Below are 115,343 nucleotides of genomic sequence, written 5' to 3' on the forward strand. Positions count from 1 at the left end.
ATCAGAAAATGAAGGTTAGACTAATAGACCCTCTAGTTTGTTCGGAAAATGGTTTAGTAAGAGCTTCTGACTGCTCTAAGCAGATTCAAAAATTAAACCAAACGGCATTGCAACGAGCAGTAAAAGGAACCTATGTAAAAATTTTATCTTGCTAATAAAGACAAGCCTATATAGTGATTAGGCTTGTCTTTATTTTGTTATTAGAATTAGTGTCCCAATTACCTGTTGAAATTGTTTCTCATTAGTAATGAATTTATTCAATTTATTCGATTAAGTGTTTTCCTTCCTAATGGTCTACATTACCATTGAATAAGAACGTACGTTTGCAATATAATAATAAGAACGAACGAATGTTCCTTTCGAAGGAGAGTAGATTTTATGTATGAGGGCTTAGAAAATCGAAATATTATTTGCATCGACATTCGAAGCTTTTTTGCGAGCTGTGCAGCGGCAGAAGCAGGACTAGATGTGATGAATACGCCTATTGCTGTTATTGGAAACTTGGAGCAGAAGGGGAGCATTGTGCTTGCTGCTTCTCCTCCAATGAAAAAAAGGTTTGGCGTAAAGACCGGGACGAGGTTATTTGAAATACCAGACGATCCTTCTATCCATCTGTTGGAACCAAAAATGGAATTTTTTGTTCGAGTTTCAATGGAAATCACGCGCTATTTGAATCAGTTTGTCCCAAGTGAAGCGATTCATGTCTATAGTGTGGATGAATGCTTTGCAGACCTTGGGGGAACAGAAAGGCTTTGGGGGCCAATTGAGAACACGGTGAAACGTATACAGGACGGTTTGCATTATCAGTTTCAGCTTCCATGTGCTGTTGGACTGGGGCCAAATATGCTTATGGCAAAGCTGGCGCTTGATTTGGATGCCAAAAAAACAGGTTTTGCCAAATGGACGTATGAAGATGTTCAACAAAAGCTATGGCCTGTTTCACCTTTAAGTAAAATGTGGGGAATTGGCTCTCGTTTAGAAAAAACACTAAATAACATGGGGATTTTTAATGTAGGACAGCTAGCAAAAACTCCCTTGAAGTTGTTGGAGGATAAATTTGGAGTGATGGGAAATCAATTGTATCACCATGCCTGGGGGATAGATTTCTCTGAACTGGGAGCGCCCATTGTAGACGGCCAGATAAGCTATGGAAAGGGGCAGGTGTTGTTTCGAGATTACCGGACAAAAAAAGAAGTAATGGCAGTCATATTGGAAATGTGTGAGGATGTGGCAAGACGAGCAAGAGAGGCTAATATGGTGGGGCGCACTATACATCTTGCAGTGGGCTATAGTAAAGACTCTTTTGGGGGAGGATTTAATCGTTCACGCTCCATAGATGAACCGACGAATGCGACTATGAAGATTTATAAAATTTGCGAAAAAATATTTGATGAGTTTTATGACCGTAGTCCAGTGAGAAGGCTATCCATTTCTATCACTAATCTAGAGCCGGAGAACTCTATGCAGCTTAGCCTTTTTGAAGAAGGAAAGTGGAAGGAACGCAAGCTTGGAAAGACGATGGATTATCTGCGTAGCAAGTATGGTTCAACCGCTATTTTACGCGCAGTTTCCTATACCGAAGCTGGCACTGCAGTGAAACGAGCGGGCTTGCTCGGAGGTCATAAGAAATAGGATGAACAAATATTAGAGAAAAAATACGATAAAAAAACCCTGTGAAAATTAATCATATTCTCACAGGGAAGGTCAGTTAAAGAAGCTTAATCATAATGGTGTCATTCGGCATAACTTTTGCGCTTGGCTTAATCGATAGACCATTTACTAAAATAAAACCATTTCTTATTTTGTCTACGACAGCTGTTCTGCTCCAGTCAGGTATTTGTTGAGAAAGAAGAAAATCAATTCGATAAACTCCTTCTACAGATTTAATCGTTACATGAACTTCCGATATAAGCTTTTCCATATAAAGATTTACAGGGAGCTCTGTCAACGTGCTTTCTTTGTTTACAGGTTCACGACCGTGGACTCTTTCATGTCTTCGAAAAGTTTTATAAATATCTAATTTTTTATTCCAGGTATGGTTTTTTTCGCATTTATAAATGGCAAAACGGTATATATGCTTTCCATTTGAATTATGTCTTCGAATATTTGTATCAGTAAACAAGGAATTTTTCCCGCACATTTTACAGTGCTTTACTTCTCTACGAATCGTTTGTTTTTTTAGTATTTCCCAATTGTGATATACAACGGTCATTTCCTTCACCTCATATAAGATAAAGGCACAATCGCATCCGTTTGGATGTTGGCAGGATCGTTATTAATTTGCACTAAAAAAGGCCCCTAAAAGGACCTCAAAAAGCATACGAAACTACTGGTTTGCTCTTGTCCCTTTGTAATGGTAGATGGGCAGACTAATCCCTTGGTTAAAACAGATGTTTTTAAGGGAAAGTGCTATCCAATTTAGTTGGTCCATTACAAAGTAAAAGTTGGCATACGAGTTTTTGTATCCTTTCTCCAAACAGATTTAACTATATTATAACATATAACAGTATTTTTAGAATAGTTAAATTAAGGTGAATTCTTTCGTCATCAAGATATGAGGAATACCATCTTCCATGAAGATATCCGAAGTTGTTTTGTATCCAAGTCCAGTATAAAATCCTTCAGCATGGGTTTGACCATGAAGCTTCACTTTCGAAACCTTCAATTCTTTCGCAACATCCTCCAGAGCTTTGACAATTACTTTCCCTAATCCTAATTTTCGATAAGGCGGAAGAATACAAATACGCTCTAGCTTTCCGAATTCATCTACTACTCTTAAGCGACCTGTCCCAACTGCTACATTGTCAATTAAAACTAGAATATGCTGACAATCCCCGGCAAGGGTATCAAATTGGTCAAATTCATCTTCTAAAGGCACACCCTGTTCTTTAACAAATACTTCTTCTCTAATTGCGAAAGCTTTTTTTAAATCCTCTTGGGAGGTAATTTTATTTGATTTCAATTTTTTCAGTCCTTTCCCTATTTTTCTATAAAGTTAGTTTATTTTTATTTAAATTGCAATGGGAAACCTTTGGAAATGAGAAGGTGATTAAACTGCTAAAGGCGAATATATAGGAAGAAGTTAAGGGGGGGATGTTTTTGTATTTGATTAATATAGCTGTAATTGCAGCTTCTTTTTCACTAGTAACTATTTTCTCCCATTTTGTCTTAAAAAGATGCAACAGGCAGATGGCCATGATTACCAACTTTATAGCGAGTTTCATCCTATTAGCGTCGGCCTCTATATTTCTTTATCAACAGAACCCTAGCGAATTTCTAAAAGAGACAAATGGATTGTTAATCATGCTTCTGTTTTTCCCCATCAACGTATGGGTTACTTGTCTAATCATTATGCTGAAAAGTAATAAAGTAAACAAACCATACCAAACGTAATAGGAGCTGCTATGAAATGTGCTATGCAAACACCTTTATCACCATTTCAGAGGACTTGACAGTTATATCTGCAATAGTCCCCACACCAAAACACAATAAGCCAACAATTGCTTCTATAGAATATGATCTTATTTATCGTAATCCATACGAGTACACCCAGGAGGATGTGCAGTTTTTAACCTACTTGATAAAAAATCAAATTGAAATGAATAATTTAGAAGAAAAGAGAAGCGAGTTTTTCAGCAAATCTAAGGCATGCTTTAGAGCCTCCCCACTCGTTAAAAATTATGGTTGGGGAATTCATTATAATGAGGTTGGGAAGGTTGCTATCTATGAAAAAGGAAGTGAGCACTACAAACAATTGGAGAATAGCTCGCAGTTAAAAATTTTAAAGGGCATGCGTACTAAAAAAACTGTAAGGGTGGATTAAAATGGAGAAAATTTTTTATCGACATATGGATCAAGTAAGGGAGCTCACATTAAAGGCTATCAAGCAAATACCAGAAAACCTAGCAGACGAAATTCCAAATGGCTTTAACAACAACATCCGATGGAATTTTGGGCATATTGCTTATACCCAAGAAAAGTTATGCTTTATGCTGCTAGGGATAGAGATGGGTGTACCAGATACTTATGAAACCTATTTTGCAGCAGGAACAAAACCTGCAAAGTGGAGAGAAACTCCTTCAACGCTAGAGGAAATTGCTCAAGTACTAGTAGAGCAATCACATAGGATTAAACAAACATTTCCAATTGAACAGTCACTACCTAAGCCTTTTACAAACAAGATGGGCGTTACATTTAATACTAGTACAGAGGCTCTTTTATTCACCTTTTATCATGAAGGTTTACATATGGAAACGATTCATCGATTATATAAACTAGTTTCTGACTACTAATTGGTTGGTGTTGAATACGTGGAGCACAATCAATGAATGATAGTGGATTGACTGCATAGCGTGAATTTATTTATGACCGGATAAAATTTTTATAACCGGATAGCGAGGATTTATGACCGGATAAAAAAATTTATAACCGTTCGCTCATTACGAGCAACAAAGGATAGGTGTTTAGATGAATAAAGTTGAAGAGGATACTATTGATCCGTACATTTTTAGCCTACTTGAACATGCTACCTCAAGCGATAAAGTTTTACGTGAATATAATCTTTATCAACAAATTAAGACAAGAAAGCTATATGGCTGGAAAAGAAACAACGATTATGTGGCCTGTATAGGCATTGAGATGACACTTAGTAATGACGCAGAGATCAAACATATCGCTGTTTCTCCAAATCTTCGAGAACAACGAATAGGAAGTAAAATGTTGGACTATATGGTGAATGAACTGGGAATTCGCCGTTTGACTGCGGAAACCGACCAGGACGCAGTTGGCTTTTATAGAAACTATGGATTTATTGTTTCAAGCATTGGTGAGAAATACCCAGGGGTCGAGCGTTTCTGGTGTGAATGGGAAAAAAAGAGTAAGTAACATTTAGGCTAACTGAAGAAGCCGACCGATTATCGGATAGAGCGAACCAATTATGTTTTCAATTTTTCGTTTGATATGGAGGGGAAGTTATGTTTTTTGAGATGACAGTGCAAATTAGGGTTTCTAATTTCCAAGAAGGTCATAGATGGTATAAAACTTTGTTGAAAAAAGAGGCAGATCTTATTCCGCATGGTGGATTTGTTGAATGGGAGGTAATTCCTGGATGCTGGCTTCAAGTCTCAGAAGGAGTTCCCGCACAAGGGAGTGGACCACTTCGATTAGGAGTGAAAGACCTAACTGTGGAACGTGAAAGAATAATGAAGGAGCTTCGTGTTGATTATTTTGATATTCATTCGCGACAGGAAGTTGGTGCTAAATGGGCTACATTTTCAGATCCATGGGGAAATCAAATAGGATTTTTTGAATACATCAATAAACTGGAAGAGAAAGAGCGAATACAAACAGTAACGAATCTAAAATAGTCAAAACCGGAAAGGACTAGCTTATGCGAGTAAATGTAAACCTTTTTTCATTTATCATTGCGCTTATTTCCGTAATCCTATTTCTAGTCTTGACATCTTCTAATTATTGGATAGATTTATCCATGCAAACACTAGGCTGGCATCCCTTGTTTATAGTGCTCGGCTTAACACTAGCTACCTTTGTTTTGGCAGTTGTTGGTTTTAAGGACATAAAGGGCTGGGCGGCGATGACAAGAGGTATTATTACGCTGGCAGTATCTACAGGGTTATCAATTATTGTAATTTTCATACTTTTTATCGGTAAGCTAATGAGCTAGTCTACAACAAAAAGGAGTTTTATATGAATATTAGTATTGAAATGCTAAGCTTGGATGATTTAACAGATTTATATCTTTTTGAACAGAAGAACAGAGTATATTTTGAACAGATGGTCCCCTCTCGAGGAGAAGAATACTATCTTCCAGAAATTTTTAATAGTAGAAATAAGACTTTGCTAGAAGAACAGGCAAGAGGTGAGTCTTATTTTTATCTCATCAAACAAGATAATGCTATTATAGGACGCATCAATTTAGTAGATATTGATAAAAAACAAAAAAGAGGTGAGTTAGGCTACAGAATTGGAGAGGTGAATACTGGCAAAGGTATTGCCAGTTTGGCCTTGCAAATGTTATTGCAGACTATTTCATGGGAAGAGATTAACCAAGTAGATGCAAAGACAACAACAAATAACATCGCTTCTCAAAAAGTTTTAGAGAAAAATGGATTCCAGAAAATCTCATCTCATAAAGAATTCTATTATATGAACGGTGAGAAAATAGAGTTCATTAGTTATAGGAAAGAGGTTGAAAAGTGAATGTAAGGATACATAGGGAGTTTTAAGCGATTTCGTTTATGAAATGAAGTCTATTCCCGTGAAACAATTAGGCAAAAACGATGAGGCATATCATAAGAGGCATTGTTTTTGCCTTTTTGAATTCTATAGGCAATGCACATAGCTAGAGGAGTAGCTTGAATATACATTCATTATAGAGGACATCCCCTATGTCTTCCTTGCTCCTGATTTACTCCTCGTAAATCATTTTTTTCGTCATCCCGCCATCAACGGTCACATTAATACCTGTTACAAAGTCGTTTGATGGGTCCGTCAGATATATACAAGCCTTTGCAATGTCGTTAGGTTTTCCTACACGGCCTGAGAAATGCTGGCTGTGATCCACTGCTCGTAATTTGTCATAGTTCCCAGTTTCGATCCAGCCAGGAGATATACAATTGACCATAATATGATCAGGAGCTAGCGAGCTGGCAAGAGAATGTGTTAATGCAATAATTCCGCCTTTTGTGGCTGCATAGGACTCTGAGTTGGGCTCTGACATGAACGCTCTTGTGGAAGCCATCGACACAATTGAGCCACCATGCTCATTGTTTCTCATTACCTTGGCCGCTTCCCTAGAACAAAGAAAGACACTGCGTAAATTTGTATTGATAATGTCATCCCAATCCTCTAAAGACAAATCATAAGGGGAGCTGGGCTTAAACTTACCAGCGTTGTTAACTAGAATGTCAATGGTGCCGAATTTCCTAGTAGTTTGTGTCATTAGATTCATGACATCCTTTTCAATTCGGACATCTGTCTGTATAAAAAGGCAGGAGTAACCTTGTTGTAACAATGAAACCTCCGTTTCTTTACCTAGAGTTTCGTCGATATCGGCCAAAACCACATTAGCTCCTTTTTCCGCGTATACCAGTGCCAAACCTCTACCAATACCTTGAGCTGCCCCTGTTATAATTACCACCTTGTCTTTGAACATGCTTATGCCACCTTTCAGTAGTTTTTATTAAATGTATCATAATTATTTTTTTTGTGTTTTCGTAATCGAAAGCTTCTAATATAGCTCGTTGGAATTATTTCAGATTTCGAATTATTTTGTTTTCCCATCTTTCGTAATGTTCAAACATTTGCTAAACTAGTAAAGTCTTAATTTGTAATTTGGGGGAAATAAAGTGAAAGTATTCTTGGAGTTGGGTTGGTATTTTAAACAAAGGAAAAAGCAATACTTATTCGGTATTTTAATGCTTCTTTTTGTAGCATTTTTGCAGCTTTTTCCACCAAAAATTATTGGTTTAGTAGTTGATGAGATTCATGAGGGTACGCTGACAAGCGAATTCTTAATAAAATGGCTTGCAATTTTGGCTGCTGCCGCTTTGGGCATGTATGTTTTGCGGTATTATTGGAGAATTATGATTTTCGGCTCTTCCATTTTTCTCGCAAGATTATTGAGAGAAAAGTTATTTCATCATTTCACCAAAATGGCTCCTTCCTTTTATCAGAAAAAGAGAGTTGGAGATTTAATGGCTCACGCAACTAATGATTTGTCTGCTGTGCAGCAAACTGCGGGTTCGGGGGTTTTGACATTGGTTGATTCCTTAGCAACTGGAGGTTTTGTAATTGCCGCTATGGCTTTTACGATTAACTGGAAACTTACAATTATTGCTTTGCTTCCTTTACCGTTGATGGCAATCTCTACTAGTTATTATGGGAAGCTGCTACACCAACGTTTCCGTTTCGCGCAGGAGGCTTTCTCAAATTTAAATGATAAAGCTCAAGAAAGCATTTCAGGTGTAAAGGTTATTAAAACTTTTGGACAAGAGAAAGAAGATACAGACGACTTTGTTCACCTTTCTAAAGAAGTTGTAGACAAAAATATGCATGTTGCGAAAGTGGATTCTCTGTTTGACCCTACGATTTCTTTAGTAGTTGGAATGTGTTTTTTCTTATCGATTGTGTTCGGAACACGTTTTATATTGGCAGAAGAGATGAGCGTAGGAGACCTCTTTGCATTCACTTCGTATTTAGGCTTATTGGTGTGGCCGATGCTTGCTTTCGGATGGTTGTTTAACATTGTTGAACGTGGGAGAGCTTCCTATGACCGAATTCGAAATATCCTAGAGGAAGAAATTGAAATTGATGACCATGTTGGGGCTTTAGAGATTAAGCCTGCTGGCGATATTCACTTTGATATCGAACAGTTCAAGTTTACTGGAGATGATCGTGTTGCCCTTCGTGACATTCATTTTACCCTTAAACAAGGTGAAACGCTTGGGATTGTTGGAAAGACAGGTTCAGGAAAAACAGCAATTTTAAAATTGCTTATGAGAGAGTTTGAGGGCTATCAGGGAAGAATCATGTATGGTAATCATTCCATTGATGCATATAAGAAAAGAAACCTGCGAGAAGCAATCGGTTATGTGCCACAGGATCACTTCTTATTTTCTACTACTGTTGCGGGCAATATTGCATTTGCAAATGCTGGGGCAACAATGGAGGAAGTATATGAAGCCGCAAAGTTAGCAAATATCCATGAGGATATACTGCAGTTCACAGATGGCTATAACACGATTGTCGGTGAACGTGGCGTGTCATTATCGGGCGGACAAAAGCAACGCATATCCATAGCACGCGCTCTTATGATGAAGCCTGAATTGCTTATACTAGACGATTCTCTTTCTGCAGTAGATGCAAGGACAGAGGAAGCAATATTAGAAGCACTGAAGAAAAATCGAACAGATGAAACAACGATTATTACTTCCCATCGTTTGAGTGCTATTCAGCACGCTCATCAAATTATTGTAATGGATGAAGGTACTATTTTAGAAAAAGGAACTCATGAGGAGTTAATGAGGTTAAAAGGGATGTATTATGAAATGTATCAATTACAGCAACTAGAAACACTTGTGGAAAAAGGAGGTAGCGTCTGATGAATGAAAAGCAGCCAGTGCTTACAGGAAAAGACCAATGGCAAGTTCTCAAAAGACTGCTCACTTACCTAAAACCACATAAAAAAGCGATTACTCTTGCCTTGTTTCTATTAATATTAACAGTGACGGGAGATATTCTTGGACCATACTTGATTAAAACCTTTATGGACAATTATTTAACTCCTAGAATATTCCCAACGGGTCCACTTGTTGGACTAGCGCTAGGATATATTTTTATTCAAATAGGAAATATTATAGTTAGTTACTTTCAATTATTGAAGTTCCAGGAAATTGCCTTAAAGATAATACAGCAAATGCGTATAGACGTCTTTTCAAAGGTGCATCGACTAGGAATGCGCTATTTCGATAAAACGCCTGCCGGTAGCATCGTATCTAGGGTAACAAATGATACAGAGGCTATTAAGGATATGTTTGTGAGCGTACTAGTAGGCTTTATACAAAGTGGATTCCTAATCATCGGGGTCTATATTGCCATGTTCCTATTGAACGTGAAGCTTGCTTTAATAACAACTGTATTACTTCCGATTCTATTTGTGATTATTGTTACCTACCGTCGATATAGTTCGGTAGTATATCAGGATTTACGCGAAAGACTTAGTCAATTGAATGCCAAGCTTGCTGAATCCTTACAAGGGATGACGATGATTCAAGCGTTTAGGCAGGAGGATAGACTTCAAGATGAGTTCAATGATATAAACAACTCACATTGGAAGGCTGGAAGAAAAAACATTAAATTAGATAGCTTGTTACTACGCCCTGCAATTGATATGGTTTACGCACTTGCGATCATTATCTTGCTGAGCTATTTTGGAATCACTTCTATGAACAATATTGTGGAGGTTGGGGTTATCTATGCTTTTGTCACATATATTGATAGATTCTTTGAACCCATCAATCAAGTGATGCAGAGATTATCTATTTTTCAACAAGCAATCGTAGCAGCTTCCCGAGTATTTAAGCTATTAGATGAAAATGACCTAACTCCAGAACAGCAAAATAAAGAAACTGCAAAAATTGAGTCAGGGAAAATTGAGTTTAAAAATGTTACCTTTTCCTATGATGGAAAAACAGATGTGCTGAAAAATATCTCATTCACAGCTGAGCCAGGTCAAACAGTCGCACTAGTTGGACACACTGGAAGTGGAAAAAGTTCCATTATCAACTTGCTTATGCGCTTCTATGAGTTCGAACGTGGAGATATAAGAATTGATGATCATTCTATTAAAGAGTTTCCAATGGCCGAGATTAGAAATAAGTTGGGGCTAGTGCTACAGGATCCATTCCTCTTTTATGGAGACATTGAAAGCAACATTAGACTTCACGCACCCGATATGACAGACGAAGAAGTAAGAAATGCTGCGGAGTTCGTGCAGGCTAACAAATTTATTGAAAAATTACCAAAGGGTTATAAGCAAAAAGTTTCTGAGAGAGGATCTACATTCTCAAGTGGACAAAGGCAGCTAATTGCCTTCGCAAGAACAATTGCCACTAATCCGAAAATCCTCGTCTTGGATGAGGCAACTGCCAATATAGATACAGAAACTGAGGTAGCGATACAAAGCAGTCTTGAAAATATGCGAAAAGGAAGAACAACGATTGCGATTGCCCATCGATTAAGTACAATCCAGGATGCAGAACTAATACTTGTACTTCATCATGGAGAGATTGTAGAAAGAGGGACACATCAGCAATTATTAAATGAAAAAGGGTTATATCATAAGATGTACCTGCTACAAAATGGAGTTGTAGATGATATAGCATAAAAAATTCAAAAAGCTGTCACAAGCATTAATAGAGTAAAAGTATGGGAAATTTGATACGATAGGAACAGTAATTCGGAAAGGAAGACTGCCGTGAGTTCAGATGTTAATTTACTACTGGCGTTCGGTGCTGGGTTTTTAAGCTTTATTTCCCCATGTACTTTACCGTTGTATCCCGCATTTCTATCTTATATTACTGGAATGTCTTTAGAAGAACTTAAAACCGATAGAAAGCTAATGCAAAAAAGAGGAATGCTTCATACTTTGTTTTTCTTGCTTGGCTTCTCTGTCATATTCATTGCATTAGGTTTTGCCACTTCCTTTGTAGGAACATTTTTTATTCAATACGATGATTTGATACGTCAGGTCGGTGCTATATTTATCGTAGCGTTTGGATTAATGGTAGTCGGCGTTTTTAAACCTGAATTTTTAATGAAGGAGAAAAGATTACAGTTTAAAAACAAACCATCTGGTTACATAGGAACTGCGTTAATCGGTATGGCTTTTGCAGCAGGCTGGCAGCCTTGTACAGGGCCAATCTTAGCTTCTGTATTGCTATTAGCTAGTTCTAACCCTGGGTCAGGTGTTTGGTATATGCTCGCATATGTATTAGGCTTTGCTATTCCTTTCTTTGTCCTTTCGTTCTTTATAACACGCTTGAACTGGATTCGTAAAAATAGTAACCTGATTGTTAAAATCGGTGGCTATATTATGATCGCATTAGGAATTTTGTTGTTTTTCGACGGATTAACTTATATAATTCGTATTTTAAGCCCTATTTTTGGAGACTTTACCGGATTTTAAGTAAGGAGGCAATAATATGCCGACAGTTTTAGTAGTGGATGATGCGGTATTCATGCGAACAACGATTAAACGAATGCTACAAGATCATCAATTTGATATAGTGGGTGAAGCCACTAATGGGCTTGAGGCGATCGAGCAATATAGGAATTTAAAACCGGATGTGGTGACAATGGATGTTACCATGCCGACAATGACAGGTATCGAAGCTGTAAAGCATATCGTTACTGAATTTCCTGATGCGAAGATTGTTATGGTCACTGCACTTGGCCAACAAAAACTAATTGTAGATGCTTTAGAATACGGAGCGAAGGATTTTATCACCAAACCTTTTGATCCTGATCAGCTTATTAATGTGTTACGTAATGTAACTGAAGTGTTTTAAAAAATTTAAATGAAGAATTTATATGATGTGGGGAATACCAATGTTTGATATAGTTCCGGCCAATGTTATGATAATTGTTTCTACGGTCATTGCGCTAGGTATGGGAGTACTGGTGACGACCTTGCGAGCAAAATCTGCAAAGCGACCAGCAAGTGTAAAAAAAATCTTATTACCGCCTCTATTTATGTCAACCGGAGCACTAATGTTTGTGTTTCCTTTCTTTCGAGTAACGTTAGCACAAATTGGCGAAGCACTACTAGTTGGTATGCTATTTTCCATTATTCTCATATGGACATCCAAGTTCGAATACAAAGATGGGGAAATCTATCTTAAGCAGTCGAAGGCATTTATCTTTATATTAATCGGTCTACTAATTATTCGATTAATAGGGAAGATAATACTTAGCTCTAGCATAGATGTGGGAGCACTAAGTGGAATGTTTTGGATTTTAGCATTTGGAATGATTGTTCCATGGAGAATAGCAATGTTCATAAAGTTTAAGAAAATACAAAAACAGCCAATATAAAAACGAGCATCCTCTAAGGGGTGCTCGTTTTTTTTCTGTCCTCTGATAAAGCAAAGTACTTTTCAAAAGGAGATACATCTACAGCCAATTCCTTGAGTTTCTTCCGCAAAAATTTATGATCTCTTTTAGGGGTGGCGATAATATATCCACGAATTAACAATTCTTGTGTGATTGCAGTAGCATTTTCTTCTATGGCAATCTGACCAATCTTACCAGCAATTTTCTGTTTGGCTACAGGTCGGAATAAATCAGGAACCGGAGCAACCAGCTCATTTAAGAGAGCTTTTTGCTCATCATTCCAAAGGTGAATTGTTTTATCTACATAATACTCTTCCCAGTCGAGATCCGATTTACCATCGTTTTTAGGCATAGATTTGAGAAATTTTCGGAACATGAAGAATCCTCCAATTCCCATTAAAACTACTAAGACAACAACCCAAAAAAGTATAAACCATAAAAACCATCCATCTAACAATCTATTCACCTCATTCTTCTAACTATTAGTATAAAGTGTTTGAAAAGAATTTTCATCATGAATGTATCCTTTCTGCTAAAAACTTTCTATATAGAGAGTGAGAGGAGGTGATTCAGATGGCAAACTTGGCACATAAACAATCAGTTTTAAGAATAACTTTTGAAGCAGGAATTGGAACAGATGGGAAAATGAAAACAAAGTCAAAAACGTATCGCAATGTAAAGGCGAATGCAAACGCAGACCAGCTAGAAGCAGCGGTAACAATTCTTTCGGGATTTTCTACTAGCCCATTTGTGGGGGCAGAGAAAATACAAACATCTAATCTTAACTAAAAAATAAGGAGGAATAATCATGGCTAAAACTTTACAAATGCAATTTGAATCGTCAAACGGAAAAGCAGTACTTTTGACCGTTGATGACCCTCGTGAAAACCTGACTCGAAACGAAATTGAAGCTGGAATGCAAGCTATTATTACTAGTGATGCTTTTCATGCAGAAAGCTTTAGTTTAACCTCGATCAAAAGCGCGAAGGTAGTAGATCGAAACGTTAATGAAATAATCTAGCAAATATGCTAACTAGCCCGAGCTTAGATTGCAGACATATATCTTTGTCCATAGCTCACGTATAATTTGTTGTCATTTAAAGATTCGAAACAGTTGATAGGGAACAAGTTCGTCATTATTACTTTTCTAAACATTAGGCTCTCCTTAGGAGGGCCTTTTTGAAAGCAACAGAGAAAATATACATTTTTCCAAATGCTTGTGTAGATTTGTGGTCCCTAAATGTGACATAAAGGAGGTGACCTATATTTCATAGCTCTTTAGTAATTTCACAAGCTTTGTGACATTTCTGAGGTGTATATTAAAACCTGTCTTTGTTATGGTACGAATATGTATTTTCTAAAAGTTACTAGGAAGGAGGATATCCGATGGAGCAGTGGCTAATGGTTATTCAAGATATAGGCTTTCCCATCTTTGTCTCGTTCTATTTAATGCACAGAGTTGAGAGCAAGCTTGAAGAAATAAAAAACGCACTGTTGTCCTTAAGTAAAGTGTAGACACAAAACTGTTGAAATATCTGAGACAGAGTAGTTGAATGAATTATTTTCTTTCTATAAGATTAGGCTATGATGTTATAAAGGGGTCATATGATGAAGAAATTATTAGTTATGTTAACAATAAGTATATTGGTCCTCGCAGGATGTGGCAGCAGTGATTTTAAAGCCCAAACTAACTGGGAGATAGAAGATTTTGTTTTTGATAATCAGCGTGGCGAAGAGGTATCATTAGATGATTTAAAAGGAACCGTTTGGTTAGCTACTTTTATTTTTACTAATTGTACTACGGTCTGTCCTCCAATGACCTTTAACCTTACAGAAATACAAGGAATGTTAGAGGAAAAAGGTATTGAGGATTATAAAATTGTGGCTTTCAGCGTAGATCCGGATGTAGATTCACCTGAAGTATTAAAAGAATATCTGGAATTGTATGAGGTGCCAGATGAAAGTAAATGGGAGCTTTTAACTGGATATTCTCAAGAGTATATCTCACAGTTTGCTGAAAAATCATTTAAAGCACTTGTTCGCAACAATCCAAACGATGACCAAGTGATTCACGGATCCTCCTTTTATTTAGTCGATCAAAATGGAGTAGCTGTAAAAAACTACGGCGGGGTTAAAGAAGTGCCAAAAGAAGAAATAGTAATCGATATCGAAACTTTAATTAAAGAAGGCCAATAATAAGCTGTTTCTCGAAAAAAGTCTGTAAATAATAAATTATCCCGTAAATATTAGATCCTAAACTAATATTTACGGGGTATTTTTTTGACTACTTTTACTGCCGGAAATTCGTTTTACCTGGAAGAGAAACTTATGTATATCAATTGTTTGCTTGTTTTTTTAGTAAATCTCTAATTTCTTCCAACAATACTTTCTTTGAGTCTACAGGAGGAGCATCTTGTGTAGCTGCAACCACGTCTTCTTTACGTTTAAATCTAGATAGTAATCTTATAAATATGAAGATAGAAAATGCAATCACTAAAAAATTGAAGACTGATTGAAGAAAATTTCCAATTAGGAGTTCTCCTAATTTAATACTTGTAAAATCTATATCTCCTAACAGTATTCCTAGTAAAGAAATGATGATATTTTCTACTAATGATGTAACGATGTTTCCAAAAGCAGCTCCGATTACTACGGCAACTGCAAGGTCTAATACATTACCCTTGAATGCAAATTCTTTAAAGTCCTTCCACATAAAATTTTCACCTCCCGTTATTGAATATCCAAAATAGTATATATTTTAAATAGAAAGTTCGCAATTTTTTATGCAGTTATTGTCAATTTGTGCTATTGTTTTCTTAGAGAAATGGCTAGGTAGGGTGGGGGGCACCCATGAACTTAAAGAAAACATATAGAGCTCTATCTTTTAGAATGTATTAATATATACGTGAAGTTAAGAAATTAGGTGTATTAAAGTATATTCCTTACCATATAGAACTTTCAATTCTTGTTAATAGGGTGCTTAACAACGAGCTTTTTTAAAATTTTCATCCACAAATTTCAACTAGTACTAGTGAGATTATTAGAGTAGAATCATTGCTAGGGTAGAGATATGAAGGTAATTTTGTTTCTCTAGGAGAATTTATTTCACTAGCTGATAAAGTGGATTAATAATCTAGAATGGTGACTTTGTATTAAGAGAAACATGTGAGAATTTCTTGTTATAGAGAAATCTTTAGGTAAAAAATTACTTTTTAGCATAAATGTTTCAGCTAGACAATTTTATCAACAGGATTATATTTAGCGTACAAAGCTAATACTGCATGAGATCAATATCTCCCAAAACAAGATTGTATTGGAAATCACAGACTCAATTATTATGGAATATACTTTGTCATCAGATTCCTTCAGGAATTAAAGGAATTCGGATTTCAAATTGCCATGGATGATTTTGGCACAGGCTACTCTTATTTTAAACATCTTGAACAGCTTCCGGGGAATATTATTAATATTGACCAAAGCTTCACACAAGAGATACATAAATCTAAAACAAGGGCAATCGTTCAATCCATCCTTTCTTTAGCTCATAACTTGGAGGTGAAAATCTTAGCCGAGGGAGTAGAAGACCCTTATCAGGTTTGTTGCTTAAAGAATTTAGATTGCCATTACCTCCAAAGCTATTTCTTCAATAAGGCGTTAACTTTAAACCATTTATTGAAGGAGTATTCTGAAGCAAGTAATGAAAAGGTGGCTTTTAAGAATGACATCTAAGAAACAAAAATCATATAAATGGAAGCTGTGGAGTATTATCCTCTTGTTGCCAGTAACGATCACAGTATATGTTCTGTTAATAGTGAGCTGGCAGGAGCTTCGTAAAATACCTGCTGTCCAGGAATGGGCGACATCTATTCAAAAGTCTACGACAAAGATAGATGTTCCAGGGGAATACATACCAATTTATAAAGATGCTGCGGATGAATATGGGATTCCTTGGACTCTTCTCGCTGCACATCATCGAATCGAAACCAAGTTTTCTACTATGGATCCTTTGTTATCACCAGTGGGGGCAGAGGGGCATATGCAATTTATGCCTTGTACCTTTGTGGGGTGGTCGCATCCTAGCTGTGGTGGACTTGGTTTAGGAGAAATACCTGAGGAGGATAAAATAAACCCTGCAGTAATAGCTCAATACGGAGGATATGGTATAGATGCAAATGGAGATGGTTATGCGGATCCTTATGACTTAGAGGATGCTATCTACAGTGCTGCTAATTACTTGGCAGCAAGTGGTGCAGCAGATGGTGAAATTGAAAAAGCCATTTTTAACTATAACCGCAGCAATAAATATGTGGAGGACGTGCTCCACTTTTATCACCTTTATGAAAAACAGCTTGCCACACTCCAAACTGCTACCGTTCAGGATGGCCTATAAGAACTTCTAACAGTGAATAGCATTTGGCCTTCACTTCAACAATTACAATGAAAAAGGGACTGACTATGATATAGTCGTCCCTTTTTGGTGTACGTATAATTTTTTTGCTTACTTACGCATACTCTTTAAAATCAAACTTAATATTGCAACTAAAATAATTGCTCCGATTAATGCAGGAATAATTGCCATATCCCAAATAACTGGACCCAAGTCAGGGAAAATCATTCCACCGATCCATGCCCCGATAATACCTGCTACAATATTACCTATAATTCCTCCAGGTATATCTTTACCAAGAATTAATCCTGCTAGCCAACCGATGATCCCACCGATGATTAAGTATAAAATTAGTCCCATTGTCTTCATCTCCTCAAATAATTGTTATCTTGTACACTCTTTATATAACCAACTTCCACAGAAACTAAACATACCTAATTAATTTAAAAAAATTCGCACTTAAGGAATATTTAAATAATTATCGCCCCATGGTCTCCATTCTCGATAAAACTTGAAGCTCCAGCTTCATACGCTACTGTAGACAATTCAGAATTATGAGCTTCTAATATTGTTTGCCCACTGCATATATACTTGTTCAAACCTCATATCAAGAATATTTTGTAGTACTACTAATTCACCTAGAATGAATTGCTTCTCTTTTCCATAGAAATCAAATGGAGCAAGACTTCTATATTATTTTAGATCGGTTGTAAAGGTTTCAGCCCTATTAGATACAATTGGATGCAATAAAGGTCACTATACAATCAAAAACCCATAAGTATGAAAAACAATACCTCTAATATAAGTATGGATGAGTTTGATAAAATTCTCACTTAGATTACCCATTTTAAAAGAGCTTATTCAAATAAAAAACATGAATAATGTGGGTAGAAATCAAATATATACTATTAAAGCGATAAGGTTTATTGATTTCTGTTCCAAGCGTTTTCTTTTATTAATCAGGTAAGGGCAAAATATTATACCTTTTTCCATTATTACTTTTGTAATGTCTCCAGTCTCAGTCAATCGCTAATATCGTTGCGTATTTTTATCTAGCAACAAATTGATAAATGTTCGTTTTTATTGTTAAAGCTCTGAGATAAACTCAAATGGAAAATTACAATCTAAAAAGGAGCGATTAAGAAATGGATAAAAAACAAACAAAAAAGCTAAATAAACAAGCAATTTGGTTTGCTATATTTCATACAATCCTCATCTTGGATATTATTATCGAATTTAGTTCCTTTCATTAAATAAATAATTTTTAATTCAAATTTTAATAAGTATAAAGTAGAGAAATCTTGTTTCTCTGCTTTTTTATTTGCTAAATACGATAAGATAGAGTTGTCTAGTTTTAAATCGAGCGGAGTAAACCATACTTCGTGACAAATTTTAATTATTAAATTTTGATTTATTTATAGTGATTTTATCAACCTTGGATAATTATCAAATTTCCTGGATAGAACATCCATGTCTTTTCATATAAATTGGAATTGTGAAAATGGTATTTAAGTATAAACTAAATAAGAATATGTTCTGAAATTTAGATTGTATTACTAGGGAAATGGGTATAAGTTAAAAGATATGTAAACAAAGCTTAGTGGAGGTATAAAATGTTTTTAGAAAAAAATAATGAAATTCGAGCGGATCTATTCCGTCTGGTAGATTCCTTAACAGAGGAAGAGTTTAATAAAAAACCTGATAATAATGCTTGGTCGCCAAAGGAAATTATGGAACACTTAGTTAAGATGGAGAATACCATTGTAAAAGGAATAAAGGCCGAAATTGCCAATCCTCAAAGCCCACAAGTGAAAAAGAAGCCTATTGGGGTTTCGACTTTCCGATTGATCAAAGTAAAGGCACCTAAACATACAGTGCCAAAGCCTGATTATGAGACAAAAGAGGTGATGAAAAATAAATTGCATGAGGCAAGAATGGAATTATTAAAAGTATATGCTGATAATGATTATCAGGTATTTCAAAAAAAATCATTAAAGCATCCTTTATTTGGACAAGTACCACTTGTGCAGTGGTTTCCATTCGTAGGATTACATGAAAAACGTCATTTGAAGCAATTAGAGAAAACAATCAAAAAGATAAAAGGTCATTAGAATTAATTATTACTTATAATAATTTTAATGTAATTTACTTATCAATAGAGATAAGTTATGATTAGTTATGGAGAAAAGTTACTTGAATAGAGTCTTTTCAATAGATATTAGGAGGATTACTAATGGCAAAAGATAGCTTACACAATAGCCGTACTTCTTTCACGCTAAATGGAAAAGAATATACTTATTATCGTTTAGCAGCTCTAGAAGAAGCAGGAATTGCAAACGTTTCACGTCTACCATACTCAATTAAAGTATTGCTAGAGTCTGTGCTACGTCAACATGATGGATATGTTATTAAAGATGAACATGTAGAACAATTAGCAAAATGGGGTAAAGATGCAGACCCAGAAGCAGAAGTTCCATTTAAACCTTCTCGAGTTGTACTACAAGATTTCACAGGAGTACCAGTAGTAGTTGATTTAGCAGCATTACGTTCTGCCATGAACGAAATGGGCGGTAATCCGGACAAAATTAACCCTGCTATTCCAGTTGACCTTGTAATCGATCACTCAGTACAAGTAGATAAATATGGTACTGCTTCAGCTTTACAAGCTAATATGGATCTTGAGTTCGAACGTAATGCAGAGCGTTACAACTTCTTAAAATGGGCTCAAACAGCATACGATAATTTCCGTGCTGTACCTCCAGCGACTGGTATCGTTCACCAAGTTAACTTAGAGTACCTAGCGCCAATCGTACACGTAAACGAATCAACTGACGGTACATTAGAAACATTCCCAGACTCAGTAGTTGGTACTGATTCACATACAACAATGATTAATGGTCTTGGTGTACTTGGATGGGGTGTAGGTGGTATTGAGGCTGAGGCAGGAATGCTTGGTCAACCTTCATACTTCCCAATTCCTGAAGTTATCGGAGTGAAATTAACAGGAGATCTTCCAAACGGAACGACTGCTACTGACTTAGCGCTTAAAGTTACTCAAGTACTTCGTCAACGTGGTGTTGTTGGTAAATTTGTTGAATTCTTCGGCCCTGGGGTATCTAAATTACCACTTGCTGACCGTGCAACTATTGCTAACATGGCTCCTGAGTATGGTGCTACTTGTGGTTACTTCGCTATCGATGAGGAATCACTTGAATACTTGCGTCTAACTGGCCGTGAAGAAGAACATATTGCAGTTGTTGAAGCTTACTTAAAAGCAAACGACATGTTCTTTGATCCAACTTTAGAGCCTGTATACACAGATGTTATTGAAATTGACCTTGGTGCAATCCAAGCAAATCTTTCAGGACCAAAACGTCCACAAGATTTAATTCCTCTTACTGATATGAAATCTCGTTACCGTGAAGCAGTAGTTGCTCCTCAAGGTACACAAGGCTTCGGATTATCAGAAAAAGAGTTTGCTAAATCTGCAACTGTAAAATTTGAAGACAGAGATGTTGTTATGCCAACTGGTGCTGTTGCAATTGCTGCAATCACTTCTTGTACAAACACATCTAACCCATACGTTATGCTAGCAGCTGGTTTAGTTGCGAAAAAAGCTGTAGAAAAAGGATTGAAAGTACCTGCATATGTAAAAACATCATTAGCACCTGGTTCTAAGGTAGTTACTGGTTATTTACAAGATTCAGGACTAGACAAATTCCTTGATGAAATTGGATTCAACACAGTTGGTTATGGTTGTACTACATGTATCGGTAACTCTGGTCCATTGTTGCCTGAAATCGAGAAAGCGATTATTGACGAAGATTTATTCGTAACTTCTGTGCTTTCTGGTAACCGTAACTTTGAAGGTCGTGTGCATCCATTAGTAAAAGCTAACTACTTGGCTTCACCACCATTAGTTGTGGCATATGCTCTTGCTGGAACTGTAGATATTGACCTACAAAAAGATTCATTTGGTAAAGACCAAGATGGCAACGAAGTATTCTTTGCTGATATTTGGCCATCTACTGAAGAAGTTAACCAAGTACTTTCTAAAGTGGTTACTCGTGAACTATTCCAAAAGGAATATGCACGTGTATTCGATGAAAACGAAGCTTGGAATGCAATTGAAACTTCTACAGAATCACTATATTCATTTGATGACAAATCAACTTATATTCAAAACCCACCATTCTTCCAAGGATTATCTAAGGAACCTGGTCAAATTGAATCACTTGATGGTCTTCGCATAGTAGCCAAATTTGGTGACTCTATTACTACTGACCATATTTCACCGGCTGGTGCAATTGGTAAAGATACTCCTGCAGGTAAATACTTACGTGAAAATGGTGTAGAGGTACGTGACTTCAACTCATATGGTTCTCGTCGTGGTAACCATGAAGTAATGATGCGCGGTACATTTGCAAATATTCGTATTCGTAACCAAGTAGCTCCTGGCACAGAAGGTGGATATACTACTTACTGGCCAACAGGCGAAATCATGTCCATCTATGATGCTGCTATGAAGTATCAAGAAGAAGGTACCGGTTTAGTAGTAATTGGCGGAAAAGATTATGGTATGGGATCATCTCGTGACTGGGCAGCTAAAGGAACAAATCTTTTAGGCATTAAAGCAGTAATTACGGAAAGCTTTGAGCGTATTCACCGTTCAAATCTTGTAATGATGGGTGTTTTACCTCTTAATTTCTTACCAGGTGAAAATGCTGAAACATTAGGCTTAACTGGTAAAGAAGAAATTAGTGTGAATATTGCTGAAGGAGTTAAACCTCGTGATATCCTGAAAGTAACAGCTAAAGCAGAAGATGGTTCTGTAAAAGAATTCAATGTGCTTGCTCGTTTCGACTCAGAGGTTGAGGTAGATTACTACCGTCATGGCGGTATCCTTCAAATGGTGTTACGTAACAAAATGCTAGAAGCATAATAGATAGAAACGGGCCCTAAATCTTATATGATTTAGGGCTCTTTTTTTGTGTAAATTAACGAAATATTCGTTACAAGAACATACATTCGTGTTAATATATAGATAACGAGTTGTAGGAGGAAATTACATGAGACTAAAAAACTTCAATTTGGCAGAACGAATGCATTACTATAAGGTGCCAGGAGTAAGTATTACATTAATTGATCAGGGACAAATCAGTGCATGCATAAACCAAGGGGTTTTAGAGGTGGGAAGCAGAAAAGCTATCAACGAGAATTCTCTTTTTAACGCTTGTTCTATTAGTAAGTTTCTAACTGGAATGTTGGTTATAAAACTCGTCCAACAAGGGGATTTAGATTTAGATGAAAATGTTAACGAGAAACTTATATCTTGGAATATCCCAGAGAATGATTTTACTAACTTAAAAAGAGTAACTTTAAGAAACTTACTTAGCCATCAATCTGGAATTGTAGATCCTATCAATAGTTTTCCAGAGCATGTTGCAAGTAATGGCACTCCAACAATGGTGGAATTACTAGAAGGAAAAACGCCCTACAATAATTGCCCAATTGAAGTTACATATGAACCTGAAAGTGAATTTCATTATTCAGATGCTAGCTACTGTATAATTCAGCAAGTAATTGAAGACTCAATGAAAAAATCATTCATCCAAGTTATGACTGAGCATATATTTACACCATTAGAAATGGAGAATAGTAACTATGCTATGACAGCAGCAAGTATGAGTGAAGAAAACGTTTCGTGTGGTCATAACAAAAACGGAGAAGTAGTGAATGAAAAATATCCTTTATATCCATATCCCGCTGCTTCTGGATTATGGACAACCTCTGAAAATATAGCTAAATTAGTCCAAGAATTAATGAATGCTTTGAAAGGTGAAAGTAAAACCGGTATCTCTGCTATAGCAGCAAAGGAGTTAATTAGTTCACAAGGAAGAAAAAAATGGGCAGGACTTGGTGTATTTCTTGAGGAATCTGAGAACCAACTGGAAATCTCATCACTTGGATGGGGAGTAGGCTTTCAATGTATGATGGTAGCATACCCATATTTGGAGAAAGGTGCTGTCATAATGACAAATGCAGAACTAGGGGTACATCAACTGGAAGGAATCATCGGAGAAATATATAACTCTTTACTGAGCCAATTGAAGGGGTAAAAAATGCATATCTTACTAGCTAAACCAGCTTCTATACCTAATGTAATAGCTTTCTTCAAAGAAAACTTAAATCCCGATAGTAGCGAGATATATTCAGAAGAGTTTTTATGCCCTCTTGGAACTCAAGCTGCTATTAGAAGGAACCAAATGATACTAGCTATAGAAAATGGGCATGTTGTGGGAGCAATTCGTTTTTATCGAAGAAAAACAGCCAATACCATTTCACTTTATCAATTTGCTGTAAGTTCAAAGTATCGTGGTAAAGGCGTTTTAAAAAAGATGCTTCTCTTTATAAATGACGCGCCAATCGTAGCTCTATGTCCAATTGAATCAAAATTTAACCAATATTATTACAAGATGGATTGGAAACTACAAGAACAAGTTGATGGGTTTAATACGTGGATTTTTAAATGAGTGCTTGATTACGGTTTGTGTTTATTAATTAATAATACTTTCACTTAAAATGTAAGCATTTTTTTACTTGAAAAAGCAAATGAATAAATATAATCATAGCGATTTAATATTCTTTAGATTTGTATAAGGATTAGCTGATAAAGGGCTATTTTCTATAGTTTTATCATGGGGCATTTCCTATTCATTTAGTCTCATTTTTGATAGACATTAATTTGCTTCGGTTCGTTGAAAGAAACGAAGCAAATTTCACATAAAGAAAAAGATTACTCTCTCCAATCAGGCTTGGTGAGGGAAAAGATGAAAGCATCATGTGAGCTGTTATCTTGATATAGATACCCTCTCAACAAACCTTCCTTTTCAAATCCTAGATTTAAAAGTAACGTAAAAGAGGCCTCGTTTTGAGGGAATGTTACTGCTCCTATACGGTATAGATTTAAAACATTAAAGCAATAGTCTATAACAGCCCTCACAGCTTCACTCACTATTCCTTTTCTCCAATGGCCAGGTAATAGTTCATAGCCAATTTCTGTTCTTTTACTAGCTAAAGATAAGTTATTTAATCCAACAGTTCCAATAAACTCTCCAGTTTCTTTCAATTCTATTCCCCAACGCATAGATTTTTTTTGCTCAAAACCTGTAGCAAATGATTTAAGTAACGCATCAGCTTGTTCTTCTTTTGTAAACGGGGACATCCCGTAATACTTAATGACTTCTTCATTGGAAAAAATGGAGAAAATACTAGCCACATGTTCATCTTTAATTTCTATTAACTTTAATCTCTCTGTAGACAATGTTGGAAAGCTCATCTCAAAACCCCTTTTCTATAATTCTTATATTCTAACACAACTGTAATTATCTTTCTATTCAATTAAATTGTATGTTAGGATATGGTTATATACATGGCATTTTCTTTGGGGGGTATTCGATGGAACAACCAACTATCTTACTGTCTAAGCTTAATCCACCGGTTCCTTCTTCAAATTATATGAGAAGGTCTTCTTTAATTAAAAAATTGAAAAGTAAAGCGGACAAAAAAGTTTGTCTCTTACATAGTGGTGCAGGCTTTGGAAAAAGCTCTGCCCTTGCTCAATATTTTCAAGATTCTAAGGAAACGTTTTCATGGTACTCCATATCGGAGGAGGATGATAATATTCTTCCTTTTCTACGCCATTTAGTACATAGCATTCGTAAAGTTGTTCCAGCGTTTGGAAGCAGTCTCCTAGAGGATAGCCTTCTATTCATGTATCCAAAGGAGGCTGAGCTAATTAGGTGGTACTCTCTTTTCAGTAATGAGCTTTCAGTAATGGGCACCCCTTTTACAATTGTTTTAGATGATTATCATTTGGTTGATCATGTATTCCACATTAATTATGTAATTGAAAAAATAATAGAGTTTCTTCCTCCTTCTATCAATATAGTTATAGCTTCACGGATTCGACCAAAATGGACAGTTCTACTCAAGCTTAAGTTAAATGGTCAATTAGTGGAGATAAAGGAAAAAGATTTTATGTTTACCGAGGAAGAAATTCAAGTGTTCTTTGAAGATTACTTTGATAAAACAATTACAAGTGTAGAAGCGGAAAACGTTTTAAAGCTAACAGAGGGGTGGGCTATCGCGATACAATTGATTGCCATACAAGTAGCGGAATCAAACAAAGTGATAGCAGATCTTTCTGATTTTGCATTGAATGAATTATTTTCCTATCTTTCGGAAGAAGTATTTTCTAATATGACCCTCAAAAATCAACATTCCTTATTGAATTTTAGTATTTTTCCAGTTTTTTCAGCAATAGAAATAAAGGAATTCTTTGGTGAAGAAGAACTTGTTCAGTTACAGTTGCTAACATCAACTCACTCTTTCATCCAGATGTTAAGTGACTCTAATACTTATAGATTTCACTCTTTGTTTCAACAATTTTTAGAAGATAAATGGCTACAAACAAATTCTTTAATGTATTATGAAACACATAAAAAAGTATCTAGGTTTTTTAAAGAGCAAAATAATATCGTACAAGCTATTTATCATGCAGAAAAATCTAAAGATGAGCTATTTTTAGCTGAAATGATTATTCAGAATGCGAACTCAATGATTATGGCTGGTCAATTCGATTGGCTGTTAGACTTGATGAAGGATCATTTGTCTCCTACTACTAGGGAAATGTTTTACGAACTCTATTATTTTGAGGGTGAGTGTCATCGATATCGGGCTTTTTATGAAAAAGCTAGGAAATCATATGAAGTGTGTTTAGATATTGCTCAGACAAAGCAAAATGTTCTATTTATAAGCAGAGCTAATGCAGGGATGGCACATATTTATCTAGATACTATTCAACCAGCATTAGCAAAATCATTTTTAGAGGAAGCCATTAAATGGGCAAATGAAAGTGAAGAAATATCGATTCAGGAACAGAATTCTCTAAAAAGGCTTCATGCTGAGAATCTAGTGAATTTAGGAAAAACCAAAGAGGCTAGTGAATGGGTATCGATGGAGAATTTAGATCCATTTATTTTAAGGAATGGTAATTTGGATGCGCGAATCTATTTAAGAACCGGGCTGCTTAATGACGCAGTTCAGGTTTTAGAGTCGAGGCTAGGAGATGAAATAGCTATTCCCGATTCTCATCGAGAAACTGACATCTTACTCTCGTTTATTTACTCACTGACAGGAGAAATCGAAAAAGCTAAAAAAGCTGCTAATAAAGGCATCGAAACAGGCATCAAAGAAAAGTCAGGTTTCGTGGAGGCAGTGGGGTGGATTAGAAAGGGTCATTCTGAAATTTTGTACAATCCATTTGATCAAAAGACACCTGAATCTCTATACTTAAAAGCCGTACAACGAATGGAAGACTTAGATGTTTCAAGAGCTAAAGCCGAGCCTTACTTGGGACTTTCTATTTTAAAGTCTAGGCAGGGGAAGCTTCAGGAAGCTATTGATTACGGTGAAATGGGATTGCGTGAAACAATCAAAAGTAATGATTATTGGCTATCTGCTTATATTATGCTTGGCCTGTCCATTGTTTATTATGAAAATGGTGATTTAGACAAAGCTGAAGCAATATGTCAGGAAGCAAATGCATTATTTTATAAAAATGGAGATATATACGGAGAAATGATCAGTAACTACTGGCTTTCTAGTATTTATGCAGAGCTTCAAATGAGTGAACCTTTTTTAGGTTCCTTGCTGAAATTTGCAAGAATGTGTGTGGAAAATAATTTTCTTTTCTTTCTGCTGAAAAAAACCGTATTTGGTCCAGTGGATCTACAGGTCAATTATCCCCTTCTTAAAAAGGGAAGCTTACTTCTAAAAGGAAACAAAGATCCCTTCTTGCAAAAATTGATAGAAAAATTAGATGTGCGAGATGATATACCTTACCCAGGATATTCTCTGAGACTGCAGCTTCTAGGCTCCTTTACTCTATTTATGGGCATTCATGAAGTAGAAGAAAGGAAATGGCAAAGAGAAAAGTCGAAGGAGCTTCTTACTTTTTTATATTTGCATAAAAATCGATTTGTACCTAAGGAAGAATTAATAAGAAACCTATGGAAAGAGGATGAAAAAACAAATGATCGCGATTTTAAGGTTGTCTTAAATGCGCTGCTTAAAGTTATAGAACCAAAAAGGCAAGCGCGAGGAGAATCTTTTTTTATAGTCCGTAAACAATCAATGTACCGTATTAATCCAGAAGCAGTTGTTCATAGTGACTTAGAGACATTTAATGATTACGTTACGCTAGGAATGCAAGAAAAAGTTGCATCGTTATCGTTAGAACATCTATTAAAGGCAGTGAGACTCTATAATGGTAGCCTTCTAGAAGATAATCCTGCCAATGAATGGATCTCTCATGACCGTGAGAAAACAGAGCAACAGTATATGTTAGTTTTAGAAAGATTGGCTCAAACGAGTACGCGTATAAAGGATTTCGAGAACACGATATACTGGTCTGAGAAACTCATACGGATAGATCCAACGTGGGAAGAGGCCTATCGTTTGCTTATGTTTGCTTATTATCAAATGCAAAATAGAACACAGGCAGTTAAATGGTATGAACGATGTGTAGCAACTTTACATGATGAGCTTCGTGTAGAACCTATGCAAACGACTATTCAAATGTATGAGATGATTGTGAATTTTGGCTAAGGATTATTTAAGTTTTAAAAATATGGCATCAAATATAATATTTCGCTGAGATGAAAATTCATTACAGCAGAATTATAACTTCACGGCTACTAGTCAGCATACATAAATTTTAAGCTGATAGGGCTCTGTAAGCTCGTCAAATATTTTGTGAATGCTTGACATTTTATATATCGAACTAGTGGTTTATCTAGATAGAAGCGTATCCAAGTTAATGGATACGCTTTTAAGCGTATGAATAATATTTTGATTCTTTACCTAATCAATTTTATAATTCCTATTTTTAAAAACACGAATATTAAGAGAGAATACTGAAAAACATATGCTTTTTAAGTGTTAAGAATAATTGAATACCGCTTTAGGTGGACGCTTTCGGTGGGGAGAGCGATAAGCCATCATCCGTCGCTAACGCGCGCGGATATGATGGCTTATCTGTATCACTCATCCCACGGGAGTCGCCAACTTCGCTACAAAAAATACCTAATAATGTTCGTGTATAATCGGTAAAACGCTATTTATGAAATGGACTCATATGTAAAATATTATAAAACTCCTAGTATATGCAGGAAGCGAGGGTGGATCTTACTCGCTTATAAAATGTAATCTTTCCATAAACAAACATAAAAAAGTAACTAAGCCACTTAAGCCCCTGATGTCTTCGTCATAAACATGCTAATACAAAACAATCTTGTAACTTATTTGTAACTCCTATTTTGTACATTTAAAGCGAAGCATGAGAGCGCTTACAAAATTATTTGGGAGGTATGGAATATTGAAAAAATGGAGTTTATTTTTAACGCTATTATTGGTTTTTATTTTTACTGCTGCTTGTAGTGAGGATTCTGTTAAATCTAGTGAGAAGTCCGGTGAAACCACTCCTGCTTCGGGTGAGGTGACGGAAGGCGGGACTATTAAAATTGGGGTTCTTGCCTCTTTAACAGGAGCGCTTGAGTCCTATGGAAAGCAAACCAGAAATGGTATTGAGCTTGGCTTAGAGTATGCTACGGACGGAACGATGGAGGTAGCAGGAAAAAAAATCGAGGTTGTATTTGAGGATACAGAAACTAAGCCTGAGGTTGCGGTTCAAAAAGCAACGAAGCTTTTGGAAGAAGATGAGGTTGATTTCTTAGTAGGTTCCTCTAGCTCCGGTGATACATTAGCAGTTCTCCCCCTTGCAGAGGAATATGAAAAGATTATGATCGTTGAACCAGCAGTTGCAGACAGTATTACTGGATCAGAGTTTAATCCATATATATTCCGTACTGCTCGTAATTCTTCACAGGATGCGGTTGCAGGAGCAGCTGCTATTGCAAAAAAGGGAGTAAAGATAGCGACATTTGCGCCTGATTACTCCTTCGGTTGGGATGGGGTTTCTGCCTTTAAAGCCGCAGCTGAAAAGTTAGGAGCAGAGGTTGTATTAGAAGAATACGCTGACCCTGCCGCTACGGATTTTACATCGAACTTACAAAAGGTGATTCAAGCAAAACCAGACTATCTGTTTGTTGTTTGGGCTGGTGCTAACTCCCCATGGAACCAAATTGCTGATCTAAAATTGCAAGACAAAGGTATTAAAATCTCTACTGGCGCACCAGATATCCCGGCACTTTCTATTATGGAACCGCTAGTTGGTATGGAAGGATTCTCGGTTTATTATCACACATTACCAGACAATAAGATAAATGATTGGTTAGTAGATGAACATAAAAAGCGTTTCAATGGAGAAGTACCAGATTTATTCACGCCTGGAGGGATGTCAGCTGCGATTGCCATAGTAGAAGCTTTAAAAAAATCTGATGGTGATACGGATGCGAATGAATTGATTAAATTGATGGAAGGAATGTCCTTTGAAACACCTAAAGGAAAAATGACTTTCCGTCCGGATGATCATCAAGCCCTGCAATCCTTATATTCTATTAAGTTAGAAAAGCAGGAAGGCATTGCTTACCCAGTACCAGTGCTGATTCGTGAATTGTCACCTGAGGAAACGGAACCACCAATTTTAAATAAGAAGTAACTATATTGAAGCAAGTGACAGCCTAACATTCATTAGGCCTGTCACTAACCTTGCTATAGACTCTTTCTAAAGCAAGGTTAGTGATAGAAGAGAGGAGTCAAATCGTATGGAGCCTATATTAAGAACTGAAAATCTGACAATCAAATTTGGCGGCCAGACAGCAGTAGATCATGTAAATTTTGTTATGCCAAACAAACACTTTAAATCCATTATCGGCCCAAATGGTGCAGGAAAAACAACCTTTTTTAATTTAATCAGCGGTGAGTTGAAGCCAACAGAAGGAGAGGTTTTCTTTAAAGGTCAATCTATGGCTAAGTATTCCTCCATAGAGAGGACTCGAATTGGACTAGGTAGATCCTTTCAAATAACGAATGTTTTTCCTAATCTGACTGTCATGGAAAACGTACGTCTTGCTGTGCAATCAAAGCAGAAAGTCCGCTATCAGATGCTTCGTCATTTCAGTAGCTATCAAGAATTTCGGACTGAAGCGGAACAATTACTCGAGATAGTTCTACTGTCTAAGAAAGCTAATGCACTTGCCAATGAGCTTTCTCATGGAGAAAAGAGAAAATTAGAAATTGCCATGCTTCTTGCTTTAGATACGGAAGTACTATTGTTGGATGAACCGACAGCTGGAATGTCCTTAGAAGAGGTTCCGGCTATATTGGATGTGATAAAGCAGATTAAGCAAAAGGGTAACAAGACGATTTTGTTGATTGAACATAAGATGGATATGATTTTAGATCTCTCTGACTCTATCATGGTTTTGTTCAATGGAAGGCTGCTTGCTGATGGTAGCCCTAAAGAAATCATGAACAATGAAACTGTTCAAAACGCATATCTGGGAGGGTTATACGATGAGCACCTTGCTTAAATTAGATAACGTACACACGTTTATAGGGCAATATCACATTTTACAGGGAGTTTCCTTCGAAGCAAAGGCTGGAGAGGTGAGTGTGCTGCTTGGTCGAAACGGTGCAGGGAAAACGACCACTTTGAAAACAATAATGGGCCTCACACCTGCCTCTAAAGGGATCATTAAATACGCGGGTTCGTCTATTATCTCCCAGCATACACACCAGATTGCATCAGGCGGTATCGGCTATGTACCGGAGGATCAAGGTATTTTCGGAGCTTTAACAGTCGAGGAAAATCTAAAGGTAGCCATGCGTAAGGAAGATGATGCTGCAAAAGAAAGACAAGAATATGTCCTAGAGCTATTCCCAGATCTTAAGAAGTTTTGGAAAAAGAATGGTGGACACTTATCTGGAGGACAAAAACAAATGCTTTCGATGGCTAGGGCTTTTGTAAATGAAAGTAATCTTTTACTGATAGACGAACCTTCCAAGGGCCTAGCACCAGTCGTTATTGAAAAGGTTATGGAAGCAATTATTGAAATGAAGAAGCAAACAACCATTATCCTGGTAGAACAAAATTTTATGATGGCCAGCAAAATCGGAGATACATATACACTAATCGATGATGGTGAAACTGTTCAGTCGGGAAAAATAAGCGAGCTTATCCAAAATGAAGAATTGAAAAGAAAATATCTCGGTATCGGGTGAAGGAGGAAGCTACATGGAGTTAATCATCAATTTATTGATAAACGGATTGGCGACAGGCATGTTGATTTTTTTATTGGCAGCTGGATTAACCTTGATATTTGGATTAATGGATGTTTTAAACTTTGCACATGGGGGCCTATTTGCCTGGGGAGCTTTTTCTGGTGTTTGGTTTTACAGTTTGACGGATAGCTTTACCTTAGCGATTATAGGAGCCATTTTAACAGGTGTAATATTAGGTTTTATAACGGAAAAGCTAATTATTACACCTGTTTATGGGAACCATGTACAACAAATATTAATAACTTTAGGATTTATGATTGTGCTTTCTGAAATGCTGAAGGTCGTTTTTGGACCAAATCAGATGGCAGCAAAAGTTCCACCTTTGTTAGCTGGAAGCTGGGAATTTGGAGATGTCATTATTATTAAATACCGTTTGTTTATCATTAGCATTGGTTTTATCGTATTCGGTATTTTTCAATTTATTTTAAAGCGTACGAAAATCGGACTGACAGTACGTGCTGGTGTGATGAATAAGGAAATGGTGCAGGCGTTAGGTATTAATATTAAAAAGGTATTTTTGTATGTATTTATGACAGGTGCAGCGCTCGCGGCTTTAGGAGGTGCTTTAATGGCACCTTACTCTGGAGTTGTATACGCTGAAATGGGAATGGAGTATGCGATATTAGCCTTCATCGTGGTGGTCATTGGAGGAATGGGTAGCTTTCCAGGTTCATTGCTGGCAGCTATTCTAGTAGGTTTAGCAGGAAGCTTCATGGCGTATTATGTTCCAGCTCTATCACTTGCGGTCAATATGCTGCTTATGGCAGTCGTATTAATCTTCCGTCCGCAAGGTTTGTTTACTGCGAAAGGATGATACAAGGATGAAGTTAAAATCTACATTTCAAATTAAACATGGAGTGCTGTTAGTAATTGTCGCGGCATTTACCATATTTCCATTTGTCTCAGACTCTCGGACATGGACTATACTATTGACTCAAATATTCATCTTTTCTATATTAGCGATGAGCTATGATATTTTGCTCGGCTATACTGGCATTGTATCTTTCGGTCACGCTATGTTCTTCGGGATGGGAGCATATGCGACGGCGATTATGTTAAATCATTTTGAGTCTACAGTTGGAACATTCTTACTTTCAATAGCTGTAGGGATGGTTATTGCAGGTGTCATCAGCTTTTTAGTTGGGTTGTTGACGCTCCGATTAAAAAGTCACTTCTTTGCTATGCTGACCATGGCAGTATCCGGCCTGTTTCTCGTCCTTGCGGAAAAGTGGAGAACCTTAACCTATGGAAATGACGGTTTTACATTTAGAGCCCCCGAGGTTTTTAGAGATCGCATGGTGTTTTATTTATTTGTGCTTGGAAGCCTCCTGCTAGTTTACCTATTTTTAAGAAGATTTGTAGATTCTCCGCTTGGTAAGGTTTTGATTGCAGTGAGGGAAAATGAGCAAAGAACCAAGTCACTTGGATTCAATACGCTTCATTATAAAGTAATTGCTTCAGTAGTTGCCGGAGTAGTTGCTAGTCTTGCTGGCTCGTTATATGCAATATCCTTACGCTTTGTTAATACAAGCGTGCTCACAATGGATATTACGCTCGATGCCTTACTAATGACAATTATTGGTGGAGTAGGCACATTAATAGGTCCAATTATAGGCGCAGGGGTTATAGAGCTAGCTCAGCATTATCTTTCCGGACTTGCAAAAGAACATCCGATTTTTGAAAGATGGATCATATTCTTCGGGGTTGTTTATATTCTCGCTGTTATTTTCTTTCCTAGAGGCATTGTTGGTACTATTCAACAAGCTTTTTGGAAAAGGAAAAACAAGAAACATAAAGTTGAAGTTGCTCCTAAAAGAAGGGAGTTAGCTAAATGAGCATAGGAATTGTCAGTACTGGTATATATATTCCTGAAGCAGTTATGACTGCTGAAGATATCGCTACACAATCCAATCTCCCTCTAGAAGTCGTCAAATATAAAATGGGTATATCAAAAAAGCCGATACCAGGGAGAGACGATCATACAGTTGCTATGGGAATATGGGCAGCAGAAAAAGCGTTACAAAAAGGAAATGTGGATCCAAAATCTATCGATCTAATTATTTATATAGGGGAAGAACATAAGGAATACCCCCTGTGGACAGCTGCTATTAAGATACAAGAGGAGCTAGGAGCCTTTCACGCTTGGGCTTTTGATGTTGCACTACGCTGTGGAACAACAATTATGGCGATGAAGGTGGCAAAGAGCATGATGTTGGCTGATCCTTCTATCCAAACGGTTTTACTTGCTGGAGGATATCGAAACAGTGACTTTATTGATTATACAAACGAAAGTACTCGTTTCATGTTTAACCTGGGAGCAGGAGGAGCGGCGATGATTTTAAAAAGAAATTACGATAAAAATATTCTTTTAGAGTCAGATATAATCACGGACGGCTCTTTTTCAGAGGACGTGTTGGTGCCAGTTGGGGGAACCAAGCAACCTCTAACCTCTGAACTCTTGGAAAACGGTATGTATCGTTTAGATGTAATGGACCCACAGGGGATGAAGGCAAGATTAGAACAAAAATCTATGGACAATTTTTTAAAAGTTGTTCGTAACGCATTATTGAAAAGTGGATACAGTGAAAAGGACATAGATTATCTTGCCATCCTCCATATGAAAAAATCAGCTCATGATTATGTATTAGGTGAGTTAGGCTTAACTAAGGAACAATCGATTTATTTAAGTGATTATGGGCACATCGGACAAATGGATCAAATTATATCATTGGAATTAGCGGAAAAATCAGAGAAAATAAAGAGTGGAGATATTGTTGTTCTAGTTAGTGCAGGCATTGGCTATGCATGGGGAGCAATAGCTGTTAAATGGGGAACTGAAGGGAGAAAAATATGAACATGACATTGCAAAAAGTAACATTGGCAAATGGGGAGTCTATCACTTATAGAAAGAGAGAGGGAGGTGATCGCGTAATCGTTCTCGTTCATGGCAATATGACTTCATCTAAGCATTGGGATGTATTAATCGATGCATTTGATGATTCTTTTACTGTAATCGCCCTTGATTTGAGAGGCTTTGGAGGCTCAACCTATTATACTCGAGTAAATGGGATAAAAGATTTTTCGAATGATCTCAAGGATTTTATAGATTCGGTTGCACTTGAAAAATTCGATTTAATCGGTTGGTCTACCGGTGGGGCAATATGTATGCAGTTTGTAATAGACAATCCCGGATACTGCGAGAAGCTTATTTTATTGGCTTCTGCTTCCACTAGAGGATATCCATTCTTTGGTACGAATGCAGATGGTACACCTAACTATACAGAAAGATTACAAACTATAGTGCAAATCGAAGAAGATCCGTCTAAAACGAAAGCCATGCAGGGTTTGTACGATACAAAAAATAAAGAGGGCTTAAGGGCAGTTTGGGATGCTGTAATTTATACGCATAGTAAACCGAATGAGCAGTTATATGAAGAGTATCTAGAGGATATGCTAACACAACGAAATTTAGCAGATGTGTATCATAGCTTAAATACTTTTAATATTGGCGCTGATCATAACGGGGTGTCAAAAGGTTCCAATCAGGCAAAGGACATAACGATTCCAGTTTTAATACTTCGAGGAGATCGAGATTATGTAGTAACAGAGGAAATGACACAAGAAATAGTTTCAGATTTAGGAGACAATGCTACATATATACCTTTAGTTAACTGCGGTCACTCTCCCCTTATCGATGATCTCGGGCAATTGTTAGGAGCTATCGAAAAATTTTTAAAGGAGGAGAGATGATTATGGGAATTCAAGATAAGGTTGCTATTATTACTGGAGCAGCTAACGGTATTGGTTCTGCAGCAGTCCAACGCTTTGCAGAAGAAGGAGCAAAGGTGGTTTTAGCTGATTTTGATCAGAGTGCGGGGAAATCTCTAGAAAAAGAAATGAGAGAAAAGGGCTATAATGCAGTATTTATCCAAGTGGATGTGGCGAATCGGGAAAGTGTAGATGCAATGGTGGAACAAACACTGGAGCAATTTGGAGAGATTCACATTTTGATAAATAATGCGGGAATTACTCGTGATGCCATGTTAACTAAGATGACTGCAGAGGAATTCAGCCAAGTTTTAGAAGTCAATCTAAAAGGCGTGTTTAACTGTACACAGGCTGTTGTTCCTCACATGGTAGCAAATCAATACGGAAAAATCATCAGTACTTCCTCGGTCAGCGGGGTTTATGGAAACGTGGGCCAGACCAATTATGCGGCTTCAAAGGCAGCGGTAGTAGGGATGACTAAAACATGGGCAAAAGAATTAGGTAGAAAAGGGATTAATGTGAATGCGGTAGCTCCTGGCTTTACTGCGACGAAAATGGTAGCGAAGATGCCAGATAAAATCATTGAACAGATGAAGTCTGTTGTAGCTCTACAGCGTCTGGCCGAGCCACAAGATATTGCGAACGCTTATTTATTTTTAGCTTCCGATGAATCTAGTTACGTACACGGACATGTATTACAAGTGGATGGCGGTATCATGATGTAAGGAAAGGTGCGTTGCCAAGATGTTTACTGAACAGGCATGGATTTATAAGAGGGCAATCCTCTCTCCAAGCAAGAACGCTTTAATAGATAGCAGTAGTGGCAATGTATGGACCTACCATACATTATGGGAACAAATAAAAGGATGGGCCAATTATTTTGAAAGTCAGGGATTTGAAGCCGGGGATAGAATAGCCGTGCTTTCTCAAAATAGAATTGAGCTATTTGCCATATTATTTGCTTGTGGCTTGAAGGGGCTAATATATGTCCCGTTGAATTATCGACTAAGCACTAACGAATTACAGGATATACTAAATAATTGCTCTCCGGTGACGATCATTTATGATGAAAATCATATAGAATTGAGCGAATTTTTCCCAACTTATAAAACGCTTTTGTTATCGAGTGTAACAGTTTCCCATAACAGTGATTTTCATTTTAACACTGATTGGAAACCGGATGACCCATGGCTCATTATTTATACGGGAGGAACAACGGGAAGTCCAAAGGGTGCAGTTCTATCATTTGATAATGTGAATTGGAATGCTATCAATACAATTATCAGCTGGGGATTAAATGACGAAGATTGCACACTAAACTATATGCCTATGTTTCATACGGGGGGACTAAATGCATTGTGCATACCTATTTTAATGGCGGGAGGCACTGTAGTTACAGGTAAAAGATTCCAAGCAGAGGAAGCTTTAAAGTTCTTGGATATTTACAAGACTACTCTTTCGTTATTTGTTCCGACGATGTACCAGGCTATGCTTGAAACAGAATATATAAAGAAGTCTATCTTTCCGACAGTTAAGTGTTTTTTGTCAGGAGGTGCACCTTGTCCTCGAGCTATATATAATAGGTTTGAAAAAATGGGAATTTTGTTTAAGGAAGGCTATGGCCTGACCGAGGCAGGACCAAACAACTTCTTTATCGATCCCCAGCTAGCAAGGCTCAAAAAGGGGACAGTAGGTAAGTGTATGCAATTCAACGAAGTAAAGGTAATAAATGAATACGGGAAACCTTGTCAATCAAATGAAGTTGGAGAACTATATGTTTCGGGAAGGCATGTTTTTAAGCAATACTGGAATAATGAACAGGAAACGGTGAACACGTTTGAAGGGAAATGGTTAAAAACGGGGGACCTTGCGATGTTTGATGAAGAAGGTGATTTCTTCATAGTTGGCCGTAAAAAAGAAATGATTATCTCTGGAGGAGAGAATATTTACCCTATAGAGATAGAACAACTTCTTGCTGAGCATCCTAACGTTAGAGAAGCTGCCGTACTTGGAATAGAGGACGATAAGTGGGGAGAATGTGTCACTGCTTTTATCTCCTACGCTAGCTCTCCACAATCAGAACAGGATCTTATCGCTTATTGTAAAGCAACGCTAGGTAGCTATAAGGTTCCTAAGAAAATATACTTTTTAGAGGAACTGCCGAGGACAGATGTAGGTAAAATTGATAAAAAAACATTAAAAGAGATGGCTTTGAAGGCTGTAAAGTAACCCTTTACAGCTTTTTTTGCTGTCTTTTTGTATAATAAAGGTGAGGTGACTAAGGATATGTTCATAAGTGAAAAAGAAATTGAAGTGCGATACGCAGAAACCGATCAAATGGGAGTAGTGTATCATGCAAACTATTTAGTTTGGTTAGAAATGGGGCGAACTCAGCTTATACAAGATTTGGGCTTCTCCTATGCTGGTTTAGAGAAAGACGGATACTTATCACCAGTAACCAATGTAAATATAAATTATAAAGCTCCTGTAAAATACGGAGACAATGTTAAAGTACGCACATGGATTGAAAAGCATGGAAAACTAAGAACAACCTATGGCTATGAAATTGTACATACGGATGGAACACTGTCTTCTACTGCAACAACGGAGCATGTCGTGGTTCGAAAGGAAGATTTTAAACCAGTGGCGCTTGCAAAGATCGATGCGGCTTGGGATAGTAAGTATAAAGAAATTGTGAAGGAATCCTAATCGTGGCATTCGGTATAAAGAGGGAAGAGTTGACAAGCTGGAAGCAAGCAGTAGAAAACAAACAAATCGCTTTTTTAACTCATTATTGGACAGATGAACGCTTTCCTGGATGTAATACAGTAACTAAGGTGGGCTGTAGCGATATTGCTAAGCTCATTGAGTGGGGTAAGCAGTATGATTTAAAAGAAGAATGGATCGATTATAAGGAAGCATACCCTCATTTTGATTTGTTTGGAAAGTATGAATATGAGATTATGAAAAAAGAAGGTTTATTGGAGCAGTTGAGAAGGTTTCGTTTCGTGCAGTAAAATAACAAGTTTTAATTAAAAAAACAAGTCGGATGAATATTTCGACTTGTTTTTTTAGATGGAGATGGTGTTAATGACCGGTTAGCAGGTATTTATAACCGTATAGAATCTTTTATGACCGGATAGCGAAGATTTATGACCGGATAGAATTTTTTATGACCGGATAGCAAAGATTTATGACCGGATAGAAATTTTTATGACCGTTCAGCAGGTACTTATGGCCCGATAGAATTTTTTATAACCGGATAGAAAACTTTGCGACCGTTCATCTATTAAAAGAAAAGAAGATGGTAAGATTACCATCCTCTTTTTAGCTTTTCTTGTAGGAATATTCAAGTTCATTTGATTGGTCGTTGAATGTTACGTAAAGATCATGGCCATTGAAATACCATTCATCTCTTTCCTCTATAAAAAACATGATGTCCTCATGCATGAGAGTTACAGACGGTTCAAATGGAGTATCCTTCGTTACACCTAGAGAAAAGGCCTCATGCATAGGACTTGCTCCTCCATAACGTGCGTAGAAACGAATTTTATCACCTTTGTCCGCTTCCATTTCCTCATGGAACCATTTCAAAGCATCTGTCGAGATATTGATTTTCATCTGAACCACCAAGCTTTCTTTATATTTTCGCTGTTTTTCATGAGTTTAGTCTATATTATTTTAGTACAATCCACAAAGAATTTGTCTAACAATAAAGAGTGTCTCTGTCGCAAAAATTTAAATCCACTTAACTTTTGGCTCAGTCCCATTTTTAATACGCTCGATATTGGCACGATGACGATATAAAATGAATATAGCAAGTAACGACACAATAACGATTAACGGCCAGTCCTTTTCCACTGTAAAATAATAAACTATAGAATAAATAATTGCTATAATCGCTAAGCACATCGATGTTAATGAAACCATTTTCGTTATTTTTAAGATAATAAAAAATCCTAAAACTAATATTACGAAAATCGGCCAATTATAACCTAGAAGAATACCACCTGAAGTAGCAACTGCCTTACCACCCTTAAATCCAGCGAAAACAGGATAGATATGTCCAATCACCGCTATTATTCCTAAAATAAGAGGATGTACATTTGCTGAAGCAAAGAACGGAAGGAAGCCTAATAGGGTAGCAGCAGTTCCTTTAAGAATATCCATTATTGTAACTACTAAACCAGCTTTTTTACCAAGTGTCCGAAAAGTGTTAGTTCCACCTAAATTACCACTACCATGCTCTCGTATATCAATGTTATAAAATAGCTTACCAACCCATAGCCCAGATGGGATTGATCCAATTATGTAAGCAAGTAAAAGTAAAATGATTATTGTCATAGTGTGCTCCTTATATTTATCTACTGATAATATGATAACTTTCTTATTTTACCATGTACATGAGTTTTTATTCAATGACAAGAAAAGAGGATAAATACAGATATACATAAGAGTTTGTGCACATTTAGTATGACTGTAGCAATATTACAGAATTTTAGTATGACTTAACTCACAGAAGGACCAAATCTTAACTTTTAAAAAGTTTCCTACTGAAATAATCCAAGTTTTTACGATATACTAATTATACGATTGTTCTTTTAAACATATGTTAGAAGCTTTGTTTAAAAGTAAAGAAGGAATTATTTAGGTGAATAGAGAATGCAAGAAAAGGGTAGATTGCATTCTAATTGAACTTTCACTACAATTGAAGTCTGGCCTGTCCTTCAGCGCTATTGACATAATGACAATCTGTTTGTAGGCTTAAAATAGAAAAAGAACAAACGTTTTGTTTTTTTGGGGGGAACGAATTGAGTAAAAATAATAATTTAACAAGCTATGGCGATGATGATATTCAGGTGTTAGAAGGCTTGGAGGCCGTAAGAAAAAGACCAGGAATGTATATTGGATCTACGGATGCAAGAGGTCTTCACCATTTAGTATACGAGATTGTAGACAATGCGGTGGATGAAAGCCTTGCTGGATTCGGTGATCATATTATCGTCACTATACACCAAGATCAAAGTATTACAGTGAGAGATTTTGGCCGAGGTATGCCAACTGGAATGCATAAAACGGGTATTCCCACTGCAGAGGTTATTTTTACTGTGTTACATGCAGGTGGTAAATTTGGACAAGGTGGATATAAAACAAGTGGGGGTCTACATGGTGTAGGTGCTTCTGTAGTAAACGCTCTCTCTTCTTATGTAGATGTAGTAATTCATAGAGATGGTAAAAAATTTGCTCAACGCTTTGAGGACGGAGGAAAAGTAGTACAGTCTTTAACTCAAATTGGCGCAACGAAAGAAACAGGGACTTCTGTTCACTTCTTGCCAGATAGCAAAATTTTCTCTACCACTAAATATAATTATGAAACATTATGCGAAAGACTTAGAGAATCAGCCTTTCTATTAAAAGGTTTAAAAATTGAACTGATTGATGAACGTACGGAGTCTCATGACGTTTTCTTCTTTGAAACAGGAATAGAAGCTTTCGTAGCTTACTTAAATGAAGAAAAAGACGTTTTACATCCAGTTTTTTATATGGAAGGAAGTCATGAAGAGATTGAAGTAGAGTTTGCTTTCCAATTCAATGATGGATATTCAGAAACTATTTTATCTTTTGTTAACAACGTAAGAACAAGAGATGGCGGGACACACGAAACAGGTGCTAAGTCGGCTTTAACGCGTGTGTTCAACGACTATGCTAGAAAATCAGGCTTATTGAAGGAAAAAGATAAAAATTTAGATGGTTCGGATATTCGTGAAGGGATTTCAGCAATCATATCTCTTCGAATACCAGAAAATCTTTTACAATTTGAAGGACAAACAAAAGGGAAATTAGGTACGAGTGAGGCAAGAAGTGCTGTTGACGCTGTAGTATCTGAAAAGCTACAGTATATCCTCGAGGAAAACTCCGAGCTATCTGCTTCTTTAATTCGTAAGGCAATTAGAGCTCAACATGCTCGTGAAGCAGCTAGAAAAGCACGTGAAGATGCTCGAAATGGGAAAAAACGTAAGCCTTCCGAGTTATTATCAGGTAAACTAACTCCAGCTCAATCAAGAAACGCTAAGAAAAATGAATTATATCTCGTAGAGGGAGATTCTGCAGGTGGATCTGCGAAGCAAGGTAGAGACAGAACTTTCCAGGCAATCTTACCCCTCCGAGGAAAAGTTATAAACACAGAAAAGGCAAAGCTAACCGATATCATGAAAAATATTGAGATTGCTACTATCATTCATGCAATTGGTGGCGGAGTTGGAGCAGATTTTAAAATAGAGGATATTGCATACGACAAAATTGTTATTATGACTGATGCCGATACGGATGGAGCACATATTCAGGTTTTATTACTCACGTTCTTTTATCGCTATATGAAGCCATTGATCGAAAATGGCAACATTTATATTGCTATGCCTCCTCTATATAAGGTATATAAGGGAATGGGCAAAAAAGAGGTCTTTGAGTATGCATGGACGGAAAAAGAGCTCGATGTTGCTATGGAAAGAATCGGAAAAGGTGTAATGCTGCAACGTTATAAAGGTCTTGGTGAAATGAATGCCGATCAATTGTGGGACACGACGATGAACCCTGACACTCGTACATTAATACGAGTAACTATTGAGGACGGTGCTCGAGCGGAGAGACAAGTGACTACACTAATGGGTGACAAAGTAGAGCCACGTAGAAAATGGATAGAAGCAAACGTAAACTTTAGTTTAGACGATGATTCTAACATCTTAGAAAATGACAGAATTCACACGGAGGATGAATTAGTATGACACAAACCGAAAAATATCAAAATTTACCCTTAGAAGAAGTAATAGGTGATCGGTTTGGACGTTATAGCAAATACATCATTCAAGACCGTGCATTACCCGACGCCCGAGATGGTCTTAAGCCTGTTCAGCGTCGTATCTTATTTGCGATGCTTCAAGAAGGGAATACAAACGACAAACCCTTCCGAAAGTCAGCTAAAACAGTTGGAACAGTAATTGGTAACTACCATCCACATGGTGATTCCTCTGTTTATGAAGCGATGGTCCGCATGAGTCAGGACTGGAAGCTACGTCATATGCTTGTTGAAATGCATGGTAACAACGGTTCAGTGGATGGAGATCCACCCGCTGCTATGCGTTATACAGAAGCAAGACTTTCTGCAATCTCACATGAACTATTAAGAGATATTAATAAGAATACGGTTGACTATATACCAAACTTTGATGACTCTGACATGGAGCCACTCGTTCTACCTGCCCGTTTTCCTAATCTACTAGTAAATGGTGCCACTGGTATTTCTGCTGGATATGCGACAGACATACCTCCACATGCTCTACATGAAGCGCTAGATGCAGTTTTAATGCGTATGGAAAACCCAGCATGTACAGTGGATGAGCTTATGACTGTTATTAAAGGACCGGATTTTCCAACAGGCGGCATAATTCAAGGTGTTGAAGGTATTAAAAAGGCATACGAAACCGGCAAAGGGAAAATCGTTGTACGTTCTAAGGCAGAAATAGAAACGATTAAAGGCGGCAAAGAACAAATTGTCATCACAGAAATTCCTTATGAAATCAACAAAGCTAACTTGGTCAAAAAAATAGATGAACAACGTTTAGATAAAAGATTAGATGGAATCGCAGATGTTCGGGATGAATCAGATCGAACTGGTTTACGTATTGTGATAGAGATGAAAAAAGAAATTGATGCTCATGGCATATTACAATACTTATTTAAAAACACTGATCTTCAAATAACTTATAACTTTAATATGATCGCAATTCACAATCGTAGACCTACCATGATGACATTGCCTTTACTACTTGATGCGTACATCAATCATCAAAAAGAAGTGGTTACTCGTAGAACAATTCATGATTTGAAAAAAGCAGAAGAGCGCCTTCATATCGTCTCTGGTCTTATGAAAGCCTTATCTATTTTAGACAAGGTTATTAAGACGATACGTGCATCCAAGGATAAAAAAGATGCGAAAAACAATTTGATAAAATCATATGATTTTTCTGAAGCACAGGCAGAGGCTATTGTTTCCTTGCAGCTTTACCGCTTAACTAATACAGATATAACCGAGCTTCAAGAGGAAGAGATTAAGTTAAATGATCTTATAAAAAATCTTGAAAGTATCCTTGCTAAGGAATCTGTATTGATGAAGACCATCAAGAAAGAGTTGCAAGTTGTTCGTAAGCAGTTTGCTGAACAGCGTAAATCCGTTATTGAAAATGAAATAGAAGAGATAAAGGTAACACTAGATGTGCTAATCCCTTCTGAAGAGGTTATCGTTACCGTTACAAAGGATGGTTATATTAAACGCACGAGCTTGAGATCATTTAATGCATCCAATGGACAGGACTTTGCTATAAAAGAGTCCGATTACCAGCTATATCAGGAGTCAATCAACACGCAGCATCACCTTCTGTTGTTTACTTCCAAAGGAAACTATATTTATCAACCAGTGCACGAGTTGCCGGATATCCGCTGGAAGGATCTAGGACAGCATATATCTAGTATCGTACCTCTCGAGTCAAATGAAACAATTATAAATGTAATAGGCATTGACTCATTTGATTTAGACTTATGTGTTTTAACTGCAACTAAAGAAGGACAAATAAAACGATCTCTTCTTTCAGATTATGTAGTCCAAAGATATGCACGACCAATTAAAACCATTAAATTAAAGGCGACTGATGAGCTAATATTAGCTCAGCTAGTGGCACCTTCTGATGAAATACTAATGACTACTCATTTGAGCTATTCTGTTCGCTTCTCCTTAGACGAAGTGCCAATCACAGGGGTTAAAACCAGTGGGGTTAAAGGCATCAATCTAAAAGATGAGGATTATGTTGTTAGTGTGAATGTAGTACCACAACAAAGCAATGATGATATTATGTTAATTACTCATCGTGGATCTGTGAAGAGAATGCATCTTTCAGAAGTTGAGCCTGGCGTTCGCGCGAAACGGGGACTTGTCACGCTTCGAGAATTAAAAACAAACGCCCATCGCGTATTTACTGTTGTTTTGGCAAACAAATCAGAAGGTTTAGTAGTGGAAACAGAAAGAGGACATCAAGAAATAATTGAAGTGAATAGCTTCCGTCCGACAGATCGTTATTCTAACGGATCATTTGTAATAGATACAGAGAAAGATGGGCAGCTTCTTCGAGTATGGAAGAAACCAGTAGAAGAATCCTAAAAGATGGGAAAAGGGATATGTGGAGAAATAGGAATGTTTGGATTGTTCTTATAGGGGAATTAATTGCTGGTTTAGGGCTTTGGAGCGGAATCATAGGAAACTTGGAATTTATGCAGGAAAAGGTTCCTTCAGATTTTCATAAGTCCTTGCTGCTCGCTAGTGGTTTGCTTGCCGGAATCCTTGTTGGACCACTAGCGGGTAGAATAATTGACCAATCAAACAAAAAGACGGTACTAATTGTTTCTGGTATTGGTAGAGTGTTTAGTGTGTTTTTTATGTTCGTTGCTATTGCAACTGGTTCCATATGGTGGATGTTATTGTTTTTAATATGCCTACAGGTGTCAGCATCTTTTTACTTCCCAGCTTTACAGGCAACGCTGCCGTTAATTGTTAAAGATGAAGATTTACTGCAGTTAAATGGCTGGCATATGAATGTGTCGACCATTGCTAGAGTTGCTGGTACTGCGATAGGGGGACTTGCACTTGTTTACTGGCCTATTCAATCATTGTATATTATTTCCTTGATGGCTTATCTAGGCATATTAGTATTTTCTTTTATGCTTCGAATTGATGAAGCTGGAACGGATAAAGTGATCATTACTAATGGACCGAGAACGGATGGGTTTAAAGAAGTTTTTCCTATGCTTAAGGGTAATACTCCTGTATTGCTGACACTCTTTTTAACATTGATACCTGTTTTGTTTTTAGGGTCGTTTAACCTGATTGTCATTAATATTAGTGAGATTCAGGACTCATCTTCTATCAAGGGCATCATTTATGCAGTGGAGGGTGTTGCTTTTATGGTTGGGACCTTGGCTATTAAGTACATTGGAAAAAGATATAGTACAAAATCTATTCTTTTTACATTTGTTTTCATCATTGGTTTTGCTGAAATGTCTATGTACTTTGTTGCAAATCCATTCTTAACATTAGTAAGCTTTGCTTTATTTGGTTTTTCCATAGGCTGCTTTTATCCTACAGCACTGACTATTTTCCAAAAGCAAGTGTCTAAAGAGTATCATGGTCGTTTTTTCTCCTTTCGCAATATGTTGGACCGAGTTTCTTTCCAAATTGTCTTATTGTCCACTGGAGCAATGCTAGATTTGATAGGTCTTGCTTATATGATGGTGATTTTCGGAGTATTTAGTATAGGGCTAACAATTGTTTTCCTTTTACAAATTCAAAGGAGAAAGCTTTCTTTTCAGATTCCAACTGCAAGAACATAATAAAAAGCATTTCCCTCGAGGTGTACACCTTGCTGGAAATGCTTTTTATGTTTGTTATTATAGTGAAGTAGTTTTTCCTTTTTAGTCTTAGTCACTCTTACATGAGTACTAAAATCTACTTCGTTTCTCATCGATGACACATCTTTACCGGTTGTTCTCAACTGATGTAATCTTTTTTTCTTGGCATTTGATTTGGCCATATAGTTCTCTCCCTTTAAAATAATTTTCTCCTTCTATATTAAAGAAAGTGATTGTAAAATTCAATCTTTAACATATTTCTTTAGATTGTGGTATAAGTAATAGTAAGCACTACATTAATCTAAGGTACTGTTAAATTCGAAAGTATACATAACAATACCTACATAATATTTTGGAGGTAATAGAATGAAAAAAATCATATTTTTAGTCACTATCTGTTTACTGGTAATTGGAGGGAAAGCATTTGCCCATACGGGATTAGAAAGTTCAAATCCCTCTAACGGAAGTACTGTTACTGATCCGATAGAAGAAATTACACTTACCTTTTTAACAAAAATTGAACAAACAAGTTCATTTAAAATACAAGGAGCAAATAATGTAGAGGTTCCGGTTAAAAATATTGTAGTAGTTGATGATATTATGACTGGTTCTGTAGATGGGATGGAAAATGGCGAATACACATTGACGTGGAATATAATTGGAGCTGATGGCCATCCAATTCAAGGAGACCTAACATTTGCTGTAAATCTTCCTGTTGAGGAAACTCCAGTGCAAGTGACTGAAGAAGAGTCACAAGTTAAAGAGACTGAAGATAAAGAGACTGCTCCTATTAATGAAACTAAGGATGTAGACAGTGATCAATCTTCTAACAGTTTTTTCATCGGTATGATTATCGTATTAGCTTTAGTAATAGTTGTTAGTATATGGTGGATGAATGGACGCAAGAAGAAATGATGATGTTTCTATCAACAATTAGCGAGGCCATACTATATTCCTGCTTTGCATTGTTAATGGGCAGCTTCATATTTTCTTTAATTCCAACTGATTTAAAACCTGCAATTTTAGTTTCTAAAAAGTTTAAACTAATAGCCCTCGCTGGAATAGCAGTATTTTCCTTCATGCCAATATTAAATCTAATGGTTTATTTGCTAGAGGAATACACTTTTTTATATGTATTAAAATCATTGTTGCTAACTTTTGAAATAGGAAAAGCTTGGATTGTAACTGTTATTTTAACAATCATTCTTGGATTCTTTATTTACTTATTTGATAATAGAAATACTCCTATCTATTATATAATTGGAATCCTATTATTGTTTGGTATAGTTGCAGCGATGAGTTGGACTACCCATTCGCATGCAGTATATGGTATACAAGGCTTTATTACACATTTTATTCACTTTAGCACTGTTATCGTTTGGGTTGGTATATTAATAATAGTCGCTTGGTTTTCTAAAAACAAAGAGAATTGGATCCCTTTTTTAAATTGGTTCCATGTAACGGCATTGTTTTGTTTTGCCATTATTACCGTTACTGGTCTTTCATTAATGAATTACTCAATGAATATATCTGAATATCCAAACTCGTGGTTACAGCCATATGGCCAAAGCCTGCTCATCAAACATTTGTTCATCCTTCCGTTAATAGGATATGCCTTCATTAATGGGATTTTGATGAAAAGAAAGCTTGGAAAGAAGGAAAAACTGGATCCAAGACCTTGGACTAAGCTGGAATCAATTATTGTGCTAGCAATTTTTGCTGCTACTGGGGCTATGAGTCAGCAGGAACCGCCACATAACAATGCATCGTTCAGTAAAGATACATTTTTACAAGCTTACGGCATTTTACCTTCTGGTCAGGGCTCTTTAGTTCCTTTAACAGTGGATATTGTTGCCAATTTTAAAGGGATATCATTAGGTATTCTAGCAGTGGCATTTCTAGTAATCAGTATCTATTCCTTTACGAAAAAGATGCCGCCATTGTTCTCATTCATCATGAGTATTTTACTAGTCGTATGTGCATTATTAGCGCTATCTTATAGCGTCGTAGCATATTAAAAGAAAACACTTCTTAAAAGGGATCTAACCCTTTAGGAAGTGTTTTTTATTTGTATAATAAATATCGTAGATAGATGGATATCCATCAAATCAAAATGAAAGTTGAATTAATTTCATGAGAAAAAACTTGAAAAAACTTTTTTAGATAGATTGCTTGTCTTATAATATGAGAAAACATATTTAGAAATGAAGGGATAATGAATGAATCATAAAGAAATAGTCATTAGAAAAATGATTGAAGGCGATTGGGACGATGTGCGTGAGATTTTTATAGAGGGAATACAAACAGGTAATGCTACCTTTCAAACAGAGGCTCCAACATGGGAAGAGTGGGATGCTAGCCATACAGTCAAATGTAGGTTCGTAGCGACGTTTAAAGAGAAAGTGGTAGGTTGGGCTGCCCTTAGTCCGATTTCAAGCCGAAAAGCCTTTTCTGGCGTTGCTGAAGTAAGTATTTATCTATACGGTTCATCTACTGGTATGGGCATTGGTGGAAAGCTACTCAAGCATCTAATAGAGGATAGTGAGCAACAAGGATTTTGGACAATCCAATCCATGATTTTTCCCGAGAATGAAGGGAGCATACATTTACATAGAAAACATAGTTTTGAGATAGTCGGTACTCGAAAAAAAATTGGGAAACTTAATGGTGTTTGGAGAGATGTCGTATTATTAGAGAGAAGAAGTAGTTTAATCGGTAGAGTGTAGGATTAATACAAAAATTATCGTGAGATGGAATAAGAACTAGTTTATTTTATCTTTTAGTAACAAATAACATTCAGCTATGTTAAAGATAAAGATTGATGCATCATAAAAAGGCACTATGACTTCTATCCTACACCTAGTAAATAAGTTTGATATACATTTGAAATATGTATGATTTTGTGGATGAATGTACTTAAACTTACGAAGAGACACTTCATTCTCTCGACTTTACTGTATAAAAATAAGAAATATATATTTGAGTTAATTCCATAATTCCTATTTTTATAAAAGACCATGAACAAGCAAAGCTATATGCTCAAGAAAGTTTGTTTTAAACAGTATTTTTGCTTAAAGTGGAGATTTTCTTTTTTGATGCTAAATACTCACATTTTCCCTATATCTTTTCACTCATTATTCTAAGATAATATAGTAAGATATATATTATTTTGGAGGAAGACTTTTATGAAACATACTATTTCAACCATTTTTTTTGCATTATTCTTACTGAGTTTAAATTCACCTGTACATGCTTCTTATTTAGCTGGAAACACAGTTATAAAATTAGAGGACCCTCTTCTACAAGAAAAGTTAGCGTCTTACGTTGATTTATGTGACAGTCAATTTCACGAGAACACCACCATCGATCGGATATCCAGCTGTTTAGAGAAAAACAATGGAATCTTAACACTTGGAAACTGGTATGCTGGGGAGATCAGGACTCTTAATGGGTTGGAGAAACTGGCTGTTTTACCCATCAAAGAGTTAAATATTCAAAACACTCATGCAAGTGGAAGAAGCGTTGCTAACCTTACACCACTAGCAGATATAAAAAGTTTAGAGAGTTTGAAATTATATGGTACATACTCAAATGATTTTTCTCCATTAGCTACATTACCGAACTTAAAAGAATTAGTGATTAACTCTACTCATAATGAACCGTTACTATCGATTTCTTTATCAAAAAATTTACAAACGCTCCAATTAAGTGGAAATCAAGTTACTTCACTGGCTGGAATTGAAAGGATGCAACAGCTCACGTCATTGGCCATAGATGACGTCTCAATTCCTGACTATTGGGAATTAAAAAATGCGCCGCAGTTGAAAAAATTATCTGTGGACTTTAATGGGGATTCTCGTTTCTTACAGTTTCTGTCTAATTTAGAGACATTGACTCTCTCTGCTTTTAGTGATGAACCTAAAATTATTAATGGAGATGACTTGAAAAAGTTAACAATACTTAAGACTCTTCGATTATTTAATATCGAAGCCAATTATGATTATCTTAATTATATGTCAAGATTAGAGGAGTTAAAGATATCAAATAAGGATACTAGTTCCATGTTAAGTGCGATTAATGAACCCTTGATCTACCTTAAAAGCTTAGACATAAGTCAAAATGAACTTTCTTCAATTAATGGGGCCGAGAAGCTTTCGGTTCTATTTCCATCGATTGAAAAACTAAATCTGAGAGGAAACGAGATTACTGATTTATCTCCTCTGGTACAAGCGAATATTCCTTTCCGATACTTAAATGAATTAGATATAGATGGGAATAAAATTATCGACATTAACATATTAGGAGAGCATGCTAATCTTTTTCCTTCCTTGGAGACAATTTATGCCGAATCAAACTATATCCATTCGATAAGTGAAATGACCAAGCTACCAGTACTGCAGTCATTGTTTGCTGGATATAACTTCATTGATATTTTTGATGAACGAAATGCAAAAAAGTTTAAACTATTTTATCAATTTGAGTTACGTAAACTAAAACCATTAGAAATGTCTATTGGCGATGTATATGATGGACCAATTTTATCAAAGGTTTCGATTAGTGATGAAGATTGGGGAGATGAGATTAAGTCAAGTGATTTGACGGTAACTTTTTCGGACCCTGAGGTGGCTGAACTAACGAAAGACGGAAATATTTTAGCGAAAAAAACAGGGACAACAACCGTTACATACTCAATTAAAGGTACAGCTGACCCTTATTTTACTCATTCAACCCTATTAACTGTTATAAACAAACATTATAAACCATTAGACCCCACGATTAATGGGGATGTTACACTTCAAACAAACAAGATGAGCGTACATTCATTCGGGGAAGATAAAGTGGTTATAGCTAGTAATGGTAAGGTGATAGCAGAGGTCATACCTTCCGGATGGTTAACATTTACTCTTCCAAGTCTTAAGGGATTAACGGAATTACAAGTTTGGGCCGAATCCAAACTGGGAGTGAAAAGCAATGTGATTACCATGCCAGTTTATAAAACGGAAAAGCCAAACTTACCTGATTTAGAAAGTATTACTGACCAAACGGAATACATTACAGGTACGGCAGATCCTAATACCACTATTTATATTACTGCAAAAGATGAGGAATCATTTAAGGATCTATCCCAAAAAGTCAGCGACAATGGGACATTTAAAGTATACACCGGGAAGCTGCGGGAGGGTATTTCTATTACTATATACTCCAAAAATGAAGAAGGACGAGAGAGCGGTAATCTCGGTACGACCGTCCAAGATGTTACCCCACCAATGATGCCGATATTGGATACTGTGACAAGTGAGTCATTGCAAATTAGTGGTAAAACAGAAGCTAATGCAAAAGTAACAATCAAACTAATGTCTAGGAATATTGGGGACACCCTCGCTGATCAGAATGGTGTTTTCAAGTTCTCGATTTCGGCTCCAAGCCCGGGAGATACCTTTACGGCAATTGCTGAGGATAAATCTAAAAATAAAAGCAAGGAAGCAAACATTGTTACTACTTTACCTATAAAGGAAGAAGTTATACCAAAAAAGCCTGTTTTTTGGAAAGGCTTAGAGCTGAAAAAAGGCCAAATTGGACTCGTTACAATTACGAAAAAAATCAATCTTTGGAAGCGTGAAGGGGATAAGCTGGTTTTCGAACGTGTGTTAAATCCTGGAGAAGTATATCGAGTCTACCGGTATGACAGCAAGTATGGCGGTCAATATGGTGTAGGAGGAAGTCTCTTCATCACCAACATGCAGGGTCACGTGAAATACGAAACACCGTCAAAGTCAGTGCTGGCACAAGTAAAATAAAGATCTGACTACAATCATCTATTAATTACTCGTTTGCACAGTCTTTGACTTTACTAAAATATAAAGCCTGTATCTTAGATTACTTTGTAATAAAAGATACAGGCTCTTTTTTAAAATTTTTCTTCTAAAGCTAAAGTATCTGGTTCCTATAATAAGTTCAGTCAGTTATTTCAGATATGACTCCTACCATACAAGGAAGGGTTGTATAAGAGGAGAGTGTCCAGCCTTCGAAGTAACAAAAATCTGCTACTTAAAAGAACTATTATTCTACCTTTAACATAGCTTAACATTTTAAAAAATTTATTGTACTCTTTATAAGAGTATGTCCAAGTTTTTTACATGTTTATTGGGGGATTGCATTTATGATTATTAATTTGGCAGGAAAGAGTGATATAAAACCAGTAGTTGAAGTTTTGGATAAAGCTACGCTAAAGTTGTTGAAAAAGGATATTAAACAATGGACATATCCATGGCCGATCCCTCTCGTAGAAAATGAAATAGCTCAAAAGTTAGTGTATAAAGTAGAAATAGAAAATCTCGTAATAGGAACTTTTATGATTAAACCCATCCGAAGTTTAAACAAACTTTTGATAAAGGAAAACAGCTTATATGTAGCAAGAATAGCCATATTACCAGAATATCAAGGGAAAAATATAGGTGTCCATATTATTAGCTATTGTTGGTCCTTTTCTAAAAAGCATAAGAGAGATATGTATTTAGATTGTTGGGCAGGCAATGTCACGCTTAAAGAGTTTTATAGTAAATGTGGTTTGACCTGTTTAGGTGATTTTCCCGTAGACGATTATTTTGTTAGTATCTTTCAGTTTTAGTAAGGGTACTCACACTTAGGTGGTGGATTTTATAAAGAACTTCTTTAATATCATATCAAACACATAGGCTATGCTAACCCCTAATGTATATCTCCATAGATCCACGATTAAAAATCCTCTCCCTAAGATTAAGGCTCCTAGTGTTGTTCCTCGGATACTATTAATCCACTCTCCTTGGTATATCTGGCTAAACTCAATTGCAAAACAAAATATTAAGCTTACCAATAAGGAAAACTTCGGAGGTCTAGTAACTAAAATAAATCGTACTCCAAAATAAACCATAGCTGCCCAAAGTGCATCTCCAGCATTTAGCTCTAACACATCAAAAAGCAAATAACCATATATTCTAGAAGCTAATCCTAACAATATCATGAGAAAAGTAAGTGCCAAATACGTTAATTGATTGCGAAAGATTTGGTTCAAGGAAATCACTCCCTATAAAATAAATATGTTGAAAATGTGAATAGTAGTTTGAAAATACTAACTTTTATTAACCATATAATGGTTTTTATGTATTTTTATAATATAATGGAGGTTCAATTGTCTGAAAAAAATGGTTAATGGGGGATACATATGTCTTTTGATTCTTTGACATCAATAAGTAGTGCTTCTTTATATTTAGCTTTTATTTTGTATTTGATTGCAATTTTACCATTTGGCTTTGCAATCCGCTCCAAAAATAAGACAGCAACCACCCTAGCGTTGAGTCTAACTGTATTAGGATTTGTTGCTCAGTTAAATTATTTTGTCTTAAGATGGATTGCTTCAGGTCATGCTCCTGTTAGTAATCTCTATGAGTTTATGACCTTCTTTGGCATGATGCTAGTTGGTGGCTTTTTCCTAGTCTATTACCTCTATAGACAGGTTGTGATTGGATTATTCTTAATGCCAATTGCTATATTAATCATAGCTTATGGAAGTATGTTCTCCAAGGAGATTACACCTTTAATCCCTGCCTTACAAAGCAATTGGTTAACAATACATGTGATTACAGTAGCTATTGCAAGTGCAATATTATCTCTTTCATTTGTAACTGGGCTAATCTATTTGATCAAGAAAGTAGACCATAACAAAAAAGGAGCAAGTACATTTTTTTTAGAATTTGTATTATATCAATTAATAGTCGTTTTAGGTTTTGTGACTATAACTGCAATATTTGGCTTTGTCCATTATAACGCTAGTTACCAATTTGTTAATCAACAAGGCAATCAGGAAACCTATCAGTATAGTCTACCAGCTATCGTAACACCTAATAATGCACTACCAATAGATGATTCTGGTGATGAATTAAAAGGGAGTTTCTCCGGGCTAGTACAGGTACCAGTTATTTTTGACGCGGCAAAGTTGAATACGTTAATTTGGTCCTATTTTATAGGCTCCATACTTTACATACTTATTCGGTTATTTTCTCGTAAGAGTATATCAAAGCTTTTACAGCCACTCACACAAAAAGTAAACCTTACTCTAATGGACGAAATATCTTATCGAGTTATCGTTATTGGATTTCCTCTGTTTGCATTAGGTGGTTTGTTCTTCGCAATGATTTGGGCACATTTAGCATGGAGCAGATTCTGGGGCTGGGATCCTAAGGAGGTATGGGCATTAATCACCTTCTTATTCTACACAGCATTTTTACACCTGCGCATCAACAGAGGGTGGGATGGAGAGAGAACAGCTTGGTTAGCTATCATTGGATTTGGGACCATCATGTTCAATCAAATCTTCGTCAATCTAGTCATCGCCGGCTTGCATTCATATGCTTAAATACAACAATCTTAAATATTTTGAGAATGGAGAATACAACTATGGAAAATAATTTTAACCTAGCTTTTTTTACTGCTGAGTATTATCGTTTCATTGATAAAAACTTTTAGACAGTAAATTTTTGGATGTTATATATGCGCTGTATTTAACGATTCTACCAATAGTTTGGAGTGGTTATATTATTGGTAAGAAAATGTTTAATATAAAAGTAGTACAGGTAGATGGAGAGTAGGTAACCATCACTAATATGCTACTAAGAGAAATTGTCGGTCGATTCTTATTAGGCATTGTAAGTTTTGGGATAACTCATATCATAAGTTTCTTTATGATAATATTTCGGAAAGACAAAAGAAGTATACACAATATTCAACTAAAGAAGAAGTCTTAAAGGGAGAAAGAGAAATTATTCATATTTAAAAGTTATGAACTTTGTACTTGGTGATATCAGTTAATTTTTTAATCTGTAAGAGGATAATATTATGTAAAGAATGGCAGGATGGAGCAGATGAGCGATCGATTTGATTTAAGCTTTAAAAACAAAGAAGTTCGAATGTGGTTTTATATTATATTACCAACGATTGTTGTAGGCAGCATAACCTTTTTGTTCATTGATCTTGAATATAATTACATTCCACATTTGTTAATTTACCTTGCTTGGATAGTATATTATTCATGGAGACTTTTTTATAGACGCAACAAAAAGAAATCTCTGTAACACTAGTACCAATAGAAAGCAGGGCTAATAATTACAATGGATTTACTCATAGAACTCATATTTACAATATAATGAATAGTGAGAAAAAAACTATTGAATAGAAAAAGGTTAAATTCATTAAAAATAGGAAGGGAGAGGTTTCTATGGAAAAATTATTAGAACAAGCACTTAAATTGAGAAAAAAAGGTCTTCTTCTAGATTCCAATACTATTTTGCTTCAATTGGTTAAAGATTTCCCTCAAAATGCTTATATTAATTATCAATGTGCCTGGAGCTTTGACGCGCAAGGAGAGGAGCTTAAGGCTGTTCCATTTTACGAGAGAGCAATTAGTCTAGGATTACCTGAAAAAGATCAGGAAGGGGCTTTTATTGGGCTTGGAAGTACATATAGAACACTCGGAGAATACGTAAAGTCCCAAAAAACCTTGCAGCAGGGTTTAGAACGATTTCCAGATAATAGAGCTATGCAAGTATTCTTAGCGATGACATTATACAACTTAAATGATCATAACAAAGCTATGGAACTATTATTAAAAAACATTAAAGATACGTCAATAGATGAAAATATACAAAGCTACAAAAAGGCAATTGAATTTTATTCAGATAAGCTGGATGAGATTTGGAATTGAAACAGAAATAAGTGATAAATAAGGTAAAACAAAATAAATGATGTGTATAGTGTCTGAATTGCAATTTACAGTTAATTTGAAAACAAGGAAGACAATAACTTGAACAATTGTAACAACTAAAACTATGAGTTATTTAAATGCAAAAAAGCTATAAATTTATAATCTATAAAAATCATGTATTTACGTATTTTTCTCAAATATCTCACTGTTTCAAGTATACTTTTCAAATGAAACGTAACTTCGTATAATTTATATTATGTAAACTAAAATTAAAAATTATGGAAAGAGGTGCGCCTACACCTCTTTCTTATTTCGACTGCCACAAAAGTTTAGACATTCGCTCTATGCTAAGTCACTTATACATTTACTCGCCTGCCGGTTAACTTTTGATTACCTAACAGGCTTATTAAGTTCGCCTTAACTTGTTCGTGAAAAACAACTCTGTCGTAAACTCCAACGCTTATAACATTATTAAAATATTTACTATTTCTTTATATACTTATGCAGCAGTTCAATTACTGAAATTTTACTCTTGTGCAACTCCTATTTTGCCGTTTGCAGTATTCTTTATGACTTTAGGTAGTTATTTACATCGAACACTTTTTTATTGCTTAAGTAATGCTAGCTTGCTTTTCGATGGTGTTTCGTATTTTACATTTGGTGATTTTTGAATGTAATTTCCACCACCTACACCATATAAACCACCATGATTGCTCTTATAGTTATAAACACGGTATTCTTCACCTTTTTTCAAAGTTCGAACAGTAGTCAATGAACCATTGCTTTCCATCTTGACCAAGCTTGTATTGGATAAAATAGTAGCTTTACCTATTTGCCCTAATTTTAGCTCTGTTTTTCCCCACATCACTTTTTTTATAGATGGAACATCTGTCTTTTTCTTAATATAAGCAGAGGAAATATAACCTGTTAGCTTTTGATCTTCAGTTTTAACAGGGTACCACACAAATTGGTTTATGCTCGTTGGAGATTGGTCGTATAAGAATTTATCTTCAATAATTAAGGTAGTGTTTTTGGCTAAAGTATTTGCTACTGAAGAAGTACTAGGTTGCGATCTTAATTTTACATTGTCTGCTGTTAGCAATACCTTGCTTCCTTTTTGGAAATGATATGAAGAGGTATGCAATTGATCCGTTAATGTATATTCCTTCTTCGTAAAGGCAATATTGTCACTGCTGTTAGGGTCATATTCAAAATCAGCTAAACTGAAAGGAAACTGCGCTAATTTAGTGCTATTCAAGTAACTATCCTTTTCAATAAATGTAAAGACTTTTTCTTGATAAGCACCAATGTTCTTCAATCCATTGGACTTATATAGTGGACTGTTAGCAGGTTTTATACCGTTATAAGCCATGACTGGAAAGTACCAGTTCTCGATTATTTCAGGTCCTCCGCCTATTATTTTAGGCAAATCATTACGTTTATACATACTGTTAAGAATTTCGACGCCTGCTTGAATATTATAAGTGATATCGTATTTCAATCTTTCTTGATCATAGCTTAGTTGATTGGTAACTTGCATAAGACCAATCCCTTGATCCGTTGAGATTACAGGCTGACCATTTGCATCGAATTGTTTCCAACCGCCATTTTCTTTAGTAGCAACAGCCTTCACAACTTCAGGAGGAATTTTTGCTTCTATGGCTGCATTCGTAAGTAGACAGTTCATATACTGAAAAGATGGATTTTGGTTTGGCTTTATTTCCCCATATGAAGAGCATTTAGACGTCCATGCTGACTCAGCGGAAGCTTCTCCATTGGACCAAGCCAATAGCATTAAGCAAGCTAAGAATGCTAAACTCATTTTTAATAGTTTCATTGATTTAATCCCCATTTCATTGAATATTTTATATTTATTAGTATATATTACCATAAAATATGAATGGAGAAATTATTATTGGAATAAAGTGGTGCTATCTACAAAACTAGCTAAATTCAATAGAGTTAAAAAAGAATAAACACTTAGTTATCGTAATCCTCCAGCAAACAAATTTCGATGAATTCAAAAAAGCTATTTGCATCAAGGGATCTATCCTCCCAATCGTGCCAGTAGTATAAAACCTGACCGATTGTTCCAGCTTCAGTTGGATCCATGTCCATGCAAAGATAGTCACCAGCACCATTGTCGGCAATTGGAATCCACTTAGAATTCCATATAAATGGCTTTATTTCTTTTTCATTTTCTGGCTGCATATCATCGGGATCATATTCTTCCTGCAAAAACGACCAATCCTTTATAATTTTGTGGATGGGAGAAAGAACCAAATTTCTTACAAATGGATTCACACCAGGCTCCCAAACTTGTCCGTTATACACTCTGTAAAAATTCTGTACTTCTTCTGGTAGCTTAACTTCCAGCTTTTGTTGGAGTAAATCCAATTCTTTGTCAGTGACGCCAGGTTGAAGGTTTAATGACTCTTTAAACCCTTCCTCAAATTTTTCACCTCTTGCGATTATCTGATTCCATAGGTTTGCAGCATTGTTCATTCTGTTCTACCTCTCTCCTTCGTAAATCCATACATAAATATTTTACATAGTACTAGCAACAAAAAACAGATATAAAATCTAGATCTTTATTTCATAGGCTAAATTATTGAGAAAGAAAACGATATCAATCATTTGACCAATTGTACTTAAAAGGCTTGCATATACTATTTAGAGGGTTTAATCAATTGTTATTGGAATGATTTAAATGTGGAATGTATCACAAATAAGCTCTTGGATTATTGCAGTAGGTACAGTTATATCTGCAATAGGTAGTACTCCTTCACAAGTATTATCAAACGCAATGTTAAGAGACCTGAACATCATAGGGGATGCTCTACAAGCAATTGGGAGTGGTATAATCCCCACGGATGCGGATTATCTGGATAAAGTAGGAAGTCAACTAGGGGCCATAGGTAATCTCATTACGCTCGAGTCATTTTTTATCGAGGATCAAAATACGAGTTCCCTCATAAGTGCACAGGGTGATTTTGTTCAAGCGCTAGGTGGAGTTCTCACGATAGATTATTCTGGAAATCAGTCGATAGAAGACGCACTAAACAATATTGGAAATGTACTCCAAGTGATTGGAACTATTTATCAAGCATTATCAATTAAATATCCTTCAAATAGTCAAAAACCGCAAGAAATGAATACAGTCGGTAGTTGGATACAAGCCGTTGGAGCAGTTCTTTCAGCCCTAACGGTTGATGAATGAGTTGAATGATTTCTCCAGGCAATACAAGTCAATCTTCTCATGTGAATGAAATTTAAAATAAAGACAGTGGATTATCGTATTCCTCTGTCTTTATTTTAGGTATAGCATCCTTATTGAAGAAGCTGTTAATTCTATAACTATTAAATATCTTACTTAAATTTTATACTCTATTTCCAGCTCTTTTGTAGCTTCCTAATATAAACAATTTGACCGATGTGATATGCATTATGTGTGGTGACATTCCCTACTACTTGCCACCAATTGGCATTCGAGTATTCTTGAACACTTTTTTCTAGTTGTTCTTCTGTTAATATCATTTGCCAATGTAAAAGAACTTCTATAAGTTGTTTCTTTAGTTCATCGAATGTTTTATTTTTTGAGATGGTAAACGTACTGTCATTACTTCCAACTGCTGGAACTGCATTAACACTAGATTCCTTATACCTTATTTGCCAGGTTTTATTCCAATAAAGCAAATGCTGTACAATTTCTGCAATACTATTATTTTCTTTACTCGCCTTCCAAAAAGCTTGTTCCTCTGTCAAACCATTTACAGATTCTGAAAATGGTACGTATCAACTGGGATCGTTTGCATTGGCTAACAGTTGGTCAGACAAAACATCTTTTGCATGAAACATACCTGCTATACTCCCCCTTAATGTTTATCATCATTTAAATGCCTCTATCTATAGTTAATTATTCTAGTTGATAAGATTATTCTCCTCTTTTTCAATTACTTGCTGCATTAGTAACAAACCTGTTATTTAGCTGTTAAATGAATAGTTGTTTAAAGTTAAAAATTAATCCTTGTAAGAAATGCGAAATAATATGCAAATGGTTTCATTAAAAAAGAAACGTTTATGGTTGAAACCATTAAACATTTCTTTTTAAGAACAAAAATATTTGTCTAGTTTTGTGAAACTTAGCTTTTCGAGGTTAGCTGTATAAAAATACGGTTGATTGATAGCTAACCCTCCGTTTCTTTATTTGCTTGTTTTTAAAATGTATATTTAACTCTGTCTCTGAAAATATACTTCTTCATAGGGCTGGACAATGACAAAGCCATCTCCTTCGAACTTCATTTGTATTGATTCTCCACTTCCTCTACCAACAAAGGTTTTAAAGGAGATATCTGTTTGGAAATCAGGCTGTAGATTACCGGACCAAGCCACTGTAGCATTTGGGTCTGTGAAAATGGGCTTTCCTGGTGTCACACGCAGTGTGAGAGGCTCGTAATGAGAAGTTATAGCAACTAAACCAGTTCCTTCACATCTCACATTAAACAACCCGCCAGACATCATTCCTGCCACTTTTTTCATGATTTTGATATTGTGATTAATGGACGGCTCGAAAGCAAGCAAATCGTTCCCATTTACATAAATCGCTTCATTTTGAAGATGAAGAATAATGATTTTCTTTCCACTGTCAGCTAGATATAATTTACCGTGGCCATTTGCCTTCATTAGTGAGGCACCTTCACCAGTCAAAGCCTTTTTAAACATTGCGCCCACACCATGCTCTAAAACGCCCTCACGCTCAAATTTAATTTTTCCGTGATAAGCGACCATGGCACCTGCTTTAGCCCAAACAAGCCCCTCCAGGTTAACATCCAATAAGCGCTCTGTTTCTAGTTCGAAAAAGCCTTCTCCTTTATCCTCCTGCTCCGTTTTGCGTATAAATTCAGCTACTGAGTATCGATTCATCAACAAACACCCCTTCCTCTTATGATATACGATGATGAATAGAACTATGTTTAAAATCATCCTTAAATTGGTTTTCTTATCTATAAATCTAGCAAAATATCTATGATTTTACTGCTAATATAACGATGGACGGTGCTATCAAAATTCAATAGAACAGCTACCCCAATGTTTTCCTCTGGAATTAATGAGATTAATGCCCTTACAGCCATCTGTCCCCCGCCGTGCTCGATGATGGTTTTTCCCTTATAGTCCTCGATAAACCAGCCTAATCCATAAAAACATGTATTAGTTTCATTATCCCACTCTTCTGACACTCGACATACAGGATTTTGCATTTGCTTTTTGAGAGTATTTTCAAGCTGTTCACTTGAACTGTAGTTCAAATGAAAGGACATATACTTGGCCAAATCTGTTGCTGTAGAGTAAAGAAAGCCTATTGGAGCAGCCAAAGAATTCGTTGGATAAGGGGTTTCAACCTTGTCGGTACCTAAATAATATTTTGCGTAATTATTGTCAGTCAGAATGATATTTGTATCTGTAGTAGTTCGCGTCATTTGTAGTGGTGTTAAGAACTGATTTTGAAGGAAAGTCTCCCAGCTTTCTCCGGTAACCTTCTCGATTAAATCTCCCAAAATAACATATGCATCTGTACAATAGTTCCAATCATGTCCAGGGGGTGATTCTAGCTTAACTTTTCGAAACCACCTAGTGATATCCTCTCTAGTATGGATACTAGTTAATTCATCTTCTACTAACCTATAATAGGCTAAAGCCTCATCCCATTCAGTAGGTGTGTCTGAATAGATTTCTTTAACATTTGGAGCAACTAAATTGGCTATACCTAAATCAGCTGGAAAGCCTGTTGTATGGCTTAAAACATGTTTTACAGTTATTTGATCGCTTAAGTATTTATCTTTTGTTCTGAAATAAGGCAAATACTTAATGATTGGTGTATCGAGTTGGATGCTGCCCTTTTCAACAAGCTTCATAATGCAGACTGCTACAAAGTTTTTTGTTACACTTTGAATACTCATGATTGTATTTTCATCAATTAGGCTCGTAGTAGGCTCCAACTGAGCGTAACCGTATCCTTTTGCAAAAATTAGTTCATCTTTTTTAACTATAGAGACAGTAATCCCGACTCCTTGTTCTTCTATGACTCCATTTATTAAACTGTTTATTTCTTCTATCTTTTTATCAATTGTTTTCATTATTTGCTCCCTACATATTGCTAAATTTTCTAATTAAAGTGCTCCTTTTTGGTTAATGCCACACCCTATGCTGCATTTTTATATAGTTAGAACAATTGGTTGTTGTAACGATCTACCTCTCTGTCTGAGTTGGCTTGAGCGGCTACTTGATTCATTGTCTTCTTATGCGTTAAGTTATAATTCCTACTACTTAACCGATCTACGAGATAGGCACCTATTATGATAGCAGCAAAGAAACCCCAAAAAATCCACATAATCCAATGCATAACATCCTCTCCTTCTTCAGATATAGTATGTTCACTTAATACACATACGGAAAAATATTGAGAAAGTTTCGAATTTTAAGGTTAATGAAAATGACATCAGTAAAATGTGGATTTACTTTAAGTTAATATCAAGTATAAAAGCCTGTTTCTCTATAAAATAGAAGGAAATCAGGCTTTTTAGTCAAATATAACTTGTTGATTTATTAGTCCGTCCCTCGTTTAGAGGATGTGACGATGGTCGGTCTATAAAAAGGCTAATATTATATTTCCATTCCAAAACACAATGATTTATTCTTCATAGCTTCTGTTAATTTCTTTCTTAAACCTGCTAACCATTCCGGTTCCTGGTCCCACTTTTCTTCCGCAGATCGTAGAATACGCACATAACTATACAAATTTGCAAATCGTCTACAAGCTGGCATTATTGACATCATATCTTCTGATATCTCAAATTCAGTACGATATCCGTCCAAAAAGCTTTCTTTTTTCTGCTGAAAAATATCAGGCAGAATACAATCCTGTAAACTATCAAGTGATTGCTCGATATCCATTACATACCAGTGATACATGGCATCGTCAAAATCAATAACGTTACAAGAGTTATACTCTTCATCATAGAATACATTATCAAATTCAAAATCATAATGAATCAGTCCAAAATTGTTGTTTGTCTTAGGAATTGAGTCAAAATAATCTTGTAATAACAGGGTTTCCTTCAATGCAGATTTTTCGAGAGGAAAATCAACTAGAATATTGTGAATCCAATTTAATACGTCGCTATATGACCATCGTTTGTATTGTGAAGTTTTATACTCACTGGATAACTGATGGAGCTTTCCTAAAGCTTTGCCATAATTAAAAATAACTGTGTCACTTAAATCGGTCTTGATGATTTGCACACCTGCAACACGTTTAAATACAGAGGCAAAGTATACGCCCCATGGAGTTTGTAATTTGACGAGCTCCTTCCCATTCTTTGATACAGCAGTTTCTACTGCTCCATACTTTTTGGATCGAAGGTAAGAAATAAAGTCCAATTCTGCTAAAATATTTTCTTCGAATTTCTCCGTTTTTGGAGAAAATCTTAAAAATTGAGTTTTGCCCCTTGCTTGAAATGGATAAATAGCATTTGAAGATATTCTGTAGTACTTGAACATATCAAGAGAGCGTTCATCAAATTCCCAATTTCTCAACAACATTTCTGCTAAATCCTCATTTTTAAAAAGATATTTCAATTTCAACATAAACTGACAACTCCCCTTACTTAAAGTTATATTGCATCATTTTTTGTTTAATTTTTTCTTGAAATCTCTTCTCCTTGTGTCTAATCTTTGTAATTCAGCTAACTGCTTTTTATAACTATTAACTCTGCTTTGACTTAGACGTTTATCATTTATGGCTTTTTGAATGGCACAGCCCCGTTCTTTTCGATGTTGACAATTCTTAAATTTACAATAGTAACTCAGTTGTTTGATTTCCTCAAAACTTTGGTCAAGTATCTCTACATCTCCCCATAGCTGCAATTCTCTTATACCAGGAGTATCTATGATTATGCCACCAGTTTGAAGGAAAATAAGTTCACAATTTGTAGTTGTATGCTTTCCTTTGCCCGTTAATTTACTAATAGACTGTATTTTTTGTATTTCATCACCCACCAAGAAGTTAGTTATTGTTGATTTTCCTACTCCAGATGATCCAAGAAATATAACTGTCTCTCCACACATTAAATATTTAAAGAAAATATCCATATTTACATTTTTTTCTGCACTGACAGAATGAATAGTTACTTTATCTGCTATTTCTTTCACTTGATTTATATATTCGGCAATATTAATACATAAGTCTACTTTGTTTAAAATAACTACTGGTTCAATTCCACTGTTATAAATCAAAGTTAAAAATCTTTCTATACGTCGAATTTCAAAATTATTATCTAAGCCAACTACGATAAATGCTGTATTAATGTTTGAAGCTATTACTTGTTCTTCTGTTTTTCCTCCTCCAATAACACCATTATTTAATTTTCTCCCACCAGAGATAGGAAGCTTCCTTACATAAGCGTTTTCTCTCGGTAAAATAGCGTGAATGAAAGCATGAGGATTACTATTTTTAATTTCGTACACTACCCAATCTCCAACTGCCGGAAAATCTTTATTTAATTGAGCATTATGTCTAAACCTTCCTGTTATTCTAGCTGTAATTGATTTCTCTTCAAATGTTACAAGATAATTATCTTTTATTTTGCATGTCACTCTACCAGCTCTTAGACCTTTTATTTTATAAGGTCTAAAATATTCATCAAAATTAGCATTCCAACCTAGTAAATGTGGTTCCATTAATTTTGCCCCCAGTTAGTTATAAATTTGGAGAAGAACAACTGGAATTATATTTATTTAATATATTTTGTACTCACACGAAAAAAGCCACAGGATATATAAAATAACCCTGTGACTAGACATTCCGTTCTTCTTTACAAAAAGTCAATTTTCTCTCTTGACATGTCCTATATTAATAAGTTCAAAAGCCTAATAACTTAGTCCGCATGAGTGAGATGCAATAAATATAATTCCAAGGTTATCTTCATTAAATTAGTCATTGCTTAATCTCACTCCCTTCAGTAATTGTAAGAAAATTATACCATTTCAATTATTGATAAATCAATAACTTATCTTGTCCAATGGCAAAATTCCTTGGAAGAAAAAAAAAAGAATCCTATTTCTAGGATTCTTTTAGTAAATTTTTTTCTTTCCTATATCCAGTGATGATTTTGACAGATAATAATATCCAAAAAATAGTCATACATGTTAAAAGGTACTTTAAAACAGTATTAATTGTAGAAGAATCTGTGTCAAGAACCCATTGCATATACATGGACTGTGCTAATACAAACAACAAGAATATAGCGATTGTCATATTCATCCTAAAGGCTTTTTTTATTTGGAGTCGCTTTTCTGATACGTCATAGGAGAATGCTGGTTTATTATTAGCCTCGTCATAAGGCATCGCCCAAATAGAGTAATTTAATAGAGACATATTAGATGTATATTTTAGTTTCCATCCTATTTCTTTATGAATTAAATAATAATCAGATTTAAGTTTTGGTTCAAATGTAACCTCATATGCAATCTTTTCGTGCCTAGAGGGAACAAAAGAAAAGATTGTAGCAAATACACTTTCAAGCTCGTAGCCCTTATGATGCATCTCATCCAACCATATTTTAGTCTGGAGTGGCTGATTTTTCCTTATTTTTTTTCTATCGTATTTTATTTCGTCCTTAAGATTAAAAGTTTTTTTCTCAAAAGTTCTATAGGAAATGAAAACAAAAGTCGATAGTCCTGCTAAAGCCAAGAATACTAGTACGGGAATAATAAGTGCTGCATAATTAGGGTCATTAGTATTTATGGTTTCAAAAATTAACAAGTTAATAGGGCCAGTTGATAAATAAAATATGGACAGCATAAGAAATAAATACGCATGCAAACGAATCCTTTTGAACAAGCTTTCACGGGAGGGATAAAAAGAAACAATTATATCTTCATTTTTTAAAATACCCCATTTACCGGTAGTTGAATGCTCCTGCCAGCCATCGCTTTTTAAGCTTTCTGATAACGCTCCGGAATTATATTGTATTGAAAAGGTAACCTTGTTAGGAGGCACAGTTTTATCAAACGTAAATATCCGTGTGAATCTGTTAATGTCTTTGAGTATATAGCCTTTATAAGTCATCCTTTCTAGCCAACGTTCAGTGGATGATATACGATAGCTCCAAAATAATTTGAACTGTTTCAATCGAACTCCCCCTCATAAAGCAAAATATTGCTATGTACTTCTTTTAAACGCTCCATTTCCTTCCGAATGATAACCTTGCCAAGCTCGGTAATTTCATAAATTGTTTTTCTCTTTTCGTCCGAGAATACAGTAATCATTTCATCGTTCTGCATTTTAGTGAGCGTTCCATAAATAGTGCCAGATCCTAAATGTAGTCTGCCGTTAGTCAGTTCTTCTACTCTTTTGATAATTCCATAACCATGTCGTGGCTCAGTCAATGAAAAAAGTATATAGAAAGCTGTTTCCGTCATTGGTATGTATTTCTTGATTAATTTATCCAAGCTGCTCCACCCTCTTGTACTATGTCACAACACGACTATGTCACGACGTGACATATTTGCCAAGCAAAACATGTAAAATTTAACCTAATATTTACTAGTTAAGCAATATAAAAATTTCTTTCATGATTTTCCCTCATAAATAAGCTTTTAAAGTTCATACTTTAAATAGTTTATTTATGAGGGAGGTATTTTTTTGAATACAAAAAATTCTACCGTTTCCGTGTTTGCGCTTGGCGGTATAAATGAAATTGGAAAAAACATGTATGTTATTGAATCACACGATGATATTGTAATAATCGACTGTGGAGGGAAGTTTCCCGATGAAAGTCTTCCAGGCGTAGATTTAATCATTCCTGACATCACCTATCTGAAAGAAAACGAGGATAGAATACGTGGTTTGATTGTCACACACGGCCATGAGGATCATATTGGTGGAATACCTTACTTTTTAAAACAGTTGAATGTACCCGTTTATGCCACAAATCTGACGCTCGGCTTGATTGAAATTAAGTTAAAGGAACATGGAATTCTTCGAGATAGTAAGCTTTTTATGATAGACGAGGATAATGTCTTAAGGCTGGGTACTATTCGGACAACTTTTTTTCGGACGAGCCATAGCATACCAGATTGCCTTGGTATAGCCTTTCAAACGCCACTAGGCACAATTGTGCATACAGGAGACTTTAAATTTGATTGGACTCCCGTGGATAAGCAAGCTGCAGATATACATCGTATGGCAGCAATTGGTCAGGACGGAGTACTATTGCTACTTTCAGAAAGTACGAATGCAGAGCGACCTGGCTCTTCCCCGTCGGAAAGGCTAATAGAAGAACATTTGGATGAAACCTTTAGAAAGGCAACTCGCAAAATTTTCATTACTACTTTCGCTTCAAACGTACACAGGGTACAGCAAATAGTTGACACTTGCATTAGAAACAACAGAAAGATTCTTTTACTTGGAAGAAGCATGGTAAATGTAGTTAGGGTAGCGACTCAGCGAGGATATTTAAAAATACCAGAAGGAATGTTGCTAGAGGAAAGCGAGGTTCCTTCAATGTCACCAGAAGAAGTGGCGATTCTTTGTACAGGTGGACAAGGTGAGCCAATGGCAGCTCTTTCTCGACTAGCCAGCTCTCGGTTCCGTAAATTAGAAGTTCTCCCAGAAGATACAGTAATCTTTTCTTCTAGCCCTATCCCTGGAAATGAAACGAATGTTACGAGGGTTGTAGACAATCTATTGCGCCTAGGAGCGAATGTAATATATGGTTCAGGAAGCGCAACAGGGATGCATGTATCTGGCCATGCTTACCAAGAAGAGCTGAAGCTCATGCTGACCTTGATGAAGCCAAAGTATTTTATCCCTATACATGGTGAATATCGCATGCTGCATATTCACAGAGAGCTCGCTCAGTCCATCGGTGTTAAGCGTTCCAATATATTTTTACTGAACAATGGGGATGTTGTCGATATTATTAACGAAAATGAGGTCATACAAACTCGCTCGATAGAGGCCGGTGATGTTTTTGTGGACGGCTCCGGTATAGGAGATGTAGGAGAAATAATTCTTCGTGACCGCAGGGTTCTTGCTGGAGATGGAATGATTGTTATAGTCGTAAGCCTACAAAAAGGGCTGAAGAAAATATGGAATGGTCCAGATACTCTTACAAGAGGCTTTGTATATGGACCAGATTCAGAAGAGCTTATTAACTCTATCAATCAAAATGTACGCACTACTGTAGAAAAATGGGATAACAATAAAAACCAACGTACCCTCAAAAAGAATATTAAAAACTCCGTAGAAAACTTGATTTACAAACGAACAAAGAAAAAACCGATGATTTTGCCTATTATTATTGAAATTTAAACTAATCAACGCATCCTAGTAAAAAGGATGCGTTGATTTTTTATCGGATAGAATTTTTTATGACCGGATAGGCAAGATTTATAACCGTTCAGAGATCTTTTATGACCGGATAAAAAAAATTATGACCGTTCACCCTATTTGGCATCATCCAAAAGCTACATCTAGAATCATCATAATTGTAAATCCAATCATCAAGCAAACAGTTGCCAAATCTCCGTTTCCGTATTCCTGTGAACCAGGAATTACCTCCTCCACTACAACAAAAATCATAGCACCAGCTGCGAATGCAAGAGCAAAAGGTAAGATTGGAGACATAAAGGACACTGCTAAGACACCGATAATTGCAGCAATTGGTTCTACCATTCCAGAGAATTGTCCATAAAAGAAGCTCTTTCTACGAGACATCCCCTCTCTTCTTAGAGGCATTGCAACCGCTGCACCCTCAGGAAGGTTCTGAATACCAATTCCGATTGCTAGAGCTACAGCTGCAGTTAAAGACGCTGAATCGAGACCAGCTGCAACTGCTCCAAAAGCGACACCGACAGCTAGGCCTTCCGGAATATTATGTAAAGTGATTGCAAAGACAAGCAGTGTACTTCTTCTTTTCCCCTTCGGATTAATCCCTTCGGTTTGATTGGTGTGAGAGGAAGGGTGCATATGGGGGATGATTTTATCTGCGATCCAAAGGAAAAATCCACCCAAGAGGAATCCAGCAGCTGCTGGAAACCAAACTGGAAAAGGGCCTTCTTTTGACATCTCTATAGCAGGGGAAAGAAGCGACCAAAAGCTTGCTGCAATCATTATTCCTCCAGCAGAGCCAAGCATACCATCCATTAATTTTTGGTTTACTGTCTTTGTTGTAAACACTAGGGAGGCGCCTAGCGCTGTCATTCCCCAAGTAAACAAAGTTGCTAATAATGCCTGCATAACTGGGCTAAGCGTGGATATGTACGCAATCATCATTTCCTGTCCCTTCTTTGTCTTCTTTTATTATCACTATATGATTTTGTAGAGAATTTAATAATAAAGAAATTAAACGGTACCAACCTGGTTATTTAAATCATTATTTCTTCCAATCGGCTGCTAGCATGCCGTAGACCTCATGATCGACATAATGGTCGTATAGCCACTCTGATTGACGAATAGTTCCCTCATGGGTAAACCCAAGTCTTTCAGGAATTGCTCTGCTTTTCTTATTCTCAACCGCAGCTCGGATTTCTACACGATTTAATCCTAAATCGATTAATGCATAATCTACAAATGCCTTTACTGATTTAGTCATTAGACCATAGCCAACAAAGGCATCGCCCAACCAATATCCAATGCTCGTAGATTTGTTGTTCCAGTCAATTTTATGAAAACCAATTATACCAGCAAGATTGTCTTCATACCAAATCCCTGCTTGGATTCCATTATTTTCACTAAACTGTTTCATAGTAGATTTGATGAAATTCTCCGTGTCAGAAACAGTTTTTGTAAAATCAATAAAAGGTAACCATTCCTTTAATGTATCCTTGGACATGATAGTCAATTCGAACACTTGTTCCGAGTCCCGTAAATCTAGCATTTTTAGTTTAGTTTTTTCGTCAATATTAAATGTAAACATAGTATATCTCCCTCCTTATAGAGCATTATAAATTAACTTTACAATAATGGAAATATTTTATTTGTTTACATAATAATATTATCAAACATAAAAATGGTTATCCAAATTATTCGGATAACCATTTTACTTTTTAAAATGGACTACTATCTTTCGAAAACGTTTTTTTGTGACACTGCACATGAGTTACGAACTACTAGTTGATGCGGAATGATAATACGCTTTACTGGTTCATTTTCATTCTCCAACACCTGAATCAGGCTTCTGGCTGCCTGATATCCTAATTCAACTATGTTGATATTAATGGATGTTAGAGGTGGACGAGACATTTCCGCAAACAAAGCATTATTGAAGCTTATAATGGAAACCTGACTCGGAATGTCAATTGCCATTTCTGTAAGAGAGTTTACAACTCCTAGCGCTATCAAGTCATCTGTAACGATTAACGCTGTAGGAGAAATGGTACCCGAGAAAAGTTTACTTACTGCTTTCTGGCCACCCTCTCTTAGAAATTGTTCAGAATGTATAATATAATCTTCTTGCAAAGATATATCATTTTCTTGCAGAGCTGCCTTATAGCCATGGAGTCTGTCCAAAGTTACTGTGAGGTTAGGACTGCCCCCGATAAAGCCGATATTCTCATGTCCAAGACCGATAAGGTACTCTGTTGCCTCTTTCGCTGCTAGGAAGTTATCATTATCTACATGAGTGATTTTTGCCACATGCTCATAAGGCTTCCCAATCATTACAAATGGAAAGTTTCTAGATCTCAAATAGTTTAAGATATCGTCATTTATTCGAGAGTAAAGGAGTATAATTCCATCCACTCTACCCCCCTGAACCATCTGCACTACACCATTGAATAGTTCTTCCTCAGTCGTTCCAGTAGTCATCTGAAGTGCATAATGCTTTTCATGCACTCCTTCACTTAATCCGTGCATAACCTCAGCAAAGAATGGGTTTTGAAAGAATGCACCAGTCGATGGAGGCAATACTAGACCGATTACCTTTGTCGATTGGCTAGCAAGACTACGTGCAATAAAATTAGGATGATATCCTAGCTGCTCCATTGCTTCTCTAACACACTTCTTTGTCTTCTCACTAATCCGGGGATTATTGGCAATTACCCGAGAGACGGTTGAGGGAGCGACATTTGCTAATTTTGCTACATCTTTAATCGTAATTGCCACAGGATATCACCACTCTTTTTCTGTTTTCATAATGTTTCTGTAAAATATAATTATATAGATAAGTGTTATTATTAACTAGCCCAATTAAGTCATATGACCAATTGTTAGTGACTGTATCTATTCATCAGAGCTTTCTTACTTTGACAAATATATTCTCGTTTCGTATGGCTTTAATATCACTTTCTCTGTTAGTGAATCAGGTGTTTTTTTATAATTGCTTAACATAAGATGGTAATCCTTTTGCTCCAACTCGTGTAGATTAACTTCTACCGTTTTGTTACGGAAGTTGCATAGGACAACTGCTGTCTTTTCATTCAGACAACGTTTATAGATATATACATCTGGGTCATTTTCTAATAATAGATCATAAGAGCCATATACAAAAACTTCATTTTCCTTGCGAAGTTTAATCATATTTTTAAAGAAGTGATAGATGGAATTCTCATCCTTAAGTTGGGCCTGAACATTAATACTAGAAAAGTTCGGGTTAACCTTCATCCAAGGAGTCCCACTTGTAAATCCAGCATTCTCAGTATTATCCCATTGCATAGGAGTTCGTGAGTTGTCCCTTCCGTTTGTCCAAATGGTTTCCATTACTTCCAAATGAGGACGACCTTTTGCAATTTCGATCTCATAAAAATTTTGCATACCGATATCGTCATAATCTTCTATAGAAGGGAACTGAACATTCGTCATACCAATTTCTTGGCCCTGATAGATAAAAGGTGTACCCTGCATTAAGAAATAACAAGCACCCAGCATTTTTGCACTTTCATTCCAATATTCCTGGTCATTTCCCCAGCTAGAAACACTTCTTGTTTGGTCATGGTTTTCTAGAAAGAGTGCATTCCAACCTCTTTCGTGAAGTCCCTTTTGCCATTTTGTTAGTGTTTTTTTAAGTCCGAGCACATCAACAGTCTTATTTTTATCCTTATTCCAAAGTCCAAGGTGTTCAAACTGAAAAATCATATCAAACTTCCCGTTTGTCTCACCAACCCATTCGTCTGCCTCGTCTATACCAACGCCATTAGCTTCTCCGACCGTCATAATATCATATTTTGCGAACGTTTCTTCTTTTAATTCGCTTAGGAATGTCTGTATACCTGGTTGGTTAGTATGCATGTCAAATGAGGAAACGTACTGATTGCCTTCTGGATTTGGCATATCAGGAAAACCCTCACGTTTTTTAATATGACTGATAGCGTCTACACGAAAACCATCGATTCCTTTGTCCAACCACCAATTGACCATCTTATGTAATGCTATTCTTACTTCTTTGTTTTCCCAATTTAAGTCTGGTTGTTTAATGGCAAAAAGGTGCATATAATACTGCGCTGTCGCTGTATCGTATTCCCAAGCACTACCAGAAAAAATACTCTCCCAATTGTTTGGCGGCTCAGTACCTTTACCGTCTCTCCATATATACCAATCTCTTTTTGGGTTATCTATAGAAGAACGTGATTCAACAAACCAAGGATGCTCGTCACTTGTATGATTAATAACAAGATCTAGAATAAGTTTCATGTCACGGGCATGAGTTTCTGCCAATAACTCATCAAAATCCTTCATGTCTCCATACTGCTCTGAAATACCTTGGTAATCACTTATATCGTAACCATTATCGGCATTTGGAGATTTGTAAAATGGAGATACCCATATTACGTCTATACCTAAATCCTTCAAGTAATCTAGTTTTGAGATTACTCCACGCAGATCACCTATTCCGTCCCCGTTACTATCCATAAAGCTTCTAGGGTATACCTGATAGCTGACTGCTTCTTTCCACCAATTTCTCTTCATGTAATGAAAAACTCCTCTCGCTTGAACTTTTTTAAGTATATGTAGCCACAACCAATCGGCTATCCGAGTGATAGCATCATGCTATCCGCGGTATACAGAGAGGGTTAGCATAAACTAAAATACTGATCGTTTTTTAACTTCTCTAATTCCCAATGTGAGAATTAATATAAATGAACCTAATACGGCTGAAGATAAGACTATAAACAACCAGTTAGTGTCGGCTTTCTCCGTTAGCTCGTATATTTCTGATTGACCGCTTTCTATATTAATCGTGTACTGGTTGCCGTTGGATTTAATTACAGAGTCCGACAGCAAGCTCATTAATCTTTTTCCATTTTCCAGCTTTCCCTCTAGAACGACCCTTTGTTGCTCTGAAGTGTTATTAATAGCCACCACAATTGTTTCTTCTTCATACACTCTAGAATATATAGCTATTCCTTCATCCTCGTGAAGGACCTCCATTTTTCCTCTTGTAAGGGAAAGATGTTCTGTCCTTAACGACCCAAGTTTGGAAATATAGTCAACTAAATTGTTTTCACTATCAAATTGCATCATTCTTCGATTGTCAGGGTCATTTCCGCCATCCATCGCTATTTCAGTCCCATAATAAATTATCGGTATACCAGGAGCGGTGTACAAATAAGTAAGACTCTTCTTGAGTTGAGATTTAGGCTCTTCTTTTTGGTTAAGTACCAAATTACTAAATCTAGTCATGTCATGGTTATCAATAAATTGGCCGAGAAAATTGGAACGATTAAATAATTTTTCGTTTCTTTCGACGTTTGAAAATAACCAGCCAAGTGATTGGTTAGATTTCTCAAAAGCTGTACGAAGGCTATCATTTTGAGAAAAATCAAAAAAGCCATCAATCCCTGTTTCTTCATATTCAGCAATTACATTTGGATTATCATGCCATACCTCACCTATAAGATAAAAGTTCTCCTTTTCAGCTTTAATAGCACTGGAGAAATCGAACCAATATTCCTTAGGTACATGCTTAACTGTATCTAAACGATAACCGTCTATATCGGTTTCCTTGATCCACCACTTTGCAGCTTCTATCAAGTAGGCAGCTACTTCTGGATTACTTTGATTTAAATCAGGGAGGTCATACAACCATCCGTTCTCAACTTCAGCTTGGTCATTCCAATTAGAAATTGGCTGATTTGGATGAAACCACTCTTCCTTAGAGGGATCATTTAGCCATTCATGATTCGGTCCAACATGATTCACAACAAAATCTAAGATAATCTTTAAGTCTCTTTCATGAGCTTCTTGTACTAACGCTTTAAATTCTTCCATTGTACCGAAGTACTCGTTAGTTTTATAATAATCTTTTGTCCAATATCCATGGTACCCTTTTGGAGTGTTCTCGAAGATGGGTGTCAGCCAAATAGCTGTAAAACCCATTTCTTTTATATAATCTAGCTTATCCATTATTCCTTTAAAATCCCCACCATGATAGGCATAAGGATCATCTAGGTTAGCGTCCTTATCATTTGAAGTGTCACCATTATTAAATCTGTCCACCATAATCATATAGACAGCCTCATCCTGCATTGTAGTATCTACATTAGCAGAAGCATGATAGGGATTGAAGCTAACTAAAAGCACTAGCAATATTAGTAATTGTAAACACCTTTTTATAGTCATACACCCCCGCCAATTTCCATGAACTATTGTCAGCCTTTTGTTCCACCAGCAGTTAATCCAGAGATAAAATACTTTTGGAAAGTTAAGAACAAAATTGTTATAGGAATTGCGATTAAAACGGAACCAGCTGCAAATGTCGTAAACTCATTACCAAATTGCTTAGATACTAATTCATACAGTCCTACGCCCATCGTAAATTTTTCCTCGGAGCGTAGCATTACACGAGCAAGTATAAAGTCTCCGAACGGTGCTATAAAGGAGAACAAAGCAACTACGGCAATAATTGGCTTAGCTAATGGCATAATGATTTGCCAGAATATACGAAGGTGACTTGCGCCGTCCATCCTTGCAGATTCATCAAGCTCTTTAGGGATAGTATCTAAATATCCCTTCATAAGCCATGTATTCATAGGGATTTGCCCACCTGTATAAATTAGGATTAATCCTAAATGAGTATCTAAAAGTTCTGTTCTTTGTGCAAGAACAAAAATTGCTATAAGAGCTGCAAAGTTAGGGATCATTTGAAGTACTAAGAACGTTAATAGTCCATTCTTACGGCCGACAAATCGGTATCTAGAGAAGGCGTATGCAGTTAGAGATACACTAATTACAGCTAAAGCCATTGTGATCAAGCTAATTTTCATTGAGTTGATATACCAAAGTACATAGTTAGAGTTTTCCATATCGAACAGGTCTAAGTAATGTTTAAAAGTCGGATTTTCAGGAAACATGGTAGATCCCGAAAGACTTTGACCCGGATTGAGTGATGAACCAATAACCCAAAGAAGTGGATAAATAACAACTACAGCAGCTACCAGGAGAATAAAGTATGAAAGTGTCAGTCTGATGATTTTTTCAGTCTTCATATTCATATCACATCATATCCTCCTCTTTAAATGAATTTGTGCGTTTAAACTGCCATAGGGCAACGGCTACAACAACTAAGGATAATAGCATCGTTATGGCTGCAGCTTTACCATACTGAGCGGAAGTCATCGTTAACTTGTAAATCCATGAGATTAAAATGTCTGTACCTCCAGCATTTTGCCCAGTCAATGCTGGCCCACCGCCGTTGAATAAGAAAATTACGTTGAAATTATTAAAGTTAAATGTATATTGCGTGATTAAAATCGGAGCAGTCGCATAAAGTACCATCGGTAATGTGATGCTTCGAAACTTTTGCCAAATAGAAGCACCATCCACGTTAGCTGCCTCATATAGTTCATCAGGAATAGACTGTAGAACACCAGTTGTCATAGCAAATATAAAAGGAAATCCAAGCCACGATTGTATACCTATTAAGGCGATACGGGTCCACATTTCAGAAGTCATCCATGGGACAGGATCTATTCCAAAAAAGCTTAGTATGCCATCATTTATTACTCCGAATGATTCATTGAACATTCCAGAGAATATCAAAATCGAGATAAATGCTGGTACTGCCCAAGGAAGTATTAAAATCGTACGGAAAACAGCTTTTCCTTTTAAATCCTTTTGGTTAATCACAACTGCGAGGAATATACCGATTGCTACCTGGATTGTTGTTGCTCCAAAAGTCCATACAATCGTCCATCCAAGAACACTAAAGAAAGTAGAGCGCCATAACTCTAGTTTGAAAATATCAATATAGTTTTGTATTCCTACCCAATCGACTAATTTAGCCGGTGGCGTGTGGTATAAATCATAGTTAGTAAAAGAAAGTAATATTACGAAAAAGATAGGGAAAATTACAACAAAGATTAACAGTAAAAAACCAGGGGAAATCATAAGATAAGGAAAACCATTGTCTATTAAATTATGATATTGCTCTCTTACACTGTTTAACTCGAAGCCTTTATCTCTTTTTTTTCCGTTGTTATACGCATCGTAAATGTTAAATGCATAAATACCTAAACCGATTGCTGCTACTAGCAAAGCTATGACTCCATCTACTAATAAGAATACGGAGTGGTCTAGACCTGGTATTTCTCCAAGTGTGAACAATCCCCAAAAGCCCCAATTAAGAGTTTGATAAAAACTACTAAAAAATGCGGCTGTTAAAACTAAGAAAATGATTCCTTTAACATATTGTTTATTGTAAAACTGACCAATGCCTGGAATAATCGATAATAACCCAGCTGTTTTTCTATGTTTGTTGGTGGCATTACTGTCCATTGCTAATGCGGCCTCCTTCTTTCCTTTGAAAGGAGTATTTTCTCTCAAAATTGTATTCACAATCCTTTAAATATAAGCAAAGCCATGCCCCCGTGTAGGAAACATGCCTTTGCGATTAAAAATCATTTAAAATCATTTAGGGTGATTTGTTTCTATATTTGTTTTGATGTTTTTAACTGCATCATCCATTGCGGCCTTAGGCTCAGCTTTTCCAGTTGCAATAGTTTGCAATGCAGAAGCAGCCGGACTCCATACTTCAGCCATTTCTGGAATGTTTGGCATTGGAACTGCATATTGAGATTGAAGTGCTACAGCTTTAGCTCCTTCGTTATCTGCAATGATTGGATCTTCTACTAGTGTTTTAACTGGTGGAATTTCTTGTGTAGTTTCAAAACGAATTTTTGCATTTTCTTCGTTTGTTAACCACTCGACTAATTTAGTAGACCAGTATTTATGTTCTGTAAAAGCAGTTACATGCCATCCTTTAACTCCCATGAACGTTTTCATTGGTTCACCATTCGTAAGCTTTGGCATTGCTGAAATACCGATATCTATTCCAGCATCCTTCATGCTTTGGAAAGACCATGGACCATTCATAACTGAAGCAATTTTTCCTTCGTTGAATAGACCGTCTCTAGTAGAACCACCACTTTCCCCAATAATTCCTTTAGGGAATAATCCTTCTGAATACCATTTTTGAATGTAAGAAGCTCCTTCAATTGCTCCCTCGTTATTTAAACCGATATCGTCTCTGTCAAGAGCGCCATCATTTTCCTTGAAAACGTATCCGCCCATACCAGCAATTACCCCATGTGCAAAATAGAAATCATCCCAAGTTGCGATAAATCCAAATTGTTTGCCATCTGTAAAACCTTTTGAAAACTCATATACCTCATCCATAGTTTCCGGTGCTTCAGACATTAATGCCTTGTTATAGATGAATACTGGTGTCTCAGTCGCTTTAGGAAGCCCATAAAGCTTGCCATCGTATTTTTGTGCATTTACAGAAGAATCACTGAAGATTGATAGAACTTCATCACTTACTTCAATTTCTTGTATAAGACCTTCTGTTACTACCTGGCCGATTTGGTCATGAGGTAAAGTAACTACATCTGCACCAGTTCCAGATGGACCGTCCATACGAAGCTGATCACGCATTTTATCAGCCATACCTAATTCTTTGAATTCTACTTTAATACCATATTCTTTTTCAAAAGACTCTATTGCAGGTTTTAAGGCTACAGATTTATCTGTATCTTCCCATACAATTAGCTTTTCTGGTTTAGCAGGTTCATCCGAGCTACTAGCATTTTCATTATTGTTTGAAGTAGACGTGCCCGTGTTAGTTTCTCTATCTGGTCCACATGCTGCTAAAATAGCCATCAGTAGAACCAAAATAGATAAGAATGATAGTGACTTTTTCATTTCTTTACCCCTCCCAATTTGTGTCTCTCTTTTTTACCAAAGTTGTACAACCGTTTGCACAATAAATTTAATGAAAACGCTAACATAAAATTTATCTATGAAAATAATTTTCTATTTATTCCTGTTATTGCATGGTATGTAAGTTAAATAGAAAAATATTATTTCAACTAAATTTTATGAAAGCGATTGCACAACTTATGGTTTTATTATACATTTAAAGTAAGTTTACACAAACACTTTTTTAAATTTTTTAAAAAAATATTTTATTTGTGTAAAAATATAGTCAAATTAGTAGAAGTGATAATTGGAAAAGGGGAGTTATATGGAAAGAGCTGCTGTATTTCATAGACCGGTAGACAACTTAGCGTATCTATTAGAAGAAAAAACAATGCATATACGCTTAAAGACGAAAGCAAATGATCTTAACGAAGCATTACTAATCCATGGAGATCCATACATTTGGGAAAATGGAGAATGGAAATATAACGTGGCTAGAATGTATTTGGTAGGATCTGATGAAGTGCATGATTACTGGGAGATTAAGGTTTTCTCTGAGACGAATAGAATCCGTTATGGCTTTAAGTTAATTTCAAATGATGAGCAAATTGTTTATACAGAAAAAGGGTTCTACTCGGAAGCTCCTAATGATTCCGACTACTATTTTTGTTTTCCATATTTGCACAGTAATGATATTTTTGAGGCCCCTTCCTGGGTAAAAGACACTGTTTGGTATCAAATTTTCCCAGAGCGCTTTGCAAACGGTGATCCCTCTATTAATCCTCCAATCGCTAAGGCATGGGGTTCCGAGCCCCCTGCAATAAATAATTTTTTTGGTGGGGACTTTGCCGGGGTCATTCAACATTTGGATTATTTAAATGACTTAGGTATAAATGGAATATATTTTACACCTGTATTTCAAGCTAGTTCCAACCATAAGTATGACACAATCAACTACTTAGAAATCGATCCTCAATTTGGTGATAAAGAATCCTTAAAGCTTCTTGTGAAAGAATGTCATAAGCGTGGCATAAAGGTGATGCTAGATGCTGTTTTCAATCATAGTGGGTACTACTTCCCCCCTTTTCAAGATGTATTAAAAAATGGAGAAAGTTCTCATTATAAGGATTGGTTCCATATTCATGACTTCCCTGTCCGAGGTGGAGAGAGACCAAATTATGAGGCGTTTGGTTTTGTAGAGTCTATGCCAAAGTTAAATACAGCTAATCCTGAAGTAAAGAAATACTTATTAGATGTAGGAGCTTACTGGATTGAGGAGTATGACATAGACGGCTGGAGATTAGATGTTGCAAATGAAGTGGATCATCATTTCTGGCGAGAGTTTAGAACTGTAGTAAAAAATATTAAGCCAGATATATATATATTAGGGGAGATTTGGCATGATTCGATGCCTTGGCTTCGAGGAGATGAGTTTGATGCGGTCATGAACTATCCCTTTAAAACCAATTTGTTTAATCTTTTAGTAAATGGAAGTATTAGTTCTCGACAGTTTGTAGAAAATATTACTCAAGTTTATTACAACTATCCTAAAAATGTTTTTGACTATACTTTTAACCTTGTTGGAAGTCATGATACGGCAAGAGTATTAACAGAATGTGATAACAATATTAACAAAACAAAACAAATCTTCACTGTTCTTTTAACCTTTATGGGGACACCTTGTATCTATTATGGAGATGAAATCGGATTAACTGGTGGTCAAGACCCTGGTTGTAGAGAATGTATGGAATGGGATGAATCAAAGCATAATCTGGAGATGAAAACCCATATTAAAACCCTTATTAAATTAAGAAAACAAGAGAAGCTGCTTGCGAACGAAGGCTCTGTAAGATTTATCCGTCCTTCTTCTGAAAATGGTATTTTTGGTTATGAGAAATTCAATGATGATTATTCTCTACTTGTATTATTTAATCCATCACAAACGGAGCAGGCCCTGGATTTAGACCAAACAAGCAAATATGATCTATTATATAGCGATACTAAAAGTTTCCATAGCACCGCAATAAGCTTAAATGGTTATGGTTTCGCAATTATAAAGAAAAATGCAAGCGTTGTGGTATGAGCATAACTTCAATTAATCAAATAAAAAATGTTTAGTATGTACAATAAACTCTAACTAATAGAAAAATATAGAGAGGATGGTGTGACATAAGGTCTCACCATCTTTTTTAACGTTATTTTATGTCTATGGTCTGTCCCTTGTTCTCGCATGTCTGGATAATAGCACATTAAATGCATTTTTAGCTACTAGGTCACCCCCCCTTAAATTTTTCCGTTCTATTATTCTATCGCTACTATCAATTTTTGGAGCAACCTTTCATATGATAAAGAGGAATCAGGTAATATTTTGGGCTCTGTCACATACAATCAATTGATAAAACAAATATACAACTCGTTTTATATGACGGAGGCGTAGCCCATATGAATTCCCGTTTTCAAGAAAAACGTACTCTCTTTCAATGGATAAACATGATGATTCCCTATATTTATACGATAGGAATTCTGTTAATTTTGGTGTGGATGGCCACCTCCTCCCTGATCATTGGCATTTCGACATGGCAGGAGAACCCTAAAGCATTTTTTCTTCAGGAAATCGAGGTAGATAATTCTAATACAGTACAAACTGTTCAAGAAACTGCTTTTTCACTTATTATAAAACCCTTTGTTGAATCAAATTTTAACCAAGTCATTTTTAGAGGACTCTTTTTACTATTTATATGGTTTTTATTATTTTTAATAATCCCAGTTGCTTTTAAGAGATTGAAAAGGTTTAAGTTTTTGAATTTAGAATTTGAAGTAGATAATATTGAGCAAGCCGCTATTGAAACAGTGGAAATCAGTGGTACAAAAGCAAAGCTCATGGCTTATTTTACAGGTGACGACGCCTCTGGAAGAACTCTGGAGTTCTTATTCAGGTCGGCAATCGATTTTAAAGAGGTTTTAGAATATTTTTTAGAGGAGACACAAATCGGTTACAAAAATCAACCAATCAACGGTGCGTTTTCTTTTGCTGTGTATACAGGAGACACCCCTGAAAAGTTTGTGGACTTAATAGATGAATCAAAGGAAACTGGAGAGGCAGTAGTATTTAATAGGACAGATGACTTAAATGTATGGAAGAAAAATTATTTAGTTTACTATTTTGCATATGACAATTTAGAATTTACGACAGTGATTGAAAGCTTTACTTACTCGTTTGATATTATTGATAAATATCTTTTTGAGCTTCTTCATAAAACAATTGCCAAAAATATTGAAAATATTGAATACATGGTGGCATTGACTAACTCAGAATCAATTGAAAACCAATAAAATATAATTTATACATTAAAGGAGTGTTGAGTATGCTAAGTGAAAAGGTACCTATTTGCACCGAGGATGTTAAAAATCGGGCAGCAAGAAAACTGGGTAGATTCAATACGACAAAAAAAAGTTCGAAACCTTTAAAGACTGCTGCAATAACCGGAGATTTAGTTAAACCAATCCATGTAAACAAGTCCGAGCCGCTAGTAAAGAGAATGACTTATTTTCAAAACAACAGTTAGTACCCACTTGTTCAAAGTGGGTACTTTCTATTTTTTTCTTTAAAATGTTTGGAGTGCTTTTCAGCTATCTCCTGCATAATTGGCGAAGGCCCAACCAAATCTGCTGGTCGTTTTACGGGTAAGTGGTTTAACTTTATTTCATTTACTCCTTTGAACTTCTCTCCCCTTAGAAGTCGCTCATAAATATCCCTTATTTTCATTGCTTCCCCTCGTTTTCTACATATTCCTTTTGTAGTATATTCAGTTATGCTAATTAGACGTATGTACTTGCTTGCATAATATGGAAGATAATAATTAGTTTACATAATATTATTATAGTAATTTAGTGGAAGTGGAACATGAAATGGAACATGCATAAAAAGCAGGAGCTATTAGTATAAACCATACTCATGCACCATCTAGGGTGGTTAGTCTTGATATTTTAAGCTCCAGACGTACATAGAAGTTCTATTAGAATAAACGCATATAAATATCACTTTTCTCTCATTTTAAGCAGATGTATGCGATTCGAATTACGAAAATCTCCATTTCTCAAATTCAATTCATGAGAAATGGAGACCGTTTTTAATTATATAAGCAATCGCTTTTCTTTCGTATATTTATCGGCAATGGTATTACATCAGCTTCTCCATATATACTTGGACAATTTTCTTTTCAAATCCAATCTCCATAAGAACTTCTGCTAGAGGATTATTTGATGGAAAGTTAAATGTTGATAGTTCAATCGAATTCTCCATACTTGCTGCTAAGTAAGATATAAACTTCCTCGTAAATTCTGTACTATTTATTTTTTCAGGTTGATAATTCAAATCGTAGATGTTGACCTTTTCAACCTTGCCTTCTGCATTTATCACTTTTTTGTAAAGACCATAGCCTACACTGCCTCCCAGCTGATCTTTAACAACAAAGGCATCCCCGTGTTTGAGGCTCTGCCACTGGCACTGCCATGGAATATTTGATGTATAGAAATCAATTTTAGCAAGCTGTTCAGGTAAAACTGCTTCCATTGTCCACTTGTTATTTTGCAAGGTAAATTCATCGCTATTAATCTTTTTACTTATGAATAATAAATAATCCTTCACTTCATATCCTAACTTTTTATATAAAGCGATCGCTCTTTCATTTTTTTCAAGTGCCTCAAGAGTTGCTGTTGAAACATTATTTTTCCGATAGATTTCAAAAAGTGCTTCCATCATTTTAAGTGCAGCTCCTTTGCCTCTATAGGAAGGAGCAACACCTGTTCCACCATTCCAGGCTAATTTTTTGCCGCCATCTTCCCTTATGCCAGTTAAAATAATGCCAACTGGTTTGCCTTCCATAAAACCGACGATAGAAAAATCAGTCGAAAGCTCCTCACCTACTATTTTCTTGATTAATGAGTGAGTATCCATCGTAGCAGGCAATAAATAACCTTCAAATCCTTTATTCCATGCTTCAGTGATCTCATCTAAAGTGCATTTAGCTAATGTCTTTATTTCCATTACATATTCCCCTTTATGTTTGTACTAATGCCCTTATATTCCATATTTAGCATCATTACTTGGAATAGCTTGTATTAAGTCCCAAGTCTATTTCTAAAGTATCATCACCAAAATATATTAAGAATTCTATTTGACAATGTAAGAGCATTATCCTCCTTAAATTTAATAATTTTTCGATGACGTTGAAATAAGATCGTCACATCTAGTAAGTAAGTTGTAAAATCAAGTCCTTATTTCGTTCTGCATACTTTTACATGATTAAAAAGGAATATTTGAATGTATAAACTCCCTGCTGTTAAGTTAATACAATGTTATGGATTTAAAAAAATAGGTTTACATAATAATATTATGTAAACCTATTAATTAGTTTGATTGAATGGATTACTCTCCAAAACATGTTGAATCTCTTTATCTTCAACATGTGTATAGATTTGAGTGGTAGAGACACTTGTATGACCTAAAATTTGCTGCAGGCTTCTAATATCAGCTCCGTGTTTATACATAATGGTTGCAGCTGAATGGCGCAGCTTATGTGGAGTGATATTATCGTTTTTTAGTCCAGAATCCATATTGATCTGTTTAATAATTTTAGCCACAGTTTGTCTAGTTAGGCGTGTCCCTTTTTGGGATAGAAATAAAGCAGTATTACTATTCGCCCCATGTATAGATGATCTTTCCTTTTCAAAATAATTGCGAATAGAGCTGAGACAGGCATTATTTAAATATACCGTGCGCTCCTTGTCTCCTTTACCTACAATTCGAAGTGTTCGATCATGAATCGAATTAATGTTTAAGCCACATAGCTCCGATACTCGGAGTCCTAAATTTAAAAAGAGTATTACCATGCAATAGTTACGGTAATAGTGGTTGCTATGCTTGATAGCTGCTATAAACTGCTCTGCCTCTCCTTGGTTCATGTAAATGGGAGATTTTTTTCCTATCTTGGGGCTTTCCAGCTCATCAGCTGGATTATCCTCCAATAATTTTCTTTTCCCTTTTAAATATTTGAAAAAAGATTTTAGTGTAGCTACCTTTCTTGCTCTTGTAGCAGCACTATTGTTTCTTTGTATCTCACAAAATTCTATAAACATGTATAAATCTTCTAATGTAATTTTACGTATTCGATCAATGGTAACATCTTTTATGTTTATCTCGTCTATTTTCCTAGCTGGTATATCATCATCCAATGATTTAATAAATCGAAGAAACAAACTTATATCATATTCATACTCTTTTCTCGTACGGGGAGATTTCCCTTTAATTGTTGTTAAATATACTAAAAAGTCCTTAAGTAATCTTGGGATTTCTCGTTGCAATTCGCTCACCTCATAACACCCATTTTATCACAAAAAAGGTTCCCAAATATGAATTTGGGAACCTTTTTAAAATTTCTTTAAATATTTTACTTTATTTAGGATTTTTGTCGTTTTTTATGAATGCTTGAGATTGGCTCTGAGAGTACTTTAGAAAATCATTTCCGTATAATTACCTTGAAGGGAGCTCTCAATCTAATCTAGTATAATTCTCTTTTTAGCTTTGAATGTACTCCTTAATGGAATCAAAATCCTTTTTCATGTAACTAGAGGTTTGCGAAGTTTCCACATACCAATTTTTTATTTGTTCCTTTTCTTTTTCTGATATCTCTTTGCCTTCTGTTTCTTTTTGTACTACAGCATTTACAAGTGCTACTCGATTTCTGTAATATAATATTTGTTGCATGAACCGATCTTGAATTTCTGGATTAAATAACTCGCCCATTTTTATGATTCCATTATTTATATGCTCCTCGGCGTAAATAGTAGAGGCAACTACTGCGAGCTCATCCTTAAAGGTTTTGCTATTTAAGATTTCATTTTTGTATTCATCAGACATTTCGCTGCAAACATTAGCTATGTCTAACAACAAAGCCTGATTTGTTTCATCTAATTTTTTATTGTTGTCAAATACATCTGTAATGTCATGTATTTTCTTTAAATGTTGTGTAATAATATCTATTTTCTCCACGTTAAAAGCTCCATTATCAAGCAGCCCTTTTGTTCTTTCATGAACGTATAACCTTTGAAGATAGCCATAAAGTAATACCAATCCGTTATATTGGATTGCAGCGTTCATATTCTTCCCCCCTTTTCCTATCATTATTAATTGGTTTCCCTGAGTAGAACGTAGTAAACAATAAATTTTTAAAAATTGGAATAAAAAAAGACCCAGCAATGAATTAACTCATCACGGATCTGTTTCAAGTGTTTTATTTTGTGCCTTTAATGATTTTCTGCGGATAGAATACACAAGCATCATTAAGATTGGGATGAATAAAAAGCCAAAAATACTCATAGAAACGACAGTACTCCCAACAAAATTTCGTTGCACTACTACATTTGGAAATATGATTATGGAAAGAGCGGTAACAATTATTCCAATGGGATAACAAAGTAATTTATAATTTTTCAATCTGAAAAGATGGACAATCCCAAATATTGCAGCAAAAAAATATAAACATAACTTCAAGAATATACTAATAATCCAAATACCAGCCATCAAGGCTTCAATACGGCTTACTGCATCTCCAATCGTAATTTGTTTTGCAAGGTAATAGCTTGGATAAGTCAATCTGGAGGTTAAAGGTGCACTTAGTACAGCAATGCACAAGATAGTAACAATAAATACTAATACTCCCCCTACAAAGTTACCGAAAAGATAAGCTTTTTTCGCCTTCTTCACGCCTTCTGAAACGTAAGGGTAAACCATAAGTAAAACGAGTGAATTGGTAGTGGATATTACAATGTAAAATAAAGAGGAATCTGCTAAAGTGCCAATATTTTTCTGAAACACTGGCAATAAATTATGTGTATCTACTATTGATAAAGTAGACAGCACTAGAAAGGAAAAGAAGATGAGAAATATAAATAATAATATTTCTGCGGAAAGTGCAAGTGTATTCAATCCTAATCTAAGAGCTACTACCACCAAGAATGCGAGTAAGGCATTAATAATAACCGGAGGTGTTTTAGGTAGCATCTGTGTGGTGAGAAATGAACCCGCATCTGCCAGTAATATTGCAGCGAAAATGATTACCAAAATAATAAAGAAAATAGAAAAAATGGACCCGAGAAAACCTCCAAATATTTTCTTATTAATAGCAATATAATTTAAACCTGGAAACCAGCCAGCTAATAAGGTATACATATAGACAATTACTATACTCCCCAGTATTCCCATAATACTAGCTATCCAGGCATCTTGCTCGGAATGCTGTGCCAGATGTGACGGAACGAATATGATGCTAGAACCAATTGTAAAAAAAAGAACGAGCACAAAAAATTGAAATGAATTTATGTTATAGGAAGTTATAATGTTTCGCTCCTTTCTTTACAATTTTTCGTCCATAAGTAAATTGCTAATAGGCTTAAATAATTTGGACAAAAAATCTGCTAATGGAATTGGAATACTGAATGCTATAAAAAAGCAAAGACCCAATCCTAAAAAAAATAAAATCCAATATAAAAATTTCTCTTTTTTCCCTGATTTATTTTTCAATAAAGGTAAATCCAATTTGATGATTAATACCCCAATAGATATGATAATTAAGCTATTTACCATTCAATTTAATCCTTTACATTACCCAAAAGAGAGTTATTGGTTATTCCTGTATTTTTTATTGTTGCTTCCACTTCAATATTTACTTCCAGCTCTGCGAATAATTCCTCTGTCCACTGTTCTTTTATTTTGTTCCAACCCTTTGGATCATTTTCATATATAGTCCTTCCAAAACCAAATATATCTGAATGATGTTCGCCCTGTAATTTTTTTATTGTTTTTAGCATAGAGGCTTTCAGTTGTTTTTCGTAGTTTGTTTCTAATTCCTTAATGATGTTTTCATCTTGGATATCAATGTCACAAGCAATTGCATTTATATTTCCTGATAATTTTATATTCATATCAATTTTTGGCTGACCACCGATAACATTGCCTTTCAATTTGGATTTAGCCTTGTTTATTCTTAGTTCAATATTTCCTTCTTTAGGACAGGAAACAGTATCTACTGTTGATTTTAGATGATTCGTTATAATGTTAAAGTTGACTGTATCCTCTTGCTCTAACCATCCAACTAATTTATCCTTTTTAAATACACTAAGTCCTGACATGTTAAGCTGAGCCTCTGGATTTATCCCTTCTAAATTTTGTTTACTAGCACCTTTTTTTGTATCTCCTTTTAATTCTACTTTTGCTAATACTGGTTGTTTTCCAACCTTCTCTAATTCTTGTGCAATTTCGATTAAGGAAATCCTTACGCTTTTACCACTGTTTTGAGCAGTTTGCTGGATGCTGTAAAACATATGAATAGGAGCAATTTCAAGAGGGGTCTGTACCTTTAATATCTCCTCTGCATTAGTATCCTTTGCTACAGCAATAAAAAAATCAGACCGAACCTCCCAATTTCTAGTGAATGAATCAACTGTCTCTACAATTCCTTTTTCTCGAGCTAATGTTTCACCAAAGACTAATATTTGAAGGTGACCAGGATATATTGCTCGAGGTGAAGCTTCGGTGACTTTATTAATTGCTCCGAGTACACTTTTATCTTTTGCTTTCAGCATTGTAATTTGCGAGTTCCCAGTCCCCCCATTTTGAGAAAGTTCTGATGGTACAATGACTTGAGCTGTTATCACGTATTCATCATCTATTAAATCGATACCAATAGCCAATGCTATTGCTATTTCATTTAACTCTGATTTATCCCAACACCCGGAAAGTAACAATAAACAAATCATTAAGGCCATTTTTTTTGTCATAATTTTTATGTTTTCCCCTTACTCTTTTTCTCTTTAGTGCTAGGAGCATGTTGTCTCACCAAATTCTTAGAAAAGTAGGAAGAACGATGAGTCATTTTCTGAAGAGGTGAACGCAATACTGTGTCTTTCTGTCCAACTAAATGAAATGGCGCAAATGGATACATATATGGGATTCCGAAAGATTTAAGATGACATAAATGAAGTATCAACAAAATTAGTCCTAGTACAATACCAAATAATCCAAACATACCAGCCAATAATATAAAACCAAAACGTAGTAATCTTCCTGAGATTGCAATGTTATAGGTCGGTGCTACAAAGCTAGCAATTGCAGTGAGCGAGACTACAATTACCATTACCGCAGATATTAACCCAGCTTCTACTGCTGCTGTTCCTATTACAAAAGCTCCGACAATTGACATCGCAGATCCTATAACTCGAGGCATCCGGAGACCTGCCTCTCTTAAAAGTTCAAAAGCTATTTCCATCACGACTACCTCAGTAAGCGTAGAAAAAGGTGTATTTTCTTTTTGAGAAGCTATACTTACTAATAATTCAGTAGGTAACATTTCTCTATGAAAGTTTACTAAGGCTATGAACATGGCGGGAAATAACAAGGATATACTAAAGGCGAAAAATCTCAATAATCGAACAAAAGTAGCCATCCAATGCCTTTGATAAAAGTCCTCTGGGGAATGAAAAAATTGAACAAATAATGTAGGTACTATAAGAGCATAAGGAGAACCATCTACAAAAATTGCTACCCTACCTTCTAACAAGCAAGCAGCTACAGAATCAGGTCGCTCCGTATTATAGATTGTTGGAAAAGGGGTGTTGGGTTCATCCTGTATTAATTCTTCGACATAAGCACTCTCTAATATTCCATCAATATTAATTTCATTCAAACGTGCATGAACCTCTTTAATAACAGACTCTTCTGCAACTCCGTTAATATACATAATGGCAATATTGGTTTTGGTCCTTGTACCCAGCTCAACTTGTTCCATCCATAGATTTGTATCCTTTATAATTCTTCTGATTAAGGCAGTATTAACCCTTAAATTTTCTGTAAAAGCTTCTTTAGGACCTCTTATGACAGTTTGTGAAGTCGGCTCTGCAACTGCACGTTGCTGCCAATTTTTGTTTCCGATTATAAAACCTAATTCTGCACCGTCAATCAATAAGATAGTGTTTCCTGATAGTAAAGAGGTGAACAACATATTAAAATCTTTCACTTCTTTTAATTCTCCAACAGTTAATGCATAATTCTTTAACGTATTCATAATTTCAGATTCATTCATTATAGTTTCGCCAATTGGAATATCATTCAAATCAATCATTAATGATTCCATTACAAATTCTTGTATAGCATTAGCATCACTAAGTCCATCTGTATATATAATTGCAGCTTTTAAAATTCCGTTTGTTCCAATTTTTATTTCTCGAATGATAATATCATTACTATTACCAAGGGAGCTTGTAATAGTCTTGAGATTTTCATCAAGTTGTTGCTTGAGGGATTGTTGTTTATCGAATTGTTTTGAATCAAATCGATCACCAGTGCTCGATGATGATAATACGACTTTCTTCTTTCGTTTTAAAAAAAACATTTCTTCCCTCTTTTCGTGAGTATCCTACGAAAAAGTGTTTCCATTTTATGCATTATTTATTCAAAATCAAACTGCAATATACAGTTAAAATAGGTAAGTCTAAATAGTCCTAAATACAAAAAGATGGAGAAAATGATTCATTTTATCCATCTTTTTAAGTTGTGCTCGAACCTTTTAGGCATTGTTGTCCACTTTTAAGTTTTCAACTACTATTATACTAACACTCCTCTATGAGGAGTTCTTTAAAACATTGGGCACAATAATATACCTTTCTCCAATAGGAATCATTATCTTCAATTGCCCAACACATGCTTAAGGTTGCCATTACGAAACTAGCTTCAACTAATTTTTGTTTCTCTAAATGTAAAAGATTTGATAAACGGTTAATTCGATTATTGAGTACCTGTTTTACATCTTTGTTTTTTGGCAGATGATTAACCATAAAAGAGGCGAAGTCTAAGTAAAGATGACCTACCACTCCTTTTGGATCAATTACGGTCCATCCTTTTTCCTCTGAGTAAAGGATGTTTTCATGGTGTAAATCACCATGTAAAAGAAATTCATTGGATGGATTCATAAAGTCCAGAGAATGAAGCTTTGCTTCAAGTACAAACTTCTTTGGAGGATATTCGACAAAGTCATAATCACTTTCTACATATCGGTCAAAGGCGGAGAACCATTTACTAATATTGTGCGTAGTAAGTGATAGATTTACCTTCCTAGGGAGTTTTGACCATACAGTGGCGTATTGTTCAATTGCTTCTTCTTCTGATAAATCAAACAGCATGTTGCCTGGAATAATTTTCTCCAGTAGCATAATTCCATCTTTCTTTTCATATCGCAAAAGTTTTACGCTTCCATTTCCATCATATGAAGCAAGGGTGTTGATTTCATTTGAAAAATCTATATTGGGGACACCGATTTTTAAAATTGCTGGACAGCCGTTTATTTGCTTAACATTTAATACATAGTTGTAGGATAAGTTATCTACCGGCCTTAATATTGTTAGTTCCCACTTTTTTTCGTACACTTCTATGATTTGATGTAAATGACTAAGCCATTGTATACCTTCTTCTCCAAAAGCCCCCTTTATCTTTTGCACAAACGATTGTGGATACTCCATTACCCTGCCTCCATTCTCTAGCTCTTAATTTACCATTTCTAAAATATATTAGTTTCTCTTATAAGTATAAAATAATTAATAATATCTTTGGTGCTTCTTCATTAATTTGTGAGAATTGTTATTTATATTTAAAAAATACTTTAGTAAAATAGAATGAAATAACTACTGAAAGTTGGAGATAAAATGAGTATTGCAATAGAAACTGCAACCATAGCTGATTTTGATGAGGTTAACTCCATAGTAAAAGAGAGTCAAGATGAACACCACCGAGCTTTACCCCATATTTTTAGCAGAGTCGACAAAGTAATGCCACACGATTACTTTCAATCGTTGTTAATCGAACCAGCAAGCGAAGTATTAGTAGTTAGAAAAAATAATCAAATCCTAGGTTTCGCTGTATTGGAGGTAATGGAGGCCCCACCTTTCAAATCTCTTACTCCAAGAAAATATGCATACATAAACGATTTTGGAGTAAAAAGCAGTCATAAAAGAATGGGTATAGGAAAAGTACTATTTGAAGGGTGTATGTACTGGGCAAATAGTAAAGGAGCAACAGCCTTGGAACTTAATGTGTGGAACTTCAATGAAAGTGCTATTGCCTTTTATGAAAAGTTAGGGATGGAAACGATCAGCAGGAAAATGACGATAAGCTTAGAAAGAGAAACCGAAAATTAATATAATGAGAAAATGGACTATAAATAGAAAATTCATAGTCCGCTCACTTATTATTCTACTTTCGAACAGAAATTCTACCTAAATCAGTATCAAGTTTGATGAGATATTCTCCCTTACCGTAAGTGATAGAAGAATCAGATGAACCGAAAAGATCGATTCCGCCTAAGTCGTTTTTTGCTTGAATAGTTGCATTCGTCGGTTCATTCTCTGTCTTTACTTCAATAGCTCCATTATCAGTGCTGAGGTTAATATGTTGATCAAGATTTTTCGTTTCTAGACTTATCGCACCGTTATCTGAATCAGCCACAATGATTCCAGCTATATTTTTCAAAGCAACTTTTCCGTTATCTGTTTCAGCATGAACATTTTTTCCAACGATGTCTTCTAGTAACACTGACCCGTTATTGGATTCAAAAATAAGTTGATCACCCTGAATATCGTTTGCTTTGATACTTCCATTTGAAGTTGAAAGATTAATATCATCATAAACCTTTTCTGGAAGATAAATCGTTAGTTTCGTGCTACCCGAATTAATACCAAATTGAAAAGTATTCCATCTCTTTTCTAACAACTCTACATAAAGAGTATCACCCTTAACTTTTGCTGAAAACTTATATTTTTTCTTCTGTTTTGTATTTCCTGTATATTCTACCTTAGTGTTTGAATCGGTTGTAGGTAAAACTGTAATGGAAGCATTGTCTGATACAACCTCCACATTTTCATACGTCTCTGCTATAGTTGACACTTTAGCTGCGTCTGCGTGAAATAGACCTTTTATATCAAAACCAATATTGATGATAGCTCCTACGAGTAAAATTGATACACATAAGATAATAATTTTTTTTAAGTTCATGTATTTCCCTCCTTAACTTCATTATAGTGTGTTTGAAAAACATATAAATGGTCTGAAGAACTGTTTAAGTGTAAGACCTAAGCCGTATATAGCATATGCTCTTCATACTATTGTTATAGCAAGGTTATATCGACTTCCACCTAGAAAAAGTAATATACATCAAGAGCAATTTGCTATTAATAACAAAATACTTATCCATATAGCGACTAACATCTGTACTCCATACAAATCCTTGAATCCAACGATCACCAATAAAATATCAGAAATAAGATACTAATTGCACCAAGTGCGCACGCAAATCAGCTAGAGGTGATAATGATGTGACGATCAAAAGAATGCAAAATAGCAGTGCGGAATAAAACGTACAAATGACCAACTTCTTTTACTATTCTCCATTTCATACACCCCTTCAAAAGTTAACATTTACCAAATTATAATAAAGATATGTTATGAAAAAAATAGACCTAAGTCTCTTGTAATGTAAGGCTTAGGTCTGATTATTATTTCTTAATTCTAATGTAGTTTGGAGTTCCTCTTCTAAAAATTTTGTTCTTTCGTTTAGCAATTCTGTGTAGCTAGCTAGTTCGTCTTTTTTTTGAACATGTATGAAAATTGGTTCACCAAAAATTATTACAGCTTTTTTCATTCTTTTTAATTCCTTCAATGTTCGCGGACCGTAATAATATGCTGGAACAATCGGGGCTTTCGAAAGATTTGCAATAGTTACTGCTCCTCTTTTTAAAGGTGCTCCCTCTGAATTTCGAGTTCCGCTTGGGAAAATGCCGACAACCTCTTTTCTTTTTAGTAGTTTAACGGGAATTTTTATAGTGCTTGGAGAAGGATTTTCTCTATCTACCGGAAATGCATTGATTTTGCGTAAAATAAATCCAATGATTGGATTATCAAAGAGCTCTTTTTTTGCCATGAAATGAACAGGTCTTGGAATAGCAATTCCTAATATTACAATCTCTAGCCAACCCCTATGAGTACAAGTAACAATGTATGCTTCTTGTTGTGGAAGCCTCTCTTTCTTTAATACTTCTACCTTGCCGAATAATCTTACAATTATTTTAGCGATATTTAATACAAATTTATACATATGATCCACCTTACTATCTACAATTAGCACCTAGTGCTAATTGTAGAGCAACTATTGGGAAATTACTAGGTTTTTTTAATTTTCGATTCTAATCTCTCGTTCATTCATCATCATAGTTCTTATAATTGGTCATTTGGTAATTCCTTAAAAGTAATTGGGACAAGAGGTCTGATCCTTCCTGTTACATTCTCGCTTTTTCCTGTTTGAATATCGGGGCGATCTGTGAACTAGTGGTACTATTATTTCCTTAGGGCTATTAGCTCGTACTTCAATTCAAAGCCTACCGATTTGTATAAAGCCAATGCTTTTTCATTTTCAGCTCTGACACTCAATGTAATTTCTTTAATAGTGTCATAAGAAAATAAGTAATTGAGAGCGGATTGAATAAGTTGAGTCCCGATTCCTTGCTTCTGATAATCACTGGAAACTGCTATATATTCAATAGAGCCATTGTTTTGACTTGATTCTATCTCTACGTAAACATATCCATTAACTTTTTCTAGACCCTCTGCAAATATAAAAAGCTTATTTTTATTGTCCAAACGTCTCAAAATATCGGAGCTATTATAGTAAGTATTAGAAAATGATGCATTATGGAGAGCTGTAAAGGAATCTTCGAATGATGGGCTGTATTGTAAAATTTTGATGTTTTGCGGAGATGAGTGGTTTTTCTTAATGATAGATAATATCAGATGCTGTCCTATTTCCACTCCCCCTTTTTCCCGAATGTACTCTCTTGTACGAAAATTCTCCTTATGAACAAAGAACTGAAAGGATTTTACGTCAAATGGCATCTGTGAAACTAAATGATTCCACATTCCATCTGCTATCTCCCGATATTCCTCTGAAGCTAAAACAAATGGTCCCCAAACTTCAATAGTTCTTAATTGCTCATCCACATCAAAGCCAAGAGCACCTTTAATAATGGCATGTTCAGTGGCAATGACAAATGAGTGCTCAAAGTCTAAGTCAGAGAAATCATGTAGAATAGTATCTTCAATTTCTTTAGCTATAACTCCACAATAACCGATATGATACTCAGGCTGGAGATTCAATTTCTCGAGAAATTCCGAAAGAAGATGAATATCTTTTGGATTCTTTATCTTTAACATTTAACCGCACCTACTCATCAGTATTTTTTGTGATTGTATTTCAACAGCCATTAGTAGTAATATCATTTATTTCTAATAATCTTGAAATAAATATCCATCTTAATTACTAGTAATCTTTTTCAAGAATAAATCCTTGTTCAAAGCCATTCAACTGGAGATTAATTTCGTTGATTATCCGAGTAAAGCAGCTTTTATAATAAATTCTAGCTTTCCTTTAAAAACCCTTTTTATTCCCTTTTAAAAATAGATGCTTCAATAAAAAAGCAATCCGAGATAGAATTATTTCGGATTGCTTAAGATCATTTTATTAATTGTTAGTCTGTAAGAAAGACGTTTATGTGTCTATGTTTTTAAGATATAATTTTTCGTTTAGAAGCTTTCACCAAGATTTTAATTTTATTCAAATCTTTTTTATGAAATGCCTCTACAATTGCACTTCCGACAATGACTCCATCAGCCATACTAGTCATTTCCTCTACTTGCTTAGGAGATGATATGCCGAATCCTGCCATCACTGGTATATTACTAAGTTCTTTGATAGATTTCAAATGCTCTACTAAGTCTTTATTGAACTTTTCACGAGTACCAGTTATTCCGTTGACCGTGACAGCGTATATAAAACCTTCTCCAGCATTCACGATTTTAACTATACGTTCTTTCGGGCTAGTCAGTGACACAAGAGGCACTAAAGCTACATCTGTTTCTCTTAAGGCGATTCTCAAAATGTCACTCTCCTCATAGGGCACATCCGGTACGATTAACCCGGCAATACCAAGTCGTTCACAATCCTGTGCAAAATTACTCAATCCATAGCTCAACAAAGGATTATAATACGTCATAATAACTAATGGAATATGTATCTCTTGATAGATTCCTTCCAGTTCAGCAATGATATTTTTCAATGTAGCATCCACTTTAAGTGCTCGTTCACCAGCTTGTTGGATAGTTGGTCCATCGGCCACTGGATCAGAAAATGGAATTCCTAATTCAATAGCTGTTGCTCCAGCCTCTTGGAGAAGTAGAACTCTCTCCTTTAACTGATCCAGCCCCCCGTCCCCAGCCATAATATAAGGAATAAATACTTTATCGCCGCTGCTTAAACAATTAACTAATGCATTTGTAAGTTTTCTTTTAGACATGATTTGAGCCTCCTAATGCATCTCTAACTGTGTGTACGTCTTTATCACCACGACCAGAAAGACAAATGACTATTGTATCCTCTGGGCTCATTTTCTTAGCAAGTTTAGCTGCAAAATATATAGCATGGGAACTCTCTAGGGCTGGAATAATTCCTTCCGTTCTAGCTAGTAATTGTAATCCTTCTAATGCTTCAGAATCCTTCACAGAAAGATACTTCACTCTTCCAATGTCATGTAAATAGCTATGCTCCGGACCAACCGCTGGATAATCTAAACCGGCGGAAATTGAATGTGCTTCCTGTATAAATCCGTCTTCATTTTGCAGGACGTACATATAAGCTCCATGCAATACACCTTCCTTCCCCCCGGCGATTGCCGCAGCATGCCTTCCGGTTTCAATACCCTCTCCCGCTGCTTCAACACCGTACAAAGCCACTTCTGAATCGTCTATAAAGGGATGGAACATTCCTATTGCATTGCTTCCTCCGCCTACACAGGCAACGATGGCATTAGGGAGTTTTCCATCCTTTTCTAGTACTTGCTTCTTAGTCTCTACACCGATAACACGTTGAAAATCCCGAACAATTCTCGGAAAAGGATGGGGACCAAGAGCTGAGCCTAAAATATAATGGGTGTCCTCGACATTTGCAACCCAATATCTAAGTGCTTCGTTGACTGCGTCCTTTAAAGTTCCAGAGCCTTGGTCTACCGATACAACCTTTGCACCGAGTAGCTCCATCCGGAAAACGTTCAGTTCCTGTCTGCGAACATCTTCTTTTCCCATAAAAACAATGCACTCGAGATTAAACAGTGCACAAACAGTAGCAGTAGCAACTCCATGCTGGCCTGCACCTGTTTCTGCTACAATTTTCTTCTTACCCATTCTGACTGCCAGTAGCGCTTGGCCGATTGTATTGTTTATTTTATGAGCGCCTGTATGATTTAAATCTTCCCTCTTCAATAAAATTTTTGCTCCACCGATTTCCTTTGTAAGACGTTCAGCAAAATAGAGAGGAGTTTCTCTTCCCACGTAGTCCTTTAAGTAATATTCTACCTCTTCTAAAAAGGAAGCATCTTCGATTGCTGTTTTATAGGCATTCTCTAATTCTACTAAAGCAGTCATAAGTGTCTCAGGAACAAATTGACCTCCGAAACGTCCATATCGCCCAGCTTTTGTTTGTACCATGCTTATCTCTCCTCATCTTTGACCGTTTGAATGAATTCGCGTATCAATTGCTCATCTTTTCTACCATTTACCTCTACTCCACTAGATACATCCACCATAAAGGGCTTCACTCTTCTAATCGCTTCTTTTATATTTGATGCATTTAAACCACCAGCTAGAATTATCTGATTAGGGGAAATGCTGAGATCATTTAACAGTTGCCAATCAAACGTTACTCCACTTCCTCCTTTAAAATCTTTTCCTGGAGCATCGAACAGCATATAATCGGTATTAAACACTTTCGCTTTTTCCACATCACGACTTTCTCTGATAGATAGGGCCTTAATGGTTGGAAACTTAATATTTTCTATAAAATCTGGTTCCTCATTACCATGTAATTGAATTAAATCCAACGGAACCTCTCGAATTGCCTGTTCTAGTTCATCGCTATTTGGATTGACAAAAACGCCAATTTTTAACACTTCTTTAGGGATGCATTTTGCTAAGTCATGAGCCTGTGATAATGTGACTCTCCTTTTACTTGGTGCAAAAACAAATCCAACAGCATCCGCGCCAGCTTCTATTGCTGCTACCACATGTTCTTTCTCCATCAATCCACATATCTTCACCTTAGTCATTGGACCATCACTTCACGTTCCACCTGCAATGTACGAAGTGTCTTATACGGATCATCACTTCGCATTAAAGCTTCACCTACTAATACAGCACTTGCACCGTATTTTGCAACCTGTATTGCATCCACATTATTGCAAATACCACTTTCACTAATTAATACCCGTCCCTCGTTAAAAGGGAAATTACTTGCCAATTCACCGGTGTGAGATAAATCTACTTGGAAAGTGCGTAAATCTCTGTTATTTACACCTATAAGCTTAGTGTCTAATTGAAGTGCTACCTCTAGCTCTTGGATATTGTGAACCTCTACTAGCACCTCGAGACCTTTCGCTATTGCATATGTGTATAATTCTTTTATTTTTTCCTTTGATAATGCTGCGACAATGAGAAGAACAACAGAGGCACCAGCACTTTTAGCAAAATCAATCTGTACTTTATGAATGATAAAGTCCTTACACAAGATCGGTAAATCTACGGTTTCTGCTACTGCTTGTAAATCCTTAAAAGAACCTTGAAAAAAGGGGGAATCTGTCAAAACAGATATTGCAGCAGCCCCAGCTTCTTGGTAAACTAATGCTTGTTTTGCTGGATCTACTATTCCTTGAATTAACCCTTTTGAAGGAGAGGCTCGTTTAATTTCGGCAATTACTTGGAGCTTATTGTTCTGAACCAACCTATCAAATAGCGAAGGTCTTTTCAGTCTCTTTTTACATACAGGAATTGTTTCATGAATCATTTGATTGATGAGCGTCTCTTTTTCTTTAAGAATTTTATCTAGAATAGTTGTCATGATAGTACCTCCTGAGCAAAATTAGGATTGCTATAAGCAACAACTGCTTTCAATTTATCAAGTGCTTTGCCAGAGAGAATACTGTCTTTTGCTAGTTTTACACCTTCAGGTATATTATTCACTGCTCCATTTGCGTAGAGTCCTATTCCTGCGTTAAAAATTACGCTATCAAAATAAGCATCCTGTTTACCGTTAAGCAAATTCAACATAATTTGAGCGTTTTCCTCTGCTGTACCCCCTCTTACAGCAGCAGGAGAATAAAAGGAAAGTCCCACATCCTCCGGACTAAGGGTGAAGGGTATCAGGTCACCTTTTTCGACTAATACTAAAGAGTTTTTTCCTACAAGCGATGCTTCATCCATCCCACCCGTCCCACAAACTACAATTGCTCTCTCTCTTCCAAGCATATGAAGTACTTTTGCGTATTCTATTGTAAAATCAGGACGGTTTATGCCAGTGTACTGGCTGAGAAGTGGAACCGGATTGGTAAGAGGCCCTACAAGATTAAAGATAGTCGGTTTTCCAATTTGTTGTCTCACCAGTCCAATTCTTTTTAGTTTTGGATGTACAATCGGTGCATATAAAAAAGTAATACCTTCTTTGTTTAATATATTCAAGGAAGCCTGGATATCTAAGTTCGTTTGAATACCTAATGCCTCTAATACATCTGTACTTCCAGATGAACTAGAGATTTTTCTATTTCCATGCTTTGCTATACTCACGCCAGCTCCAGCTATTACAATGGCAGATGCTGTACTAATGTTAAAGCTATTTGATCCGTCACCTCCTGTTCCACAGTTATCCATATAATTTCCTTCTGGAACATTTAAAGTGATTGCAAATGATTTAATTACTGTCGCAAGAGCAGCTACCTCATTTGCTGTTTCTCCTTTTATAGCTAAAGCAATTAAAAATTGTTTTATCAATTGCATATCCGTACTCTCATCCAAAATAATTCTAGATGCTTCCTGCATTTCTTCGAATGATAAATCTTCTTTTCTAAGGACCTGTTCAATATACTCTCTCATCTAATCTCTCCTCTGCTCTCTTCTCGTCTAAGCTAAATAAAAAAAGTCCCCTTCATAGGAATATAAAATTCCCATGAAGAGGACGATGTTAACCGCGTTGCCACCTCTAGTTGGAGTATATATACTCCCCCTTTTTTCCTTGTAACGTAGGAAATACGTCCACCTCTAAAACAAAAAGACATTCTCAAGGAGGCTCTCATAAGTCCATTCACATCAGTTGCAAATCAGTTCTCACCAACCACTGACTCTCTAAATTGCAGAACTAATGCTACTTCTCTTATTTAAACAATTTCTCAGCTATCTCATCTCGGCTCGTCTGTTCTCAAGGCGACATTGCTCTCAATGTCTTCAACCTATACCCGAACATAAAAGTTAATGTCTATGATAATAGGAATACTTTAAATTGTCAAATTATTTTTAAGCATTTTAATCACTAAATCATGATTTCAATTTCAAGACCACCATTAGTCATACTTGAAAAAGGCATGTGACTTAATTCTTTTGAAGGCTTTAGAACAATAAAGACATTTTTATGAGATTCTTGACAACTGTAAATATAGTCGATTGAATGCTCAGCTCCTAGAAGTCCTTTTTCTCCTGTTTGAGATACTTTCACCGTAGGTATAATGCCTGACGAAATATTATGAAGTTTGACCTCCAGTCCCATTTCATGGCTCTCGATTATCGACACATATGATTGGCCATTTTTAAAACGAACATTTCCATTTCCTTTATTTGCTTCTATAGTAAATATAATGGATTGACCCTGTAGAGGCTGAAATGCAGCATTTCCACCAACCAAGGTGTTGTGTGCAACTACTCCAGTTGTTTCTGCATCTAAAGGCAAACCTTCTGTGCCCATTTTTATTGTGTTGCCGACTGCTCCAACCTCTTTACAGTTCCATAATCTCAAGCCATATAAAGTCAGAGTGTTAACGGTTTTAATTGTGTTGCCCTGAACAGTACCGTCCTGTAAATTTCTAACTAATATTCCACCTGCAATTCTTGGGTGATTAACATCTATTACATTATTAGAAATATTGCCGGCAAAGTTCGGCTGAGAAGCTATGGAATATCCTGCATATATGACATATGGCTCAAAAATAGTGTTAGTGGTATCTAACTCCACTGGTATTCCATGAACGATATTTCCCTCAATTATGAGACGATCGAATGCTCCTGCAAAGATCACACCCTCTGTGCCAAAGCAATTTTTTATATGATTGTTAGATATGATAGTGTTCATTTCTTGATTTTCTTTTGACTCCCGCTGAACACCGCCAATATAAATGGCTCCTAGAGGGTTTTTGGCATAGCCACAATCCTCGATTTTATTGTTTACTATGATGCAGTCTTTTGTAAACTGGTCTACATTTGTCCATTTATAGAAAACACCACCGACCATCGAGTCTGATATTAAATTGTCTGTTGCTATTAAACCGCCTGCAGCATGACCATCAATAGCTTTCCGCTTGTTTCCTCTTAAAGTACATCCAGAAACTAAAAGATCATTTGCTTTAGGAAACATTGTTCCAAGTGCATTTATACCGTAGCCTGGATCAACGTAAGTATGGAGCTTCGAGGCATTCGGGTGTCCAGCCCGATCGCTTATACAGTTGAGCACTCGAGGTCTTTCAACAGCTGAGAACACAAAATTGCTAGAGTAATTGTCGTGTGCATTACACTCTACGAAGGTAATGTCGGCATTGTTTTCGTATTCTAAGTCTGTTGGCAAATAGTCCCCTAGATGTCCAACCGCAAATCCGGAAAAGTTAAAGCCACTGCTCTCACATGATCTAAAGATAATATTTTTGCAACCTCGATGTACTAAAACACCACTACCTACGTTTCCTATAAATCCACCACCAAATATGCCAAACGGCTTCCCATCATTTCTGGCGCGCTCACTCGTATCAAAGCTATTGTTTTTTCTATAATTCCAAAAGCCTGAAGTTGGATAGCCTCCAGCTTTGGTCCCTTTTTCTCCATATCCAGTCACTGGGTCTATTCCTGGAAACTCCCCATACCCCTCAAACTTAATGCCTTCGATTATACAATTTTCACATTGTTGTAGCTCTAAGATCCCTTGGGCATGTGTTCTAGTAAATAACACAGCACCGTAACCAACCAAATGAATTCTTTTTTTCCCCCTAAGTAGCAAGCATGGTTGGTCATTGTTTGGAAAATCATCCAGTTTGGTGTTTTTCTCAAGCCAATAACGGCCCGGTGGAAGGATCAAGGTATCCCCATCCCTTGCATGATCAAAAGCAATTTGAATTAATTCTTGAATCCGTGTACGTCCAGTTGTATCGGCCTTAATCGTCTTAGCTGTTCCACCTTCCATCTCATCTAACATTTCAAAATTACGCGTGATTCCCTGAACGAAGTCCTTTGAAAGTTTGTCCTCAATGTTAGTTGGAATATAATATTTTTTCTTGGGTGTATAATTGGTCATTTTTATATCTCCCCTTTAAATTATTGTTCTAAGATCAACCGGCTGTTTATATATACATCTTTACTTTCGTATCTCCCCCCTTTTTGTGTGCTAAATAACGAATAACCCCCTACTATCAGGATTAGTAATTACTAATTCGATAAGTAGAGGGTATTTTCCTTTACAATTGTTAGTAGAATCTGTATTTCAGTTAAAAAGACCAGTCCATACTATGCTTAATTTCCTATTTGTCAAAGAAGATTTGGTCGTTATGACCGGATAATTTTTTTTATGACCGTTCAATCGAGTTTTATGACCGGATAGGAATTTTTATGACCGTTCAAGTAGGATTTATTACCGGATAAAAAAATTTATGACCGTTCAGTATAATAAGTTACCATTCAGCTTTTACGAGCAACTAATATAAATCGATGTTCATAGCTTTCTACATATCCTTGAAGCTCCATCACTTTTTCAAGTTCTATTAGACGTTCAAGGCATGAATCGACCGTAAACCCAGGAAATTCCCATTCTATAATTTTAGCGTAGTAAACAATTGCACCTACATCCAAAAACTTTAAAGATGGAAAATACTCATCCTCATATAAAATAGCAAAGCCTTCAGAAGTAAATCTTTTAGTTTCATTCTCTAGATTTAAGCTAGGATATAGGGGCTGAAAGTTATTTATTAATGCATTGGACAGCCACTCGTTGTTCTTACCTCCAACCTGTTGGGTTATAAAGATGCCTCCCTTTTTCAGGATTCTCCGTATTTCATTTACGTCATAGGATTCATGTCGATTAATAATAATATCAAAAACATTATCCTCAAAGGGAAGTTCAGAGTCATTGAATACCTGCTTAACGCAAATTCCGAGAGGTTCCAATTTTTCTTTACACAAATTCACATTTGGTTCCCATCCCTCTGTATCAGAAGTCCGTTCGAAGGGATGGCCTAATGTTATCAGAAATTCACCGCCACCTGTTCCCATATCCAGAAGTACGTTCTCTGGAGAAAGATATTTATCGATGATTTTCCGATAATCCCACGGTGTAGCTTGTTCCTTCCACCGACCTTCCAAATGAGAAAAATCCCACCCTTTAAAGCTTTCAATTTCTTCCATCTTCCAATCTTTTTTCAGAGTTTCTATATTCATCTATGCTACGCTCCTATTCTTAGTTAGTACAAATAAGATAGTGCAGCCTAGGTGATAGCATTAGTACTCGGTTGCATGCTGCTATCCATCAAAACTGCACCGAGTATTTATCTCGTTTGCTTCTAATCACTTAGTTCACATCCTTTAAAGTATTTGTTTACCTAATAAATTTATTTGAAAAATTAACCGTTTTTTTTTAAATGAATCAATTGAATTTTATTTGAAACTGACAGTAAATTAACATTTCTCACCCTTCAAGTAAAGCAATATAAGGCACCTCTTTTTCCCCTACAATTGCAATAACAAATCCCTGACCTGTCTCGTATATTTTGGTGCCGACCGGTAGTATATTGGCTGTTCCATTGTTGAATCCTATTGCACGGTTCTGTTGCTTACTAATTTCAGCAACTTCCTCTCCAATTGTATATTCAGACTCAGTGACCCAATCAATATCACTAGCTTTCGCATAAACGACTTCGTTCATTAGGAAAATATCAACATCCTCTTCGCCCAGCAACTCTCTAGGGGTAGGATTTCCATTTTCGGAGCAGCCCATTAAAAGAAATATTAAAAAGAGTACCAGGTAAAATTTGTTCAAATTAGATACCTCCTATATATGCTCTTATATAAAGTATTCAATCAATAGAAGCTAATTCCCTTCAATTCCCGAAGAATTGTTTAAGAATTTAAAATAAGGAAAAGTCAGGCCTATTATGGATACCGTACAAATAATTGAACCGATGAAGAAATATAAGGGCCGTATCCCCCATGTCTCACTTAAAAGTCCTCCCACTAATACACCTACTGGCATTGCGCCTCTAATAATAAGCAATCGGACGGAAGCAACTTTACCCATCAATTCATTTGGAACTGATTTTTGAAAAATGGTGATATTATGTACTCCAAAGAAGGCCAACGCAATTCCTGCTATCCCTTCCGTTAAGAGAGCAAGGACAATACTTGTATTGAAGCAAAGAAAGATAAATGTTAGCCCGCCTACAGCTAAGGAGCCTAGCATTAACATTCTACGGCTTTTAGCCTTTACTTTTCCAACCAACATAGTGCCAATCACATAACCTAGTGGGAAGCTAGCCATAAAATATCCGACTTGAGTGTAGGAGCCAGAAAGCTCATCTGTAATATAAGGCAAAGTAATAACCATTGTTACTCCTACACCAAATTGCACAAATGCTAAAAAAGTCCCTAGCCAAACTATTATACGCTGCTTAAAAAAATATAAAATCCCTTCTGTAAATTGCTCTAGCCACGTTTTCCTCACAGTAAATGCATTCCTTTTTTCCTGTAAAGACAATAAGAGAATACCACTAGTAAGTAGCGTTAAGCATACTACTAATAACGAGGGGATTAACCCTAGAAACTCAATGATCATACCTCCAACGAAAGGAACTATAAATGTCATTAATCTTATAGCACCGTCATTGTATGCATTCGCTGAAGTCAAAAGCTCTTCAGGAACAATCGTAGGTGTAATAGCTTGATTGGCTGGTGTATAGATCGGTGTGATTAATCCGACAACTATTTGTACTAAATAAATATGCCATACTTCTAATTGATTTGAAGCAAGAGCTATTAATGGAAGAATAAAAATTATTCCCCTAGCCCACTGTGATAGAATCATGATCCATTTTCTGCTCCAACGATCAATGCATGGGCCAATAAATAATTGAAGAATCAATGATGGTATAAAATATAGAAGCCACATACTACTAAGCGCTAAAGTAGAATTGGTTAGCTGATAGATTAAAAATGAGTTACATAGTGTACCTAGGACTCCTCCTAGTTCCGAAATGATATTTCCTATCCATAGTACTAAAAAGCTCTTATTATGAAAAACAACACTCTGTTTCATTGATTTAGAAAGGAATTTAGTTCCATATAAATGGAATCTAAAGGCTTTCTTTTTAAAGTGTATTTATTATCTTTTATTGCAACAATTCTCGCTGACCTTAATATTTTTAAATGATGATGAACAGTTGATTTCCCAAGGTTTAAGTGGTCTGTAATTTCCTGTAATGTATGGTCATTTTCGTAAAGCATTTTTACCATTCGTAATCTAACCTCATCACCCAGCGCCTTATATTTAAGAACTAGTGAATGATTGGGTGTATATGGGTCCTCTGGTGTAATACTTTCATTTGCCACAGGATAATAAAATACTTTTGTACCTTCTAAATCCGCTTCTATATTCCATGGTCTATAGATGTACTGAGGAATTAATAATACCTTTGTGACGCTCGGCTCCGGATGGTAAGTAACTCCGCCTGTAGCCCATTCCACTAATTCAAAACTATTTAAAGTTTTTTTCATCTTACTCTTTGATTCATAATCTGCCTGAAGTATTTTAGTAATCTCTTTCTGCTTATCAATTGTTATAACCTCTTCAACCCAAACGCTCATTATTTTAGTCAAATGCTGTTTAAGCTTATCTGCATCTACTTGGCAGACAAAATCAATATAAGCAGGGTAAAATGGATTATCTTTAGCAATTTCCTTCATTTTTTGTAAAGAAGTCAAATCACCCAATGAAGCACTTTGTCTTAGGTATTGATGTTTTATTCCTAAGTATGGCATACAAGTCAACCTTAGTTCCTCTGCAGATAACTCATCTATATAAGAAGTAAATTCCTTAAGACTCTTAAAATCCTTCACATGTAAAAGTAAAAGCAAAGCTTTCCAAGTATTATTTTCTTCAACATAATTTAACTCTTTTAGTATTCCCACTGACAAACTACTTTTAAGGGAATCCCAAAAAGATGCTGGCTTTTCTAGAGTGTCTAATAGACGTGTGTTAGTAATTGCTGCGATACATAAGGCAGATTCCCATAATATTGAAAAGTTAATCTCTACTTCATAAGTTTCTCTTTCTTTACTTGAAAGATTTAAAACATCCATGCATTTCTCTCCTTATAATTCTATTTATTTAGAATATAACATTCTATATTTTTAGAATCAATAGAATATTAATAAAAATGGACAATCTTCTATCTTAGGTGGTTAGAGTTTATAGGTTGGACATAAAGGCTCTGTTAACGACAAAGTTTGTTTTTCATGAGGAGGTATTGTTTGTGTAATGGTACACTTTAACTAACGGCGCAGGTTAGTTTAATAATGAGGAATAAAAATAACTAAATATATCTTTAAAAATAGAGGTGTTTAGAGTGAGATTACTATTCAGTGTATTAACAAAAATACTTGAGAAAGAGTCTTTTTCACACAAAACATACAATATTAATGAATCTGAGTTTCGGGATTTTATGAATATGGCTATAAAGAAGGATTATATCTCTGTCCTAAAGGATCGTATTGAAATTACATATGCTCCTACAGAAAAAGGATTAGAGTTCCTGAAGTCTAATAAAAGATTCAATAGTGAGGTTCCAAATAATCCCAAAGAACTGCCTCAATGGGTCCGGTTCGAAGGGGAAATTTATATATCAAAAAACAAAAAATCAGAGCCGGTACAGAATAGGTACGAACCAGTAACTATCGAATATTTTCATTGGAGTGAATTTCTACATTCAACACTTAATTCCATCAAAAACAAGGGCGGCATAGGGGAACTATTTATTGATCAACCTGCATCAGAAAATGATGTGCTGCAGATTGAAAGCACTATTGGTTTTGAACTTCCAGAATCATTTAAAAAGGTAGTGATAGATTATTCGCGCCGATGTGATTTTTATTGGAATACACAAGAAAATTCAACATGTGTATTGGATGATCCTAATATCTATTCAGCACATGGCGAACCATATATGAACAGGAGTGTATTGAATGGGGGCCTATTTGATTTTGGGCTATGGAATATCGATAAGCTAATCCATTTAAACGCCATAAGGATAGACCATGAGAACCTTGATGAAAGGAATGAAAAATTTCACTTTTGGTCAAATTCATTTGTTTTTTCAGGGGATGGGATGGGGAATTACTTTGGAATAGACCGAAAATACAATATAGGGGAAGTTATCTATTTAACAAATGATAAAGATTTTCATGGTTGGAGGCTGGGAAAATCTTTTGAATCCTTCTTGAACAACTGGATTCAAGTAGGTTGTGCTGGTGGTTTTATCAATGATTATAATGCCCTATCATCACCACACATCCCTTATATTAACAATAAGACAATTAATTCTCTTAAAATAAAGAAATGGCTAGAAATTGTTTAGAATGAGATATCAATGGCTATAGGGTTTTGTATGAAATAGGATATGAAATTTTAAAAGATGGAGACAAGTGGAAATTTAGGTTCTCGAATCTTAAACTAACAAGTGCTTTAATAAAAAAGCAAATCAAAACAATAATGAGCTGGAAAATGTATCTCCAACTCATTTTTTAAAATTATCAATTAACCTGTCACTTTAATATAGCCGATTTAAAAAAGATATGAGTTCAGATGCTCATATCTTTTTTGCAATTTTATCAAGATAGGATGAGATTTGTTCGGAAGTGGTACCATCTCCATATGGATTATTAGCTTGAGCCATGTTTTCATATGCTTGTGGATTATTGAGTAACATTCGAGTTGCTTGTAAAATATCGTCTTTCTCAGTTCCAACTAATTTTAAAGTTCCTGCCTTTACTCCTTCCGTACGTTCTGTACTTTCCCTTATAACTAAAACGGGTATATCTAATGCTGGAGCTTCTTCCTGTATACCTCCTGAATCTGTGATTACTAGATAGGATTTCTTCATAACATGTGCAAAACATTCATAGTCTAGCGGCTCGATAATATGAATAGTGAAACTCTTAGTACTTGCTAGAAAATGATCTTTAACCTCTTTTCTGACATTAGGGTTCGGGTGCACCGGGAAAATAATTTCAATATCCTCAAACTCTTCTACTAGACTGGTAAGAGCTTCGTATATTCCTTTTAGCTTTATAAAATTTTCACGTCGATGAGTAGTAACTAATAGAATTCTCTTTCCTCTATCAAATATTTTTTGCAGATGATCAGGAAAGACATATGGTCTATTTGTAATGTCATAAAGAGCATCTATTACTGAATTCCCTGTTATTATAATTCTTTCTTGTGGAATTCCTTCAGCTAATAAATTCTCTTTGTTTTTTTCAGTTGGTGCAAAGTGATAATCACTTAACTTAGTTACGATTCGTCGGTACATTTCTTCGGGAAAAGGAGAAGAAATATTGTGTGTGCGTAGACCTGCTTCCACATGTGCTACCGAGATACGTTTTAAAAACGATGTATATGCTCCTGCAAATGTAGTCGCAGTGTCTCCTAGAACAAAAACAAGATCAGGTTTTTCTTTATCCAAAACCTCACCTAGTTTTTGTATTAGTTCTGCGGATAATTCCTCTAGCTTTTGATTTGTTTTCATAAGCTTTAGTTCGTATTCGGGTTTTATGGAGAATAAGGATAAAACTTGGTCGAGCATTTCTATATGTTGCCCGGTGTTAACCAAAACAGTTTCAAATTTTTTATTCGTTTGAAGCTCTTTAATAATAGGCGCGAATTTGATTCCTTCAGGTCTTGTACCGAATATAATCATCACTTTCATTGTCTGTCACCTTTTCTCCGTTTTTCAAGCTTTATTTTAGTAATATAGCCATCACTTTCTTCAAAATTTGCTTTATAGGAATCTCCCCAACGGATAAGCATTTCATCAACTACCATACGAAACTGTTTATTTAAATTTTCCTTCTGAATAATTGTTATATTTTTATTATGTCTGCGCTGATTATATAAGGTTTGATCAATCCAGTGAACTTTGAAGCGTTCTGCGACTCGTAAAAACATCATGAAGTCTTCAGCAATTAGTGGTTCTCCTCGTAAAGTAGTCATCCATCCGCTTAGCTCTTTTAGTGCAGAATACCGATACATTCTAGGGCAGTGAGTCTGAAAACTCTCTAGAATTTTATATTTATCTTTTAATGGTGAGCCTTTATAAATGTCCCCCTCGACTAAAACGCCGTTTTCCTCATACCAGAGCCTTCTATTTGCAAAAACCATCCCTACTTTAGAGGATAAATTATCCATTTCACTAATCATGACCTCCAAAGTAATGGGTTCTATCCAGTCATCACCATCAAGTTCAAGGACATATTCACCCAACACATAGTCTAAAGCAATATTTAATGCTTCTGCTTTAGTCCGTTGCTTAATATGAATAGGGATAGTACGGGTATCATGTAAACTATATATCTCTTCTAAGGTATTATCAGTAGAGCCAACGTCTACAACTATTACATGAAAGTTTTTAAAAGTTTGATCAAAAACACTTTGTAAGCATTTTTTTATAAAGTTCCCATGATTGTGAGCAGTAATTATTACTGAAACCTTAGGTATGTCTCCATTTTTCGTTCGGTGTTCTAAGCTAGCAGACATGCTGTTAAGATATAGTTCCTCAGGAGGAGTAAGAGTTGTTAATGAGTGTTTGCCGTTTAAGCGATATTCCATTAAGGGTTCAGGTATAAAAACAAATTCTCCTTGTTTCATTAATCTAATCCAAAATTCATAATCAGATACTAAGTCGTATTTAGAATCATAGCCACCAGTCTTTTCAAAAGCCTCTCTTGTATAAAGAAAAGATGCACCGATGAAACTGACCATCATGATCTCTTCTTTTGAACGATTCATCATCTTGTATAGAGCTGGGTAAAAATATGGAGTGGAAGGATGCGGCATTCCATTTTCATCAATTGGACTATACATGGAGTAAACGAGAGCAGTATTTGATGGTGAAGTGTTCATAGTTTCAACTAACTTTTCTAGGAAATTGGGAGCTTGTCTATTGTCACTGGAGATCCAAGTTAAATAGGAACAATCTTTGAGTTTGTCAAATCCTTCATTTAATGAGTAGGCAATTCCTTTGTTTATCTTCCTATCGATTATGATGAAGTCGCAAGTTAAGTAACTGGATAATTCATAAACGGTTTTAACGGTTTCCACATTTGCACCATCAATTACAATCACAAGTGAAAAATTTTTATAGGTTTGTTGTTCAATAGCATGTACACATTCAATCAAATATTGTTTTTCTTGATTGTAAACAGGCATTACAATACCTACCTTATTTGGTATACGTTCGATATTATTTTGCTTTGTACTTGTTTTTAAATGACTTTGCTTATCTTTAGGCTTACTTGGTAACCAAAAGTGCTTTTTATTTTTAAAGAACATATATTCACTACTTCCTATTATTTATACCGAATTTCACATCGGTTAAGTAGTATATGAAACCCTTTCTAAGAGAACACGGCTTTTATCTAGTGAATAATTAATGGGAATACTTCGCTAGGGGTACCATCAGGAAAATGCGGATTTACAACGTTAAGGAATTTTCAATACTAAAAACCATGCTTTGACATTGTCTAAAGCATGGTTTTTATTTAACTTATATAAATCTGCTAAGTTGATTTTTTTAGCTCATCTATTTATTGAATTCATTAACTGGAAGAAGTATTCAGGTTTATGAGTCTTATTTAGGTTATACCAGGAATGTAATGTATCTGGTGCAAATACATCTAATTTTTTTAATACTTCCATCGTAAATTCCAGAGGTGCAACCCCTGATGCAGTAACCAAATTCTCACCAGATACCACAGGTCTCATCTCATAATATTTTTCTCCTTTATAATTAGGGCAGACCATTTTAATATACTGTAAGTCATTGCTTGTGTGTTTTCTAGAATCTAAGTATCCCATATTCGCAAGAGCCTCAGTTGCACCACAAATTGCAGCGACAATAGTGCCGAGCTTTAAGGCTTCGCCAATTTTTTTCATGATTGGTTGATGAATAACTTCTCCCCAAGTAGTCCCTCCAGGCAAAACTAAAAGATCTTTACTCTCAAGAGTACACTCATCAAGGGAAATATCTGGTTTTATACTAAGTCCCCCCATCGTGGTAATCATTTCGTTATTAGCTCCTACTGTAACTACTTTTAAAGGTACTATATCTTTTTTGAAATATCTTCCTGTGTTTAGTTCGGCAATTAAATACCCATATTCCCAGTCTGACATTGTGTTAAATACATATAGATAAACTTTTTTTGTTTGCATCCAATAACACTCCCAATCACATTTATATACTAATTATAATATAACTTCCCTGACAGCTAGCGTCAGGGAAGTTATCATACTTGATGAAATTTTATTAATTCCGACAGAACTTCAATAAGTCTTTTTTTTAGACTTATTGGCTCTATAATTTGAATAGATTTACCGTACGGTAAAAGTAAATGAGGAATATATGTATGTACTATATCTCTTTCAAGAAGGAAAACTGCTTGATTTGAATTTCGTTCATGTAAATAATGTCCTAAAAACCAATGTTGGCAAACATCATTCAGCGTACTTTCATTTCCATTAATAACTAAAGAAGTAATCCCTTCCTTATCTTCTATAGTAGGAAGGAGATTTTTCATAAAAAAGTCACGTGCTGAAAAATTTTCTGGTCGGTTAAACTTTTTTGCGGTTAGCATTAGACTTTCAATTCGATTTACTCTAAAACTACGGATATCATTCCTAAGATGACAAAAGCCAATCACATACCACTTATTATTCCAATAGATAATTCTGTACGGATCGACCAATCTATAATTTAATTGCTTTTCGCCACTTTTATGGTAAAGAATTTTTACTGAGTACCCGTCAGTTACAGCCTGCTCCAACTCCTTCAAAAAAGGTTCCATAGAGAGTGAACTTAATCGACTTATTACTTCAAGACTAGTTAAATGTTGGTTTATCTTTGTTTCCTGCTCTTGATTTGAGTATTTACTTAGTTTTGAAATGGCCCTATTTAGTGCTTCACCTCCATAATATCCGGCTTCTTCTGCAAAAACAGCAGCGTGAAATAGTGAAGTTTGCTCTTCAAAATCAAAAAAAAGAGGTGCCTCAATAAAATTGTTCAATAAAGTGTATCCACCGTTATGTCCTGGTTCTGAAATTATAGGTACGCCACTCGTTGAAATTGTATCAATATAACGATACACAGTCCTTATATTCATCTCTAACTTTTCTGAAATTTGTTTTGCAGTAATTTTTTCACCTGAACGAAGCATCCATAGAATCGCTAACAGATTGTCAATTTTAGGCATATATTCCCACCTCTATATGGAACTTATTTTCTATTCTATATTTCCGCTCTTTGGTATATCTCATCAAAATTTCCTTTCCGATAGCTTTCTATATAATGAGATCCTAGATACATTTGTGATTTCACAAATTTGATTTACAGTCATTTCTCCCTCTTTATAAAGCTTTACTGCATAATTCATTCCTGCATAGTTTTTGTGCTACTTCTTTAACCGACCTTTAAAATTTCCTTCTTTCTTAGCCAGTTCAATCCCTTCACGCTGCCGCATACGGTTAAGATCACGTTCTAATTGGTTTACACCCGCCATAACAGGAATTAAGAATTGGCTGTAGGGATTATCTTCTGATAAATCTAGCCATGTATCTTTTAAGGATTTTAAAATTGCCTTTTTACTTCGTATGTTATCGATTAATTCAAATAAATCTTGTTTAATACGAGTAATCCGAGTTAAATCCGAACATAAATGATGTCACCTTCTTGTATATCCTCTAACATTTTTTGAAGTTGCTGTAATTGACTTGAAGGATTAAGGCTAGTTGAACTGACACGTATATAACCGAGTTTTCGCAAAATATCACCTCGTTTTTGAGACAAGTCTTATGAGACGCTCTTAACTATGATTTTATCTGTCTCCGACACTTGTATCAATAGAGTACACTCTATTGATATTTAATTAAATTAATTGACTGAATAATTACAGAAATGAGATGATACTTTATGAAAACTCCTAGAGGTAGAGAATTTCTTACACCGGAACATTGACGGGCTCTTATGCAAATTCCTGAAGATGAGTGGGTGCTAGGAACCTACTACATTTGGGTTCATTTGGCTCACAATCCCGCCGTTGTCGCCGCCTGCCGCTACAATTATGCTAATTAATGAATTAAAAAGAGCATCTTTTCTTTTGTAATGTAGTGTTCACCTTCATTACAGGAAAAGATGCTAAATTGTTTTTTTCTTATAAGAAATATACTTATCGTTAACTAAGAAAACTATCTTTGAATTGTTGTTCTTTCCACATAAATGTAATCCCTAGGCCGACTGCCATGATTATACCAGCGAAAATGTATGGAAAATTGATGTTAACATCAAACAAGATACCACCTAGTGCAGGTCCAATAATATTTCCTAAACTCGTATATGTTGAGTTCATGCCCGCAACAAATCCTTGTTCTTTTCCGCCTGCTCTGGATAAAAATGTTGTGAGTGCTGGACGGAGTAAATCGAATGCAAGAAATATAAAGCTCGTTACTATAAGGACTATTATAAAGCTAGAAATGACCGTAGAAATGAATGCCAAAATCACTCCTACAATTAGGCAAATTTGAATTAGTTTTTTTTCGCCTAAAAGGTCTACTAACTTTCCAAACATAAATACTTGTACTACTACTCCAAATATGGAACTTATGGTAATAATGACAGCGATGTCCTTTGGTGTAAAACCAAACTTATGATCAGAGAATAGGCTAAAAACCGTTTCGTATGCAGATAGACCAAAGGCTAAAACAAATATAATAATGAAAGCTATAAAGTACATTGGTTTTAGTGATTTTTTTAAATCGCCTACAAAATTGGTTTGTTTACTGTTAGCTGATATTTCAGCTAATTCTTCTTTTGAAAGTGGTTCTTTCAGTATAAACAAAGAGGAAATACAGGCGATAAATGCTATTCCTGCTGCAAAGTAGAATGGCAATCTAACCCCAAATTCTGCTATAAATCCGCCAATCCCTGGCCCTATGATAAAACCTGTGCTAATGGCTGCTGAAATATAGCCCATTGCTTTAGGTCTCTCCTGAATCGTCGTAATATCAGCAATATATGCTGTAACACCCGGCATAATAAATGCAGCACTAACGCCTCCTAATACTCTTGAAAGGTATAGTACCCAGACGTTTGTACCCGCCCCAAAAATAAGCTCGGAAACACTAAATAATAGTAAACCGATGGTAATCATTTTTTTACGACCAAATTGGTCTACCCAGCGGCCAGCAAATGGAGATGTGATCAGTTGAGCGACAGCAAACACTGCTACTAAATAACCCATTGTGCTTCCGGACAAATGCATGATATTCATAAACGATGGCATCACAGGAATAATGAGTCCTATTCCTAAAAACGCGATGAAAATATTACTTAATAAGATAATAATTACTGATTTTTGTTCTTTTATAGATTTATTCATATATACACTTCTTTCTTTACTATCAATGAATAGATATGCCTCGCCAAAATACTTTCCACGAGGCATTTAGCCTCTCGTGTAAACGTTTTTCTTCATTGACATATACCAGTTCAAGCATCATTGAATCTACCATGCTTAGAAATGCATAAGTCAATATTAACGCGGACTCACCAATAACCAAATTTTCATCCATCCATTGTTTAAATTTGTCTTCTAACATAGCTTGCACTTGTTTCTCTATATCAAGTACATCCTCTTCAATTTCCTTCGCTAAGTGAGCAGGTGGGAAAAATGACATACGTAACCAAAACTTTAAATGCTCATCTTTTTGAAAAAGATTAATGACCATTTGCAGGAATCCATACAAATCATTCTGGGGATCCTTAGAGTTTAATGGACGAAAGTACTCTAACTTAGTATCCAATTCAGTTTGCTTGGCATCTCTTAAAACCTGAAGAAAAAGGTCATCCTTCCCTTTATAGTGTGCATAAATAGACTGTTTTTTCATACCCACATCTTCAGCGATTTGGGAAAGCGAAGCACCTTCATAGCCGTGAATTGTAAAATATTTAAGAGCTGATTCTTTGAGCTCTTGGCTTTTCACATCTCTCACTCCTTTTAACGAACGTTCGTCAGTTATATTAACAAAATTTAATCATGGAAGCAAGTTAATTAGATCAAAGTATTAAAAAATTACACAAAAAAGCATCAGGAGATAATCCTGATGCACTTTAGTTACCTATTGTTAAGTCCTTTACTTCATCCGAATTTGCCTTATAAGTAGTATCCTCTAAGTTTGTTTTAAGCTTTTTGCTTACTTCGTTTAAAGAGTTTTCATCTGCTATAAAATACCAGAGATCATGGCCAGCTTCTTTACTATATATGGTTTTACCTGTACCATCTAACTGTAAGTGTTCAATGGGCGTTCCTTTTATCTGCTGATACATTTTAGCTAGCTTTATATAGTCTGAGGAAGGAATATTGGTTTTGACATTTTCTCCAATATCCTTGATTAAATCATCTATTTTAGTAATCATACTCACATTGGTCATTTCGCTTAAAAGTGATTGGATGACTTGCTTCTGTCTTTCATTTCGTCCTTTATCACCCTCTGGATCTTTTTTACGCATACGTACATATGCTAGAGCCTCGTCTCCCTCTAAAAACATAGGTCCCTCTGTATAGGTCTTCCACTCAAAATTAGCGAGTTGAATTTTAAAGGTAAAAGGAACGTCGACTTCGACCCCTCCCAAAGTATCAACTATGTCCTGGAAACCCTGGAAATCTGTCGATACGTAATAGTCAATAGGTATCCCTAACATGTTTTCTATTGTATCAGTTGTCCAATTGATACCACCATTTGAATAAGCATGGTTTATTTTGTCTTCTTTATCTAGTCCTTCTATATAAACTAAAGTGTCTCTAGGTATGCTAACCATTGACATTTTGTTGGTAGTTGGATTGACTGTAGCTACAATTAGCATATCTGATCGACCATACTTTTCATTTTCTCCATGCTCAATGCCAGCTAAAAGTATTGAAAACGGAGACTTAGCTTTTACTTCTTTCGTACCAGTGTCTTCTTCAAGGTCCTTAATCAATGGCGCAAATATTTTATTATTCGCATGCTTTGCCTCCCACGATAAATTGATGGCAAAGAAAATGACTGCAGACATCAGTAAAATAGAACTAATCATTATAGTATATATAACTTTCTTTCTTTTAAAAGTCTTTCTTTTCACTCGACTTCGAGAACTTTTCATCTTGTTCTTTTCTCCCTTAAGTCTAATATATGTTTTTCTTGAAATTATCTTATAATTATTTTTCTAAATTATACCATTTATATTTTTAATTACAAGTTTATAAAGACTTTTAGGTTTTATTCATGAGACTATTTTACTTTTTCATGTATTTTTAAATTGGTCTGCTAGAGTAATATTTCTTTTGAAAT

The 115,343-nt window shown here is 35.7% G+C and carries 112 protein-coding genes, 2 pseudogenes and 1 other annotated feature (2 of these 115 running past the window's edge); of the genes and pseudogenes, 54 read left to right on the forward strand and 60 right to left on the reverse strand.

Going from position 1 to position 115,343, the window contains the following annotated elements:
• Positions 1 to 155, forward strand: partial view of an HD domain-containing protein gene (locus tag MKY94_RS10130; RefSeq protein ID WP_342578615.1) — the 3' portion only. It extends 823 nt beyond the left edge of the window; 155 of the gene's 978 nt are visible here — the last part of the coding sequence; its start codon lies off the left edge, out of view; its stop codon occupies positions 153 to 155.
• A 223-nt stretch (positions 156 to 378) separates the two neighbouring features.
• Positions 379 to 1,632, forward strand: a complete 1,254-nt coding sequence (locus MKY94_RS10135; protein ID WP_342578616.1) for a UV damage repair protein UvrX — start codon at positions 379 to 381, stop codon at positions 1,630 to 1,632.
• 76 nt (positions 1,633 to 1,708) lie between these two features.
• Here the strand turns inward: MKY94_RS10135 and MKY94_RS10140 are convergent, their stop codons facing one another.
• Entirely contained in the window at positions 1,709 to 2,212 is a 504-nt protein-coding gene (locus tag MKY94_RS10140; protein ID WP_154310850.1) for a cytoplasmic protein, read from the reverse strand.
• Positions 2,213 to 2,521: 309 nt separating this feature from the next.
• Positions 2,522 to 2,962 (reverse strand): GNAT family N-acetyltransferase, encoded by a 441-nt coding sequence (locus tag MKY94_RS10145; RefSeq protein ID WP_144536516.1) that lies wholly within the window; start codon positions 2,960 to 2,962, stop codon positions 2,522 to 2,524.
• Between the two features lie 137 nt (positions 2,963 to 3,099).
• Here MKY94_RS10145 and MKY94_RS10150 point away from each other — a divergent pair, with 137 nt between their 5' ends.
• The 7 genes from MKY94_RS10150 (at position 3,100) to MKY94_RS10180 (ending at position 6,219) form a co-directional block, all read left to right on the forward strand.
• The gene (locus MKY94_RS10150) at positions 3,100 to 3,393 is read left to right on the forward strand and encodes a hypothetical protein (protein ID WP_342578617.1); all 294 of its coding nucleotides are present in this window, start codon (positions 3,100 to 3,102) and stop codon (positions 3,391 to 3,393) included.
• A gap of 16 nt (positions 3,394 to 3,409) precedes the next feature.
• A complete protein-coding gene (locus MKY94_RS10155) occupies positions 3,410 to 3,823 on the forward strand; it encodes a DUF6157 family protein (protein ID WP_342578618.1) in 414 nt (137 codons plus the stop codon).
• A 1-nt stretch (position 3,824) separates the two neighbouring features.
• Positions 3,825 to 4,292 carry a DinB family protein gene (locus tag MKY94_RS10160; protein WP_154310849.1) on the forward strand — a complete coding sequence of 156 codons (468 nt, stop codon included), beginning with the start codon at positions 3,825 to 3,827 and terminating at the stop codon, positions 4,290 to 4,292.
• Positions 4,293 to 4,467: 175 nt separating this feature from the next.
• A complete protein-coding gene (locus MKY94_RS10165; protein WP_342578619.1) occupies positions 4,468 to 4,884 on the forward strand; it encodes a GNAT family N-acetyltransferase in 417 nt (138 codons plus the stop codon).
• Positions 4,885 to 4,973: 89 nt separating this feature from the next.
• Entirely contained in the window at positions 4,974 to 5,366 is a 393-nt protein-coding gene (locus MKY94_RS10170) for a VOC family protein (RefSeq protein WP_340863144.1), read from the forward strand.
• Between the two features lie 23 nt (positions 5,367 to 5,389).
• The gene (locus tag MKY94_RS10175) at positions 5,390 to 5,683 is read left to right on the forward strand and encodes a hypothetical protein (RefSeq protein ID WP_342578620.1); all 294 of its coding nucleotides are present in this window, start codon (positions 5,390 to 5,392) and stop codon (positions 5,681 to 5,683) included.
• A gap of 23 nt (positions 5,684 to 5,706) precedes the next feature.
• Positions 5,707 to 6,219, forward strand: coding sequence for a GNAT family protein (locus MKY94_RS10180; RefSeq protein ID WP_342578621.1), 513 nt, complete (start codon positions 5,707 to 5,709; stop codon positions 6,217 to 6,219).
• 208 nt (positions 6,220 to 6,427) lie between these two features.
• On the opposite strand, the gene MKY94_RS10185 is transcribed toward MKY94_RS10180, so the two are convergent.
• Entirely contained in the window at positions 6,428 to 7,174 is a 747-nt protein-coding gene (locus tag MKY94_RS10185; RefSeq protein WP_144536499.1) for a glucose 1-dehydrogenase, read from the reverse strand.
• Between the two features lie 193 nt (positions 7,175 to 7,367).
• On the opposite strand from MKY94_RS10185, the gene MKY94_RS10190 reads away from it, so the two are divergent.
• The 5 genes from MKY94_RS10190 to MKY94_RS10210 all read left to right on the forward strand — a co-directional run bounded on the left by MKY94_RS10190 (position 7,368) and on the right by MKY94_RS10210 (position 12,615).
• Positions 7,368 to 9,122 carry an ABC transporter transmembrane domain-containing protein gene (locus MKY94_RS10190; RefSeq protein WP_342578622.1) on the forward strand — a complete coding sequence of 585 codons (1,755 nt, stop codon included), beginning with the start codon at positions 7,368 to 7,370 and terminating at the stop codon, positions 9,120 to 9,122.
• Positions 9,122 to 10,906 carry an ABC transporter transmembrane domain-containing protein gene (locus MKY94_RS10195; RefSeq protein ID WP_151109895.1) on the forward strand — a complete coding sequence of 595 codons (1,785 nt, stop codon included), beginning with the start codon at positions 9,122 to 9,124 and terminating at the stop codon, positions 10,904 to 10,906. The genes MKY94_RS10190 and MKY94_RS10195 overlap by 1 nt, the downstream gene beginning before the upstream one ends.
• A gap of 90 nt (positions 10,907 to 10,996) precedes the next feature.
• The gene (locus MKY94_RS10200; protein ID WP_144536493.1) at positions 10,997 to 11,707 is read left to right on the forward strand and encodes a cytochrome c biogenesis protein CcdA; all 711 of its coding nucleotides are present in this window, start codon (positions 10,997 to 10,999) and stop codon (positions 11,705 to 11,707) included.
• Positions 11,708 to 11,723: 16 nt separating this feature from the next.
• Positions 11,724 to 12,089: a response regulator gene (locus tag MKY94_RS10205; RefSeq protein ID WP_144536491.1), complete on the forward strand. Its 366-nt coding sequence runs from the start codon at positions 11,724 to 11,726 to the stop codon at positions 12,087 to 12,089.
• A gap of 40 nt (positions 12,090 to 12,129) precedes the next feature.
• Positions 12,130 to 12,615, forward strand: a complete 486-nt coding sequence (locus MKY94_RS10210; protein ID WP_144536489.1) for a cytochrome c biogenesis protein CcdC — start codon at positions 12,130 to 12,132, stop codon at positions 12,613 to 12,615.
• Between the two features lie 13 nt (positions 12,616 to 12,628).
• Here the strand turns inward: MKY94_RS10210 and MKY94_RS10215 are convergent, their stop codons facing one another.
• The gene (locus MKY94_RS10215) at positions 12,629 to 13,090 is read right to left on the reverse strand and encodes a DUF2621 family protein (RefSeq protein WP_144536487.1); all 462 of its coding nucleotides are present in this window, start codon (positions 13,088 to 13,090) and stop codon (positions 12,629 to 12,631) included.
• 116 nt (positions 13,091 to 13,206) lie between these two features.
• Here MKY94_RS10215 and MKY94_RS10220 point away from each other — a divergent pair, with 116 nt between their 5' ends.
• The 4 genes from MKY94_RS10220 to MKY94_RS10235 all read left to right on the forward strand — a co-directional run bounded on the left by MKY94_RS10220 (position 13,207) and on the right by MKY94_RS10235 (position 14,829).
• Positions 13,207 to 13,422, forward strand: a complete 216-nt coding sequence (locus MKY94_RS10220; protein ID WP_151109889.1) for a DUF1659 domain-containing protein — start codon at positions 13,207 to 13,209, stop codon at positions 13,420 to 13,422.
• Between the two features lie 19 nt (positions 13,423 to 13,441).
• Positions 13,442 to 13,654, forward strand: coding sequence for a DUF2922 domain-containing protein (locus tag MKY94_RS10225; protein ID WP_144536484.1), 213 nt, complete (start codon positions 13,442 to 13,444; stop codon positions 13,652 to 13,654).
• A 365-nt stretch (positions 13,655 to 14,019) separates the two neighbouring features.
• Entirely contained in the window at positions 14,020 to 14,148 is a 129-nt protein-coding gene (locus tag MKY94_RS10230; protein ID WP_144536483.1) for a YvrJ family protein, read from the forward strand.
• Between the two features lie 90 nt (positions 14,149 to 14,238).
• Entirely contained in the window at positions 14,239 to 14,829 is a 591-nt protein-coding gene (locus MKY94_RS10235; RefSeq protein ID WP_342578623.1) for an SCO family protein, read from the forward strand.
• Positions 14,830 to 14,968: 139 nt separating this feature from the next.
• Here the strand turns inward: MKY94_RS10235 and mscL are convergent, their stop codons facing one another.
• Positions 14,969 to 15,346 carry a large conductance mechanosensitive channel protein MscL gene (gene mscL / locus MKY94_RS10240; RefSeq protein WP_342578624.1) on the reverse strand — a complete coding sequence of 126 codons (378 nt, stop codon included), beginning with the start codon at positions 15,344 to 15,346 and terminating at the stop codon, positions 14,969 to 14,971.
• Between the two features lie 641 nt (positions 15,347 to 15,987).
• On the opposite strand from mscL, the gene MKY94_RS10245 reads away from it, so the two are divergent.
• Together MKY94_RS10245 and MKY94_RS10250 are read left to right on the forward strand one after the other, a co-directional pair.
• Positions 15,988 to 16,362 (forward strand): EAL domain-containing protein, encoded by a 375-nt coding sequence (locus MKY94_RS10245; protein ID WP_318245409.1) that lies wholly within the window; start codon positions 15,988 to 15,990, stop codon positions 16,360 to 16,362.
• A complete protein-coding gene (locus MKY94_RS10250) occupies positions 16,352 to 17,023 on the forward strand; it encodes a lytic transglycosylase domain-containing protein (RefSeq protein WP_144536479.1) in 672 nt (223 codons plus the stop codon). Before MKY94_RS10245 ends, MKY94_RS10250 begins: the two co-directional genes overlap by 11 nt.
• A 108-nt stretch (positions 17,024 to 17,131) precedes the next feature.
• Here MKY94_RS10250 and MKY94_RS10255 read toward each other — a convergent pair whose 3' ends face one another.
• The gene (locus MKY94_RS10255; protein WP_144536478.1) at positions 17,132 to 17,380 is read right to left on the reverse strand and encodes a GlsB/YeaQ/YmgE family stress response membrane protein; all 249 of its coding nucleotides are present in this window, start codon (positions 17,378 to 17,380) and stop codon (positions 17,132 to 17,134) included.
• A 1,253-nt stretch (positions 17,381 to 18,633) separates the two neighbouring features.
• On the opposite strand from MKY94_RS10255, the gene MKY94_RS10260 reads away from it, so the two are divergent.
• From MKY94_RS10260 to MKY94_RS10275, 4 genes are all read left to right on the forward strand, one after another.
• Positions 18,634 to 19,131, forward strand: a complete 498-nt coding sequence (locus MKY94_RS10260; RefSeq protein ID WP_144536477.1) for a DinB family protein — start codon at positions 18,634 to 18,636, stop codon at positions 19,129 to 19,131.
• A gap of 122 nt (positions 19,132 to 19,253) precedes the next feature.
• A complete protein-coding gene (gene acnA / locus MKY94_RS10265) occupies positions 19,254 to 21,962 on the forward strand; it encodes an aconitate hydratase AcnA (RefSeq protein ID WP_144536476.1) in 2,709 nt (902 codons plus the stop codon).
• A 127-nt stretch (positions 21,963 to 22,089) separates the two neighbouring features.
• A complete protein-coding gene (locus MKY94_RS10270; RefSeq protein ID WP_342578625.1) occupies positions 22,090 to 23,139 on the forward strand; it encodes a serine hydrolase domain-containing protein in 1,050 nt (349 codons plus the stop codon).
• Positions 23,140 to 23,142: 3 nt separating this feature from the next.
• Positions 23,143 to 23,553, forward strand: a complete 411-nt coding sequence (locus MKY94_RS10275; RefSeq protein WP_144536472.1) for a GNAT family N-acetyltransferase — start codon at positions 23,143 to 23,145, stop codon at positions 23,551 to 23,553.
• Positions 23,554 to 23,816: 263 nt separating this feature from the next.
• Here MKY94_RS10275 and MKY94_RS10280 read toward each other — a convergent pair whose 3' ends face one another.
• Positions 23,817 to 24,359: a GNAT family N-acetyltransferase gene (locus MKY94_RS10280; RefSeq protein WP_342578626.1), complete on the reverse strand. Its 543-nt coding sequence runs from the start codon at positions 24,357 to 24,359 to the stop codon at positions 23,817 to 23,819.
• 119 nt (positions 24,360 to 24,478) lie between these two features.
• Here MKY94_RS10280 and MKY94_RS10285 point away from each other — a divergent pair, with 119 nt between their 5' ends.
• From MKY94_RS10285 to MKY94_RS10340, 12 genes are all read left to right on the forward strand, one after another.
• The gene (locus MKY94_RS10285; protein ID WP_342578627.1) at positions 24,479 to 27,691 is read left to right on the forward strand and encodes a BTAD domain-containing putative transcriptional regulator; all 3,213 of its coding nucleotides are present in this window, start codon (positions 24,479 to 24,481) and stop codon (positions 27,689 to 27,691) included.
• Between the two features lie 769 nt (positions 27,692 to 28,460).
• On the forward strand, positions 28,461 to 29,702 hold the full coding sequence (locus tag MKY94_RS10290; RefSeq protein ID WP_342578628.1) for a substrate-binding domain-containing protein: 1,242 nt from the start codon (positions 28,461 to 28,463) through the stop codon (positions 29,700 to 29,702).
• A gap of 106 nt (positions 29,703 to 29,808) precedes the next feature.
• Positions 29,809 to 30,576, forward strand: a complete 768-nt coding sequence (locus MKY94_RS10295) for an ABC transporter ATP-binding protein (RefSeq protein WP_342578629.1) — start codon at positions 29,809 to 29,811, stop codon at positions 30,574 to 30,576.
• A complete protein-coding gene (locus tag MKY94_RS10300; protein ID WP_342578630.1) occupies positions 30,560 to 31,267 on the forward strand; it encodes an ABC transporter ATP-binding protein in 708 nt (235 codons plus the stop codon). The genes MKY94_RS10295 and MKY94_RS10300 overlap by 17 nt, the downstream gene beginning before the upstream one ends.
• A 13-nt stretch (positions 31,268 to 31,280) precedes the next feature.
• Positions 31,281 to 32,141 (forward strand): branched-chain amino acid ABC transporter permease, encoded by an 861-nt coding sequence (locus MKY94_RS10305; RefSeq protein ID WP_144536461.1) that lies wholly within the window; start codon positions 31,281 to 31,283, stop codon positions 32,139 to 32,141.
• A gap of 7 nt (positions 32,142 to 32,148) precedes the next feature.
• The gene (locus tag MKY94_RS10310) at positions 32,149 to 33,162 is read left to right on the forward strand and encodes a branched-chain amino acid ABC transporter permease (RefSeq protein ID WP_151109861.1); all 1,014 of its coding nucleotides are present in this window, start codon (positions 32,149 to 32,151) and stop codon (positions 33,160 to 33,162) included.
• A complete protein-coding gene (locus MKY94_RS10315; protein ID WP_151109859.1) occupies positions 33,159 to 34,181 on the forward strand; it encodes a 3-oxoacyl-ACP synthase in 1,023 nt (340 codons plus the stop codon). Before MKY94_RS10310 ends, MKY94_RS10315 begins: the two co-directional genes overlap by 4 nt.
• Before the next feature lie 2 nt (positions 34,182 to 34,183).
• The gene (locus MKY94_RS10320; protein ID WP_342578677.1) at positions 34,184 to 35,077 is read left to right on the forward strand and encodes an alpha/beta hydrolase; all 894 of its coding nucleotides are present in this window, start codon (positions 34,184 to 34,186) and stop codon (positions 35,075 to 35,077) included.
• A 2-nt stretch (positions 35,078 to 35,079) separates the two neighbouring features.
• Positions 35,080 to 35,820 carry a 3-oxoacyl-ACP reductase FabG gene (gene fabG, locus MKY94_RS10325; RefSeq protein WP_342578631.1) on the forward strand — a complete coding sequence of 247 codons (741 nt, stop codon included), beginning with the start codon at positions 35,080 to 35,082 and terminating at the stop codon, positions 35,818 to 35,820.
• A gap of 19 nt (positions 35,821 to 35,839) precedes the next feature.
• Positions 35,840 to 37,324 (forward strand): AMP-binding protein, encoded by a 1,485-nt coding sequence (locus MKY94_RS10330; protein ID WP_342578632.1) that lies wholly within the window; start codon positions 35,840 to 35,842, stop codon positions 37,322 to 37,324.
• A gap of 57 nt (positions 37,325 to 37,381) precedes the next feature.
• On the forward strand, positions 37,382 to 37,804 hold the full coding sequence (locus MKY94_RS10335; protein ID WP_144537192.1) for a thioesterase family protein: 423 nt from the start codon (positions 37,382 to 37,384) through the stop codon (positions 37,802 to 37,804).
• Between the two features lie 2 nt (positions 37,805 to 37,806).
• Entirely contained in the window at positions 37,807 to 38,112 is a 306-nt protein-coding gene (locus MKY94_RS10340; protein ID WP_144536451.1) for a hypothetical protein, read from the forward strand.
• 310 nt (positions 38,113 to 38,422) lie between these two features.
• On the opposite strand, the gene MKY94_RS10345 is transcribed toward MKY94_RS10340, so the two are convergent.
• A complete protein-coding gene (locus tag MKY94_RS10345; RefSeq protein WP_144536449.1) occupies positions 38,423 to 38,716 on the reverse strand; it encodes a HesB/YadR/YfhF family protein in 294 nt (97 codons plus the stop codon).
• Between the two features lie 117 nt (positions 38,717 to 38,833).
• Positions 38,834 to 39,439, reverse strand: coding sequence for a glycerol-3-phosphate 1-O-acyltransferase PlsY (gene plsY, locus MKY94_RS10350; protein ID WP_144536447.1), 606 nt, complete (start codon positions 39,437 to 39,439; stop codon positions 38,834 to 38,836).
• Positions 39,440 to 39,906: 467 nt separating this feature from the next.
• Between plsY and parE the strand changes: the two genes are divergently transcribed.
• Genes parE through MKY94_RS10365 form a run of 3 tightly spaced genes read left to right on the forward strand, consistent with a single transcriptional unit; the run spans position 39,907 to position 45,529 of the window.
• Positions 39,907 to 41,877: a DNA topoisomerase IV subunit B gene (parE, locus tag MKY94_RS10355; RefSeq protein ID WP_340863156.1), complete on the forward strand. Its 1,971-nt coding sequence runs from the start codon at positions 39,907 to 39,909 to the stop codon at positions 41,875 to 41,877.
• On the forward strand, positions 41,874 to 44,303 hold the full coding sequence (parC, locus tag MKY94_RS10360; protein ID WP_151109853.1) for a DNA topoisomerase IV subunit A: 2,430 nt from the start codon (positions 41,874 to 41,876) through the stop codon (positions 44,301 to 44,303). The genes parE and parC overlap by 4 nt, the downstream gene beginning before the upstream one ends.
• 17 nt (positions 44,304 to 44,320) lie before the next feature.
• Positions 44,321 to 45,529, forward strand: a complete 1,209-nt coding sequence (locus tag MKY94_RS10365; RefSeq protein WP_151113666.1) for an MFS transporter — start codon at positions 44,321 to 44,323, stop codon at positions 45,527 to 45,529.
• On the opposite strand, the gene MKY94_RS10370 is transcribed toward MKY94_RS10365, so the two are convergent.
• Positions 45,505 to 45,729 carry a hypothetical protein gene (locus MKY94_RS10370; protein ID WP_151109851.1) on the reverse strand — a complete coding sequence of 75 codons (225 nt, stop codon included), beginning with the start codon at positions 45,727 to 45,729 and terminating at the stop codon, positions 45,505 to 45,507. The genes MKY94_RS10365 and MKY94_RS10370 overlap by 25 nt on opposite strands.
• A 184-nt stretch (positions 45,730 to 45,913) precedes the next feature.
• Here MKY94_RS10370 and MKY94_RS10375 point away from each other — a divergent pair, with 184 nt between their 5' ends.
• The 5 genes from MKY94_RS10375 to MKY94_RS10395 all read left to right on the forward strand — a co-directional run bounded on the left by MKY94_RS10375 (position 45,914) and on the right by MKY94_RS10395 (position 52,175).
• Entirely contained in the window at positions 45,914 to 46,462 is a 549-nt protein-coding gene (locus MKY94_RS10375; protein ID WP_144536439.1) for a copper resistance CopC family protein, read from the forward strand.
• On the forward strand, positions 46,432 to 47,565 hold the full coding sequence (locus tag MKY94_RS10380) for a CopD family protein (protein WP_342578633.1): 1,134 nt from the start codon (positions 46,432 to 46,434) through the stop codon (positions 47,563 to 47,565). Before MKY94_RS10375 ends, MKY94_RS10380 begins: the two co-directional genes overlap by 31 nt.
• A gap of 201 nt (positions 47,566 to 47,766) precedes the next feature.
• Positions 47,767 to 48,273 carry an N-acetyltransferase family protein gene (locus tag MKY94_RS10385; RefSeq protein WP_342578635.1) on the forward strand — a complete coding sequence of 169 codons (507 nt, stop codon included), beginning with the start codon at positions 47,767 to 47,769 and terminating at the stop codon, positions 48,271 to 48,273.
• A 459-nt stretch (positions 48,274 to 48,732) separates the two neighbouring features.
• Complete coding sequence (locus tag MKY94_RS10390) at positions 48,733 to 51,345, forward strand: Ig-like domain-containing protein (protein ID WP_342577036.1); 2,613 nt, start codon at positions 48,733 to 48,735, stop codon at positions 51,343 to 51,345.
• A gap of 362 nt (positions 51,346 to 51,707) precedes the next feature.
• On the forward strand, positions 51,708 to 52,175 hold the full coding sequence (locus MKY94_RS10395) for a GNAT family N-acetyltransferase (RefSeq protein WP_342577037.1): 468 nt from the start codon (positions 51,708 to 51,710) through the stop codon (positions 52,173 to 52,175).
• A gap of 15 nt (positions 52,176 to 52,190) precedes the next feature.
• Here MKY94_RS10395 and MKY94_RS10400 read toward each other — a convergent pair whose 3' ends face one another.
• Positions 52,191 to 52,607, reverse strand: a complete 417-nt coding sequence (locus MKY94_RS10400) for a DUF2809 domain-containing protein (protein WP_342577038.1) — start codon at positions 52,605 to 52,607, stop codon at positions 52,191 to 52,193.
• A 141-nt stretch (positions 52,608 to 52,748) separates the two neighbouring features.
• On the opposite strand from MKY94_RS10400, the gene ccsB reads away from it, so the two are divergent.
• From ccsB to MKY94_RS10415, 3 genes are all read left to right on the forward strand, one after another.
• The gene (gene ccsB, locus MKY94_RS10405; protein WP_342577039.1) at positions 52,749 to 53,939 is read left to right on the forward strand and encodes a c-type cytochrome biogenesis protein CcsB; all 1,191 of its coding nucleotides are present in this window, start codon (positions 52,749 to 52,751) and stop codon (positions 53,937 to 53,939) included.
• A gap of 505 nt (positions 53,940 to 54,444) precedes the next feature.
• On the forward strand, positions 54,445 to 54,654 hold the full coding sequence (locus MKY94_RS10410) for a hypothetical protein (RefSeq protein ID WP_191697110.1): 210 nt from the start codon (positions 54,445 to 54,447) through the stop codon (positions 54,652 to 54,654).
• A gap of 143 nt (positions 54,655 to 54,797) precedes the next feature.
• Entirely contained in the window at positions 54,798 to 55,283 is a 486-nt protein-coding gene (locus MKY94_RS10415; protein WP_151109839.1) for a tetratricopeptide repeat protein, read from the forward strand.
• A 604-nt stretch (positions 55,284 to 55,887) separates the two neighbouring features.
• Here the strand turns inward: MKY94_RS10415 and MKY94_RS10420 are convergent.
• Positions 55,888 to 57,120, reverse strand: coding sequence for an SH3 domain-containing protein (locus tag MKY94_RS10420; RefSeq protein WP_151109837.1), 1,233 nt, complete (start codon positions 57,118 to 57,120; stop codon positions 55,888 to 55,890).
• A gap of 143 nt (positions 57,121 to 57,263) precedes the next feature.
• On the reverse strand, positions 57,264 to 57,788 hold the full coding sequence (locus tag MKY94_RS10425) for an SMI1/KNR4 family protein (protein WP_151109835.1): 525 nt from the start codon (positions 57,786 to 57,788) through the stop codon (positions 57,264 to 57,266).
• 205 nt (positions 57,789 to 57,993) lie between these two features.
• On the opposite strand from MKY94_RS10425, the gene MKY94_RS10430 reads away from it, so the two are divergent.
• Complete coding sequence (locus MKY94_RS10430; protein WP_342577040.1) at positions 57,994 to 58,503, forward strand: hypothetical protein; 510 nt, start codon at positions 57,994 to 57,996, stop codon at positions 58,501 to 58,503.
• A gap of 167 nt (positions 58,504 to 58,670) precedes the next feature.
• Here MKY94_RS10430 and MKY94_RS10435 read toward each other — a convergent pair.
• The 8 genes and pseudogenes from MKY94_RS10435 to MKY94_RS10470 form a co-directional block, all read right to left on the reverse strand.
• Positions 58,671 to 59,141: pseudogene (locus tag MKY94_RS10435) on the reverse strand (DinB family protein).
• A 372-nt stretch (positions 59,142 to 59,513) separates the two neighbouring features.
• Positions 59,514 to 60,206, reverse strand: coding sequence for an AIM24 family protein (locus tag MKY94_RS10440; protein WP_342577041.1), 693 nt, complete (start codon positions 60,204 to 60,206; stop codon positions 59,514 to 59,516).
• Between the two features lie 80 nt (positions 60,207 to 60,286).
• Entirely contained in the window at positions 60,287 to 61,417 is a 1,131-nt protein-coding gene (locus MKY94_RS10445) for a serine hydrolase domain-containing protein (protein WP_151109829.1), read from the reverse strand.
• 86 nt (positions 61,418 to 61,503) lie between these two features.
• Positions 61,504 to 61,683: a hypothetical protein gene (locus MKY94_RS10450; protein WP_144536412.1), complete on the reverse strand. Its 180-nt coding sequence runs from the start codon at positions 61,681 to 61,683 to the stop codon at positions 61,504 to 61,506.
• Between the two features lie 260 nt (positions 61,684 to 61,943).
• Positions 61,944 to 62,927, reverse strand: a complete 984-nt coding sequence (locus MKY94_RS10455) for a phosphotransferase (protein WP_151109826.1) — start codon at positions 62,925 to 62,927, stop codon at positions 61,944 to 61,946.
• 36 nt (positions 62,928 to 62,963) lie between these two features.
• On the reverse strand, positions 62,964 to 64,019 hold the full coding sequence (gene rsgA / locus MKY94_RS10460) for a ribosome small subunit-dependent GTPase A (RefSeq protein ID WP_151109824.1): 1,056 nt from the start codon (positions 64,017 to 64,019) through the stop codon (positions 62,964 to 62,966).
• Positions 64,020 to 64,401: 382 nt separating this feature from the next.
• Complete coding sequence (locus MKY94_RS10465; RefSeq protein ID WP_151109822.1) at positions 64,402 to 65,472, reverse strand: DUF2812 domain-containing protein; 1,071 nt, start codon at positions 65,470 to 65,472, stop codon at positions 64,402 to 64,404.
• On the reverse strand, positions 65,469 to 65,762 hold the full coding sequence (locus tag MKY94_RS10470; protein ID WP_151113662.1) for a PadR family transcriptional regulator: 294 nt from the start codon (positions 65,760 to 65,762) through the stop codon (positions 65,469 to 65,471). The genes MKY94_RS10465 and MKY94_RS10470 overlap by 4 nt, the downstream gene beginning before the upstream one ends.
• 223 nt (positions 65,763 to 65,985) lie before the next feature.
• Here MKY94_RS10470 and MKY94_RS10475 point away from each other — a divergent pair, with 223 nt between their 5' ends.
• Positions 65,986 to 67,656, forward strand: coding sequence for a ribonuclease J (locus tag MKY94_RS10475; RefSeq protein WP_144536403.1), 1,671 nt, complete (start codon positions 65,986 to 65,988; stop codon positions 67,654 to 67,656).
• Between the two features lie 144 nt (positions 67,657 to 67,800).
• Here MKY94_RS10475 and MKY94_RS10480 read toward each other — a convergent pair whose 3' ends face one another.
• The 8 genes from MKY94_RS10480 to MKY94_RS10515 form a co-directional block, all read right to left on the reverse strand.
• A complete protein-coding gene (locus MKY94_RS10480; RefSeq protein ID WP_144537184.1) occupies positions 67,801 to 68,616 on the reverse strand; it encodes a ZIP family metal transporter in 816 nt (271 codons plus the stop codon).
• Between the two features lie 103 nt (positions 68,617 to 68,719).
• Positions 68,720 to 69,262 (reverse strand): GNAT family protein, encoded by a 543-nt coding sequence (locus MKY94_RS10485; RefSeq protein WP_151109820.1) that lies wholly within the window; start codon positions 69,260 to 69,262, stop codon positions 68,720 to 68,722.
• A 143-nt stretch (positions 69,263 to 69,405) separates the two neighbouring features.
• Complete coding sequence (locus MKY94_RS10490) at positions 69,406 to 70,449, reverse strand: LacI family DNA-binding transcriptional regulator (RefSeq protein WP_144536399.1); 1,044 nt, start codon at positions 70,447 to 70,449, stop codon at positions 69,406 to 69,408.
• A 135-nt stretch (positions 70,450 to 70,584) separates the two neighbouring features.
• Entirely contained in the window at positions 70,585 to 72,249 is a 1,665-nt protein-coding gene (locus MKY94_RS10495; RefSeq protein WP_151109818.1) for an alpha-glucosidase, read from the reverse strand.
• 114 nt (positions 72,250 to 72,363) lie between these two features.
• Positions 72,364 to 73,902, reverse strand: coding sequence for an alpha-amylase family glycosyl hydrolase (locus MKY94_RS10500; RefSeq protein ID WP_225216012.1), 1,539 nt, complete (start codon positions 73,900 to 73,902; stop codon positions 72,364 to 72,366).
• A 29-nt stretch (positions 73,903 to 73,931) separates the two neighbouring features.
• Complete coding sequence (locus MKY94_RS10505; RefSeq protein ID WP_144536394.1) at positions 73,932 to 74,774, reverse strand: sugar ABC transporter permease; 843 nt, start codon at positions 74,772 to 74,774, stop codon at positions 73,932 to 73,934.
• Between the two features lies 1 nt (position 74,775).
• The gene (locus MKY94_RS10510) at positions 74,776 to 76,056 is read right to left on the reverse strand and encodes a sugar ABC transporter permease (protein WP_342578678.1); all 1,281 of its coding nucleotides are present in this window, start codon (positions 76,054 to 76,056) and stop codon (positions 74,776 to 74,778) included.
• 132 nt (positions 76,057 to 76,188) lie between these two features.
• Positions 76,189 to 77,481, reverse strand: coding sequence for an extracellular solute-binding protein (locus MKY94_RS10515; protein WP_342577044.1), 1,293 nt, complete (start codon positions 77,479 to 77,481; stop codon positions 76,189 to 76,191).
• A 322-nt stretch (positions 77,482 to 77,803) separates the two neighbouring features.
• On the opposite strand from MKY94_RS10515, the gene MKY94_RS10520 reads away from it, so the two are divergent.
• From MKY94_RS10520 to MKY94_RS10530, 3 genes are all read left to right on the forward strand, one after another.
• The gene (locus tag MKY94_RS10520) at positions 77,804 to 79,561 is read left to right on the forward strand and encodes a glycoside hydrolase family 13 protein (protein ID WP_342577045.1); all 1,758 of its coding nucleotides are present in this window, start codon (positions 77,804 to 77,806) and stop codon (positions 79,559 to 79,561) included.
• A 359-nt stretch (positions 79,562 to 79,920) separates the two neighbouring features.
• Entirely contained in the window at positions 79,921 to 80,811 is an 891-nt protein-coding gene (locus MKY94_RS10525) for a hypothetical protein (RefSeq protein WP_342577046.1), read from the forward strand.
• A gap of 32 nt (positions 80,812 to 80,843) precedes the next feature.
• Positions 80,844 to 81,044 carry a hypothetical protein gene (locus MKY94_RS10530; protein ID WP_151109810.1) on the forward strand — a complete coding sequence of 67 codons (201 nt, stop codon included), beginning with the start codon at positions 80,844 to 80,846 and terminating at the stop codon, positions 81,042 to 81,044.
• Between the two features lie 11 nt (positions 81,045 to 81,055).
• Here MKY94_RS10530 and MKY94_RS10535 read toward each other — a convergent pair whose 3' ends face one another.
• The 9 genes from MKY94_RS10535 to MKY94_RS10575 form a co-directional block, all read right to left on the reverse strand.
• Positions 81,056 to 81,244 (reverse strand): hypothetical protein, encoded by a 189-nt coding sequence (locus MKY94_RS10535; RefSeq protein ID WP_144536379.1) that lies wholly within the window; start codon positions 81,242 to 81,244, stop codon positions 81,056 to 81,058.
• Positions 81,245 to 81,658: 414 nt separating this feature from the next.
• Complete coding sequence (locus MKY94_RS10540; protein ID WP_342577048.1) at positions 81,659 to 82,525, reverse strand: GNAT family N-acetyltransferase; 867 nt, start codon at positions 82,523 to 82,525, stop codon at positions 81,659 to 81,661.
• A 359-nt stretch (positions 82,526 to 82,884) separates the two neighbouring features.
• A complete protein-coding gene (locus tag MKY94_RS10545; RefSeq protein ID WP_151109806.1) occupies positions 82,885 to 83,841 on the reverse strand; it encodes a tyrosine recombinase XerC in 957 nt (318 codons plus the stop codon).
• 214 nt (positions 83,842 to 84,055) lie between these two features.
• Positions 84,056 to 84,637, reverse strand: coding sequence for a hypothetical protein (locus MKY94_RS10550; protein WP_191697122.1), 582 nt, complete (start codon positions 84,635 to 84,637; stop codon positions 84,056 to 84,058).
• Between the two features lie 111 nt (positions 84,638 to 84,748).
• A complete protein-coding gene (locus tag MKY94_RS10555; RefSeq protein WP_342578679.1) occupies positions 84,749 to 85,876 on the reverse strand; it encodes an endospore germination permease in 1,128 nt (375 codons plus the stop codon).
• Between the two features lie 15 nt (positions 85,877 to 85,891).
• The gene (locus MKY94_RS10560) at positions 85,892 to 86,122 is read right to left on the reverse strand and encodes a hypothetical protein (protein ID WP_151109800.1); all 231 of its coding nucleotides are present in this window, start codon (positions 86,120 to 86,122) and stop codon (positions 85,892 to 85,894) included.
• Positions 86,123 to 86,127: 5 nt separating this feature from the next.
• On the reverse strand, positions 86,128 to 87,315 hold the full coding sequence (locus MKY94_RS10565) for a Ger(x)C family spore germination protein (RefSeq protein WP_342577049.1): 1,188 nt from the start codon (positions 87,313 to 87,315) through the stop codon (positions 86,128 to 86,130).
• A 5-nt stretch (positions 87,316 to 87,320) separates the two neighbouring features.
• The gene (locus MKY94_RS10570) at positions 87,321 to 88,925 is read right to left on the reverse strand and encodes a spore germination protein (protein WP_342577050.1); all 1,605 of its coding nucleotides are present in this window, start codon (positions 88,923 to 88,925) and stop codon (positions 87,321 to 87,323) included.
• Between the two features lie 217 nt (positions 88,926 to 89,142).
• On the reverse strand, positions 89,143 to 90,048 hold the full coding sequence (locus MKY94_RS10575) for an aminoglycoside phosphotransferase family protein (protein ID WP_342577052.1): 906 nt from the start codon (positions 90,046 to 90,048) through the stop codon (positions 89,143 to 89,145).
• Between the two features lie 183 nt (positions 90,049 to 90,231).
• Between MKY94_RS10575 and MKY94_RS10580 the strand changes: the two genes are divergently transcribed.
• The gene (locus MKY94_RS10580; protein ID WP_342577053.1) at positions 90,232 to 90,723 is read left to right on the forward strand and encodes a GNAT family N-acetyltransferase; all 492 of its coding nucleotides are present in this window, start codon (positions 90,232 to 90,234) and stop codon (positions 90,721 to 90,723) included.
• Positions 90,724 to 90,778: 55 nt separating this feature from the next.
• Here the strand turns inward: MKY94_RS10580 and MKY94_RS10585 are convergent, their stop codons facing one another.
• From MKY94_RS10585 to MKY94_RS10645, 13 genes are all read right to left on the reverse strand, one after another.
• Entirely contained in the window at positions 90,779 to 91,576 is a 798-nt protein-coding gene (locus MKY94_RS10585) for a DUF4097 family beta strand repeat-containing protein (protein ID WP_342577054.1), read from the reverse strand.
• 487 nt (positions 91,577 to 92,063) lie between these two features.
• Positions 92,064 to 92,675 (reverse strand): lysophospholipid acyltransferase family protein, encoded by a 612-nt coding sequence (locus MKY94_RS10590; protein WP_342577055.1) that lies wholly within the window; start codon positions 92,673 to 92,675, stop codon positions 92,064 to 92,066.
• A 239-nt stretch (positions 92,676 to 92,914) separates the two neighbouring features.
• Positions 92,915 to 93,787, reverse strand: coding sequence for an N-acetyltransferase (locus MKY94_RS10595; protein WP_342577056.1), 873 nt, complete (start codon positions 93,785 to 93,787; stop codon positions 92,915 to 92,917).
• A 350-nt stretch (positions 93,788 to 94,137) separates the two neighbouring features.
• A complete protein-coding gene (gene trpA, locus MKY94_RS10600; protein WP_342577057.1) occupies positions 94,138 to 94,926 on the reverse strand; it encodes a tryptophan synthase subunit alpha in 789 nt (262 codons plus the stop codon).
• Positions 94,919 to 96,112 (reverse strand): tryptophan synthase subunit beta, encoded by a 1,194-nt coding sequence (gene trpB, locus MKY94_RS10605; RefSeq protein ID WP_151109782.1) that lies wholly within the window; start codon positions 96,110 to 96,112, stop codon positions 94,919 to 94,921. The genes trpA and trpB overlap by 8 nt, the downstream gene beginning before the upstream one ends.
• A gap of 2 nt (positions 96,113 to 96,114) precedes the next feature.
• Positions 96,115 to 96,729, reverse strand: a complete 615-nt coding sequence (locus tag MKY94_RS10610) for a phosphoribosylanthranilate isomerase (protein ID WP_340863180.1) — start codon at positions 96,727 to 96,729, stop codon at positions 96,115 to 96,117.
• Positions 96,726 to 97,517 (reverse strand): indole-3-glycerol phosphate synthase TrpC, encoded by a 792-nt coding sequence (trpC, locus tag MKY94_RS10615; RefSeq protein ID WP_340863181.1) that lies wholly within the window; start codon positions 97,515 to 97,517, stop codon positions 96,726 to 96,728. Before trpC ends, MKY94_RS10610 begins: the two co-directional genes overlap by 4 nt.
• The gene (gene trpD / locus MKY94_RS10620; protein WP_340863182.1) at positions 97,514 to 98,545 is read right to left on the reverse strand and encodes an anthranilate phosphoribosyltransferase; all 1,032 of its coding nucleotides are present in this window, start codon (positions 98,543 to 98,545) and stop codon (positions 97,514 to 97,516) included. The genes trpC and trpD overlap by 4 nt, the downstream gene beginning before the upstream one ends.
• A 75-nt stretch (positions 98,546 to 98,620) precedes the next feature.
• Positions 98,621 to 98,839: a binding site (T-box leader), on the reverse strand.
• Positions 98,840 to 98,978: 139 nt separating this feature from the next.
• Positions 98,979 to 101,000, reverse strand: a complete 2,022-nt coding sequence (locus MKY94_RS10625; RefSeq protein WP_342577059.1) for a right-handed parallel beta-helix repeat-containing protein — start codon at positions 100,998 to 101,000, stop codon at positions 98,979 to 98,981.
• 380 nt (positions 101,001 to 101,380) lie between these two features.
• Positions 101,381 to 102,136, reverse strand: coding sequence for a class I SAM-dependent methyltransferase (locus MKY94_RS10630; RefSeq protein ID WP_342577060.1), 756 nt, complete (start codon positions 102,134 to 102,136; stop codon positions 101,381 to 101,383).
• 247 nt (positions 102,137 to 102,383) lie between these two features.
• A complete protein-coding gene (locus MKY94_RS10635) occupies positions 102,384 to 102,734 on the reverse strand; it encodes a hypothetical protein (protein WP_186318063.1) in 351 nt (116 codons plus the stop codon).
• Positions 102,735 to 102,785: 51 nt separating this feature from the next.
• The gene (locus tag MKY94_RS10640) at positions 102,786 to 104,006 is read right to left on the reverse strand and encodes an MFS transporter (RefSeq protein WP_342577061.1); all 1,221 of its coding nucleotides are present in this window, start codon (positions 104,004 to 104,006) and stop codon (positions 102,786 to 102,788) included.
• Entirely contained in the window at positions 104,003 to 105,049 is a 1,047-nt protein-coding gene (locus MKY94_RS10645) for a metalloregulator ArsR/SmtB family transcription factor (RefSeq protein WP_342577062.1), read from the reverse strand. Before MKY94_RS10645 ends, MKY94_RS10640 begins: the two co-directional genes overlap by 4 nt.
• 266 nt (positions 105,050 to 105,315) lie before the next feature.
• Between MKY94_RS10645 and MKY94_RS10650 the strand changes: the two genes are divergently transcribed.
• Positions 105,316 to 106,323, forward strand: a complete 1,008-nt coding sequence (locus MKY94_RS10650; protein WP_342577063.1) for an SMI1/KNR4 family protein — start codon at positions 105,316 to 105,318, stop codon at positions 106,321 to 106,323.
• A gap of 231 nt (positions 106,324 to 106,554) precedes the next feature.
• Here MKY94_RS10650 and wecB read toward each other — a convergent pair whose 3' ends face one another.
• From wecB to MKY94_RS10695, 9 genes and pseudogenes are all read right to left on the reverse strand, one after another.
• Positions 106,555 to 107,673, reverse strand: a complete 1,119-nt coding sequence (wecB, locus tag MKY94_RS10655; RefSeq protein ID WP_342577064.1) for a UDP-N-acetylglucosamine 2-epimerase (non-hydrolyzing) — start codon at positions 107,671 to 107,673, stop codon at positions 106,555 to 106,557.
• On the reverse strand, positions 107,670 to 109,295 hold the full coding sequence (locus tag MKY94_RS10660) for a glycosyltransferase (protein ID WP_342577065.1): 1,626 nt from the start codon (positions 109,293 to 109,295) through the stop codon (positions 107,670 to 107,672). Before MKY94_RS10660 ends, wecB begins: the two co-directional genes overlap by 4 nt.
• Before the next feature lie 246 nt (positions 109,296 to 109,541).
• Positions 109,542 to 110,174, reverse strand: coding sequence for a type 1 glutamine amidotransferase family protein (locus MKY94_RS10665; protein WP_342577066.1), 633 nt, complete (start codon positions 110,172 to 110,174; stop codon positions 109,542 to 109,544).
• 74 nt (positions 110,175 to 110,248) lie between these two features.
• Positions 110,249 to 111,211, reverse strand: coding sequence for a YafY family protein (locus MKY94_RS10670; RefSeq protein WP_191697131.1), 963 nt, complete (start codon positions 111,209 to 111,211; stop codon positions 110,249 to 110,251).
• Positions 111,212 to 111,274: 63 nt separating this feature from the next.
• Positions 111,275 to 111,780, reverse strand: a pseudogene (locus tag MKY94_RS10675) (recombinase family protein).
• Positions 111,781 to 112,189: 409 nt separating this feature from the next.
• Positions 112,190 to 113,392 carry an MFS transporter gene (locus tag MKY94_RS10680; RefSeq protein ID WP_151109758.1) on the reverse strand — a complete coding sequence of 401 codons (1,203 nt, stop codon included), beginning with the start codon at positions 113,390 to 113,392 and terminating at the stop codon, positions 112,190 to 112,192.
• Between the two features lie 22 nt (positions 113,393 to 113,414).
• Positions 113,415 to 113,996 (reverse strand): TetR/AcrR family transcriptional regulator, encoded by a 582-nt coding sequence (locus MKY94_RS10685; protein WP_151109756.1) that lies wholly within the window; start codon positions 113,994 to 113,996, stop codon positions 113,415 to 113,417.
• Positions 113,997 to 114,123: 127 nt separating this feature from the next.
• Positions 114,124 to 115,089 (reverse strand): LCP family protein, encoded by a 966-nt coding sequence (locus MKY94_RS10690; RefSeq protein WP_191697209.1) that lies wholly within the window; start codon positions 115,087 to 115,089, stop codon positions 114,124 to 114,126.
• Between the two features lie 207 nt (positions 115,090 to 115,296).
• Positions 115,297 to 115,343 carry the 3' portion of an NUDIX domain-containing protein gene (locus MKY94_RS10695; protein WP_144536319.1) on the reverse strand. The gene runs 376 nt beyond the window's last position, so only the last 47 of its 423 coding nucleotides appear in the window; the start codon falls outside the window, past its right edge; it ends in the stop codon at positions 115,297 to 115,299.

The organism is Psychrobacillus sp. FSL K6-2843 (assembly GCF_038626375.1).
Taxonomy (GTDB): Bacteria; Bacillota; Bacilli; order Bacillales_A; family Planococcaceae; genus Psychrobacillus; species Psychrobacillus faecigallinarum.

What these genes read in the sequence shown, in the direction of transcription:
- MKY94_RS10135 (WP_342578616.1), top strand. Translation starts at nt 379, where the DNA reads ATGTATGAGGGCTTAGAAAATCGAAATATTATTTGCATCGACATTCGA.
- MKY94_RS10140 (WP_154310850.1), bottom strand. Translation starts at nt 2,212, where the DNA reads ATGACCGTTGTATATCACAATTGGGAAATACTAAAAAAACAAACGATT.
- MKY94_RS10155 (WP_342578618.1), top strand. Translation starts at nt 3,410, where the DNA reads ATGTGCTATGCAAACACCTTTATCACCATTTCAGAGGACTTGACAGTT.
- MKY94_RS10160 (WP_154310849.1), top strand. Translation starts at nt 3,825, where the DNA reads ATGGAGAAAATTTTTTATCGACATATGGATCAAGTAAGGGAGCTCACA.
- MKY94_RS10165 (WP_342578619.1), top strand. Translation starts at nt 4,468, where the DNA reads ATGAATAAAGTTGAAGAGGATACTATTGATCCGTACATTTTTAGCCTA.
- MKY94_RS10170 (WP_340863144.1), top strand. Translation starts at nt 4,974, where the DNA reads ATGTTTTTTGAGATGACAGTGCAAATTAGGGTTTCTAATTTCCAAGAA.
- MKY94_RS10175 (WP_342578620.1), top strand. Translation starts at nt 5,390, where the DNA reads ATGCGAGTAAATGTAAACCTTTTTTCATTTATCATTGCGCTTATTTCC.
- MKY94_RS10180 (WP_342578621.1), top strand. Translation starts at nt 5,707, where the DNA reads ATGAATATTAGTATTGAAATGCTAAGCTTGGATGATTTAACAGATTTA.
- MKY94_RS10185 (WP_144536499.1), bottom strand. Translation starts at nt 7,174, where the DNA reads ATGTTCAAAGACAAGGTGGTAATTATAACAGGGGCAGCTCAAGGTATT.
- MKY94_RS10195 (WP_151109895.1), top strand. Translation starts at nt 9,122, where the DNA reads ATGAATGAAAAGCAGCCAGTGCTTACAGGAAAAGACCAATGGCAAGTT.
- MKY94_RS10205 (WP_144536491.1), top strand. Translation starts at nt 11,724, where the DNA reads ATGCCGACAGTTTTAGTAGTGGATGATGCGGTATTCATGCGAACAACG.
- MKY94_RS10210 (WP_144536489.1), top strand. Translation starts at nt 12,130, where the DNA reads ATGTTTGATATAGTTCCGGCCAATGTTATGATAATTGTTTCTACGGTC.
- MKY94_RS10220 (WP_151109889.1), top strand. Translation starts at nt 13,207, where the DNA reads ATGGCAAACTTGGCACATAAACAATCAGTTTTAAGAATAACTTTTGAA.
- MKY94_RS10225 (WP_144536484.1), top strand. Translation starts at nt 13,442, where the DNA reads ATGGCTAAAACTTTACAAATGCAATTTGAATCGTCAAACGGAAAAGCA.
- MKY94_RS10230 (WP_144536483.1), top strand. Translation starts at nt 14,020, where the DNA reads ATGGAGCAGTGGCTAATGGTTATTCAAGATATAGGCTTTCCCATCTTT.
- MKY94_RS10235 (WP_342578623.1), top strand. Translation starts at nt 14,239, where the DNA reads ATGATGAAGAAATTATTAGTTATGTTAACAATAAGTATATTGGTCCTC.
- mscL (WP_342578624.1), bottom strand. Translation starts at nt 15,346, where the DNA reads ATGTGGAAGGACTTTAAAGAATTTGCATTCAAGGGTAATGTATTAGAC.
- MKY94_RS10250 (WP_144536479.1), top strand. Translation starts at nt 16,352, where the DNA reads ATGACATCTAAGAAACAAAAATCATATAAATGGAAGCTGTGGAGTATT.
- MKY94_RS10255 (WP_144536478.1), bottom strand. Translation starts at nt 17,380, where the DNA reads ATGGGACTAATTTTATACTTAATCATCGGTGGGATCATCGGTTGGCTA.
- MKY94_RS10260 (WP_144536477.1), top strand. Translation starts at nt 18,634, where the DNA reads ATGTTTTTAGAAAAAAATAATGAAATTCGAGCGGATCTATTCCGTCTG.
- acnA (WP_144536476.1), top strand. Translation starts at nt 19,254, where the DNA reads ATGGCAAAAGATAGCTTACACAATAGCCGTACTTCTTTCACGCTAAAT.
- MKY94_RS10270 (WP_342578625.1), top strand. Translation starts at nt 22,090, where the DNA reads ATGAGACTAAAAAACTTCAATTTGGCAGAACGAATGCATTACTATAAG.
- MKY94_RS10275 (WP_144536472.1), top strand. Translation starts at nt 23,143, where the DNA reads ATGCATATCTTACTAGCTAAACCAGCTTCTATACCTAATGTAATAGCT.
- MKY94_RS10280 (WP_342578626.1), bottom strand. Translation starts at nt 24,359, where the DNA reads ATGAGCTTTCCAACATTGTCTACAGAGAGATTAAAGTTAATAGAAATT.
- MKY94_RS10285 (WP_342578627.1), top strand. Translation starts at nt 24,479, where the DNA reads ATGGAACAACCAACTATCTTACTGTCTAAGCTTAATCCACCGGTTCCT.
- MKY94_RS10295 (WP_342578629.1), top strand. Translation starts at nt 29,809, where the DNA reads ATGGAGCCTATATTAAGAACTGAAAATCTGACAATCAAATTTGGCGGC.
- MKY94_RS10300 (WP_342578630.1), top strand. Translation starts at nt 30,560, where the DNA reads ATGAGCACCTTGCTTAAATTAGATAACGTACACACGTTTATAGGGCAA.
- MKY94_RS10305 (WP_144536461.1), top strand. Translation starts at nt 31,281, where the DNA reads ATGGAGTTAATCATCAATTTATTGATAAACGGATTGGCGACAGGCATG.
- MKY94_RS10310 (WP_151109861.1), top strand. Translation starts at nt 32,149, where the DNA reads ATGAAGTTAAAATCTACATTTCAAATTAAACATGGAGTGCTGTTAGTA.
- MKY94_RS10315 (WP_151109859.1), top strand. Translation starts at nt 33,159, where the DNA reads ATGAGCATAGGAATTGTCAGTACTGGTATATATATTCCTGAAGCAGTT.
- MKY94_RS10320 (WP_342578677.1), top strand. Translation starts at nt 34,184, where the DNA reads ATGACATTGCAAAAAGTAACATTGGCAAATGGGGAGTCTATCACTTAT.
- fabG (WP_342578631.1), top strand. Translation starts at nt 35,080, where the DNA reads ATGGGAATTCAAGATAAGGTTGCTATTATTACTGGAGCAGCTAACGGT.
- MKY94_RS10330 (WP_342578632.1), top strand. Translation starts at nt 35,840, where the DNA reads ATGTTTACTGAACAGGCATGGATTTATAAGAGGGCAATCCTCTCTCCA.
- MKY94_RS10335 (WP_144537192.1), top strand. Translation starts at nt 37,382, where the DNA reads ATGTTCATAAGTGAAAAAGAAATTGAAGTGCGATACGCAGAAACCGAT.
- MKY94_RS10345 (WP_144536449.1), bottom strand. Translation starts at nt 38,716, where the DNA reads ATGAAAATCAATATCTCGACAGATGCTTTGAAATGGTTCCATGAGGAA.
- plsY (WP_144536447.1), bottom strand. Translation starts at nt 39,439, where the DNA reads ATGACAATAATCATTTTACTTTTACTTGCTTACATAATTGGATCAATC.
- parC (WP_151109853.1), top strand. Translation starts at nt 41,874, where the DNA reads ATGACACAAACCGAAAAATATCAAAATTTACCCTTAGAAGAAGTAATA.
- MKY94_RS10365 (WP_151113666.1), top strand. Translation starts at nt 44,321, where the DNA reads ATGTGGAGAAATAGGAATGTTTGGATTGTTCTTATAGGGGAATTAATT.
- MKY94_RS10370 (WP_151109851.1), bottom strand. Translation starts at nt 45,729, where the DNA reads ATGGCCAAATCAAATGCCAAGAAAAAAAGATTACATCAGTTGAGAACA.
- MKY94_RS10375 (WP_144536439.1), top strand. Translation starts at nt 45,914, where the DNA reads ATGAAAAAAATCATATTTTTAGTCACTATCTGTTTACTGGTAATTGGA.
- MKY94_RS10380 (WP_342578633.1), top strand. Translation starts at nt 46,432, where the DNA reads ATGGTGGATGAATGGACGCAAGAAGAAATGATGATGTTTCTATCAACA.
- MKY94_RS10385 (WP_342578635.1), top strand. Translation starts at nt 47,767, where the DNA reads ATGAATCATAAAGAAATAGTCATTAGAAAAATGATTGAAGGCGATTGG.
- MKY94_RS10390 (WP_342577036.1), top strand. Translation starts at nt 48,733, where the DNA reads ATGAAACATACTATTTCAACCATTTTTTTTGCATTATTCTTACTGAGT.
- MKY94_RS10395 (WP_342577037.1), top strand. Translation starts at nt 51,708, where the DNA reads ATGATTATTAATTTGGCAGGAAAGAGTGATATAAAACCAGTAGTTGAA.
- ccsB (WP_342577039.1), top strand. Translation starts at nt 52,749, where the DNA reads ATGTCTTTTGATTCTTTGACATCAATAAGTAGTGCTTCTTTATATTTA.
- MKY94_RS10410 (WP_191697110.1), top strand. Translation starts at nt 54,445, where the DNA reads ATGAGCGATCGATTTGATTTAAGCTTTAAAAACAAAGAAGTTCGAATG.
- MKY94_RS10415 (WP_151109839.1), top strand. Translation starts at nt 54,798, where the DNA reads ATGGAAAAATTATTAGAACAAGCACTTAAATTGAGAAAAAAAGGTCTT.
- MKY94_RS10420 (WP_151109837.1), bottom strand. Translation starts at nt 57,120, where the DNA reads ATGAAACTATTAAAAATGAGTTTAGCATTCTTAGCTTGCTTAATGCTA.
- MKY94_RS10425 (WP_151109835.1), bottom strand. Translation starts at nt 57,788, where the DNA reads ATGAACAATGCTGCAAACCTATGGAATCAGATAATCGCAAGAGGTGAA.
- MKY94_RS10430 (WP_342577040.1), top strand. Translation starts at nt 57,994, where the DNA reads ATGTGGAATGTATCACAAATAAGCTCTTGGATTATTGCAGTAGGTACA.
- MKY94_RS10440 (WP_342577041.1), bottom strand. Translation starts at nt 60,206, where the DNA reads ATGAATCGATACTCAGTAGCTGAATTTATACGCAAAACGGAGCAGGAG.
- MKY94_RS10445 (WP_151109829.1), bottom strand. Translation starts at nt 61,417, where the DNA reads ATGAAAACAATTGATAAAAAGATAGAAGAAATAAACAGTTTAATAAAT.
- MKY94_RS10450 (WP_144536412.1), bottom strand. Translation starts at nt 61,683, where the DNA reads ATGCATTGGATTATGTGGATTTTTTGGGGTTTCTTTGCTGCTATCATA.
- MKY94_RS10455 (WP_151109826.1), bottom strand. Translation starts at nt 62,927, where the DNA reads ATGTTGAAATTGAAATATCTTTTTAAAAATGAGGATTTAGCAGAAATG.
- rsgA (WP_151109824.1), bottom strand. Translation starts at nt 64,019, where the DNA reads ATGGAACCACATTTACTAGGTTGGAATGCTAATTTTGATGAATATTTT.
- MKY94_RS10470 (WP_151113662.1), bottom strand. Translation starts at nt 65,762, where the DNA reads ATGACGGAAACAGCTTTCTATATACTTTTTTCATTGACTGAGCCACGA.
- MKY94_RS10480 (WP_144537184.1), bottom strand. Translation starts at nt 68,616, where the DNA reads ATGATTGCGTACATATCCACGCTTAGCCCAGTTATGCAGGCATTATTA.
- MKY94_RS10485 (WP_151109820.1), bottom strand. Translation starts at nt 69,262, where the DNA reads ATGTTTACATTTAATATTGACGAAAAAACTAAACTAAAAATGCTAGAT.
- MKY94_RS10495 (WP_151109818.1), bottom strand. Translation starts at nt 72,249, where the DNA reads ATGAAGAGAAATTGGTGGAAAGAAGCAGTCAGCTATCAGGTATACCCT.
- MKY94_RS10500 (WP_225216012.1), bottom strand. Translation starts at nt 73,902, where the DNA reads ATGACTATAAAAAGGTGTTTACAATTACTAATATTGCTAGTGCTTTTA.
- MKY94_RS10505 (WP_144536394.1), bottom strand. Translation starts at nt 74,774, where the DNA reads ATGAATATGAAGACTGAAAAAATCATCAGACTGACACTTTCATACTTT.
- MKY94_RS10510 (WP_342578678.1), bottom strand. Translation starts at nt 76,056, where the DNA reads ATGGACAGTAATGCCACCAACAAACATAGAAAAACAGCTGGGTTATTA.
- MKY94_RS10515 (WP_342577044.1), bottom strand. Translation starts at nt 77,481, where the DNA reads ATGAAAAAGTCACTATCATTCTTATCTATTTTGGTTCTACTGATGGCT.
- MKY94_RS10520 (WP_342577045.1), top strand. Translation starts at nt 77,804, where the DNA reads ATGGAAAGAGCTGCTGTATTTCATAGACCGGTAGACAACTTAGCGTAT.
- MKY94_RS10525 (WP_342577046.1), top strand. Translation starts at nt 79,921, where the DNA reads ATGAATTCCCGTTTTCAAGAAAAACGTACTCTCTTTCAATGGATAAAC.
- MKY94_RS10530 (WP_151109810.1), top strand. Translation starts at nt 80,844, where the DNA reads ATGCTAAGTGAAAAGGTACCTATTTGCACCGAGGATGTTAAAAATCGG.
- MKY94_RS10535 (WP_144536379.1), bottom strand. Translation starts at nt 81,244, where the DNA reads ATGAAAATAAGGGATATTTATGAGCGACTTCTAAGGGGAGAGAAGTTC.
- MKY94_RS10540 (WP_342577048.1), bottom strand. Translation starts at nt 82,525, where the DNA reads ATGGAAATAAAGACATTAGCTAAATGCACTTTAGATGAGATCACTGAA.
- MKY94_RS10550 (WP_191697122.1), bottom strand. Translation starts at nt 84,637, where the DNA reads ATGAACGCTGCAATCCAATATAACGGATTGGTATTACTTTATGGCTAT.
- MKY94_RS10560 (WP_151109800.1), bottom strand. Translation starts at nt 86,122, where the DNA reads ATGGTAAATAGCTTAATTATCATATCTATTGGGGTATTAATCATCAAA.
- MKY94_RS10565 (WP_342577049.1), bottom strand. Translation starts at nt 87,315, where the DNA reads ATGACAAAAAAAATGGCCTTAATGATTTGTTTATTGTTACTTTCCGGG.
- MKY94_RS10570 (WP_342577050.1), bottom strand. Translation starts at nt 88,925, where the DNA reads ATGTTTTTTTTAAAACGAAAGAAGAAAGTCGTATTATCATCATCGAGC.
- MKY94_RS10575 (WP_342577052.1), bottom strand. Translation starts at nt 90,048, where the DNA reads ATGGAGTATCCACAATCGTTTGTGCAAAAGATAAAGGGGGCTTTTGGA.
- MKY94_RS10580 (WP_342577053.1), top strand. Translation starts at nt 90,232, where the DNA reads ATGAGTATTGCAATAGAAACTGCAACCATAGCTGATTTTGATGAGGTT.
- MKY94_RS10585 (WP_342577054.1), bottom strand. Translation starts at nt 91,576, where the DNA reads ATGAACTTAAAAAAAATTATTATCTTATGTGTATCAATTTTACTCGTA.
- MKY94_RS10590 (WP_342577055.1), bottom strand. Translation starts at nt 92,675, where the DNA reads ATGTATAAATTTGTATTAAATATCGCTAAAATAATTGTAAGATTATTC.
- MKY94_RS10595 (WP_342577056.1), bottom strand. Translation starts at nt 93,787, where the DNA reads ATGTTAAAGATAAAGAATCCAAAAGATATTCATCTTCTTTCGGAATTT.
- trpA (WP_342577057.1), bottom strand. Translation starts at nt 94,926, where the DNA reads ATGTCTAAAAGAAAACTTACAAATGCATTAGTTAATTGTTTAAGCAGC.
- trpB (WP_151109782.1), bottom strand. Translation starts at nt 96,112, where the DNA reads ATGGTACAAACAAAAGCTGGGCGATATGGACGTTTCGGAGGTCAATTT.
- MKY94_RS10610 (WP_340863180.1), bottom strand. Translation starts at nt 96,729, where the DNA reads ATGACTAAGGTGAAGATATGTGGATTGATGGAGAAAGAACATGTGGTA.
- trpC (WP_340863181.1), bottom strand. Translation starts at nt 97,517, where the DNA reads ATGACAACTATTCTAGATAAAATTCTTAAAGAAAAAGAGACGCTCATC.
- trpD (WP_340863182.1), bottom strand. Translation starts at nt 98,545, where the DNA reads ATGAGAGAGTATATTGAACAGGTCCTTAGAAAAGAAGATTTATCATTC.
- MKY94_RS10625 (WP_342577059.1), bottom strand. Translation starts at nt 101,000, where the DNA reads ATGACCAATTATACACCCAAGAAAAAATATTATATTCCAACTAACATT.
- MKY94_RS10630 (WP_342577060.1), bottom strand. Translation starts at nt 102,136, where the DNA reads ATGAATATAGAAACTCTGAAAAAAGATTGGAAGATGGAAGAAATTGAA.
- MKY94_RS10640 (WP_342577061.1), bottom strand. Translation starts at nt 104,006, where the DNA reads ATGAAACAGAGTGTTGTTTTTCATAATAAGAGCTTTTTAGTACTATGG.
- MKY94_RS10645 (WP_342577062.1), bottom strand. Translation starts at nt 105,049, where the DNA reads ATGGATGTTTTAAATCTTTCAAGTAAAGAAAGAGAAACTTATGAAGTA.
- wecB (WP_342577064.1), bottom strand. Translation starts at nt 107,673, where the DNA reads ATGAAAGTGATGATTATATTCGGTACAAGACCTGAAGGAATCAAATTC.
- MKY94_RS10660 (WP_342577065.1), bottom strand. Translation starts at nt 109,295, where the DNA reads ATGTTCTTTAAAAATAAAAAGCACTTTTGGTTACCAAGTAAGCCTAAA.
- MKY94_RS10665 (WP_342577066.1), bottom strand. Translation starts at nt 110,174, where the DNA reads ATGCAAACAAAAAAAGTTTATCTATATGTATTTAACACAATGTCAGAC.
- MKY94_RS10670 (WP_191697131.1), bottom strand. Translation starts at nt 111,211, where the DNA reads ATGCCTAAAATTGACAATCTGTTAGCGATTCTATGGATGCTTCGTTCA.
- MKY94_RS10680 (WP_151109758.1), bottom strand. Translation starts at nt 113,392, where the DNA reads ATGAATAAATCTATAAAAGAACAAAAATCAGTAATTATTATCTTATTA.
- MKY94_RS10690 (WP_191697209.1), bottom strand. Translation starts at nt 115,089, where the DNA reads ATGATTAGTTCTATTTTACTGATGTCTGCAGTCATTTTCTTTGCCATC.